We start from the raw sequence: 114241 nt of genomic DNA on the forward strand, positions 1-114241 counted from the left end.
GGTGATCAGTTTGCCGATCATGGAATCATAGTACGGCGGTACAGTATAACCGGCGTAAATATGAGATTCCCAACGCACGCCGAAACCGCCTGGCGCATGGAAACGGGTGATCTTGCCCGGGCTTGGCAGGAAGGTGTTCGGGTCTTCGGCGTTGATACGGCATTCTACCGCGTGGCCGTGAACCTTCACTTCGTCCTGTTTGATCGACAGCGGCTGACCGGCAGCGATACGCAGCTGCTCTTTGATCAGATCCACGCCGGTGATCATTTCGGTAACCGGGTGCTCTACCTGAATACGGGTGTTCATTTCGATGAAATAGAACTCGCCGTTTTCATACAGGAACTCGAAAGTCCCCGCGCCGCGGTAACCGATTTCCACACAGGCTTTCGAGCAGCGCTCGCCGATGTAACGGCGCATTTCGCTGGTGATGCCCGGTGCCGGAGCCTCTTCAACCACTTTCTGGTGACGACGCTGCATGGAGCAGTCGCGTTCGGCCAGATAGATAGCGTTACCCTGACCGTCCGCCAAGACCTGAATTTCGATATGGCGTGGGTTTTCCAGGTATTTTTCCATGTAAACCATGTCATTGTTGAAAGCCGCTTTGGCTTCCGCTTTGGTCATGGAAATGGATTGCTCGAGGTCTTTGTCGCTGCGCACAACGCGCATGCCACGACCGCCGCCGCCGCCGGACGCCTTGATGATGACCGGGTAACCGATGCGCTTGGCGAAGGCACGGTTTTTATCCATGTCGTCGGTCAGCGGGCCATCGGAGCCAGGTACGCAAGGCACGCCGGCTTTCTTCATGGCGTTGATGGCAGAAACCTTGTCGCCCATCAGGCGAATGGTTTCGGCTTTCGGGCCAATGAAGATAAAGCCGGAGCGTTCGATCTGCTCGGCGAAATCTGCGTTTTCAGACAAGAAGCCATAGCCCGGGTGGATCGCCACTGCGCCGGTGATTTCCGCCGCAGAGATGATAGCCGGGATATTCAGGTAGCTTTTTACCGATGGCGCAGGACCGATACACACGGTCTCGTCAGCCAGCAGTACGTGTTTCAGATCGCGATCGGCTGTCGAGTGCACGGCAACGGTTTTGATGCCCAGCTCTTTACAAGCACGCAGGATACGAAGCGCGATCTCGCCACGGTTGGCGATAACAATTTTATCAAGCATGTTCGCCTCGTTATTCGATGACGACCAGTGGCTCGTCAAATTCTACCGGTTGGCCGTTCTCTACCAGAATGGCTTTCACCACGCCGGATTTATCCGCTTCGATCTGGTTCATCATTTTCATTGCTTCAACGATGCACAGAGTGTCGCCGGCGTTCACTTTCTGGCCGACTTCGATGAAGGCTTTCGCATCCGGGCTTGGCGTGCGGTAGAAAGTGCCGACCATTGGGGAACGGACGGTGTGGCCACTCATGGCCGCTGGTGCTGCAGGCGTTTCGGCTGGCGCGCTGGCCACGGCGGTAGCCAGTGCTGGCTGCGGCTGTGCCGGCATTGCGTATGCCTGAGGCATCATTGGGTAAGCCTGCGCCGGAGCGGCGCGGCTGATGCGAACTGACTCTTCGCCTTCAGAAATTTCCAGTTCAGAAATACCTGATTCTTCAACCAGTTCGATCAGTTTCTTGATTTTACGAATATCCATGAGTGTGATTCCGTACTCTTTTGTGTAGCAATTAGTGGGTTTTCGACAGACGGTTAACCGCTGCCTGTAAAGCAAATGTGTAGCCATCCGCGCCGAGGCCGCAAATCACACCTACCGCAATATCGCAGAGGTAAGAGTGATGGCGGAAAGGCTCGCGGGCATGCACGTTGGAGAGGTGGATCTCGATAAACGGGATCTGCACCGCCAGCAATGCATCACGCAACGCCACGCTGGTATGCGTGAACGCGGCAGGGTTAATCAGAATAAAATCTGTGTTGCCGCGCGCCTGGTGTATGCGGTCGATCAGCGCATGTTCGGCGTTAGACTGCAGATGGCTCAGGGTAATATCCAGTGCGGATGCCTGGTTTTCCAATCCGTTAACAATCTCTGTTAACGTCGTGCTGCCGTACTTCTCCGGCTCACGCGTCCCCAGCAGATTCAGATTGGGGCCGTTCAGAAGCAAAATGTGAAACTTATCCGCCATTGTGCTGGTATCTCCGGCAATAAAACCATCATCGTAGAAAATAACCCGACGTCACAGATTTGTCACCTGTTAAGGGGAAAATTCACCCTGAGAACAGGAACAAGGTCGGGCATTATAACGATATCGTAGCAATTCGCAGCTAAATACTGGTCTTATCAGCGAAGATATTCAACCCTAAATCAGTAAACTGGCCGGGGGGATATCGCATTATGAGGGGTAGAACACAGAAAAGTTCCGCCTTTTAACGCCACCAATTGCGGAATTTCTTGTATCGCAGCGCCAGCAGCACGACAGCCACCAGGGCATAAATGAAGGGCTGCGGCGAAAAGGTTTTTACCGACCACAGGTAGTGAATCGGCGCCAGGATCGCCACCAGATAGACCAGATTATGCAATATCTGCCATTTGGCTCCCAGTTTGCGCATCGCCCACAGCGTGGAGGTGGCGGCCAGCGCCAACAGGATCAGCCAACTGATAATGCCGAGCGTCAGGTAAGGGCGGGTCACCAGCTCTCGTCCCAGCAGACCGATATTACTCAGTCCCAGTTCCAGCGTCGAATAGCTTATCAGATGCAGCGTGCCCCAGGCAAAACACCACAATCCCACCAGGCGGCGGCAGCGGATCAGCAGCGGTTGCCGGGCGTAACGCGCCAGTGGCGCAATCATCAAGGTCGCCAGCAACAGTTTCAGCGTCATTCGGCCGGTAAAATGTTGAATATCCTTTGCCGGGTCAGCGCTGAACCACCCTTGGTCCACCGACAGCACCAGCCAGAGAAAGGGCAAAAATGCCGCCAGATAAATGGCGACCTTGATCCCTTTGATATGAGCCGGAGTTAAACGCACTTAAAAGTTCTCCCGCAGATCCAGGCCGCGATACAGCGATGCCACCTGCTCGCCATAGCCGTTGAACAGCAGCGTGGGTTGGCGTTTGACGTCAAGAATGCCGCCGGAGCCGATAAAACGCTCGGTAGCCTGCGACCAGCGCGGATGATCGACGTTCGGATTTACGTTGGCGTAGAAACCGTATTCATTCGGTGCGGATTGATTCCAGGTCGTGGGCGGCTGGTCGCGCACCAAACGGATATGGACGATCGACTTGATGCCCTTGAAACCGTATTTCCAGGGAGTGATCAACCGCAGCGGTGCGCCGTTTTGCGGCGGCAGCGTTTTGCCGTATACGCCGACGGTCAGCAATGCCAATGGATTTATGGCCTCGTCGAGACGCAGCCCTTCTATGTAGGGATACTGCAGCCCACCGCCGATAAACCGGTCTTTCTGGCCCGGCATCTGCTCCGGATCGTACAGCGTTTGGAAGGCGACGTAGCGGGCGTTGCTGTTCGGCTCCGCCAGTTTGATCAGTTTACCCAGCTCAAAGCCAATCCAGGGCACGACCATCGACCAGGCTTCCACGCAGCGCATACGGTAGATACGTTGTTCCAGCGGGAAGCGTTTGATTAAGTCATCCATGTCCAGCGTGATCGGTTTGGCGACCTCGCCGTCGATACGTACTTTCCAGCCTTCGGTTTTCAAGCCGCCGGCATTGGCGGCCGGGTCGGCCTTATCCAGACCGAATTCGTAGAAGTTGTTGTAACCGGAGACTTTGTCTTCCGGCGTCATGGCCAGTTGAGCCTGCCAGGCTGCCGGTTTGCTGAATTCCAGTGGTTTGCCTGCCGGCGCTTTGGGCCGATCGTGGCCTTTGAACCATGACAACAAATCGGCCTGCGCGTTAAGCGGCAGAGCCAGCGACGCGGCGGTAATGCCTAACGCCTGCAGCACCTTGCGCCGCTGATGAAATACGCTCTCGGGCGTCACATCGGCTTCGGTCAATTTAGGGGACTTTCTCATGGTGTTTTCTCCGCGTTTTATCCCCGTCGTCTTTTAAGCCGCTGGGTTGTGAGTCGCCAGCTGAGGTTGGTGGGGATGGATGAGGTAAGCATGGCGTGAAACCAGGCCATATGCGAGAGAACGCGGGAAAATATGAAATTTCGCAGGCGGCGGTTCCCCCCCGTTGCCGGGGGGCGATGAGGTTTAGCGTATTTTCACCAGAGTGCGACCGGTCACTTGGTGGTCCAGCAGCGCGGCGGCGGTGGCCGGGGCCTGTTCCAGGGTGATTTCCTGGGTGGCCTGTTGGTAGAAACTGTCCGGCAGAATACCGGCCAGCCGCTCCCAGGCGGTTTGGCGGCGATGCAGTGGCGTGTGCACCGAGTCCACACCCTGCAGGCGGACGTTACGCAGGATAAACGGCATCACCGTGGTGGGCAGATGGTAGCCACCGGCCAGGCCGCAGGCGGCAACGGTGCCGTTATAGTTCATCTGCGCCAGTACTTTCGCCAGCAGCCTGTCGCCGACGGTGTCTACCGCGCCGGCCCAAAGCTGTTTTTCCAGCGGGCGCGAGGCTTCGAGGTAACCGTCGCGCGACAGGACCTCTTTAGCCCCCAGCGCTTTCAGGTAATCGGTATTGCTTTCACGGCCGCTGATGGCGGTAACGTGATAGCCCAGCGCCGCCAAAATGGCGATGGCCGTGCTGCCCACGCCCCCGCTGGCGCCGGTAACCAAAATGTCGCCGTCGTCCGGGCGCACGCCGCCTTCTTCCAGCGCCATTACGCACAGCATGGCGGTAAAGCCGGCGGTACCGAGGATCATCGCTTTACGTTCGTCCAGCCCGTTCGGCAGCGGTACCAGCCATTCGCCGGAGACCCGCGCCTGCTCGGCCAGGCCGCCCCAGTGATTTTCGCCTACGCCCCAGCCGGTAAGCACCACGCTTTGGCCTTCTTTAAAACGATCGTCACGGCTCTCGCGCACCGTACCGGCGAAGTCGATGCCAGGCACCATCGGGAAATTGCGCACGATCTTGCCTTTGCCGGTGATCGCCAGCGCATCTTTATAGTTAAGGCTTGACCAGTTGATGTCTACCGTGACATCGCCGTCGGGCAGCAGATCGCTGCTGATATCCTTGATGTGAGCCAGAGTTTGGTCGTCTTGTTGTTCCAATAACAGTGCACGCATGTCACTCTTCCTCTTGTTTGCATTTTTGCCATAGATGGCTGAATCAGATTTAATTGACTATATGCATATAAGAAATTTATGTCCTGATAAAAGGCAAAAAATGGCGATTGAAGGTTTTCTTCGTGGTCGAGGCTTGGTAGCTTGGGCTACGTGAACCGTCGGCGAGTCTCGCCAGAGCGACACGCGTTATTCATTAAAAAAATCAGGGTATTGTGTTGGATTCATTTGAGCGGATTCGGGGCCTTTATACTTCCAAAGGTGAACATTCACGTAACCATAACGGACAAGGCACAGGGATGCGATTCACCACCAAACTCTCTGCATTGATCACCCTGCTTGTTGCTTTGGCGATGTTTTTGATGCTGATGGGCTGCTCATACAGCTTCTTTTACGTCACTCAGGAGCGTCTGGATCGCCGTTTCGAGTCGCTGATGACCTCGCTCGATCAGGCGATGTTGCACGAGTCTCCAGAGGAACAAAAACGCTGGTTACCCTTGGTAATGCGCCCACTGGGTATCGTGGCCGTCAGTGTGGATACCAGCCACAGCAATCTCCTCTCTTATAAATTGCCGACGCTGAAGCTGCCCTGGGAGTCGCTCAACGGCTACCGGCAGGTTGCTGTGCCGTTGATGCAGCATCCCGGCGCTTCACTGCGTATCACTTATGTTGATCCTTTCGCCAGCGATGTGCGTTCGCTGCAATCTACCGCTGCCGTCACGTTGTCGATCGTCGTGATGGTGGTGATCCTGCTGTTTAGCCTGCGCTGGTTACGCGATCAGGCCGACGGAGAGGATCGGCTGGAACGCCGCGCACGGCGCATCCTTAACGGCGAAAGAGAAAGCGTGATGCAGGGCGACATGCGCGAATGGCCGGCGAACGTCAGTGGCGCGCTCGATCGCTTGCTGACGGATCTGGCGGAAGCACGCGAGGAACGCAGTCGGGTCGACACCTTGATCCGCGCCTTTGCCGCCCAGGATGCCAAAACCGGCCTGAACAACCGCCTGTTCTTCGATAACCAACTCACCACCCAACTGGAAGAGGAAGGCTCGCACGGCATTGTGATGATGGTGCGACTGCCCGATTTCGACACGCTGCGGGAGATCCACGGCAACAGTGCGGTGCAGGAACTGATGTATTCACTGGTCAATCTGCTGTCGACCTTCGTAATGCGCTATCCCTCAGCGCTGCTGGCACGTTATTTCCACAGTGATTTTACCGTGTTGTTGCCGCATCGCACGCTGAAAGAGGCGGACGGCATTGCATCACAGTTGGTTCACGCGATTGACGCCTTGCCTTCAACGGCGCTTATCGATCGCGAAGCATTTTTGCACATTGGCATCGTGGCGTACCGCAGCGGGCAAACCACCGAACAGGTGATCGATTATGCGGAGCAGGCCACGCGCCATGCCACGTTGCAGGGTGAAAACGGCTGGTATGTTTATGACAGCCAGGTGCCGGAGAAAGGGCGCGGCAGCGTCAAGTGGCGAACCCTGCTGGAGCAGGTGCTGGCGCGGGGGGGCCCGCGTCTGTATCAGAAACCGGCGGTGACGGTGGAAGGGGAAGTTCACCACCGTGAGGTCATGAGTCGGATTTATGATGGAACGCAGGAGCTGCAGCCATCCGAATATATGCCGTTGGTGCGGCAGCTAGGGCTGGCGGAAAGCTACGATCGTCAGCATCTGAGTCGTATGCTTCCTTTACTGGCATTGTGGCCGGAAGAGACGCTGGCATTTACGCTGTGCGTGGACTCCTTATTGCAGCGCAGTTTCCAGCGTTGGCTGCGAGATAGCCTGCTACAGTGCGAAAAAAGTCATCGTCGGCGAATTCTGATTGAACTTGCAGAGGCAGACGTGTGTCAACATATCGACCGTTTACGTCCGGTGCTGAGATTACTGTCAGGATTGGGCTGCCGTTTGGCGGTGTCCCAAGCCGGGTTAACCGTGGTGAGTACCTCCTATATCAAGTCCTTACCGGTGGAATTAGTCAAGCTCCATCCTGGTCTGGTGCGGAGTATTGATAAGCGTGATGAAAATCAGCTGTTCGTTCAGAGCCTGACCGGCGCCTGCGAAGGCACCAGCACCCAGGTTTTTGCCGCCAGCGTGCGGACGCGTAATGAATGGCAGACGCTGAAAGAGCGTGGGATCCTCGGCGGGCAGGGCGACTTTTTCGCTTCGCCGGAACCGATAGACGTCGGGCGTAAAAAATATTCGCGTCGTTATCGTGTTTAACCTGAATACCGAACAAAAATTAACGTAGAATGAGCGCCAATTCATCTGGGCTATTTTATCTGTCATTTTGGGGTGACCCCCAAACTGCCTGCGACAATGACGCCTATTTGATATAGGCTCTTGTCAGTCCTTTTCTGTTGAGCGTTGGTAGGTGCTTACCACCAGCGGCAATCAGGGAATATGTTAGATTTTATGAGCTGTGTTACGCCGTTTCGTGCGCTGACAGGGTGGTAAACTGAGCCTTTGTTCAGGGAATTCAGGCCTCATCCAATTTCCGTGCATTCGAGCAGAAACAATACAGACTATTTTTCACCGAAGTAGAACGTTTTTGCGCCTTGTCGCTGCTTCGTGTGGTTGGTAAAGTAGGCGGATTTTATTTTCCGCCCCCAGCTTGCAGGATTATCCTTTAGTTATGTTTAAGAAATTTCGTGGCATGTTTTCCAATGACTTGTCCATCGACTTGGGTACCGCCAATACCCTGATTTATGTTAAAGGGCAAGGCATTGTACTGAACGAACCGTCGGTGGTTGCCATTCGCCAGGATCGTGCCGGTTCACCCAAGAGCGTTGCGGCCGTGGGTCATGAGGCTAAACAAATGCTGGGGCGTACGCCCGGCAATATCGCGGCTATTCGTCCGATGAAAGACGGCGTGATCGCCGATTTCTTCGTGACTGAGAAAATGCTGCAGCACTTTATTAAACAGGTTCACAGCAACAGCTTCATGCGGCCAAGCCCGCGCGTGCTGGTGTGTGTGCCGGTTGGCGCAACTCAGGTTGAACGTCGCGCTATCCGCGAATCTGCCCAAGGGGCCGGTGCGCGTGAGGTGTTTCTGATTGAAGAACCTATGGCTGCGGCTATCGGTGCCGGCCTGCCGGTTTCAGAAGCGACCGGCTCGATGGTGGTGGATATCGGTGGCGGTACCACAGAAGTGGCGGTGATCTCACTGAACGGTGTGGTCTACTCTTCTTCCGTGCGCATCGGCGGCGACCGTTTCGACGAAGCTATCATTAATTATGTGCGTCGCAACTACGGCTCACTGATCGGTGAAGCGACCGCCGAACGCATCAAACACGGCATCGGCTCAGCGTATCCGGGCGATGAAGTGCATGAAATCGAAGTTCGCGGCCGTAACCTGGCTGAGGGCGTGCCACGCGGCTTTACCCTGAATTCCAATGAAATCCTCGAAGCGCTGCAGGAGCCGTTGACCGGCATCGTCAGTGCGGTGATGGTGGCGCTGGAACAGTGTCCGCCAGAGCTGGCTTCCGACATTTCCGAACGCGGCATGGTGTTGACCGGCGGTGGCGCATTGCTGCGCAACCTGGATCGCCTGCTGATGGAAGAAACCGGTATACCGGTTGTCGTGGCAGAAGATCCGCTGACCTGCGTAGCCCGCGGCGGTGGTAAAGCGTTGGAAATGATCGACATGCATGGCGGCGATTTGTTCAGCGAAGAATAGTCAGCCCCAGGAAGGAGGAATCGTATCGGGTGAATGCGCAAAGCGAAAATCAGGTACGGTTCCTCTTTCTGTTGTCGAGGAACACGCATAATTTATGAAGCCGATTTTTAGCAGGGGGCCTTCCCTGCAACTACGACTTTTTTTGGCGGTGATCGTGGCTATTTGCCTGATCGTTGCCGATAGCCGTCTCGGTACGTTCGTGAAAATACGTAACTACATGGACACGGCCGTCAGCCCTTTCTATTTTTTGGCCAATGGGCCACGTAAAGTTTTGGACAGCGTTTCAGAAACGCTGGCTACCCGCCAACAGCTGGAGCTGGAAAACCGCGCTCTGCGGCAGGAACTGCTGCTGAAAAACAGCGATATTCTTCTTCTTGGCCAATTCAAGCAGGAAAACGCCCGCTTGCGTGAGCTGTTAGGCTCGCCGCTGCGCCAGGACGAACACAAAATGGTCACCCAGGTGATCTCGACCGGCTCCGATCCTTACAGCGATCAGGTGGTGATCGACAAAGGCTCGGATAATGGTGTTTATGAAGGCCAGCCGGTCATCAGTGACAAGGGCGTAGTGGGCCAGGTGGTGGCGGTGGCCAAGGTCACCAGCCGCGTGTTGCTGATCTGCGATGCCTCACATGCGTTGCCGATTCAGGTGCTGCGCAACGATATCCGGGTGATTGCCGCCGGCAGCGGGTGTGCCGACGATTTACAGCTCGAACATCTGCCGAACAATACCGATATCCGCGTGGGCGATGTGCTGGTCACTTCCGGCCTTGGCGGTCGCTTCCCGGAAGGTTATCCGGTGGCGGTGGTGTCCTCGGTCAAAGTGGATAACCAGCGCGCCTATACCGTGATTCAAGCTCGACCGACCGCAGGGCTGCAACGCTTGCGCTATCTGCTGTTGTTGTGGGGCGCCGATCGTAACGGCGACATGCCGTTGCCGCCGGACGAAGTGCACCGCGTGGCCAATGAGCGTCTGATGCAGATGATGCCGCAGGTTCTGCCGCCTGCCGATGCGGTGGGGCCACAGTTGCCTCTGCCTGCTCCGGCAACCGGCGCCGCGGTACAAACCGCTGCCCCTGCTGCGGGAGTCACTCAATGAATCGCTACCGCAGCAACGGGCGTTGGATAATCTGGCTGTCATTCCTGGTGGCGCTGGTGCTGCAAATCATGCCGTGGCCGGAGCAAATCTACATGTTCCGACCTTCCTGGCTGGCTTTGATCCTGATCTACTGGGTGATGGCGCTGCCTCATCGGGTTAACGTCGGCACCGGCTTTGTGCTGGGGCTGATCATGGATCTGATCCTCGGCTCTACGCTGGGCGTACGTGCGCTGGCGTTAGGCATCATCGCCTACCTGGTGGCGTTCAAATTCCAACTGTTCCGCAATATGGCGCTCTGGCAACAGGCGCTGATCGTCGTGCTGTTGTCACTGGCGATGGACGTCGTGGTGTTCTGGGCCGAGTTTTTAGTGATCAACGTCTCTTTCCGCCCAGAGGTGTTCTGGAGTAGTGTGGTGAACGGCATCCTGTGGCCATGGCTATTCCTGCTGATGCGCAAAATCCGCCGTCAGTTCGCCGTACAGTAAGGGTATTTCTATGACTTCGCTTTATCTGGCCTCCGGCTCCCCCCGTCGACGTGAATTACTGACCCTGTTGGGTGTGCCGTTTGAAATCATCCTGACGGATACCGAAGAACAGCGGCAGGAAGGGGAAGCCGCGGAAGCCTATGTGCGCCGTTTGGCGCAGGATAAGGCCAAAGCGGGCGTTGCGCTGGCACCGCAGGACTGGCCGGTGCTGGGCGCCGACACCATTGTGGTGCTCAATGGCCAGGTGTTGGAAAAGCCACAAAGCGAAACGCACGCGGCGCAAATGTTGGCGGCGCTGTCGGGTAAGCAACATCAGGTGATGACCGCGGTGGCGATCGCCGATCGCCAAGACGTTCTGTGCCAGCTGGTGGTGACAGACGTGACATTCCGCAACCTGTCACAGCAGGATATCTGCGACTATATTGCTACGGGCGAGCCGATGGATAAAGCGGGCGCCTACGGAATTCAAGGAAAGGGTGGTTGTTTCGTCAGAACGATAACCGGGAGTTATCATGCGGTGATGGGTTTGCCGTTAGTCGAAACACATGAGCTGCTCAGTAATTTTGTCGCATTACGTGATGTAAGAACCGGTTGATGGGCGCTGCCATTATCGACCGGCTCTGAGGAGAAGGCATGACAGCTGAGCTACTGGTTAATATCACACCGTCTGAAACGCGGGTTGCCTATATCGATGGCGGCATCCTGCAAGAGATCCATATCGAGCGCGAATCCAAGCGCGGCATCGTCGGCAATATTTATAAAGGGCGCGTAAGTCGCGTGTTGCCGGGCATGCAGGCAGCATTCGTCGATATCGGCCTGGATAAGGCGGCCTTCCTGCACGCTTCCGATATCATGCCGCACACCGAATGTGTCGCCGGCGATGAGCAGAAAAATTTCCACGTGCGTGACATTGCCGAGCTGGTACGCCAGGGGCAGGATCTGATGGTGCAAGTGGTGAAAGATCCGCTGGGTACCAAAGGCGCGCGTCTGACCACCGACATCACTCTGCCTTCGCGTTACCTGGTGTTTATGCCGGGGGCGGCGCACGTTGGCGTTTCGCAGCGTATAGAAAGTGAAGCCGAACGCGATCGCCTGAAAAAAGCGGTGGCCGGTTACTGTGATGAGCTGGGCGGTTTTATCATCCGCACCGCGGCGGAAGGCATTGGCGAAGAAGAGCTGGCGCAGGACGCGGCCTTCCTCAAACGCCTGTGGACCAAGGTGATGGAGCGTAAAAAACGCAACCAGACCAAATGCAGATTGTACGGTGAGCTGGCGTTGGCGCAGCGCATTCTGCGTGACTTCGCCGGGGCGGCGCTGGACCGGATCCGCGTGGATTCCCGCCTGACTCACGATCTGCTGGTGGAGTTTACCGGCGAGTACATCCCGGATATTACCGCCAAGCTGGAGCTGTACACCGGCAGCCAGCCGATCTTCGACCTGTACGACGTCGAAAACGAGATACAGCGTGCGCTGGAGCGCAAGGTAGAGCTGAAATCCGGTGGTTACCTGATCATTGATCAGACCGAAGCGATGACGACCGTGGATATCAATACCGGCGCTTTTGTCGGTCACCGCAATCTTGACGAAACCATCTTCAATACCAATATCGAAGCGACGCAAGCCATTGCCCGCCAACTGCGGCTGCGCAATTTAGGCGGCATTATCATCATTGATTTCATCGATATGAACAATGAGGAGCATCGCCGCCGGGTATTGCATTCACTGGAGCTGGCGCTGAGTAAAGATCGGGTAAAAACCACGATCAACGGTTTCTCTCAGCTAGGCTTAGTGGAAATGACGCGTAAACGTACACGCGAAAGCATTGAACATGTGCTGTGTAACGATTGTCCTACCTGTCATGGACGCGGCACGCTGAAAACAGTGGAAACCGTGTGCTACGAAATCTTGCGTGAAATTGTGCGCGTGCACCATGCTTATGATTCAGATCGTTTCCTGGTTTACGCCTCTGCGGCGGTGGGTGAGGCGCTGAAAAGCGAAGAGTCCCATGCGCTGGCCGAAGTGGAAATCTTTGTCGGCAAGCAGGTGAAGGTGCAGATCGAACCTTTGTACAGCCAGGAACAATTTGACGTTGTCATGATGTAGTCCGCCTGTTGGCGGCGACAGTCCGACATGGGTGGGACTCAGCGTGCTGGGCCCCACCGTGCAGAGATATTCCCGTTGCCAGGCAGCGGAAGCAAGGAGAACTGCGTGAGGCGACTGCCTGGGATTTTGTTAGCTACAGGCGCCACTCTGATTGTAGTCGTGGCGTTGCTGATCAGCGGGCTGCGTCTGGCGCTGCCTGAACTGAACAATTATCGCCCTCAATTGCTGGCAAAGATCGAAAGCCTCTCCGGTGTGCCCGTGCAGGTCGATTTCATGCAGGGCAGTTGGGAGACCTTTGGGCCACAGCTCGAAATGCGCAATGTGCGCGCCACGCTGCCCAAAAGCAATCTGCATATTGAACGCGTAACGCTGGCATTGGATGTGTGGCAATCATTGCTGCATTGGCGCTGGCAGTTTCGCGATCTCACCTTCTACCAATTCCAGTTTGATCTGAACGCTACGCTGGGGGGCGAAGAGCACCAGGGCAGCACTATCGAGCCGGGTAAAATCACCGATCTGCTGCTGCACCAGCTGGACCATTTCGACCTGCGCGACAGCCGTATTTCATTCCTGACGCCTGCCGGTGCGCGTGCCGAATTCGAAATTCCGCAGCTGACCTGGCTGAATGGTCGCGAGCGTCACCGTGCCGAGGGGCAGATTAGCCTGTCGACGTTGAACGGCCAGCATGGCGTGGTGCAGTTGCGCATGGACTTGCGTGATAACCAGGGGTTATTGAATACCGGTACGGTCTATATGCAGGCCGACAATATCGACATGAAGCCCTGGTTCACCCGTTGGCTGCGTGCCAATACCGGCCTGGAAAGTGCCGACTTCAGTCTGGCGGCTTGGCTGCAAATCCAGAATGGCGAGATCGCCGGCGGCAATGCGTTGCTGAAACAGGGCGCGGCCAACTGGAACGTGGGGACACAATCTCACCGCTTGGACGTGGACAATCTGGCGCTGACGCTTAGCCGCCAGGGCACTGGCTGGCAGGTGGACGTACCGCAGTTGAACCTGAGCACCGACGGTCAGGCCTGGCCGCAGGGCAAACTCTCCACGCTGTGGCTGCCGGAAAACACCGAATTCCTGGGGCCGGGGCAAAGTGAAGAGGTGCGCGTGCGTGCCACCAACATTCAGCTTGAACGCCTGGCGGCGCTGCTGCCGACCTTCTCGTTCCTCAGCCCGGAGGTGTTGGACCGCTGGAACGATCTGCAACCGCAAGGTAAGGTCAACGCGCTGGCGCTGGATATTCCGCTGAAACAACCGGAAAAAACGCGCTTCCAGGCCCGCTGGCAGGACGTCAGTTGGCAGCACTGGAAACTGCTGCCGGGAGTGAATCACTTCTCCGGCGCACTGAGCGGCGGCGTAGAAAATGGCCGCCTGCAGCTTGATCTCAACGACAGTACGTTGCCGTATGGCGATATGTTCCGTGCCCCGCTGGAAATCAGCCGCGCGCGCGGTGCGCTGACCTGGCAGAACAACGACCAGGGCTGGGAGTTGGCGAGTAAAAATCTGGATGTGAAAGCCAAGTCGCTGTGGGTTAACGGTGATTTCCGCTATCAGCAACCGGCCAAAGGCGAGCCGTGGCTGAATATCCTGGCAGGCATCCGCCTGTATGATGGCGCGGACGCCTGGCGCTACTTCCCTGAACCGCTGATGGGCAAACACCTGGTGGATTACCTCAGCGGTGCTATTCAGGGCGGGCAGGTGGATAACGCCACGCTGCTCTACAACGGCGACCCACAGCATTTCCCTTACCGCAAACACGAAGGCCAGTTTGAGGTGTTTGTCCCGCTGCGCCACTCCACCTTCCAGTTCCAGCCGGAGTGGCCGGCGCTGACCGATCTGGCTATCGATCTCGACTTTGCCAACGAAGGGCTGTGGATGAATGCCCCACAAACCAAACTGGGCAAAGTCGACGGCAAGAATGTCAGCGCGGTGATCCCGGACTACCTGAAAGAGCGTTTGCTGGTTGATGCCGACGTGGCGGGCCAGGGTTCAGAGATCCACGACTATTTCAAACAGACTCCGCTGCACGATTCGCTGGGCTCCGCACTGGACGAGCTGCAGATTGGCGGCAATGTAAGTGGGCGCTTACATCTTGATATCCCCTTGAATGGCGAGCTGGTGCGTGCCACGGGCGAGGTTGCGCTTAACAACAATTCACTGTTGGTTAAGCCGATCGAAAGTGAGCTGCAAAAGGTCAGCGGCAAGTTCCGCTTTGATAACGGCAACCTGACCAGCGATACCCTGTCTGCCCACTGGTTCGGGCAGCCAGTGGCGGTGAATTTCACCACTCTGGAAGGGAAAAGCGACTACAAGGTCAATGTTGGCCTGAAGGCTGACTGGCAGCCGGGTAAATTCCCGGGCATTCCACAGGAAGTGAGCGATGCGCTGAGCGGCAGCGCCCCCTGGCAAAGTCAGGTGGCTATCCTTTTGCCTCATCAGGGCGCGGCCAGTTATGACATCGGTGTCGATGCGGACCTCAGAAAAGTAAGCAGTCACTTACCCTCACCGCTGGATAAACCGGCGGGTGAGCCATTGCCGTTGAGCGTAAAAGTGAAAGGCGGCCTGAATGGATTCATGCTGACCGGCAGTGCCGGCAAACAGAACCATTTCAACAGTGAATGGAGCTTCGCCAAACAGCAGGTCACGCTGGCCCGCGCGGCATGGCAGACCGCCGGCGGCGGCACCCCGCCATTGCCGAGCGGAAAATCGCTGACGCTCAACCTGCCGCCGCTGGACGGTGAGAAGTGGCTGGGCCTGATGGCGCCGGCGCTGAAACAGAGCGACGGCATGGGTAAGGTCGGCGGATTTAACTTCCCGACCACGGTAGCGCTAAAAACGCCGCAGCTGTTATTGGGGGGCCAGGCCTGGCACAAGCTGACGCTGTCGGCAGAGAAACAGCTGGGTGGCACGCTGGTCAGCGCCAAGGGCGATGAAGTTGACGGCAGCCTGCGGGTGGCGAGTCAGGGGCCGTGGCGCGCCGATATCAACTACCTTTATTACAACCCGCAGTTTGACGCCGGCAAGAAGGCTTCGACGACAACCACGGCCCCGCTGGCGGCCGCAGATGCAGATAAGGTGTCCTTCCGTGACTGGCCGTCGCTGATGTTGCGCTGCAAATCGTGCTGGGTAATGGGGCAAAACCTCGGCAAGGTAGAGGCGGATCTGGCCAATCAGGGCGATACTCTCCTGCTGACGCATGGATTAGTCGATACCGGTAAAGGGCGCATGACCGCCAGCGGCCTGTGGAAGCAGAACGCTCAGGAAGAGCGCAGCTCGCTGAAAGGCAAACTGCTGGGTGCCAAAATTGACGAAACTGCTTCCTTCTTCGGTATCACCACGCCGCTGAAAGGCGCACCTTATGATGTGGATTTCGATCTGTACTGGCGTGGTCAGCCGTGGAAACCCCAGTTGGATACGCTTAGCGGTGCGCTGAAAATCAATATGGGCAAGGGCGAAATCGACAGCATGGGCGGTGGCCGTGCCGGCCAACTACTGCGTCTGGTGAGCTTCGATGCCCTGTTGCGCAAGCTGCAGTTCGATTTCAGCGATACCTTCGGGAAAGGCTTCTACTTTGACTCCATCCGCAGCACCTCGTGGCTGAAAGATGGCATAATGCATACCGATAACCTCTTGGTTGATGGGCTGGCAGCGGATATTGCCATGAGCGGCCAGATCGACCTGGCGCGTCGGCGGATTGATATGGAAGCGGTGGTGGCGCCGGAAATTTCAGCCACCGTCGGCGTGGCGGCGGCCTTCGTGATTAACCCGATCGTCGGCGCAGCGGTGTTTGCCGCCTCGCAGGTGCTGGGGCCGTTGTGGAACAAGATTTCCTTGATTCGCTACCATATCAGCGGCGATCTTGATCAGCCGAAAATCAACGAGGTCCTGCGTAAGCCAAAGGAGGATAAGGCGTCATGAGAAATGCTAACGTTGCGTTGTTACAGTTGTGCAGTGGCGATCGGGTGCGTGACAACCTGGCCCAGATTGAACAGCAGATTAAGCAGCTCAATACCGGGATAAAACTGGTGATGACGCCGGAAAACGCGCTGCTGTTCGCCAATGCTGCGGCTTATCGTGAGCATGCGGAACAACAGGGCGACGGACCGCTGCAAAACGCGGTGCGCGAGATGGCGCGGCGCTATGGCGTTTGGTTGCTGGTGGGCTCCATGCCGCTGGTCAGCCGCGAAAATCCTGCGCTTATCACCACCAGCAGCCTGTTGTTCGACGATCAGGGTGAAATCCGGGCGCGTTATGACAAGTTGCACATGTTCGACGTGGACATCAACGACTCCCACGGCCATTATCGTGAGTCGGACACCTATCAGCATGGCCAACAGCTCACCGTAGTGGATACCCCGGTCGGTCGGCTTGGCATGACCATCTGCTACGATCTGCGCTTCCCGGCGTTGTTTCAGGCGCTGCGAGCGCAGGGTGCCGAACTGATTTCCGTGCCGGCAGCCTTTACCCGCGTGACCGGCGAAGCGCATTGGGAAATACTGCTGCGTGCCAGAGCGATTGAAAACCAGTGCATGATCCTGGCTCCGGCACAGGTGGGCAGCCATGGCCCGACGCGTCGTACCTGGGGCCACTCGCTGGCGGTAGACGGTTGGGGCAAAGTGCTGGCCGAGAACCCGGATGCGGTATCGGCGTTGAAGGTGCGGGTAGACATTGCCGGCCTCAAAACGATTCGCGAGCAGATGCCGGTATTGCAACACAACAGATTCCAGACGTCGCTGACCGCGCCGTTTGAAAAAAACTCCTCCATTAAAGAGTGAAAAAATTATGAGCCTGACGTTTGTCAGTGAGCAGTTACTTGCTGCCAATAAGCTGAGCCACCAGGACCTGTTCTCCGTTCTGGGGCAACTGGCAGAACGCCGCCTCGATTATGCCGATCTCTATTTCCAGTCGAGCTACCATGAAGCCTGGGTGATTGAAGACGGCATCATCAAAGATGGTTCTTACAATATCGACCAAGGGGTTGGGGTTCGTGCCGTCAGCGGCGAGAAAACCGGCTTCGCCTATGCCGATCAGATCACCCTGAACGCCCTGCAGCAAAGTGCCCAGGCGGCGCGCAGCATCGTGCGTGACAGCGGTAATGGCCAGGTGCATACCTTGGGTGAAATCAGCCATCAGGCGCTGTATCCGCTGCTCGACCCGCTGCAAAGTTTGCCGCGTGAAGAGAAAATTGCCCTGTTGCACCGTGTCGACAAAGTGGCCCGCGCCGCCGATAAGCGAGTGCAGGAAGTCAGTGCCAGCATTACCGGTGTGTATGAGCAGATCCTGGTTGCGGCAACCGACGGTACCCTGGCGGCGGACGTTCGCCCTCTGGTGCGTTTGTCCGTCAGCGTGCTGGTGGAACAAGACGGCAAGCGTGAACGCGGCTCCAGCGGCGGCGGCGGTCGTTTCGGTTATGACTATTTCCTGGAAATCGTCGAAGGTGACGTTCGTGCCGATGCCTACGCCAAAGAGGCGGTACGCATGGCGTTGATCAACCTTACCGCCGTTGCGGCCCCGGCCGGCAATATGCCGGTGGTGTTGGGCGCCGGCTGGCCGGGCGTGCTGCTGCATGAAGCCGTGGGCCATGGCCTGGAGGGTGACTTCAACCGCCGTGGCACGTCGGTGTTCAGCGGTCAGATGGGGCAGTTAGTGGCTTCCGAGCTTTGCACCGTGGTGGATGATGGCACCCTGCAGGGGCGCCGGGGTTCACTGGCTATCGACGACGAAGGCGTACCGGGTCAGTACAACGTGCTGATCGAGAACGGCATCCTGAAAGGCTACATGCAGGACAAGCTCAATGCGCGTCTGATGGGCGTTGCGCCGACCGGTAACGGCCGCCGCGAGTCTTATGCGCATCTGCCGATGCCGCGCATGACCAACACCTACATGTTGGCAGGCAAGTCGACGCCGGAAGAGATCATCGCCAGCGTCGAATACGGCCTGTATGCGCCGAACTTCGGCGGCGGCCAGGTGGACATCACTTCGGGCAAGTTCGTGTTTTCCACCACCGAAGCCTACCTGATTGAAAATGGCCGCATCACCAAGCCGGTGAAAGGCGCTACGCTGATTGGCTCAGGCATTGAGGCGATGCAGCAGATTTCGATGGTCGGCAACGATCTGGCGCTGGATAAAGGCGTCGGCGTTTGCGGCAAAGAAGGGCAAAGCCTGCCGGTGGGCGTCGGCCAACCGACCCTGAAGCTGGACACCCTGACCGTCGGCGGTACCGCGTAATATTCCCCCAGGGGCCGGATCTCGGCCCCTATCAACTTTATTTTGCGGCCCTCATCGCATTAGCAGCAATTTATTGGCTGGGCTGAAATTAAGAGCGATTGACTGTTTTTCCCTGCTTAAGTAAATCAATAAATTACATTTAACTATTTCAACCCATTTTCTGCGGTTGGACCTCGGAATTTTCTTTATCGATTGGCCTGACTGCGTCGGCGGCTAATGATTTGCATCTTGTTACATTCTTCCTTTCGCCGTTAGAATGCGGAAAAAACACACGGATGATCTTCTGAATGGATTCAGTTATTCAACGGCTATCGGCAGCTTTGCTGTGCATTTTCTTTTCCTCCGCGACCGGCGCTAACCTGCTTAGCCCAGCCGATCGCGACACCATTCAACAGCAGCAGCGCGAATTGCTGGAACAAAACCAGCAGCAGCGACAGGAACTGCAACGCAGCCTGACGCCGACCTTGCCCACCCCCGCAGAACCCAGCGCCAATGCCGGCGGCCCTTGCTTTACCCTCACCCATATCCGGCTGGAAGGCGCGGATCATCTGCCTGCCGGCGCGCAACGCAAGCTCACGCAGCCTTATCTGCAGCAATGCCTGAATCTGGGCCAAATCCAGACGCTGGTGCAGCAGGTATCCGACTGGTATATCAGCCGTGGCTATATCACCAGCCGCGCATTCTTGACCGAGCAGGATTTGTCGCGTGGCGAGCTGCGGTTGCTGGTGCTGGAGGGTAAGCTGGAGAAAATTCTGCTGGAACAACAAGGGGATCGCATGCTGAAAATGGCTTTCCCGGGCCTGCAGGGCAACATCCTTAACCTGCGTGATATCGAACAGGGGATGGAACAGATCAACCGTCTGCGTAAGCAGCCGGTGCAGATAGAAATCTTGCCGGGCAGTCGGCCGGGTTACTCGGTGGTCAATTTGAGCGCCAAACCCGAGTTTCCGCTGATGCTTGGCTTGGGGTTCGACAACAGCGGGCAAAAAAGCACCGGTAGCGGCCAGATCAACGGATCGCTGACCGGCAATAACCTGCTGGGGTTGGCGGATCAATGGTTTGTCGCCGGTGCCCGCAGCAGCGATTTCGCCAACGATCACAATGCGCGCAGCGTGCAGACCGGCGTCAGCCTGCCTTACGGCTACTGGACGCTGGATTACAACTATTCCTACAGCGACTACCTGACCACCCTCAACAACCAGGGATTTGACTGGCGTTCCAGCGGCGACAGCCAGACCCACCGGCTGGGCGTTTCGCGGGTCCTGTTCCGCGACGGCGAAATGAAAACCGGCCTGTCGCTGGGGCTGACGCACCGCATCAATCGCAATTATCTCAATGATACCCGTCTGGAAAGCAGCAGCCGCAAACTGACCAGCGTCACGCTGGGCGTCAGCCACAGCCAAAAGCTGTTGGGCGGTTTCGCCACGCTGAATCCGGCCTATAGCCGCGGAGTGCCCTGGCTGGGGGCGGAAAATGACAGCGGAAAAATCAAGGAAGCGCCCCGGGCGGAGTTTCATAAACTGTCGCTTTCCGGCAGCTATTACTTGCCGCTGGCGCAGGATTGGACCTACCTCACCAGCCTGTACAGCCAGTGGAGCAACCACCGGTTGTACGGCAGCGAGCGCCTGACGATTGGCGGCGAGAGCTCGGTACGTGGTTTCAAGGAACAGTATCTTTCCGGTGACAAGGGCGGCTACTGGCGCAATGAAGTTAACCGGGCGCTGGTGACCTTACCGTACCTCGGCAGCATTAACGCCCTGGCGGCGCTGGACGGCGGTTACCTGCACCGTGACGCGCTGGATGCCAACGCCTCCGGCACGCTGTGGGGTGGCGCAGTGGGGTTGGGGAGCCGCAGCCGCTATTTCAGCAGTCAACTGACCGTCGACTGGCCACTGGCTTACCCGGATTGGCTGAAGCCGGATCGGGTTTCGGTCTATTACCGGGTCAATATTGTCATTTAACGTTAACGCACAGGAAGGTTTCAAGGATGAAACATAATTATAATCAAAAGCTTAATATAACTCAGCGTCTGCTGAGCTACACCCTGTGCACCTTGCTGGCCGGGCAGCCGCTGCTGCCGGTGCTGGCCGAAGGCATCAACGTCGCCGAGGGTAATACCCGGGTTGATCAGGCGGCCAATGGCGTGCCGGTGGTCAATATCGCCACGCCCAATCAGGCCGGCATTTCGCATAACAAATACAACGATTTCAACGTCGGCAAAGAGGGGATGATCCTCAACAACGCCACCGGCCAACTCAATCAGAGCCAGCTTGGCGGGCTGATTCAGAACAACCCCAATCTGCAGGCCGGCAAGGAAGCGCAGGGCATCATCAATGAGGTGGTGGCGCCGAATCCTTCACAGCTGCAGGGTTACCTGGAGGTGGCAGGCAAGCAGGCCAGCGTGATGGTCGCGAACCCTTACGGCATTACTTGCGACGGCTGCGGTTTCATCAATACCCCGAACGTGACGCTGACGACCGGCAAGCCGGTGCTGGGCGCCGACGGCAAGTTGCAGGCACTGGAAGTCACCCAAGGGGCGATCACCGTGCAGGGCAAGGGGCTGGACGCCAGCAAGAGCGACAAATTTGCCTTGATCGCCCGTGCGACCGAGATCAACGCGCAACTGCATGCCAAAGACGTCAGCATCACGCTCGGGGCCAATCGGGTGGATGCGAGCGGCAAGGCCACGGCGATTGCCGGCAACGGCGACGCCCCCAGGGTGGCTATCGACACCGGCGCGCTTGGCGGCATGTACGCCAACCGCATCCATCTGGTCTCCAGTGAAACCGGTGTGGGGGTCAACCTCGGCAACCTCAACGCGCGTGAAGGCGATATTCAGTTGGATGCCAATGGGCACCTGCGGCTGAATAATACCCTGGCGCAGGGGAGCCTGAATGCCACGGCGGCGGGAATGACGCTGAGCGGCAACCAGCAAGCTGACCAGACGATGACCCTGAACAGCCGCGGTGATCTGGCCCTGGATAAAGCCACGTTGAACGCCAAAGGCGATATGCAGCTCACCGCCGCCGGCAAATTACAGGTGGGCAAAGCCAGTACTGACGGCAAACTGCAGTTGACCGCAGGCACCCTGAGCAGTGCTAAAGACAGCAGCCTGACTGCCGAGAGCGACATCAGCCTGACGCTTAACGGTGACGGCGACTGGCAGGGCACGCTGACTGCCGGACGCGATCTGCACCTGCAAGCTAATAACCTCAGCAGCAGCGGCCAATTGGCTGCTAATCGCGATAGCCGCATTCAGACACAGAACCTGAACAACAGCGCGCGGATACAGGCGCTGGGCGCACAGAGCCTGACCCTCGACCAGCTTGATAATCGGGGGCAGTTGCAAGCGGGCGGTGTGCAGAGGATTACTGCCAACGGTGTCGACAATCAAGGCGCTATCGGAGCCAAACAACAACTCGATCTGCAGGTTCGTGACAAGCTCAATGTCGGTGGTTCACTGTCCGCCTATGGCCCCTTAACGATACAGGCCGGTGAGTTCTTACTTGCCGGCAGCGCCAGCGGCAAGCAGGGCGTTACCCTAAACAGCGGTGTACTGAGCACGCTACAGGGCTCATCGTTGCTGAGTGACAACAACATCACCCTCCAGGCTAATAACATACAGCTCGGCGGGCTGCTTTCCAGCGAACTCGCCCTGACGATCGACACTCAGAAATTGTTGACCACCGCCGGCGCCCGCACCCAGTCCAAACAGGACATGACGCTCAAGGTTGCGCAAGACGCGCAGCTGGCCGGCGTGTTTAACACTTTGGGGGATCTGAACTTTTCCGCCGCCACGGCGGATAGCGACGGCAAAATAGATGCTCGCAACATTGACTGGCGCGGGGACTCTCTGCGCCAGCGTGGGCACCTGCAGGCCGATAATGGCATCACGTTGAAGGTCAATCGGCTCGATCAGCAGAGCGAATTGCTGGCCGGCAAACGGCTGGTGGTGAACGGCGAGACTCTGGTCAACAGCGGGCAGATCGGTGCATCCGAGATAGCGCTGGGCCTTAGCGGCAAGGTGGATAATCAGGGCAAGCTGGTGGCGGACGATGCGCTGACGATAAAGGTTCCTACGCTGAATAACACCGGCACCCTGGTGGCGAACAGCACGACGCTCACGGCGGAAAACCTGGAGAACAGTGGGCTGATACAGGCCAGGGGACTGGCGGATATCACCAGCAAAGAACTGCAAAACCGACTGACGGGGCGAGTCCTGGCCGGTGGTGCGCTGGCGCTGCATGGGGGGCTACTGAATAACGCCGGCAAGCTACAGGGGCAGAGCCTTGAGATTGGCGTACAACGTTGGGATAACAGCGGCAGCGCATTGGGTGAAAATGGACTGACGGCAACGGTTGAACAGACGCTGGAGAATAGCGGGCAAGTGTTGAGCGAAGGGCCGCTGACACTGGCGGCTGCCAGGCTGAACAACGACGGCAAGGTGTTCAGCGAAGGCACATTGCAGCTTTCGGCTGACAGCATCGGCAATCAGGGGGAAGCGCAAGGTACGGCAACCACTGTTACGGCTAACGCGTTGAACAACAGCGGCAACCTGATTGGTCTACGGCAGTTGGCGTTGCAACTGCAACAGGATCTGCACAACACCGCCAGCGGCAAGCTGCTCAGCGACGGTGAACTGACGGCCAGTGCGGCGATGGTCGATAACGACGGATTATGGCAGGGCGATCGTATTACGCTGACGGCCCAGCAGTTGGATCATAAAGGCATGCTACAGGCAGGCAAAGGGATCCGGTTGGATCTCAGTGACAGCCTGAATACCGGCGTTAACAGCAAGATCTTCTCCCGCGGTGAAGCGGATCTGACAGCGTCGACGTTGAATAATCAAGGCCATATACAGGCGGAGGAGCTTAAGTTAAAGGCCACCGAGCTGACCAACGGCGGCAGGCTACAGGGGCAGACAGGCCTTGAGACCGCACTGAGCGGCGTATTCCATAACCTGGCCGGCGGCCATGTACGCAGTCTGGGAACCTTGCGGATAGAGGCGGCGGAACTGAGCAACCTTGGAGATCTGCAGGGGGATGGCGGCAGCGTGCTGCAATTGGATCGTCAGTTGATCAACTCAGGCAAAATGATCGTTGGCGGCGCACTGGATCTGCAAACGCCGACGCTGAACAACAGCGGTTGGCTACAGGCTAATAGCCTGACGTTTAACGGCACCAAATTGGATAACAGCGGCACATTGAGCACCACCGGTGATAACCAGCTCACGCTCGATAGTCTGAATAATACGGGCACGTTGCAGGGCGGTAATTTAACCCTGAAGGCGGACAGGCTGGATAACGCCGGCACGCTGCTGGCCACCAGCCAGATGAACCTTAAAGCGCGGCAGATTGATAACCAGAGCAGCGGCAAGCTGCTCAGCGGTGGCGATACCACACTGGCCAGCACTTTGCTGAATCAATACGGCCAACTGGTGGCGTTGGGCAACATTACGCTGGCGCTGAAGGAGGCCTTCACTCAGAACGGGACCTTGGCGGCAGGCAAAAAACTGACGCTTGAAACCGACGGCGACATTTTGCTGCAGAGTACCACCCAGGGCCAGAGCATCACGTTGCGCAGCGGTGGTCAGTTGACCCAGGCCGGTACCGTGCGCGGCGGCAGCGGTGACGTGCGTCTCGAAGCGGCCGGCATTACGCAAAACAGCACCGCCAGTTTGCAGTCGGGCGGATGGGTGCAGTTGCTGAGCCGTGGCGACATCAGTAATAACGGCTTTATCGGCACCGCCGGTGATCTGCTGTTGAGTGCCGCTAACCAATTGATCAACAGCGGCATGTTGTACGCCGGTGGCGATATGAATCTACTGGCGGACCGTATCACCAACCAGCGTGGCGACATCCTGGCGGGCAAAAACCTGTGGATGCAGAAAGACGCCGACGGCCACGCCAACAGCGAAATCGTCAACACCTCCGGCACCATCGAAACCGAAAAGGGCGATATTCAGATCAACACCGCGCACTTGCTTAATCAGCGCGATGGTTGGTCGGTGAGCACAGAAAAGCAGACGGCAGCAAAGGATCCGCTGTGGAACGGCCAGACGTTGGTCAATATGAAGCTGGGAGATTTGGCTGAAAGCGAGTTGGGTTATTACATCAAAACTGTGCGTACCGGCGGTAGCATGGGGCATGGCAACGGATCAGTTGATGATTACTATTATTTAGCCCCCAAAGCTCCCGCAGTGGACAAAAAAATTCTGGTTGAATCATCCAAGATAACCGTCACTGCGAACGGTGGAGCCGGGCGCATTGCGGCAGGAAAAGATATTCTTGGCACCCTGATGCGTTTTGACAATATCGCCAGCGATATGTTGGCTAATGGTGATATCTCGCTGAGTGGCGGCTCGCTGAATAATGAGAGCACTCAAGCAGGAAGCCAGAATAAATACCTGAATTACCGCTATGACGGCGAAATCGCACAGTATGATTTCGACAAGCACCGCTCGCTGGCTGACTTCAAAAAGAGCGGCAATTACATCCGTGATAACGTCAATACCCCCATTCAGTACCGCTTAACCGGTCAGCCAGAATACCAGAATGAAAACACCGCTGTTTACCGCAGCGTGATTCAGGCCGGTGGCGCAGTCAATGCCAGCTTTAGCGACACTATCAGCAACACTGCCGTTACTCCTAATGCCGGCAGCCTGAGCCACACGCTGACCCGGCCAACGCTGGACAGCCTGTCGCAACCGGAGGCCGTCAGCGGTGTGCAACCGCAGGCGCTGGCGGAAGATCAGAGCGTGGCCTTCGGTACGCCGGAGTGGAAAGACAACCTGCAGGCAGCCCTGGGTTCACTCGGTGACAACGCCGTAGCCCTGGCGGATTACCCGTTGCCGAGCGGTGACAGCGGCCGCTTTGTCGTTACCGGGGATCCCAATAGCCCCTATCTGATCACCACCAACCCCAAGCTGGACGGTCTGGGGCAGTTGGACGGCAGCTTGTTCAACGAGCTCTACGCCATGTTGGGCCAACAGCCGGGCGCTGCCCCGCGTGAAAACGACAGCCGTTTCACCGATGAAAAACAGTTTATCGGTTCGGCCTATTTCCTCGACCGCCTGAAATTAAACCCAGATTACGACTACCGCTTCCTCGGGGACGCGGCGTTCGATACCCGTTACATCAGCAACGCCATGCTCAGCCAGACCGGCAAGCGCTACCTCAAGGGTATCGGCTCCGATCTGGCGCAGATGCAGCAACTGATCGACAACGCGGCACAAGCGCAGAGCGGCCTGAACCTGCAGTTTGGCGTTAGCCTGACGCCGGCTCAGGTTTCGCAACTGGATAAGAGCATCGTCTGGTGGGAAAAGGTGACGGTCAATGGCCAAAGGGTGCTGGCGCCAAAACTCTATTTGGCCAAGGGTGACGTTGCATCGCTCAACGGCAGCGTGATCACCGGCAACAGCGTTAACCTGAACGGCGGCAGCATTCGCAATGACGGCAGCACGCTGCAGGGGGGAGAACGGCTGAACGTCGGCAGCAAAACAGGCATCAGCAACCTTAATCAGGGGCTGTTCGATGCAGCTGGCAACTTGCAGCTCAGCGCCATCGGCGATATCAGCAATATCGGCTCGACCATCAGCGGGCAACGGATCGCGATGGAAAGCCTGGATGGCAGCATTATCAATAAAACGCAGGTCCGCCAGTGGGATGCCACGGGTACCCAGGGCGGCCAGACATTGTCGCTGTCACGTACTGAAGTCGGTGATACTGCCGTCATCCTCGCCGGGGATACATTGAGCATGCAGGCCGACAAAAATATCGATGTTATCGGGGCTCAGGTTACCTCCGGCGGCGCGATGGGCCTGCGGGCGACTGGTGATATCAACCTGCTTGCCAATCGTACAGAATCTATTGATAAAACTAATAACAGCGAGCACATCCGCAGCGGTGCCACTCGCAGCATTCTCACCAGTAACGGAAGTATGCAGTTACATACCGAACGCGATTTGAACTCGCAGGCAGCGGCGCTGGTGGCGGATAAAAACATCCTCCTGAGTGGCGAACGCAACGTAAATCTTAACAGTGAGGAAAGCCGGGAATATCAGGCAAGCCACGGCGGTGGTCAGCAACGAGTCAAAGAATCCGTGCGCCAACAGGTTACCGAAATCGCCGCCGGCAGTTTGGACGTTGAGGCGGGGCATGACGCCATTTTCAACGGCACGCAGGTGCAGGTAAGTAGAGGGTTGGTAGTTAACGCCGAGCATGATATCGCGGTTAACAGCGTCACCGAAAGCGACTATAGCTTCTTCGAAGAGACCAAGGTCAAGAAAGGGTTCATGTCCAAAACCACCACCCATACGGTGGAGGAAGACTACGCAACCCACGAGAAAGGGGCGTTGCTGAGTGGCGACAACATCTCGTTAAACGCCGATAACGACCTGAAATTCCGCGGCTCGACGGTGGTGGGCGACGGTAAGGTCACATTAAAGGCCGACAATAACATCGATATTTTGGCCGCCACCGAGGAGCAATCCCGTTATCGGCTGAACGAGAAAAAAACCAGCGGCATGTTCAGCGGCGGCGGTATCGGTGTGACCTTCGGCAGTAAATCTTATCGCCATCAATTGAATGAAGACGGCACCACCCAAAGCCAAAGCGTCAGCACCATCGGCTCGACCGGCGACAGCGTGGATATTGAGGCGCGCGGCAAGGTGCACATCAGCGGTGCAGATGTGATTGCGGATAAGAACCTGTCGGTGACGGGAGATAGCGTTCATATCGATCCGGGTCAGGATATTCGTCGCCGTGACGAAACCTTCGAGCAAAAGCAGAGTGGCCTGAGTCTGGCGCTGTCCGGTACGGTTGGCAGTGCGATTAATAGTGCGGTGACCACGGCCCAGCAGGCCAGGCAGGAGACAGATGGTCGACTGGCTGCATTACAGGGGACCAAAGCGGCATTATCCGGTGTGCAGGCCGTTCAGGCGGGCCGATTGGCAGACGTCGGCGATACCGATACTGAAGAAGGCAGTATGGTGGGGATCAGTGTTTCCCTTGGCACTCAGAAATCGTCGTCGAAACAACACCAGGAACAAACTAACGTCACAGGTTCAACATTCAATGTCGGTAATAACCTGCAGGTGACGGCGACCGGCAAGGGCAATACTGCCAACAGCGGTGACATTGTTGTGGCGGGGAGCCAGTTTAAAGCGGGGGGAAACAGCACCCTGAACGCCGAGCGCGACTTATTGCTGTTGGGCGCAGCCAATAGCCAAAAGACCGAAGGGAGCAACAAGAGCAGCGGCGGCAATATCGGTGTCAGCATTGGTGTGGGAAAACAGACGGGATTGAGCGTCTTCGCCAATGCCAACAAAAGCCAGGGCAGTGAGCATGGCGATGGAACGTTTTGGACCGAGACGACAATCGACACCGGTGGCACGCTGTCAACGCACAGTCGCCGGGATACCCAATTGTCAGGGGCACAAGTCAGTGGCGAAAGGGTGGAGGTGGATACCGGACGTAACCTGATAATGCAGAGCCAGCAGGATAGCGACAACTATGACGCTAAACAGAGCAGCGTCAGCGGCGGTGTCAGTGTGGCTATCTTCGGTACTGGCGGCTCGGCCAGCCTGAGTATGAGCCGTGACAAACTGTACAGCAATTATGACAGCGTGCAGGAGCAAACCGGCATATTTGCCGGCAAGGGCGGCTATGATGTTAAGGTTGGCGAACATACGCAGTTGGACGGTGCGGTCATTGCCAGTACTGCCACAGCAGATAAAAACAGTCTTGATACCGGCACCCTGGGCTTTAGTGATATCCATAATCAGGCGGATTTCAAGGCCGAGCATCAGGGGGGCAGCATCAGCAGCGGTGGCCCGGTGGGGTCAGATCTGCTGACCAATTTGGCGGGCGCGGCACTTTCCGGCGCGGGCAACAAAGGGCACGCAGAAGGCACGACCAGGGCGGCGGTGTCGGGCGGTAGCGTGGTTATTCGTGACCAGGCCAACCAGCAGCAAGATGTGGAACAGCTGAGCCGGGATACGGATAACGCCAATGGCAGCATCGGGCCGATCTTCGACAAGGAGAAAGAGCAGAACCGGCTGAAGCAGGCGCAGCTGATTGGTGAGATCGGCAACCAGGCTATGGACATTGCCCGGACCGAGGGGGCGATTACCGCGACCAAAGCTGCCAACGAAAAAATGAATAACGTCACGGATGCCGATCGCAAGACTGCGGCGGAGAAGCTGGCGAAAGAAAAACTCGGCAAGGTCATCACCGATAAGGATATCAACGAGAAAATTTATCAGACGGCGTATGACCAGGCGTTTAGTCAGTCGGGTTATGGCACGGGTGGTAAGGTGCAGCGTGCGATGCAGGCAGCTACAGCGGTAGTTCAAGGGCTGTCGGGTGGCGATTTGACAGGCGCCTTGGCTAATGGGGCTGCACCTTATATAACCAGAGTCATAGCAAACAGCATCAAGGATCCAGCTACGCGGGTGCTGGCACATGCGGCGGTTAATGGTGCGCTGGCGGCAGCGCAGGGCAATAGCGCGTTGGTTGGTGCAGGTGGTGCTGTAACCGGCGAGCTTATCGGCATGATCGCGAGCAATGCTTACGAAAAGCCAGTAAGTGAACTGAGCGAAACGGAGAAGCAGACGGTTTCGGCATTGGCGGCATTGGCCGCGGGCCTGGCTGGCGGGTTAATTGGCGACAACAGTGCCGATGCAATCGCGGGGGCGCAGACCGGTAAGACGGTGGTGGAGAATAACCTGCTGGGTGGTAATGAAGAGACCCAGACCAGGTTCGTGCAGGAGCATGGCAAGAATATCGCATCATGCGCAGACAATCCGGGTTCAGCGTCGTGCCAGAAAGGGCTGGCGATGAATGATGCGCTAATGGTGGCGCTTCCTGCGGGTCTTGGCGGTGGCGTTCTGGCAGCAGCGACTCCGGAACTAGCGGCAGCAGCCAAGGCGGTGGTACAAGCCTGTGCGGGTAATGTGGTGCTATGCTTGAATAATGCCGGTATCCAGATGTCGGAAGCTATCGTGCCGGGCGGTGTTGGGGCTGGCGGCGCTGTAGGTATCGGTAAGACAGCGGCAGAGGCGACGGCGGCGAAAGCTGAGGCTGCGGCGGCTAATGCGGCGAAGCATAGTAACAATAGTAACTTGCCAACCGGAACCGTTTTTGACTCAATTAAGGCAACTCAACCAGCGATACCAGGAACTTCTATCCCAAAATCTTTTGAGTTAAATGTTAATGGACAAACTGTTTGGGTTAACCCAAATGCCACTAAACATATGGGCGAATACTTAACGCGGAATGGGTTGTCTCACAGTACTACTGAGGGAAGCCAGGCTATGTTAACCAGCCTTCAGGTTGCGGTTAAAGATGCATCCTCACAGGGCCTTAAGTTTAACGAAAAAATGCAGGTTGGGCGCTGGGAGCTAATATTTAGCCAGCGGCCTACAGATCCTTATCCAGTATTAAAACATGCGTTGTATAAATAATGATACTAACTGTCGATAAAGTTGTTAATGAACCTAATAACATAACCATTACTATTGATGGTTACGTCCCTGTTGATATAAAAATCCTTGATCCTAAAGGGCTTCCTCCTTTGTATTGGCGAACTGGGAATGGCAAAAAAAGCCTACTTGAACTGGCTGTGCTGCCTGAAAATGGATTTTTATCGTCTATCTCATTAGTAATCATGGATCCTGAATCTGTCTATAAGGTAGATAGCCTATCAGCAAATTTTTCAGGAGATGCATATGGGCTTCCTGTTGTTAATTTAGATCTATGGAAGTATTCAGGGAGTGATGATTTTAGTGATCGTTTTATTGATGACTTTAGTCTTGATATCCAAGCATTTATATCCTTGGAATCCATCTTGTTGGTAATTGGTGGGAATGCAGAGAATACTAAATGGATAAAATGTAGTGATAACTTTTATTTAGGTACCGATGATGGAAGAAATATTACTAATTTATTTTTGGACAAGTTAACACAAGAAGAAATAGAAAGTTTTTTTGAAGCAGTTGGTTAGTAAGTCATCCCGGCCAAGTCGCCGGGATCTTGGTTGTAAGCTGCTGAGTGGACTGGGAAAAAGTGGGTTCGCCACGCAGGTTTATGTCAGGGTGAGTTGTTGTTGAGAATAACCTGCTGGGTGGTAACGAAGACACCCAAACCAAGTTCGTGCAGGAACACGGCAAGAATATCGCGTCATGCGCAGACAATCCGGGTTCAGCGTCGTGCCAGAAAGGGCTGGCGATGAATGATGCGCTGATGGTGGCGCTTCCTGCGGGTCTTGGCGGTGGCGTTCTGGCAGCAGCGACTCCGGAACTAGCGGCAGCAGCCAAGGCGGCGATACAAGCCTGTGCGGGTAATGTGGTGCTGTGCCTGAATAATGCCGGTATCCAGATGTCGGAAGCCATCGTGCCGGGCGGTGTTGGGGCTGGCGGCGCAGTAGGTATCGGTAAGACAGCGGCTGAGGCGACGGCGGCGAAAGCTGAAGCTGCGGCGGCTAATGCGGCTAAGAATGTTGGAAAAGGTACAACAGGTTCTTTAAGTGGCCAGCCAACTAAACTGCCGCCGAATGCCTCAGCAGAAAATATACGTTCACTGCAACGAGAAAATGAGGAGGCGGAGCTCCTGTCTCAAAATGGTTATCATGTTGAACAGAATCCAGTAACTCCGGGGGTTAAAAATCCAGATTATAAAATTAATGGTGAGGTGTTCGATAATATCGCGCCTAAAACAAACTCAGTTCGTAATATTTATGACCGAGCCTTAGAAAAAGTGAATAGTGGTCAAACAAACAATGTTGTTATCAACTTGGCGGATACAAAAGCAAGTGTTAGTGATTTGCAAAAACAGTTTAGTGATTGGTCAATCAAAGGGTTAGAGAAGGTTATTGTCATCGACCAGTCAGGAAAGCCAATCCGACTTAAGTAAGGTGGGTAAATGTCAATTGATATAGCGTGTTACACATCAATAAGTATTGATGAGCTGAGGGAAAGGTTAAGTGTGGTGAGAGCAAGGTACGACCATCTCTTTGATGGCCCGTATCTTATGTTTGATCCACATACAATTTTAAGTCGCCAACAGCTTGCGCTGATTGATGATCGTGTTGAAAAGTACAATCAAGAGACTAAGTTATTAATTGCTGATGAGTTTGGACTAAAAGAGCCAAAGTCTTATTTTTTGATTGCAGTGAATGATAAATCCTTCCCTGAGTTGAATACTTCTGGAATAGCAGATGTATTCAGGCAAGAATTAGGGGAAGGAAATATCATTATGCTTTTAAATGGTGAAGATCTAATCTAGACCTCGTGAGAATCCCGGTCAACTGGCCGAGAGCTTTGCTTTTATGCCCTGAAAACCTAATATTCCCGCCTTTGCTACCGGATCACTCCGGACGTGGCGGTGATCTCCAGTTGTTCAGCAGCAAGATGTGGAACAACTGAGCCGGGATACGGATAACGCCAATGGCAGCATCGGGCCGATCTTCGACAAGAAGAAAGAACAGAACCGGCTGATTGGCGAGATCGTCTATAAACGCATCTTCGAGTTCCTGAAAAAAGACGTGTAGCTTGAGGGTATATTAGCATATTAATGTCATCAAGAATTATGGTTGGGTAATTTATGAATTGGCATAGAGTAATGTTAAATAAGGAGTTTTATAAGTTTTTTATTATATTGTTTTAATAAGGATAATTTATGCAATATGGAAGTGCAAAATCTGTTTGTTTATTAACGTTTCTTTTGTTCGGTTGCGCCAGTACAGGGCCGGAAAAACCATTAAGTAAAATAAGTAATGAGGAGGTTATTAACTTAAAATCAGGTGGTTATGTTAAAACTCAGAGCTTTCAGCTTTTAGAGACTGACTATCAGGTTCCATCAGATGCTGTATTGCGAGTCATTACTAAGAGCAATACTTCAAGTGTGGTGGCAGCTAAAGCCGCTACTTTTGTTCTAACAGCTTTATTTGGCGGTAATACGTCACAAACAACATTCAGTAAACATGATTTAAAAGGGAGTGAAATAAATACCGTTGGGAATCCATCGGTTGATTACTTTTTGCCTAATGTTAATAGGGTGATAAAAGATAGTCTTTATGTTAAAGATAAGGCTGACTACCAAAACTATCCGCTGAGTGTAAGGTATTTGAAATTTTACTTGGTATATACTGAACTGGCCGGAAGTAGTAATTATGAACTCATTTATACGATGAATGTTTCTACATCAAGTCCAGGTAAGTATAAATTTGACTGTTCGTTTACAACGGGTTCCTATCCACTAGACGAGTGGTCATTGAGTGGATATCAGAAAGTGAAGGATGTCGTTAAAAGTAAGCTTGATGGATGTATTATTGAGTTTGGTAAAGAAAGCAATTTGAGGTTGTTGGCTTCAGATTTGGAAGCCATGAAAAACGGAAAATTATAAAGATTAATAAATACCCAACATGATGTTGGGATTTTACTAACAAGGAACAGTAATGAAAAAAGTTCTGTGTGTTTCCATGACGAGCAGTTTGCTGTTATTAACTGCCTGTTCATCAACCAATAATGTAGAAAAAGTCACTGCCGCTAATGGCAATAGCATTGGTGTGAAGACTTTCTTTGCTCTACCTGAAAATAATAATAATCAACATGCTGATACCAAGCTGCGTATTGTTACGCAGGCCGATACAGGTGTCGGTGTGGGGCTGTCAGTTTTAAGTTCGGTGCTTGCTGGCGGTCTTTCTGCCAGTACCTTCAGCAAGGATACGTTGAAAGGCAGCAGCGTAGATACTTTGCCAGAACCGACCAAAAGCTATTTGGTGCCTAAGGCCAAGGTTGTTATCGCCGACTGGTTGCAAAAGAACGGTGCTGGTTACAGTTACAAGAATAATTTGAATATCACCCCCGCCATGTGGCTACTGGTGTATCAGGAGCTGGCGAAAAGTGATACTCAATTCGAACTACGCTATGCCGTTACCTTTTATAAACGGCCGGAGGGGGGGAACATGTTCTCAGCCTTTGACCAATTTAAATGCAGCCCAACCCCGCGTTCGGCATCACTGACACAATGGCAAGCCAGTGATTATGCGATGGTGAAACAGGTCACTACTGAATATATGGATAGCTGCCTTAGCCAGTTGGATGGGAAATTAACCGCATTACTGAAGCACTAGTTTATTCTCCCCGATAAAACCAGGCCGGGTGCTATCCAAAGTCACTCGGCCCACCAATACCGCCTTTAATAACCGCCGCTTAAACCTTCACGTCCCCAATTCTCTCCAAAGCATCCACCACCAAATCCCAAAACTTGTCCTGATCCAGTTTTACTGCCACCTGGGTGTGGCAGTCGGGCGGCGGCGCTGCGCGGAAATCGGCTACCGTCATGCCCAGCGTCAGGGTTCCGGTCAGTTCAATATCCACCGGGACCTTACGCACCGTCATCACATCGGGGTCGATGACATAGGCCACCGCGCAAGGGTCGTGTACCGGCGGGGCGCTGAAGCCCTGCGCCTGTTGATACATTTTGCCAAAGAATTCGAGCAATTCGCCGACAAACCTGGCCGGCCCGGTATGGATGGCGGCAATACGTGCGCACACCTCCGGCGTGGCGAGTGCCTGATGGGTCAGATCCAGCCCGACCATGGTCAGCGGCCATTTCTCATTGAAGACGATGTGCGCGGCCTCCGGATCGATCTTGATATTGAATTCCGCTACGGCGCTCCAGTTGCCTACGTGGTAGCCGCCCCCCATCAGCACTACTTCCTTCACCCGTTCGGCAATGCGCGGTTCTTTACGCACCGCCATGGCGATGTTGGTCAGGCCGCCGGTCGGCACCAGCGTCACGCTACCCGGTGGATGGGCCATGATGGTGTCGATAATCAAATCTACCGCGTGGCGTGTTTCCAGCGTTAGCCTGGGCTCAGGTAAAACCGGGCCGTCCAGGCCGGACTCGCCATGAATATCGGGTGCGACCTCAATTTTACGTACCAACGGGCGCGGGCAGCCGGCGGCAAAGGGCACGCCGGTGATATTGGCGATGCGCGCGACGGCCAGCGCGTTACGGGTCACCTTATCCAGCGTTTGGTTGCCCACCACGGTGGTGACGGCCAGCAGGTCGATCTGTGGATTGCCCCAGGCCAGCAGCATGGCGATGGCATCGTCATGTCCCGGATCGCAATCCAGTATGATTTTTTTCATTTTTATTCCTGATGCAGGGAGAGGTCTCCGCAGCATAGCGCAGCGGTGGCAGGCCAGGTAATGACAGATGATGCTTTTTGTTAACCACATCAAAGCGTTGCCGATCTGACGATGTAATTAAACGTAAATCCCCTCCGCAGCGCTTTACCCTGGAGTTTACTCCAGGGTTTACATTGAGCCCTGGCGTAAAGCAGAGAGGGGAAGTGCGATGAGCATGTTGAAAAAGCTTTTGGGGCAAGGCGGCTTTGGTGGCGGACACTCACGTTCGGGGCTGGGGGGCGGGCATCATGGCAACCGCTATAACCAGCATGGCGATCAGGGGCCGCAATGCCTGCAATGTCAGGCGCCTAACCGGCCCGGGGCTCGTTTCTGCCACCGCTGCGGCCAGCCTTTTGAGATGGCGCCAGTGTCATGCAGCGGGTGCTCGGCACCGCTGCCGCCAGGCAGCCGTTTCTGCCAGCAATGCGGCAAGGCCGCCGCCGGAGGGCCGCCATGACAAGACGCGGGTGGAGTGTGGTGCTGCTGTTGGCGGCCATGGCGTTATGGACACTGCTGGCCTGGGGCGTTTCCAGTGTGTTGAGCTGGTTGCCTGCGCTGACGGAGCTGGCACAGAGCGGTTCGGCCCAGTTGGCACCGCAGCTTACCGGTTTGCTCAGCCTGGTGCCGCAGGCGCTGCTGGACAGCGGGCTGCCGCTGCTGCAGCAACTGGGCGGCTGGCTGGCGGGATCTTTCCCGCAGCTGCTCACCTGGGCGGGATACGCCGTTTGGCTCATCTGGGGGCTGGGCATGCTGACACTGCTGGTACTTGGCGCTGTAGCGCGCCGGTTTTTGCTCAGCGATACCCCTGATAGACTTCCGCCACGCGTTTAAAGTAGTCGCTCAGGTAGTCGATGCACACCTGCACCTTGAGCGGCAGCTTATCTTTCTCGGTGTACACCGCGTACACCGGGCGAGGGTCCGCATGATAGCTTTTAAACAGGATCTCGATCTCACCGCGTTTGATCTCTTCGATCACCCACATCAGCGGTGCATAGGCGATGCCCGCTCCGCCTTTCAGCCAGCGGATCATGGTCTGTGAATCGTTGGTGACAAAACGCCCCTGCGGCGAGATGCGGGTGCTGATGCCTTCCGGCGCGATCAGTTCGAATTCGCTGTCCGGCCGCACGCTGTATTCCAGCCAGGAAAAGTTGACCATATCACCGGGCTTTTGCGGCGTGCCGTGCTGGCTGAGATAGCTTTTTGCGGCGCAGACCACCATCGGCATCGAGCCCAGGCGTTTGGAAAACAGGCTGGAGTCTTGCAGCGCACCGGTACGGATCACGACGTCCAATCCGTCGGCGATCAGATCCGGCGCGGGGATACCGGTCACCAGGTTCACCGTCAGGCCGGGATACTCTTTCAGCATATCGGCGGTCATGGTCGCCAGCACGTTTTGCGCCATGGTGGAGGAGCTGCCAATGCGCAATGTGCCGGTCGGCGTATTGTTAAACGCGTACAGTTGTTCGTGCACTTCGCTCACTTCCAGCAACATGCGCCGACAACCCTGATAATAGATTTTACCGGCTTCCGTCAGGCCAATGCTGCGCGTACTGCGGTTAAGCAACTTAACCTGCAGCTCATTCTCCAGTTTTGAGACGGTCTGGCTGATAGAGGAAACGCTCATATCGAGTTGGCGCGCTGCCGCAGTAAACGACCCGCATTCAACCACTTTGGCGAATACCGACATCCGTTTTAATCTTTCCATTATTCACTCTGGCTTAAAAGTGATTTAGATCACAGATTGTTGATGAGTTGATAGTAAGCACGCTAATATAATGGGGTCGGGTGGAAAGACCTTACCAACGCGCGTGTGCGATCGGCAGCGTCATCGTGACCGATCCCTCCGGTATCCTCGCAATCCCTATCGCGGATGTACGTTCCAGAGTTTACCTTTTTTTCAGGTTCGTGGCCTGGACAACCTGTCTGGGGCGGAATTTGTGGCGCGTGTCGGCTAAAATGTAAAGAGAATGTGAATGGAAATAAAGATTAACGCCCGGTGCAGTGAACAATAAAGGAAAAATTGATGAGTTTGCTTCCGGTTATGGTCATTTTCGGACTGTCGTTTCCCCCGGTATTTTTTGAGTTGCTGCTCTCGCTGGCGCTGTTCTTTTTGCTGCGCCGCCTGCTGCAACCCACTGGGATCTACGATTTTGTCTGGCATCCAGCGCTGTTTAATACCGCGCTGTATTGCTGTTTGTTCTATCTGATTTCATGTCTTTTCGTTTGAGGTCGCTGTGAAAAATTTTTCAATAAAAATAACCCGAATCGCGATCACTTTGATTCTGGTCCTGCTGGGGATCGTTGCCGTATTCAAAGCCTGGGTGTTTTACACCGAGTCCCCCTGGACGCGTGACGCCAAGTTCACCGCCGACGTGGTGGCGATAGCGCCGGATGTCACCGGGCTGTTGACCGACGTACCGTTGGTGGATAACCAAATGGTGAAGAAAGGGCAGGTGTTGCTGGTGATCGACCAGCCGCGTTACCAACAGGCCTTGGCGGAAGCTAACGCCGACGTCGCTTATTACCAAACGCTGGCCGCGGAGAAAAGACGTGAGGCCGGTCGCCGTGTCCGCTTGGGTGTGCAGGCGATGTCGCAAGAAGAGATCGACCAGGCGAATAACGTTTTGCAAACCGTAGAGCATCAGTTAGCGAAGGCCGTAGCAACCCGTGAACTGGCGAAGCTGGATCTGGAACGCACCACGGTGCGCGCACCGGCTGATGGCTGGATCACTAACCTGAACGTACACGCCGGTGAATACATTACGCGTGGCTCCGTCGCTGTGGCGCTGGTGAAGAAAAACAGTTTCTACATTCTGGCTTATCTGGAAGAAACCAAACTGCATGGGCTGAACAAAGGCGACCGTGCGGAAATCACCCCGCTGGGCAGTAACCGTATTATGCACGGCACCGTCGACAGTGTGGCCGCTGCCGTCAATAACAGCAGCAGCACCGTGAACAGCAAAGGGCTGGCGTCGATCGACAGCAACCTGGAGTGGGTGCGTCTGGCGCAGCGCGTGCCGGTAAAAATCCTGCTGGACGACAAAGACCAACTGCATCCGTACCCGGCCGGCACCACTGCTACCGTGGTGATCACCGGCAAAAACGATCGCGCTACCGACAGCGGCTCGCCTTTTGTGCGTTTGATGCATCGGCTGCGTGAGTTCGGTTAATGAATAACCCAACCTTTATCCGGCTGAGATTTGCCTTCAAACTCAGCTTTGCGATTGTGTTTGCGCTGTTTGTCGGCTTCCATCTCAATCTGGAAACCCCACGTTGGTCGGCGATGACCGCTGCCATCGTGGCCGCCGGTCCGGCCTTTGCGGCGGGTGGCGAACCCTTCTCCGGCGCCATCCGTCACCGTGGCTGGCTGCGTATTATCGGCACTTTTATCGGCTGCTTTGTCGGCCTGGCGATTATCATCACTACGGCACGTGCGCCGGTGGTGATGTTGCTGCTGTGCTGTATCTGGGCCGGTTTTTGCACCTGGCTCTCCTCACTGATCAAAGTCGAGAACTCCTACGCCTGGGGGTTGGCCGGGTATACCGCGCTGATCATTATCGTGACGGTTGCCACCAGCGAATCTCACCTGTTGGAAGCGCCGCAGTTCGCCATTGAGCGCTGCAGCGAGATCGTGCTGGGCATCGTCAGTGCGGTGCTGGCGGATCTGTTGTTCTCGCCGCGTTCGATCAAACAGGATATCGAACGCGCAGTGGATAAACTGCTGGTGGATCAGTACCGCTTGATGCAGATGTGTATCAGCGATGCCGAGAAAGAAGATATCGACCGTGCCTGGAGTAACCTGGTGAAGAGCACCACGGCGCTGAACGGCATGCGCAGTAACCTGATGATGGAGTCTTCACGCTGGCAAAAGGTGAACCGTCGCGTTCTGGCGCTGCATACGCTTTCGCTGACGTTGATTACTCAGGCCTGTGAGACGTATTTAATCCTGCTGAATCACCCGGATGCGGTGAAAGAAAACATCCGCGAACTGCTGATGGTACCGGCGGACACCCCGCAGGAAATCCATAAACGCATGAAGCTGTTGCGCCAGGTGTTGACCACCAACCGCACCGACGAAACCTTGCTGACCATTACCAGTTGGGTTGGGGCGGCCACGCGTTATCTGTTATTGGCTAAAGGCGTGCGCACCAACAGCAGTATCAGCGCGGTGGAAGAAGGCGTGTTAAGCAGTGAGGTGGTGATCAAACCGACGTCGGCAGAAGGCCACCACGCGATGATTAACGGCCTGCGCACCTTTGTGGCGACGGCCTTTGGCAGCCTGCTGTGGCTGTGGACCGGCTGGACCTCCGGCAGCGGTTTTATGGTGATCATTGCGGTGATCACCTCGCTGGCGATGCGTACCCCGGCACCGCGTATGGTCGCAATGGACTTTGTGCTGGGCATGCTGGCGGCAATCCCGGTTGGCTCGCTGTTCTTTATGGTGATCCTGCCGGCGACCCAGCAAAGCATTTTACTGCTGTGCCTCAGTCTGGGCCTGCTGGCGTTTTTCATCGGCATCGAAGTACAGAAACGGCGGCTGGGTTCGCTCGGCCTGCTGGCCGGGACCATCAACATTTTGGTGTTGAGCAACCCGATGGAGTTCAACGTTACGCAGTTCCTCGACGGTGCTCTCGGCCAGTTCCTCGGCAGCTGTGTCGGGCTGATGGTGCTGTTGCTGATCCGCGATAATTCACGCGAACGCACCGGTCGCACGCTGCTGAACCAGTTTGTCGGCAGCGCGGTATCGGCGTTGACCACCAAGGCGTCGCGCCGTCGGCAAAACCACCTGCCGGCGCTGTATCAGCAGCTTAACCAATTGCTGATGATGTTCCCGAACGACATCGCCAAGTACCGGCTGGCACTGAATCTGATTATCGCTCACCAACGCATGCAGCGGGCGGAAATCCCGGCCAGCAAGGAGCTTTCGGCCTTCCATAAGCAGATCCGCAACACCGCCGACCATATGGTTTCGGCCAAGAACGACGTGAAACGCGCTTACTATTACGATCGGCTGCTGGACGAAATGAACGACTATCAGCAAAAGCTGGTGGATTATCAGGCGCCGCTCAGTGTGACCGAACCGGTAAAACGCCTGGCCGGCATGCTGCATCGCTATCGCCACGCGTTGATCGACTGAACGCCAAATACCCCTGCCGGGGCTATACTTGCCAGATAGAGTCCTGTTTCAGAGTTGCACTGAGTGCCAGACGCGCGGCACAATGGCATGATTAGCTTGAACGGGTGATGCAGGTTGTTGGGCGCGGTTTCCCTGAAGTGAAAACGTTACATGCCAGTCATCTCTGCTTCATCCTTTTCATCTATAAATCCAACTAGCATGGGTGCTGATGCACCCTTGTCGGCCATAATTCAGGGACAGCAATGAACAAGCGGATCCTCGTGGCGGTAGTCATCGCCGTTGTGATAGCCGGTTTTAGCGCAATGCGCGGTAACGATCGGGCCATTACCAACGTGCCGGCGGTGGCCGAAGGCCAGAGTATTGACCAACTGACGCAGCAGAAAAGGGTGGTTAGCTACCTGCAGCAGCATCAGCGGCTGCCGGACTATTACATCACCAAGAAGCAGGCGCGTGAGCAGGGATGGGACGCACGTAACGGCAATCTGTGTTCGGTGCTGCCGGGCAAGGCGATTGGCGGCGATCGTTTCTCAAACCGTGAAGGGCAACTGCCTACGGCTCGCAGCCGGGTATGGCGCGAGGCGGATATCAATTACCAATGCGGCCGGCGCGGTGCCGATCGTTTGCTGTATTCCAGTGATGGCCTGATTTTTGTTACGCGTGACCATTATAAAAACTTCATTCGGGTGGAGTGAGCTTGATGGCAAAAGTAGAGTTCGATTTTAATCAGATAAACGATTTGCCGGCGTTTTACCGCGACTTCGCGCATAAGTTTGCGCTGGGCGAGGCGTTTGGCGCCAATCTTGACGCGTTGTGGGACGTGGTGACGGCGGATATCGGCCTGCCGGTCGAGATTGAATTTACCCATCTCAACGCCCGCAGCAAACGTCGCTTTGGCGCAATTATCCTGCTGTTTGAAGAGGCGGAAGAAGAGTTGGAAGGCAGCCTGCGTTTCAATATCCGTGAAAGCAGCGGGGAACCTGCACATCACCGGGGATGAATCGGGTTCATCCCGTGGTGACGGCGGCGATTATTCGGCGGTTTCGGCCAGATCGCGCAGGTATTGGAAAATTTGACGGTAGGCTTTCGGCGGCTTGTTAGCGGCTTTCTCTTTTTGTGCGTTACGCACCAGTGAGCGCAGCTGCTGGCGATCGGCTTCCGGGTACAGCGCCAGGATAGACGGGATCGCGTCATCACCTTCTTCTACCAGACGGTCACGCAGTGCTTCCAGCTTGTGGAACAGCGAAACCTGTTGGTTGTGGCGGTTCTTCAGCTTGTCGAGCGCGGTTTGAATCGGCTCTACATCGCGGGCGCGCAGCATCTTGCCAATCAGTTGCAGCTGACGGCGGCGGCCTTCTTTCTTGATCTTCTGCGCCAGTTCAATCGCAGCGCGTAAATCTTCGTCCAGCGGAATGCGTTCCAGCGCATTTTTACCCAGTTCGACCAGTTCGGTCCCCAGGTCTTTCAGGGCTTCGGCATCACGCTTAATTTCACTTTTACTGACCCAGATAATCTCGTCATCGTCCTCGTCCGTGTTCTCCGGGACATCGTCGAGCCAGTCTTCAGGCTGTTTGTTCATGGTAGGCTCCGTTAAAAAGAGGCTAATCCTAACAGGTTGTCCAGCAACCCGCCAATTACGCGCCAGAGCAGATTGAGTATAGCTGCCGATGCAGCAAGAAATCGCCCTTATTAACCGACAGTTATTTTTTGATTTGTTGTTTTTATCACCATGAGTGTATAAAATTTTATACATATGGAGGGGTGCTCATGGATGATGAGAGTGAAAAGACCATTGACTGGCGTGGATCCCCGTTGGCGGATCGATAGAAGAGCGGGGTAAGAAAAAATGACCAAACCAATTGATACCCATTCCAGGCATGTTACGCCACGAGGTGGCAACGTGTTCGCTGACCTGGGGTTTGCCCCTGACGAGGCTCGGGAGTTGCAGACGCAGTCCAATGCAGAGATTGAACATATCATTGCGCTTAAAAGACAACTGATGGGAGAAATAAGCGCGTGGATAGAGGGAGAGGGGTATCGACAAGAGGAAGCCGCACGTCATTTGCATACTTCACGGCCGCGGGTGTCTGATGTGGTAAACCGGAAAACAGATAAATTTACTCTTGATGCACTGATCAACATGCTCGCCAATATAGGCAAATCAGTAAAATTGGTGATTGAGTGATAAGCCTGCCGTTTTAGCGGCCATTCTGTGCCCCAGTACTCGCTTTATGCGAAATTCCACGCGGTTCCTGTTAGACTCAAAAGTATAAATCACATGATTTTTGCGCGTGACTCCGCGCGCAACCACGCCGCCACGGCACTTTTCTCAACGATTTTCTGATTAAGTATGGCAGATTGATGAAAGTAGTCACTCAAGTTGCAGAACAGCGCAAGGCGCTGGAACAGGCCGTTTCACAGGCTTTGGAACTGGCGCGCGCCGGCTCCGATGCGGCAGAAGTTGCCGTGACCAAATCTACCGGTATCAGCGTCAGCACTCGCTTTGGCGAAGTGGAGAACGTTGAGTTCAACAGCGATGGCGCGTTGGGCATTACCGTCTATCACCAGCAACGCAAAGGCAGCGCTTCCTCTACCGACCTCAGCCCGGATGCTATCGCTCGCACCGTGCAGGCGGCGCTGGATATTGCCCGTTATACCTCGGTCGATCCGAACGCCGGCCCGGCGGAAAAAGACCTGCTGGCGTTTGAAGCGCCGGATCTGGATCTGTTCCACCCGGCAGAGCTGGATGCCGAGCGCGGCATTGAACTGGCTGCTCGCGCCGAACAGGCGTCGTTGGCAGCGGACAAGCGTATCACCAATACCGAAGGCGGCAGCTTTAACAGTCACTACGGCATCAAGGTGTTCGGCAACAGCCATGGCATGCTGCAAAGTTATTGCTCCAGCCGACACTCGCTGTCGAGCTGCGTGATTGCCGAGCAGGGTGGCGATATGGAGCGCGATTACGCTTACACCATCGGCCGTGCGATGGGCGATTTGGAAAGCCCTGAATGGGTTGGCCAGGAATGTGCCCGCCGTACTCTGTCGCGCCTGGCTCCGCGCAAGCTGTCGACCATGACCGCTCCGGTGTTGTTCGCTTCAGAAGTGGCGACCGGCCTGTTCGGCCACCTGGTCGGTGCCATCAGCGGCAGCAGCGTTTACCGTAAATCCACCTTCCTGTTGGATTCTTTGGGCAAGCAGATCCTGCCGGACTGGCTGACCATCGAAGAGCACCCGCACCTGTTGAAAGGCCTGGCTTCCACGCCGTTCGACAGCGAAGGGGTACGGACCCAACGGCGTGACATCGTTAAAGACGGCGTACTGCAAACCTGGCTGTTGACCAGCTATGCGGCACGCAAGCTCGGCATGCACAGCACCGGTCACGCAGGCGGTATCCACAACTGGCGCATTGCCGGGCAGGGGCATGATTTTGCCGGCATGTTGAAGCAACTGGGCACCGGGCTGGTGGTTACCGAACTGATGGGGCAGGGCGTTAGCGGCATCACCGGCGACTACTCGCGGGGCGCCGCCGGTTTCTGGGTAGAAAACGGCGAGATCCAGTATCCGGTCAGCGAGATCACCATCGCCGGGAATCTGAAGGATATGCTGCGCAACATCGTCAGCGTGGGCAGCGATATCGAAACCCGCAGCAATATTCAGTGCGGCTCTGTTCTACTGCCGGACATGAAAATCGCCGGGCAATAAGCTTCACCACGGCTGGCCGCTCCGGTTGCCAGCCGCATCACTCTCCCTTCCCCGGTTTTAACCTTGCTTACAAATCTCTGGTTTCGATTTTCCGCTCCCTTGCCTATGTTTAGGCAGTGCTGCGCCATGGCCGCGGTCATGGTGGCGCACAGCCCGATAAGGGACCAATAAAACAATAACCGGAAGGTGAGCAAGCATGTCGAACAAACTGAAAGCGCTGATGGCGTTGGCGCTGCTGGGTGCCAGTTCACTGGCGGTCGCGGCCGATCTGGCCGACGATATGGATACCATTGCAGGCAATTACAAAACGGTGCTGAGCACTGACTCCACGGATACCCTGAAGCAAAGCCTGCAGAATATGCGCGCCGCCGCGGTGGATGCGAAACAAAGCACGCCGCCGAAGCTGGAGGATAAAGCCCCTGATAGCCCGGAGATAAAAGATTTCCATCATGGGCTGGACACCTTGATCGATCAGATCGATCAGTCGCTGGCGCTGGTCAATCAGGGCAAACTGGCTGAAGCCAAGCAGGTGGCGCAGGGCTTCAAGCAAACGCGCGACGCCAACCACAAGAAGTTCCGCTAACCCCTTTCGCGCCGTTCTGAGGCCAGATAACAGGACGGCGCCTGCCCCAGCACGCGGCGAAACATCGTTGCAAACGCTGCGCTGCTTTCATAACCCAACTCCAGAGCTACCTGTGTCACGCTGCTGCCCTCGGCCAACCGAGCCAGCGCCAGCACTACGCAGGCTCGCTGACGCCATTGCGAAAATGACATGCCGGTTTGAGCACGGAACAGGCGGCTGAAGCTGCGAATACTCATATACAGGCGTGCGGCCCATGCCTGTGGCGAGTCGTGCGCGTCAGGTTGTTGCAGGAATTGCTGACAGAGCTCCCCCAGTCGCCGGTCCGCAGGCAGGGGGATGTGCAGCGGCAGAGATTGCAGATGAGCGAGCTCATGCAGCAGCAGGCCAACCAGTGCGCCGTCCCGACCCTGTTCGTCGTACTCCAGGGGCATATCGACGGCCGCCATCAACAGCTGGCGCATCAGTGGCGTCACGCTGACCACCTGGCAGTCCTGCGGGGGAGAAGCCCACAGCGCGGCCGGTTCAATGTACAGACTGCGGGTGGTCACTCCGACCATTCTTACCTCATGGGCCATTTGCGGTGGCAGCCACACCGCCCGTTGGGGCGGAACAATCCAGTTCCCCTGACGGGTAAATACATGCATCACCCCGGTAGCACCATAGAGTAGCTGAGCGCGCCGATGCCGGTGCATGGGCAGCAGGTAGCCCGGTGGGTAGTCGTTGCCGATGGCAATCACCGATCTTGGCACGGTGTCGAGGTCATCAATACGTAAGTTGCGCATAAAGCCTCTGGTTAAACAGGTTGGCCGAAACGCAATGATAGTTGGCCTTTCATATGAAGCAAGCCAAGGCCCGTCGTTTTATTCTGCCGTTCGATACTTTGACTCAGGAGCGCCTGCGGCTATGGCGGATATTATTTTCGTGCTGTTTACCGGTTTCCTTACCGGTATTACCACCATCGTGTTCGGTTTTGGCGGTGGTTTTGTGGTGGTGCCGCTGGTTTATCACCTGGTACATGCATCAGGCGGACAGCCAGGCCAGGCGATGCATATCGCGGTGGCGACCTCGACGGCGGTGATGATCTTCACGGCGGGTTACGCCACCCTGGCCCACTGGCGCAGCGGCAATCTGATGCGTGAAACGCTGGTCCCGCTAATCTTTTATATCGGCATCGGCGCCGCTGTGGGGGCTTTTGCTTCCAGCCTGTTGGCGGATGGCACGGTGCGGTTGTTATTCGCAATTTATATGTTGGTGACGATTGCGGACTGCCTGTTCAGACCGGGGTTTTTGGTCAAACCGGCACGCGCGGCATTTTCAAAGGCGACCCTGTTTATCGGTGGCCCGTTGATTGGGGTGATCGCCACGCTGCTCGGCGTGGGGGGCAGCGTGATGACGGTGCCATTGCTGCGGCGGCATGGCCATGAAATGCGGCATTGCGTCAGCTCGGCCAATGCGTTGTCGATCCCGGTCGCCGTCGTGGGTGCGTTGATGTATGTCAGTTTGGGCTGGAAGGAAATGCCGGGGTTGCAATATCTGGGCTACGTTAATCTGGCGTTGCTGGGGCTGTTGGTGACGTCCGGCATCATGGGGATTGTGTTTGCCAAGAGATGGCTGCCGAAGGTCAATGATCGGCTGCATGCCAGAATTTATGTGTTGTTGTTAATCGGGGTGCTGATCGCCATCAGCCTGTGAGACACAGAAAGGGCGGCTGGTTACCGCCCTGATTACCGCTTAGCGGTGGTATTCACCCGCCGCTTCCGGCTGGTACAGCAGTTCCAGCACTTCAATCCGCGCTTCTTCGCCATTCGGCAACTGCCAGGTAATCTGGTTGCCGATGTGCATGCCCAGCAGCGCTGCGCCCAACGGCGCCATCACTGAAAGTTGCTCGTGGCTATCCTTCAGCGAAGCCGGGTAAACCAGCGTACGCACGTGTTCTTCTGCCGTATGCAGATCGCGGAAACGCACGCGGCTGTTCATGGTCACCACGTTGGCCGGGATCTGGGCCGGCGGCAGGATTTCGGCGCGATCCAGCTCGATGTTCAGCGCAGCGGCGACATCGGTGTTGGCAAAGGCCGGTTGTTCCAATAGCGCATCCAGGCGTTCCGCATCCAGCTCATTAATAGTAATGGTTGGCTTGGTCATTCCACTCTCCAGTCAAATCAAAGGGCGTCGGGATTACGCGCCCGTAAATTCGTAAAAACAGCACAAAAGCAACACCCCCGCGCCAGAGGAGCGGGGGTGTTGTTGATGTCGAATTGTCTTAGCGATAGTAGGCGGTTAAGCGGGGAAAAGAAAGAGATCCCGATCACGAAGCTTTTCACCACCGTTGGCTGAACTGGAAACCCTTTGTAGTGTTATCTTTTTGTAATTTAATTGAATTATCTGGAAAATGCTTATTTTGCGAAATGGATCCCTGACGGTCACTGAATTTCCACTTTCAACTGGAAAAAAACAGAGTACACAGAATTTCTTCCCGGGGTTAGGGTAAAGGCATCAGAGAAGGCGGGTTATTCAGGTGATGCGCTGTGCGATTGACAGAATCATGTTTGGATCTAGGGGTACTGAAAAGTGAATGATGGATCTGCTGCGATAGAAAATAGTGAACAACCTGACGTCAGCATAGCCGGGGCGATAACCGAGCAGGTGCTGGCTGGTATTACCGCGATGCTAAACGCCGAAGGCATTTATACCAATGCGGTGCAGCAACAGATGTTGGAGTCGCATATTCGCGCTATGGTGTTGCGTTCAATAACCGGCGAGCCGTTACCTGAGGTCGATAAATCACTGTTTGATGAGATCTCGGCGGAATCGATGCAAATGGCAGAAAAGGTTGTGGACCAGTTTGCTACTCTGCCGATTGAAGAGGCTTATTTGCTTTCCGTACATTTTGAAGTGGCAAAAGATAATAACCAATAGTTTTTACCGAATTAAATTAATCAGGAGAAAATACCATGGGTCAGATTACCGTAGTGATTGGCGATCGTTTGGGTAAAGGTCAAAAAGTGGGTCAGGGCATTGAAAATGCAGGCGGAAAAGCCATTGTGATCCCTGGCGTAGCGGCGGACATGAAGCTGGGCGACGTGATGAAGGCGGAAGGCGCACAGTTAGGTATCTCTTTCTGCGGCAGCGGCGGCGCCGGGGCCATCACCGCGCAGACTAAATACGGCTACAAAGCAAAATATGGCATGCGTTCGATTGATGAAGGCGTGACGGCAATTAACGAAGGTTGCACCGTATTAGGTTTTGGTTTTATGGATAAAGAAGAACTGGGTCAAAAGCTGGTTGAAGCCTACGTCAAAAAACACGGCAACCCGTAATGAAAGAACAATATACAACGTCAGTTAAGGTGGAGGGCAAGGGCGACAGCAAAGCGAAAGCTTTTGCTTCCGCCTTGGCCAATGTGCAGGGCGCGGTATTAAAATCCACCAGTAATATTCTGCTGCGTATTGAACCGCAGGATGTCAGCGTATTGAAAGCGGAAGAGAAAATAACAAAAGAAAAGTTTTTATTTTTCTTTCTGCCGCGCGAAAGAAAAAACTACTCCGTTACTCTGGAAATAACCGTGAACGTGACAATGATCAATACAGAGAAAGTTGTCTTCGTCGCGAAATAAAAACGTTAGCATAAATCAAAGGGTATACTGATGTTTTTAATCATCTTATTTAAGTCGCTTATTATCGGCGGACTGGTGGGGGTTGGCGTAGGGGCCGGCGCCGCACGTATGTTCCATGCTCCGACGACACAGGGCATGGGGGCTTTCCGCACCCTGGGCGAGCTGAACTCCTGCGAAGGCGATCCGGCTTCCCACTTCTCATTCGGTCTGGGCTTCTTCTTCAACGCCTGGGCGTCTTCCGTGGCGGCTGGGGCCTTCACGCAGGACGTTGACCACCGCATCATCCCACACTGGGGCGCGGCGGCGTTGATGGTCAAAAACCGCAACCTGGCGCAAACGCTGCACGACCCGAAAAAAATGGCTATCGCCTGCGGCATTATCGGCATGCTGGTGGTGGCCTTCCTGAATACCACCGCTTCCGCAGTGCCTGCCGCGCTGCAGGTTACGGCGATCAAGGTATTGGTACCGGCGGCTAATTTGCTGGTGAATACCGTGATGCCGGTGATCTTCTGGTTGGCGGCGATCGACGCCGGGCGTCGCTCCGGCTTCTGGGGCACCATCTTCGGTGGTCTGGCACAGCTGATCATGGGCAACGCCGTACCGGGTCTGGTGCTGGGCATCCTGATCGGTAAAGGCGTGGAAGAGAGCGGCTGGAACAAAATCACCAAGATCATGATGGCGGTGATCGTGCTGCTGTTCGTGCTGAGTGGTTTCTTCCGCGGCTTCGACATGAAAGTCCTCGAGTCCTTCAGCCTCGGCGTGCCGGGTTGGTTGGACGCCATTCACAACACCCTGAGCGGTAAATAAGGAGCTGGATAATGGAAGAACAAACCCAAAAAGGCTTCTGGTATGCCGACTGGTCGTTCCCGATTTTTGTTGGCCTGCTCTCTTCCGGCGTGTTCGCCGGGACGCACATGTATTACCTGTACGGCATTGGCGCATTTAACGAAGTTGCCTTCGTTTCCATGCTGCGTGCCGGAATGGACACCGGCGTTTACGGTGCCGTGGCGGCCTTCGGCGCCAGCTTCCTGTTTGCGCGCATCATTGAAGGTTCGCTGGTGGGGATCCTGGACATCGGCGGGGCGATCCAGACCGGCGTGGGGTTAGGGGTTCCGGCATTGCTGCTGGGGGCGGGGATTATCTTCCCGGTCGCCAACTTTGCGGCCTCGTTGGTGACCGGTCTGGTGATTGGCCTGGCGATTGGCTACCTGATCATTCTGGCGCGTAAATTTACCATCAATCAGAGCAACTCCACCTATGGGGCGGACGTGATGATGGGCGCCGGTAATTCCTCCGGTCGTTTCCTGGGGCCGTTGATCATTCTGTCGGCGATGACTGCTTCCATTCCGATTGGTATCGGCTCACTGCTCGGCGCGCTGCTGTTCTATATCTGGAATAAGCCGATCACCGGCGGGGCGATCCTCGGTGCGATGCTGTTAGGGGCCATTTTCCCGGTAGCCATCGCTTAATCGCGAGCGTGATTGCTGGGGGCGGCGCGCCGTGCCGTCCCCAGGCTGGAAAAGGAGTAATGCAGTATGTATGACTTAGTAATCAGAGGCGCCAGACTGGCGGATGATCGGCTGGTGGATCTGGCGGTCAAAGACGGCAAGATTGCCGAAGTGGGGCAATTGGCCGACGACGTCCACGCCCATCGGCAACTGGATCTGGCGGGTAACTGCCGCCTGAGCGCCGGCTGGATCGACTCCCACGTGCACTGTTATCCCTCTTCGCCGATTTACCACGACCAACCGGATCAGGTCGGTACGGCCTGTGGCGTCACTACGGTGGTCGACGCCGGCAGCACCGGCACCGACGACGTGGAAGCGTTTTATGCGCTGACGCGCAGCGCCAAAACCAACGTTTTCGCCTTCCTGAATATTTCGCGTATTGGCCTGCTGCGACAGAACGAACTGGCCGATTTGGCGGATATCGATAAGCAGAAAGTCAGCCAGGCGATCGGCAAACACGCCGGTTTCGTCATCGGTATCAAGGCGCGCATGAGCAGCAGCGTGGTCGGCCAGAACGGCATCCGGCCGCTGGTGCTGGCCAAAGAGATCCAGCAGGAAAACCACGCGTTGCCGCTGATGGTGCATATCGGCAATAACCCGCCGGATCTGGATGAAATAGCCGATCTGCTGACCCGTGGCGACATTATCACTCACTGCTACAACGGCAAACCGAACCGTATTCTGACCCCAGCGGGTACGCTGCGTGAGTCTATCCAGCGCGCGCTAAAGCGCGGCGTCTTGCTGGACGTCGGCCACGGCACCGCCAGCTTCAGCTTTGAGGTTGCGCGGCAGGCGATTGCGCTCGGCATTTTGCCGCACACCATCAGCTCCGATATCTACTGTCGCAACCGTATGGCCGGGCCGGTACACAGCCTGGCGACGGTGATGTCCAAATTCTTCAGCGTCGGGCTGTCGTTGCCGCAGGTGATTGCCTGCGTCACGGAAAATGCCGCCTCGGCGTTGCATTTGACCCGCAAGGGCCGGCTCGAGCCGGGTTGCGATGCCGATTTCACCTTGTTCGAGCTTCGTCAGGGGCCGCAGGTGTTCGCCGATTCAGAAGGGCAGTCGGTCGCGGGTGAACAATTGCTGGTTCCGCTGGCCGCGGTGGTGGCCGGGGAAATCCTATTAACCGATGAAGGGAAAGCCGCTCATGTCTTCGATTTATGAAAAATATAATCTAAAACAGGTCATTAACACTTCAGGTCGTATGACCGCACTGGGCGTGTCCACGCCCCGCCAGGACGTGATTGACGCCGTTGATTACGGCATGAACCACTATTTTGAAATCAAGGATCTGGTCGACAGGACCGGCGCTTACATCGCCAACCTGCTGAATGTCGAAAACGCGGTGATTGTTTCCTGTGCCTCGGCGGGTATCGCTCAGTCGGTGGCGGCGCTGATCGTCAAAGACAACGCCAACCTGTTGGTGAATCTGCACTCCGCGCCGATTACCGTCCCGCGTGAAATCGTGCTGCCGCGCGGTCATAACGTCAACTTTGGCGCGCCGGTCGATACCATGGTGGCGCTGGGCGGCGGCAAGGTGGTTGAGGCGGGTTACGCCAACGAGTGTTCCGCCGAGCAACTCGAAGCCTGCATTACTCCGCAGACGGCGGCTATTCTCTATATCAAATCGCACCACTGCGTGCAGAAAAGCATTCTTTCCGTTGAGCAGGCGGTGGTGGTGGCACGCAAACATAACCTGCCGCTGATCGTCGATGCGGCGGCGGAAGAAGATCTGTTGTGCTATTACCAGATGGGCGCGGACCTGGTGGTTTACAGTGGCGCCAAGGCCATCGAAGGCCCAACCAGCGGTCTGGTGATTGGCAAGAAACAGTACGTCGAATGGGTGAAGCTGCAAACCGGCGGTATCGGCCGGGCGATGAAGGTCGGCAAAGAGGGGATCCTCGGCCTGACGCAGGCGATCGAAAGCTACCTGACGCTCGAAAAGACCACCGGCCAGCAGATGGTGGAAAGAATGACGCCGTTTATCGACAGCCTGAATACCCTGAACGGTATCAGCGCCAAAACCGTCTGGGACAGCGCCGGCCGTGATATTGCGCGGGCCGAAATTACCTTTGACGAAGCGCTGCTGGGGCGTTCGACCTACGACATCGTGCAGGCGCTGAAAACCGGCGAGATCGCTATCTACTTCCGTGGCTATAAAGCCAACGAAGGCAAGGTTGAAGTGGACGTGCGCAGCGTTGACCAGCAACAGCTGATGACCGTTTTCACCTGTATTAAAAATCTGTTCACGGAGAAACAAGCATGAAGCTGCAACCTAACTACTATCGCGATCGCGTGTGCCTGAATGTGTTGGCCGGTTCGAAAGACAATGCCCAGGATATTTATGCGGCGGCGGAAGGGCATGTGCTGGTGGGCGTTCTTTCCAAGAACTACCCGGACGTCGACAGCGCGGTTGCGGACATGCAGCATTATGCGCAGCTGATTGAGAATGCGCTGTCGGTGGGACTGGGTGCGGGCGATCCTAAACAATCGGCGATGGTCAGCCTGATTTCTCAGCGGGTACAGCCGCAGCACGTCAACCAGGTGTTTACCGGGGTGGGCGCCAGCCGTGCGCTGCTGGGTCAAAATGACAGTGTGGTGAACGGCCTGGTGTCGCCAACCGGTCGCGTCGGTTGGGTGAAGATTTCAACGGGTCCGTTGAGCGCTGCGGCGCCGGACGGCATTGTACCGGTGGAAACCGCCATCGCTCTGTTAAAAGACATGGGCGGCAGTTCAATCAAGTATTTTCCGATGGGCGGGCTGGCATGCAGAGAGGAATATGAGTGTGTCGCCAAAGCCTGTGCCGAACATGACTTTATGCTGGAACCGACTGGTGGCATCGATCTGGAAAACTTCGAGCCGATCGTCGAGATCGCACTGGCTGCCGGCGTGAAGCGCGTGATCCCGCATATCTACAGCTCCATCATTGATTCTGCCAGCGGCAATACTCGTCCACAGGATGTAAAAACCCTGCTGGCGATGACCAAAAAGCTGGTGGGTTAAGCGCATTATCGGATGACGTAAGGCAGGGAGGCAACAGGCTCTGTATCCACAGGCGCAGGCACACCGCGCCGCTATCTTTACCCTATGGCTTTCAAGTTGCAGCTAGGCGGCCAGCTCACTCATCCCCAGGCGCTTACTAAAGTCAAGTAACTGGGGTGAGTTAGTACAGGTAACAACGCTGTGGCTTGAAAGACGACGGGTATATCATCAGGATAACTATGCGAAACTGGCAAACTTCTTCCACCCTGCGAACGGCAGTCACTCTGGCGCTGTTGGCGATGGCTAGCCCGGCGCTTCATGCTGAGGATGCAATGAAATCTACGTCATCTCATTTTGCTTATATCGGTACCTATAATCCCAACGGTGAAGGTGTTTACCGGGTGCAGGTTGACTCGGCCAGCGGCGCGTTGAGCGCCAGGACACTGGCCAGCAACCAGCCGAATCCGGCACAGCTTACCGTAGATGCCAAAGGCCAGACGCTGTATGTCGCCAGCGAAGTGGCAGATTTTAACGGCACTAAACACGGCGGCATTATCGCTTACCGTATCCATCCGACTGACGGTAGCCTGACGCAGCTTAATCAGGTCGATTCGCAGGGGGCGGGGCCGGTTTACCTTTTCCTGACGCCGAACGGCCGCCATCTGCTGGTGGCAAACTACGTCAGTGGCACCGTAGCCGCTTTCCCGGTTGAGCAAGACGGTAAACTGGGTAAAGCCAGTTCGGTGCAGCAACAGCAGGGGCCGGCAGGGGCCGGTAAACCACAGGCGGCAGTCGAGGGCAGCTTTGCCATCAGTGATCATAACGGCCCGCATGCGCATATGATCGCCAGCGATCCGAGCGGCAAGTTTGTGTTTTCCACCGATCTGGGGCTGGATCGCATTTATCAATGGCGCTTTGACGACGCCAGCGGCCAGTTAACGCCGAACGATCCGCCGTGGATCGCGGCGTCTTCTGCCGGTGCCGGTCCGCGTCATTTTGTATTCCATCCGGACGGCAAAACTCTGCTGCTGGTGAACGAAGAGGCTTCGACTCTGACCAGCTACCGTTTTGATAACCAAAAAGGTACTCTGAAACAGTTACACGTCGTCTCCTCGCTGCCTGCCGATTACCAAGGCACCAACTTCGCCGCCGGGCTGGTCCTGAGCGAAGATGGCAAAAATCTGTACGTTGCCAATCGGCTGCACAACAGCATTGCGCAGTTTGGCGTTGGCAGTGGCGGTGAATTGCATTCGGTGGCGGAAACCTGGACGCGCGGTGATTATCCGCGCTCGCTGACGCTGAGCCCGGACGGGCGTTATCTGTATGCGATGAATCAGCGTAGCGATAACGTCACCCGCTTCAGCGTGGATAAGACCAGCGGCAAACTCAGCTTTGTTGAAGGCTATACGCCGGTGGGCAGCCCCTCGCAAATGGTGTTCTTGCCGGTGGTGAAGTAACCCGTTGCCCGCCGGATCTCCCTGGCGGGCACCTTAATTGACGGAAAGAGAATGGTGCGATTTCCCTACCCGCGTTTGGCCTATCTGTTCGATGCTTTGCAGTCCGAGACTTTGCCGCAAGATGAGTTGGCGAAGCGCTTCGCCGTGTCCACCCGAACCGTACGCGCCGACATCACTGCGCTGAACGATATTCTGGAAAAATATGGCGCGCACTTTGTGCATAGCCGTGGGGCGGGTTATCGCCTGCAGGTGGATGACGCCGGGTTATTCAGCGCCCTGCAGCATCAGGAGCGCAAAAAACACGCCACGCCACGCAGTGCGCAGGAACGGGTGCACTATCTGCTGATTCGTTTTTTGACCTCAGCCTTTTCTCTGAAGCTGGAAGATTTGGCCGATGAATGGTTTGTCAGCCGCGGCACGCTGCAAAACGACATGGCTGAGGTGAGGGAGCGCCTGGCGCATTATCAGTTGACTATTGAGACCAAGCCGCGCTACGGCATGAAGCTGTTCGGCTCGGAGATGGCGATCCGTGCCTGTCTGACCGACCTGCTATTCCAACTGCATTTGGCCGATGCCGAGAATCCGTTGCTCAACAATGAGATCCTGCAGCAACCGCAGGTGGTGACTTTTGCCGGGTTGCTGCATCCACTGCTGTCGCAATACGCGATCCGTCTGACGGACGAAGGCGAGCAATACCTGATTTTCTACTGTGCGGTGGCCTTGCGGCGCATTACCGACGGTTACCCGTTGCCGGACTTTGACGTCGAGGACGGTGATGATGCGGTGCGCAAGGTTTCTACCTGGCTGGCCGGGGAATTGCGCAAAGCCAGCGGTAAAGAGGTCTCGATGGCGGAGGAAGCTTATCTGCGGGTCAATATCGCCGCGCGCCGGGTGCAGGAGGTTCAACCGACCGAGATCAACGCCGACGATGAAGAAGCGCTGGTGGATTACATCCTGTCGTATATCAATTCGCACTATAACTACAATCTGCAGGGCGACAAGCAGCTGCGCGCCGATCTGCTCACCCACATCAAAACCATGATCACCCGGGTGAAATACCAGATTAATATCCCCAACCCATTGCTGGCGAACATTAAGCAGCATTACCCGATGGCCTATGACGTCACGCTGGCGGCGGTGTCGAGTTGGGGAAAATACACGCCTTACACCCTGAGTGAAAATGAGATCGGCTATTTGGTGCTGCACATTGGTGTTGGCCTGGAGCGGCATTACAACATCGGTTATGAGCGCCACCCACAGGTCATGCTGGTGTGCGATACCGGCAACTCGACGGTGCGTATGATCCAGGCGCAAATCGCGCGCAAGTACCCGCAACTGGTGATGACGCGCATTGTTTCGCTACGCGATTACGAGGTGCTCAACCATATCGACGAAGACTTTGTCATTTCCAACGCGCGGGTCAGCGAAAAGAACAAGCCGGTGGTGGTGATGTCGCCGTTCCCGACCGAATATCAGCTCGAACAGCTGGGTAAGCTGGTGTTGGTGGATCGCACCAAGCCTTATATGTTGGAAAAGTTCTTCGACGCCGACCATTTTATGGTGGTGAACGAGCCGCTGACTCAGGCGCAATTGTTCCAGAAGGTGTGTAGCCAACTGGAGCGCGAAGGCTACGTGGGCGATGATTTCTATCCGTCGGTGGTGGAGCGCGAGGCGATTGTTTCCACCCTGCTGGGCGAGGGGATTGCGTTGCCGCACTCGTTGGGGCTGCTGGCGAAAAAAACCGTGGTGGTCACGCTGCTGGCACCGCACGGCGTAGCCTGGGGGGAAGGCGAGATCGCCCACGTGATTTTCCTGCTGGCAATCAGCAAAAGCGATTACGAAGAGGCGATGGCGATTTACGAGCTGTTTGTCACCTTTGTGCGCGAACGCTCGATGAGCCGCCTGCTGGGCAGCGACAATTTCGACAGCTTCAAGGCGGTAGCGCTGGACTGTTTGAGCAGGATCTAATGGCGGGAGCGCGGTTAGGTTCTAAGTCAGAGGGCGCAGCAGCGCCCTTATTTTTTAGTCTTCGTCAAAACCGGAATTTATCAGCTCAATCACCGCGGCCAGAGCTTTGGCTTCGTCCGGGCCGGTGGCTTCCACTTCGATATGACGGCCTTGGGCAGAGTCCAGCATCAGCAGCGCAATCACGCTGCTGGCTTCGGCTTCGGTACCGCTGTCGTTGCGCAGCATCACTTCGGCGTCAAAACTCTGCACCAGCTCGAACAGCTTCATCGCCGGGCGAGCATGCATGCCCAGCTTGTTTTTGATTTCAACCGTTTGCTTGACCGTCATTGTTTGCGTTTTTCCAGCGTACGGTGGCGTGATTGTACGTTCTTGCCGCGTGAGCGGAAGTAGTCGGCCAACTGTTCTGCCACGTAGACGGAGCGGTGTTTCCCGCCGGTACAGCCAATGGCCACCGTCAGGTAGCTGCGGTTATTGGTTTCCAGCATCGGCAGCCACTGTTCCAGATAACTGCGGGTCTGGTAGATGAAGTTGTGCACTTCAGTGTGGCGATCGAGGAATGACGCGACGGGTTTATCCAGGCCGGTCATCGGGCGCAGTTTCGGATCCCAGTGTGGGTTTGGCAGGAAACGTACGTCGAACACGTAATCGGCGTCGATCGGAATGCCGTGTTTGAAACCGAAGGATTCGAACACCATGGTCAGCTCGCGCTCGCGTTTGCCCAGCAGGCGGGTGCGCAGCATTTCGGCCAGTTCATGCACCGACATTTCCGAGGTGTCGATGATCAGATCGGCCCGTGAACGCAGAGGCTCGAGCAGATCGCTTTCTTCATCGATGGCGCTTTCCAGCGACAGATTCTTGCTGGACAGCGGGTGTAAACGGCGAGTATCACTGTAACGGCGAATCAGCGTATTGCGGTCGGCGTCGAGGAACAGCAACTGCGGCGAAAAACTGTCCGGCAGTTGGGTCATCGCATATTCAAACACTTCCGGCGATTCCGGCATGTTACGCACGTCAATGCTTACCGCCGCGGAGCTGTTGCGTTCTGCCAGCGTATTGGCAAGCTGCGGCAGCAGTACCACGGGCAGGTTATCAACGCAGTAAAAACCCATGTCTTCCAACGCCCGCAAGGCGACGGATTTCCCTGAACCGGAACGGCCGCTGACAATCATCAGCACCATGTGGTAACTCCCCCTGGCATCTCGGTGGCGTCTGTCGCCACCGTTAGAAACTTTATTATTCCGGCCTAAACCGGAATCCATCATGGCTAAACAGTATCGTTATCCGGGCTGGAAGTCACGCCAGCCGGGCGTTACTCGGTGATGATTTGGTAAAGCTCTTCGTCACTTTGCGCCGCGCGCAGGCGGCGGCATACGGTTTTGTCAGCCAGGCGCTTGGCGACCAGGGACAGGGTATGCAAATGGGTTTTACATTGGTCGGCCGGCACCAGTAAGGCAAACAGCAGATCGACCGGCTGGTTATCAATGGCGTCGAAGGCGATAGGTTGGTCGAGACGAATAAACACGCCAACGGCCCGCAGTGTGTCCTCTTCCAGTTTGCCATGGGGAATGGCGATACCGTTGCCGATACCGGTGCTGCCCATACGCTCGCGGGTGAGAACCGCGTCAAACACCACCTGAGGTGACAGGTTGAGCTGTTTGGCTGCCAGTTCGCTGATAATCTCCAAAGCCCGTTTCTTGCTGGTGCAATGTACTGAGCTTCTGGTGCACTCGATGTTTAACACCGAGCTTAACTGCATTGTTTCGTTATTCATCTCATCTTCACTTAAAACCACACCAGCAAGCAGGCTTGTGAGGTGATTTTTCGCCTTGTTTAACCCTGATGGCTTATCGGCGCGTACCCATACAGGTAACGCGCCGATCGCCGAGGCTACGTTTGAGCCGTACCCGCTGACGGAAACGGCCCAGAATGTCAGTGTTGTTTCAGTTTGTCTTTATGTTTGTTCAATTGACGCGCCAGTTTGTCGATCAGGCTATCAATTGCCGCATACATGTTCTCGTCTTCCGAGGTAGCGTGCAACTCGCCTCCATTCACGTGCACCGTCGCTTCCGCGATCTGTTGCACTTTTTCCACACTAAGAACGACATACACCTGATTTATGCGGTCAAAATACTGTTCGAGTTTGGCGAACTTGGTGTTCACGAACTCGCGCAAAGGTTCGGTGATTTCGATGTGGTGTCCGGTAATGTTGAGCTGCATAATGTCTTCCTTCTCAATAGAGGTCAAACCAACTGTTTACGCTGGTTGGACGGCGGGATGGACAAAGACTCTCGGTACTTGGCGACGGTACGCCGCGCCACGATGATCCCCTGGTCGGAGAGCAGGGTGGCCAGCTTACTGTCGCTGAGCGGTTTGGCGGGGTTTTCCGCCGCGATCATTTTCTTCACCACTGCCCGGATCGCCGTAGAGGAGGCTTCGCCCCCGCTGTCGGTATTCACATGGCTTGAGAAGAAATATTTCAATTCGAAAATGCCGCGCGGACTGTGCAAAAACTTCTGCGTGGTCACGCGTGAGATTGTCGATTCATGCATCTCCACGGCCTGGGCGATATCCGCCAGCACCATGGGCTTCATAAATTCGGCACCCTGTTCAAAGAACGCCTGTTGCTGCTCGACGATGCAGCGCGAGACTTTCAGCAGGGTGTCGTTGCGGCTTTCCAGGCTTTTGATCAGCCACTTTGCTTCCTGCAGATTGCTGCGGATGTACTGACCGTCGCTGTCGTTGCGTGCGCTGTTGCCCAGAGCGGCATACTGCTGGTTGATCTTCAGGCGCGGAATACTGTCGCTGTTGAGCTCAACCGTCCACACATCCTGCACTTTGCGCACCAGCACGTCCGGGATCACGTACTCGGATTCGCCGGTATTGATCGACTGGCCCGGACGCGGATCGAGTGACTGGATCAGCAGCATCGCTTCTTTCAGTGTATCTTCTTTTGAGCGTGTTGTTCGCATCAGGCTGCGAAAGTCGTGGTTAGCCAGCAAGTCCAGATGTTCGCTGATGATCAGGCGGGCTTCAGCCAGATAGGGCGTGTCTTTGGCGTACTGGGAAAGCTGGACCAGCAGACAATCGCGCAGATCGCGTGCCGCGACACCCACCGGGTCAAAGCGCTGTACGCGCTTCAACACCGCTTCGACTTCGTCCATTGTCACATTCTCGTCACCCATGCTCTCCAGAATGTCTTCCAGCGGCACGGTGAGATAGCCGGTGTCATCGACGGCGTCGACGATCGAAGTGGCGATGGCGGCATCAGTATCGGAAAACGGCGTCAGATCCACTTGCCACATCAGGTAATCCTGCAGGGTCTGGGTGGTTTCGCCCTGATACACCGGCAGTTCATCGTCGCTGTAATCAGTGCGGGTTCCTGACGGGGTGCCGGCGGTGTAGATTTCGTCCCAGGTGGCGTCCAGCGGCAGCTCTTCGGGCATGTCCTTTTGTTCCAGCGCCTCGCGGGTATCCAAACCTTCGGTGTCGGTCGTCTCTTTAGCGTCGATTTCTTCGTGCAGATCGGTCTGTTCAAGCAGTGGATTGCTCTCTAACGCCAGCTGTATCTCCTGCTGGAGCTCAAGCGTGGACAACTGCAGCAGGCGAATGGCCTGCTGGAGCTGGGGGGTCATGGCCAGTTGTTGGCTAAACCTGAGTTGCAAACCTTGCTTCATATTCTTCAGTCTACTTCCGTTAACAGTCGCCCATCAGGACGCGCTGGCACTCAGAGGCGGAATTCTTCGCCCAGATAAACGCGTTTTACCTGCTCATCGGCCAGAATAGCATCCGGCGTGCCGTGAGCAATCAGTTTGCCCTGGCTGACGATATAGGCGCGTTCACACACGTCCAGCGTTTCGCGCACGTTATGGTCGGTGATCAGCACGCCCAGGCCGCTGTCACGCAAGTGCTCGATAATTTTTTTAATGTCGATAACGGAAATCGGGTCAACCCCGGCGAAGGGTTCATCCAGCAGGATGAATTTCGGGTTAGCCGCCAGTGCACGGGCGATCTCCACGCGGCGACGTTCGCCACCGGACAACGCCTGGCCCAGGTTGTCGCGCAGATGGGTGATATGGAACTCTTCCATCAGCTCCACCGCACGGTCTGCCCGCTGCTCGCTGCTGAGATCTTCACGGATCTCCAGCACCGCCATCAGGTTGTCGTAAACGCTCAGACGGCGGAAGATCGACGCTTCCTGCGGCAGATAGCCGATGCCGCGACGCGCACGGGCGTGCAGCGGCAGCAGACTAATGTCTTCTTCGTCAATCACAATGCGTCCGGCGTCGCGCTGAACGATACCGACCACCATGTAGAAGGTGGTGGTCTTGCCGGCGCCGTTTGGCCCCAGCAGGCCGACGATCTCGCCGGATTTCACTTTCAGGCTGACGTCTTCAACGACTTTACGGCCCTTGTAGGCTTTCGCCAGGTTTTCTGCGATGAGTGTAGCCATAAGTGATTAGTTACTCTTCTTTTGCCCGTTTTTATCTTGCAACTGCGACGGTACCAGAACCGTAGTCACGCGTTTGCCTTTATCGCTAAACGCCTGCATTTGCTGCTGTTGCACCAGGTAGGTGATGCGATCGCCTTTGACGTTGCTGTCGAGCTGTTCCAGATAGGCGTTCCCGGTCAGGGTCACCAACTGAGACGCCACATCGTAACGTACCTTCTGCGCATGGCCTTTCACCGGCTTGCCGCTGTCTTGCATCTGATAGAAGGTTACCGGGTTACCGAAGGCTTCAATATAGGTTTTGTTCTGATCGCCGCCCGGGCGGGTGACGACCACCTTGTCCGCTTTGATATCGATAGTGCCTTGCTTGATCACCACGTTATCGGTAAAGGTGCTGACGTTGCTCTGCATATCCAGAGACTGTTTCAGCGAGTCGATGCTCACCGGCTGATTGGAGTCGGACTTCAACGCCCAGGCAGGGGCGCTGGCGGCCAAAATCAAGCTGCCGATTAACAGATTACGGCTTGGTTTGTTGGTTCTGAATTTCATAGTTGGTCTTAACCTTATCAATCAGCTCAGCGGTTTTGGCCCGCAGGTTCCCACGCATTTTCATGCCGTTAGAGGTGAAGTTCGTCCCGTAGAGCGTCACTTCGTCATCCGAAGCCACATCCTGGGTCACCAGGTTCACCTGAGCATTGTCTGTTTTAATTTTTTCCAGCTGCGACGTGGTGGTCAGGCTGTTCACCTCGACGTGGCCGTAAAGATACAGCATCCGGTCTTTAGTCAGTTTGGCGCGGTCGGCGCGAACTGACCAGGTGGCCACCGCGTTTTCATCAAACAGCGTCATCACCGGCTGGGTGAACCAGCTTAATTCGTCGGCGGTATAATACTTCACGTCTTCCGCCACCAGCTTGTAACTCAGCTTGCCGGTCGGATTGTACACTATGGTGACCGTATGCTGGCTCTGATAAGTCGGGTCCTGGCTGTTTGCCGGCCCCGGCGTAGTATCATCACTGAAATCCGTCATGTTCCAGCCAATCAGCGCCAAGGCGATCACCGCCAGCAACAGGGTGATCCACAGTTTGGTTTTACTCATATCGATAGCCCTTTGGCGTCTTCCAGCTTGTTCTGAGCCAAAAGAATAATGTCGCACAGCTCGCGCACCGCACCGCGGCCGCCGGCAATGCGGGTAACATAGTGGGCTCGTGGCGTCAGCAGCGGATGTGCATCTGCGACCGCGACCGCCAGGCCAACCTGTGCCATCACTGGCCAGTCGATCAGATCGTCACCGATATAGGCTACCTGATCCGCCGTCAGCGACAGTGTATCCAACAGTTCGCGGAAGGCCAAAAGCTTATCGGATTGCCCCTGATAAAGGTGGGTGATCCCGAGGGTTTCAGCCCGGTCTTCCAACAGCTTGGCGGAGCGGCCGGTAATGATCGCCACTTCGATATCCGAGGTTTTCAGGCAGCGGATGCCATAACCGTCGCGCACGTTGAACGCTTTTAATTCTTCGCCATTGTTGCCCATGAAAATCAGGCCGTCTGACAGCACGCCGTCGACATCACAAATCAGCAGGCGGATTTTGCCGGCACGCGCCATGACGTCTTGCTCTACAGGCCCGTAGCAGGTTTCAACCAGACTCATTGAATTCTCTTCCATAGTTAAACGACGCCGGCGCGCAGCATGTCATGCATATGTACCACACCCAGCAATTGGTCGCCATCGGCAACCAGCAGCGCGGTGATATGACGTTGCTGCATCAGGTTCAGCGCGTCGACCGCCAGCAGGTTCGGGCGTACCCGTACGCCGCCGAGTGTCATGACATCGACGATCCGAGCCTCGTTGAGATTGATGCCCATATCGAATATCCGGCGCAGGTCACCGTCGGTGAAGATACCGGCGATTTTCATCAGATCGTCACAGACGACCGTCATCCCCAGATTCTTGCGGGTGATTTCCAGCAGTGCGTCACGCAGCGATGCATCGGCGCTGACGTGGGGAATTTCGTCGCCGCTGTGCATGATATCGCAAACGCGCAGCAGCAGTCGGCGGCCCAGAGCGCCACCCGGGTGCGATAACGCAAAATCTTCCGGCGTGAAACCACGAGCCTTTAACAGTGCGACGGCCAGCGCATCGCCCATCACCAGAGTGGCGGTGGTGCTGGTGGTCGGTGCCAGACCGAGCGGGCAGGCTTCCTGCGGCACTTTGATGCACAGGTGAATGTCCGCCGCTTTGCCCATCGAACTTTCCGGGTTGTTGGTCATGCAGATCAACGGGATTTGCTGACGCTTCAACACCGGGATCAGCGCTTGTATTTCGTTGGACTCACCCGAGTTGGAGATGGCGAGGACGATATCCTGCGCGGTGACCATGCCGAGGTCGCCATGGCTGGCCTCCGCGGGATGAACAAAGAACGAAGGCGTCCCGGTGCTGGCGAAGGTCGCGGCAATCTTGCAACCGATATGCCCGGATTTGCCCATGCCCATCACCACCACTTTGCCACTGCATTCGGCGATTAACCCGCAGGCGCGGGTAAAGTCTGCATTGATGTATTGATCGAGCTGGGCCAGCCCGTCACGCTCAATCTGCAGCACTTCTTTGCCTGCCTGCTGAAAATCAAAGCCCGGTTGCAACTGAATGTTCGACATGCTCATTTCCGTCGGTTATACCCGTCATCTTTCCAGTTGCGCCAGGCTGCAACTGGAAAGCTATAGGCTATAGCTAAATGAATCGAAAGGGTTAAAAAACAGCACCGCAAGATACGCAATAAAACCACATAATAACAGAGCGCCGGCCAGATGACCGATGCGATGTTTGCGCCCAATGCACAGGGCACTGAGCACAATGCTGACTGCCAGCATGACCCAGTAATCGCGATGGAAGGCAGCACCATCGACGGTCCCCGGGGACAACAGGGCGGGGACGCCCAGCACGATCACCGTGTTGAAAATGTTGGAACCGATGATATTGCCAATCGCCATATCATCTTCGCCCTTGAGTGCCCCGGCGATGGAGGTGGCCAGCTCCGGCAGGCTGGTGCCGACAGCGATGAGGGTCAGGCCGACCACCAGCTCACTCATACCGAAATAGTGTGCGATGACCGTGGCGTTATCGACCACCATTTTGGACGACAGCGGCAGAATGATAAACGCCAGCACCAGCCACAGCACCGCCACGGTGTTGCTGCTGTCCTGCGGCAGTTCGGCCATTTGCTCCAGGGTCAGGCTGTCGCTGCCTTCGCGCTGCGCCAGTCGGGCAATTTTCAACATCAACAGAATAAAGACGGCGGCGGCGGCCAACAGCACCACGCCATCCAGTCGGCTCAGCGTACCGTCCATCAGCACAAAACCGCACAATACTGTGACCGCCAACATCAGCGGCAGTTCGCGCCGCAATACTTCAGATCGCGCCGCCAGCGGGTGTATCAAGGCGGCGACGCCGAGGATCAGTAAAATATTCGTGATGTTGGAACCCAAGACGTTCCCCACGGCCATATCGATTTGCCCGTTCAGCGCCGCGGTGGTCGACACGAACAGTTCCGGCAGCGAGGTGCCGATGCCGACGATGGTCATACCGATAATCAACGGTGGCACGCCAAGTGAACGGGAAATTACCGCAGCACCGTAAACTAAGCGGTCTGCACCATATACCAGTAAAAATAAACCAACGATTAATAACGCTATCGCGAGAAACATGCAGGGTCCTTTGTTGGGTATCATCCCGGTTCGTTGGTTAAAAGCCGTAATTCGGCTATCTTGCTTTGCCCTCCGTTGCGCAGGTTGCAGGTTAAAGCCGCAGCAACGGGTTTTCCCGGCTAATATATGAACACTTTCGTTTTTTTTCGTTATGGCGCCAATTTTGACCGGGTGGCGCGTAAAAGTAAAACCTATGGCACCATTGGTAGCGAAATGCCGGTAAGTTTTTGTAAAGATGAGACGCATTGCGCCCGTTGCTTTAACATCGCGGGTAGATTTAGCCAAAATGACCCGTAAAGGATCAATTAACATGCACCAGAAGGCAGAGAATCTGGTCGAAGTTCGCGACATGACTTTCTCGCGCGGCGATCGACTGATATTCGAAGACATCAACCTGACGGTTCCCCGTGGCAAGGTCACGGCGATCATGGGGCCGTCCGGGATTGGCAAAACGACGCTGCTGCGTCTGATCGGCGGTCAGTTGGCGCCGGACAGCGGTGAAATCTGGTTCGATGGCGATAACATCCCCGCGTTGTCTCGCCATCAACTGTATGAAGCGCGCAAGAAAATGAGCATGCTGTTTCAGTCCGGCGCGCTGTTTACCGACCTGACGGTGTTCGAAAACGTGGCTTACCCGTTGCGCGAGCATAGCCGTTTGCCGGAACCGATCCTGCGCAGCACGGTGATGATGAAGCTGGAAGCGGTTGGACTGCGTGGCGCAGCCGATCTGATGCCGAATGAATTGTCCGGCGGTATGGCGCGGCGTGCCGCGCTGGCGCGCGCCATTGCGCTCGATCCGGAAATGATCATGTTCGACGAGCCTTTTGTCGGCCAGGATCCAATCACCATGGGCGTGCTGGTGAAGCTGATCGATGAGCTGAATCACGCGCTGGGCATCACCTGCATCGTGGTTTCGCACGACGTGCCGGAAGTGCTGAGTATTGCCGACTACGCTTACATTGTTGCCGACCATCGGGTGATAGCCGAAGGCACGGCGCAACAATTACAGAACAATCCTGATGCACGCGTGCGCCAGTTCCTGGATGGTATTGCCGATGGGCCGGTACCCTTCCGTTATCCGGCCGGCGATTATCAGGCCGAGCTGTTAGGTTTAGGGAGTAAATAAGCTGATGTTATTACAGGCGTTAGCGTCGTTAGGACGCCGTGGCATCAACACCAGCGCCAGCTTTGGGCGCGCCGGGTTGATGCTGTTCAACGCGCTGGTCGGGCGGCCCGAGCCGCGTAAGCAGTGGCCGCTGTTGCTCAAACAGTTGCACAGCGTTGGTGTGCAGTCGCTGCTGATCATCGTGGTTTCCGGGTTGTTTATCGGCATGGTGCTGGGGCTACAGGGTTATCTGGTGCTCACCACCTACAGTGCTGAAGCCAGCCTGGGCATGATGGTGGCGTTATCGCTGCTGCGTGAGCTGGGCCCGGTGGTTACCGCACTGTTGTTTGCCGGTCGTGCCGGTTCCGCGTTGACGGCCGAAATTGGCCTGATGAAGGCGACAGAACAAATCTCCAGCCTGGAAATGATGGCCGTCGATCCGCTGAGACGTATCGTCGCGCCGCGCTTCTGGGCCGGTTTGATCAGCATGCCGCTACTGACGATGATCTTTGTCGCTATCGGCATCTGGGGCGGTTCGGTGGTGGGTGTGGACTGGAAGGGCATTGACAGTGGCTTCTTCTGGTCGGCAATGCAAGGTGCCGTTGAGTGGAAAAAAGACTTACTCAACTGCCTGATCAAGAGCGTGGTATTTGCCATCACCGTGAGCTGGATTGCCATCTTCAACGGGTATGATGCCGTACCGACCTCTGAAGGGATAAGCCGGGCAACGACCCGTACCGTGGTACATTCGTCACTGGCGGTGTTGGGATTGGATTTCGTGCTGACAGCACTGATGTTTGGGAATTGATTCGATGCAAACGAAGAAGAGTGAAATCTGGGTTGGGGCATTTATGCTGATTGCGCTGTGCGCCATCGTATTTCTGTGCCTGCAAGTGGCGAACATTAAGTCGATCGGTAACGAGCCGACATACCGCATCTACGCGACCTTCGATAACATCGGTGGTCTGAAAGCACGTTCGCCGGTGAAAATCGGCGGGGTGATGATTGGCCGTGTGGCGGAAATCTCGCTCGATCCTAAAACCTATACGCCGCGTGTAGCCCTGGATATCCAGGATAAATTCGACCAGATCCCGGACACCAGCTCGCTGGCGATCCGCACCTCCGGCCTGCTGGGGGAGCAATATCTGGCGTTGAACGTCGGTTTTGAAGATCCGGATATGGGTACGGCCATTTTGAAAGACGGCGGTACTATTCAGGACACCAAATCAGCCATGGTTCTGGAAGATCTGATCGGCCAGTTCCTGTATAAGAGCGGCGGTCAGGATGATGCAGCCAAAGCGGGAGACGCGGCTGCTCAGCCGGCTACCGGTGCTGCACCGCAAGCCGCTGCCCCTATTCATTAAGAGAGGAAACCTGCATGTTTAAACGTTTACTTATGGTTGCCCTGCTGGTGGTTGCACCGCTGGCGAATGCGGCCGATCAGACCAATCCTTACAGCCTGATGCAAGACGCGGCTGAGAAGACCTTCACTCGCCTTAAAACAGAGCAGCCAAAGATCAAGCAGGACCCTAACTACCTGCGTTCCGTGGTGCATCAAGAACTGATGCCGTTTGTGCAGGTCAAATATGCCGGTGCGCTGGTGTTGGGCCGTTATTACAAAGAAGCGACGCCGGCGCAACGTGAAGCCTACTTCACCGCATTCCAGGCTTACCTGGAGCAGGCTTACGGCCAGGCGCTGGCGATGTATCACGGCCAGACTTATCAGATTGAGCCTGAGCAGCCGCTGGGCAACGCTGATATTGTGGCAATCCGCGTGACCATCATCGATCAGGGCGGTCGTCCACCGGTGCGTCTGGACTTCCAGTGGCGTAAAAACAGCAAAACCGGTCATTGGCAGGCTTATGACATGATCGCCGAAGGCGTCAGCATGATCACCACCAAACAGAACGAGTGGGCCTCTACGCTGCGTACCCAGGGGATTGACGGTCTGACTAAACAACTGCAGGCAGCGGCACAGCGTCCAATCACGCTGGATCAGAAAAACTGATGTCTGCCGCCCTCAGCTTTGAATCGCAGCAACAGACCCTGATCCTGCGCGGTGCGCTGGATCGGGAAACGCTGTTGCCGCTGTGGGAACAGCGGGATGCGTTGCTGGCGGATAAAACCGCTATCGACGTTACGCAACTGCAGCGTGTGGACTCGTCTGGGCTGGCACTGTTGGTGCATTTGCGTGAACAGCAGCACCAACGTGGCGTGGAATTAAAAATTTCTGGCGCCAGCGATCGCTTGAAAACGCTGATCGCACTGTACAATCTGCAAGCAATAATGCCTGTCGATACCGCTGGTTAGCCCGATTTTCGACTGGATGAAGACGTTTTCTCCCCAGAAAGCCCCTGTATAACAGGGGCTTTTTCTTTAGTTTAAGAAAACGTCGTATTCCACTAAGATATCAGGCTGATTATGATCCTTTTGATACAGAACTGGATACTATGGAAAATAGCGAGATTAAAGATGTGCTGATGCGAGCATTGGCACTGGAAGAAGCACATGTTACCGGCGACGGCAGCCATTTTCAGGTGATCGTGGTCGGTGAGCTGTTTGCCGCCATGAGCCGCGTTAAAAAACAACAGACGGTCTATGCACCGCTGATGGAATACATTGCGGACAACCGTATTCACGCCTTGTCGATTAAGGCGTACACCCCTGAAGAGTGGCAGCGAGACCGCAAACTCAACGGATTTTAAGGCTGTTTGCCCAGCGGGGCGGGCAGCATCAGTTTAGATAACAGAGAGTAGTCAAATGGATAAATTTCGTGTGCAGGGCCGGACCCGCCTCAGCGGTGAAGTTGCTATTTCCGGGGCTAAAAATGCCGCCCTGCCGATCCTGTTCGCCGCATTGTTAGCGGAAGAGCCGGTCGAGTTGCAGAATGTCCCGAAGCTGAAGGACATCGACACCACCATTAAGCTACTCAGCCAGTTAGGCACCAAGATTGAACGCAACGGTTCCGTATTCGTTGACGCCAGCGGCGTGAACGAGTTCTGTGCGCCGTACGATCTGGTGAAAACCATGCGCGCTTCCATCTGGGCGTTGGGGCCGTTGGTCGCCCGTTTCGGTCGTGGTCAGGTTTCCCTGCCGGGCGGTTGCGCGATCGGTGCGCGTCCGGTCGATCTGCACATTACCGGTCTGGAACAGCTCGGGGCGGAGATCAAACTGGAAGAAGGTTACGTTAAAGCTTCCGTCGACGGCCGCCTGAAAGGCGCACACATCGTTATGGATAAGGTGAGCGTAGGCGCTACCGTCACCATCATGAGTGCTGCAACTTTGGCGACCGGTACCACCGTGATTGAGAATGCTGCCCGCGAGCCGGAAATTGTCGATACCGCCAACTTCCTCAACACGCTGGGGGCAAAAATCACCGGCGCCGGCAGTGACCGTATCACCATCGAAGGCGTTGAACGTCTGGGCGGTGGTGTTTATCGCGTTCTGCCGGACCGTATCGAGACCGGTACTTTCCTGATCGCTGCCGCCGTTTCTGGCGGTAAAGTGATGTGCCGCGACACCCGTCCGGATACGCTGGATGCGGTGTTGGCCAAGCTGCGCGAAGCCGGTGCGGATATCGAAGTGGGCGAAGACTGGATCAGCCTGGATATGCATGGCAAACGCCCTAAAGCGGTTACCGTGCGCACTGCGCCGCACCCCGGCTTCCCGACCGATATGCAGGCTCAGTTCAGCTTGCTGAACCTGGTTGCGGAAGGCACCGGTGTGATCACCGAAACCATCTTTGAAAACCGTTTCATGCATGTGCCTGAGCTGATCCGTATGGGCGCACACGCTGAGATCGAGAGCAATACTGTGATTTGTCATGGCGTTGAGCAACTGTCCGGTGCTCAGGTGATGGCGACCGATCTGCGTGCTTCCGCCAGCCTGGTATTGGCGGGCTGCATCGCCGACGGCGTGACCGTCGTCGATCGTATCTATCACATTGATCGTGGTTATGAGCGTATTGAAGACAAGCTGCGTGCGCTGGGTGCCAACATCGAGCGTGTGAAAGGCGAGTAATCTGTCTGACGCCGGAGTGCTGCTCCGGCGTAAATGCAGTCTTGGGGCTCGGCATCGCCGGGCCCTTTTAATTATTGTCTTCCGGGAATTCACCCACCGTCATCTTCAGCGTGATGCGTTTACCTTCGCGCAAGACCACCACCGGAATTTCCGTACCCGGGCGGATCTCTGCCACCTGATCCATGGTTTCCAGCACCGATACCGCCGGCTTGTTGTCCACGTTGATGATCACGTCGTTGACATGGAAACCGGCGTTGCCAGCCGGCCCGCTCGGCGTAATTTCAGTCACGATAATGCCCTGCAGGCGATCGATACCTGAGTTGGACGAACGCAGCGGAATAATCTCTTTGCCCTGAATACCGAAATAACCACGAATGACGCGGCCGTCGCGGATCAGCTTGTCCATAATCTTGGTGGCCAGTTCGATGGGAATGGCGAAGCCCAAACCTTCCGGCGTCTCACCGTCGGTGATTTTATCGTAGGTCAGGGTGTTGATACCGATTAGCTCACCCAGTGAGTTGACCAGCGCACCGCCCGAGTTGCCGCGGTTAATCGAAGCATCGGTTTGCAGGAAGGTCTGGCGCCCGGTGGTGCTCATACTGATGCGGCCGGTGGCGCTGAGGATCCCTTGGGTGACGGTCTGGCCGAGATTATAGGGGTTGCCGATCGCCAGCACGACGTCGCCCACGTGCGCGGTACGGGCAGTGTTGATCGGGATCACCGGCAGATTGCCTGGATCTATTTTCAACACCGCCAGATCGGTCAGGCCGTCAGAGCCGACCAACAGCGCTTCGTAGCGGCGGCCGTCCTGCACCACCACGGTAATTTGTTGCGCATCTTTGATTACGTGGCGATTGGTCAGGATATACCCGCGATCGTTCATGATCACGCCAGAGCCCAGCGACAGTACGTTGGCGGTACCGTTCATGTTGCGGTTGTAGATATTGACTACGGCAGGCGCGGCGCGGCGCACCGCCTTGTTGTAACTGACGGGCGTTTCATCACGGGTATTGTCATGTTTTTCTGCGAACAAAGCATTGGAAGAACGTAGCACGGGTAAAGCGACCAGCAGCAGGCCGGCAACGATTAGACCAATAACGACGGAGCGCAAGAGCTTAGCAAACATGGAGTTTTAGTACGTGAGATGAAAGATGCACGAAGGATAACATGAGAATACCGGGCGCAGTATGTCACCGCGCCCGGTTTTTAAACAAAAATACGATTAACGCAACAGCAGATAAAGGGTTTCGCCACCGCGTACGATGTTCAGCGCCATGACCGGTGGTTTGGCTTCGAGCACCTTGCGCAGTGCGGTAATGTTCTCAATACGCTGGCGGTTGACGCCAATGATCACATCGTCTTTCTGCAGCCCGATTTGTGCGGCCGCAGAGCCTTTATCCACTTTATCGATCTTCACGCCTTTGTCGCCGCTCGGGATCGCGCCGTTGCTGAGTGAAACACCCTGCAGGGCAGGTGAAAGCGTTTCGGCATTGGTTGAGGCGCTTTCGCTGTTATCCAGCGTGACGGACACTTCCTGCGGTTTGCCATCGCGCAGCAGCCCGACCTTAATGGTCTTGCCCGGCGCCGTGGTACCGACCTTGGCGCGCAGTTCGGCGAAGCTGCTGACGGGTTTGCCGTCGACGGAAATCAGGATATCGCCGGCCTTGATGCCCGCCTTGGCGGCGGCGGATTTCGGCAGCACTTCACTGACGAAAGCACCGCGTTGCGCGTCGGTATTGAAGGCTTTGGCCATATCGGCGGTCATTTCACTGCCTTTAATGCCCAACAGCCCACGTTTCACTTCACCAAACTCGATCAACTGCTGGCTGAGGTTCTGTGCCATGTTGCTCGGAATGGCGAAGCCGATGCCCACGTTGCCGCCGCTTGGCGCCAAAATGGCGGTGTTGATGCCGATCAGCTCACCGTTGAGGTTAACCAGCGCACCGCCGGAGTTGCCGCGGTTGATGGATGCATCGGTCTGAATGAAGTTTTCCAACCCTTCCAGGTTCAGACCGCTACGCCCCAAGGCGGAAATAATACCGGAAGTGGCGGTCTGGCCGAGGCCGAACGGGTTGCCGACGGCGACCGCGAAATCGCCGACCCGCAGTTTATCGGAATCCGCCATTTTTATGGCGGTCAGGTTTTTCACGTCGTTGAGTTGCAGCAGGGCAATGTCGGACTGTTCGTCACGACCCACCAGCTTGGCGTCCACTTCACGGCCATCGTTCAACTGCACGCTGATCTTATCGGCGTTGTTGATCACGTGGTTGTTGGTCAGCACATAGCCTTTGGCGGCGTCGATGATAACGCCGGAGCCCAGCCCTTCAAACGGGCGCGAGCTTTGTGGCTGGTCAGGGCCGCCAGGGCCAAAGAAACGTCTGAATTCCTCCGGAATTTGCTGGCGCTGCACCTGGGTGCCTTCAACATGCACGCTGACCACTGCGGGCAAGACTTTCTCCAGCATCGGCGCCAGGCTTGGCAGCGGCTGCCCTTGAACGGCGACGGGCAGCGCGGCGGTGGCAGCCGGTACGGAGGTCAGCGTGAGGCCAATACTCATTGCCAATGCACTAAGAATTAACGACTTTTTCTTCATTGATAATAGCTCTCTCAATACCTGCCGGTGGAATAGTGATGATAAAGCAGCAGCAATACCATAGTGAAGGGTAAGACCGTGAATTTGCGTGAAAAGTTCACTCAATCGTCAGCGTTAAGGATAGCGTAACGTGGGGGAAGAAGGATGAGGAGGATCAAAAACCCGTGGGGCTGGCCCACGGGCAAAGAACAGCGTTTAGTCGCGACGTGGACGTTCGCCACGCAGCAGGCCTGATGCGCCTTCAGAGTAGTCGCGCGGCATTTCTACCGGCGCCTGATCGTTATCCGCTTCGGCTTCCGTCAGGCGATAGCGGAACGGATTTTCCTGCATTGGCAGGTCCGGCAACAGGTTGTTGGAGCTTTTCGCCATATGCTGATACAGCTGGCGATAATCGCGAGCCATGTTGTCCAGCAGCTCAGCGCTGCGGGCAAAGTGGCCGACCAACTCCTGACGATACTCTTCCAGCTCGGTTTTGCTCTTGTCCAACTCGTTCTGCAAAACTTGTTGTTGACGTAATTTACGGTTACCAAAACGCATCGCTACCGCACCAATGACGATACCGACCACCAAACCAATCAGCGCATACTCCCAGGTCATGATGACTCCTATTTTGACTTCGTTGTTCCGCAGGGATTTTTCACTTAATAATATCCACTATAACCGTTAACCTTGTCCGAGTGGAATCCTGATGAGCTTTGACCTGATTTCTTCAGGGTTTTCAGCGCTGCTCAGAGCGGGTATTTGTGGCGATATGGGGGCTAAGCAGCCGCAATATGTCGCGAAAATGGGTTAAATAATTTCTAAGCGTTCTTAGGGAACATCGAACAGATGCAGGCACAATCACCGTTATCACGCTACCAGCAGGCGCTGGATGCGGGGGAATACCAGGCCGATGCGGTTCAACGCCAGGCCGTTACACAACTGGATCACATCTATCAGGCCTTGCAGCAAGTGCCCGCAGCCAGTGCACCGGCCGGCGGCCTGCGCGGCAAGCTCAGCCGTTTGCTGGGCAAGAGCAGTGAAACGTTGAAGCAGCGTCCGGCGCAGGGCTTATATATGTGGGGCGGTGTCGGGCGGGGTAAGACCTGGCTGATGGACATGTTCTTCCACAGCCTGCCGGGTGATCGCAAGCTGCGGCTGCATTTCCACCGGTTTATGCTGCGGGTGCACGAAGAACTGACCGAGCTGCAAGGGCAGGAAAATCCGCTTGAAATCGTCGCTGACGGGTTCAAGGCGCAAACCGACGTGCTGTGTTTCGACGAATTCTTTGTTTCCGACATCACCGACGCCATGCTGCTGGCCACGCTGTTGCAGGCGCTGTTTGCCCGAGGCATCACGCTGGTGGCCACTTCCAATATTCCGCCGGACGATTTGTATCGCAACGGCTTGCAGCGCGCGCGCTTCCTGCCGGCGATCGACCTGATTAACGAGTATTGCGATGTGATGAACGTCGATGCCGGCATTGACTATCGCTTGCGCACCCTGACTCAGGCGCACCTGTACCTGACGCCGCTTGACGAACAGACCCGGCAGACCCTGGACCAGATGTTCGTCAAATTGGCCGGTAAGAAAGGCGAAGCGGCGCCGGTATTGCAGATCAATCACCGGCCGTTGCAGGCTATCCACGCGGTAGACGGCGTGCTGGCGGTGGATTTTCACACCTTGTGCGAGGAAGCGCGCAGCCAACTGGATTACATTGCCTTATCGCGCCTCTATCACAGCGTCATCCTGTATAATGTGCGGGTGATGGGGCCGCTGAAGGAAAATACTGCGCGCCGCTTCCTGGCGTTGGTGGATGAATTCTACGAGCGTCACGTCAAACTGGTGATTGCCGCCGAAGCCTCGATGTTCGAGATTTATCAGGGCGAGCGGTTGAAGTTCGAATACCAGCGTTGCCTGTCGCGCCTGCAGGAGATGCAGAGTGAGGAGTATCTGAAGCTGCCGCATCTGCCATAACGCCCGGGGGACTTCGCCGCTGGAGTCCCCGGTTTTCCGCCGTTGGCGATTAATTGCGTTTCCATTCAAAAAGCGTTCGATCTTTGTGAGCGACTTCTCTATAATCTTGCGACCCCACGTTACAACAAAGTTTTTTTTCCCAAAAACTTTATAGTGCCGGCAATGGCTATTCGAAGGGGTAGGTTTGCTGGACTTGTATGGTCGTGTGAGCCTCAACTGTTTTCGAGCGTTTGGGTGTTCACCAACGTGTAACTAATTATTGGGTAAGCTTTCTAATGAAAACTTTTACAGCTAAACCAGAGAGCGTTCAACGCGACTGGTACGTTGTTGATGCAGATGGTAAAACTTTAGGCCGTCTCGCTACTGAACTGGCTCGTCGTCTGCGCGGCAAGCATAAAGCGGAATACACCCCGCACGTTGATACCGGTGACTACATCATCGTTCTGAACGCAGAAAAAGTTGCTGTAACCGGCAACAAGCGTACAGACAAGGTGTATTACCACCACACCGGCCACATCGGTGGTATCAAGCAAGCGACCTTTGAAGAGATGATTGCCCGCCGTCCTGAGCGCGTGATTGAAATCGCGGTTAAAGGCATGCTGCCAAAGGGTCCGTTGGGTCGTGCAATGTTCCGTAAACTGAAAGTTTACGCGGGCAACGAGCACACTCATGCGGCACAGCAACCGCAAGTTCTTGACATCTAATCGGGATTATAGGCAATGGCTGAAAATCAATACTACGGCACTGGTCGCCGCAAAAGCTCCGCCGCTCGCGTTTTCATCAAGCCGGGCAGTGGTAACATCGTAATTAACCAGCGCAGCCTGGAACAGTACTTCGGTCGCGAAACTGCCCGCATGGTAGTTCGTCAACCGCTGGAACTGACTGACATGGTTGGTAAATTTGACCTGTACATCACTGTTAAAGGTGGTGGTATCTCTGGTCAAGCTGGCGCTATCCGTCACGGTATCACCCGTGCACTGATGGAGTACGACGAGACTCTGCGTGCTGAATTGCGTAAAGCTGGCTTCGTCACTCGTGACGCCCGTCAGGTTGAACGTAAGAAAGTCGGTCTGCGTAAAGCACGTCGCCGTCCGCAGTTCTCCAAGCGTTAATTTTTTACTGCTTCGGCAGTGGAATTTACGCAAAAAACCCGGTGCTTCACCGGGTTTTTTTATGCCTGAAAATCAAGTTGTCGCTACTAAAATCTTTGGTATATCAGACAATTCAATACGAATTCGCCGTACAGCCCCCACAAAACAAGCAAAATCTGGTAAACTATCATCCACTTTTGCGCCTGTTCGCCATGCAGCAGTTATCAGTCTACCTCCGAGGCCGGTTTTTATGACCTAAGGTTTAGCTGCGAGTTGCTGGCCTGCGGTCAAGAACATTCAGGATAGCAGCCTGTCAGTGGGCTATTCGCAGTATTTTCTAGATAACTTGGAGGTTTTCATGGCTGTCGCTGCCAACAAACGTTCGGTAATGACGCTGTTCTCTGGCCCGACCGACATTTTTAGCCATCAAGTACGTATCGTACTGGCGGAGAAAGGTGTCAGCGTCGAGATTGAGCAGGTGGAGTTGGATAACCTGCCGCAGGATCTGATTGACCTCAACCCGTACCAGACGGTGCCTACGCTGGTCGATCGCGAGCTGACCCTGTATGAATCCCGTATCATCATGGAATACCTTGATGAGCGCTTCCCGCATCCGCCTCTGATGCCGGTTTACCCGGTCGCCCGTGGCGAGAGCCGCCTGATGATGTTGCGTATCGAGAAAAACTGGTATTCGCTGATGTACAAGATCGAGCAGAGCAACGGTCAGGAAGCTGAATCAGCTCGCCGTCAACTGCGCGAAGAGCTGCTGGCGATTGCCCCTATCTTTGGCCAGACCCCGTACTTCATGAGCGAAGAGTTCAGCCTGGTGGATTGCTACCTGGCGCCGCTGCTGTGGCGTTTGCCGCAGTTAGGCATTGAACTGAGCGGTGCCGGCTCCAAAGAGCTGAAAGGCTATATGACCCGCGTGTTCGAACGTGATGCCTTCCTGGCCTCCCTGACCGAAGCCGAGCGCGAAATGCGCCTGCAGACTCGGGGCTAAGCGTCATGGATATGTCTCAGATGACCCCACGCCGTCCGTACTTGCTGCGGGCGTTCTATGACTGGTTGCTGGACAATCAGTTGACACCGCACCTGGTGGTGGATGTGACGCGTCCTGACGTGGAAGTGCCGATGGAATTCGCCCGCGATGGCCAGATCGTTTTGAACATCGCGCCGCGTGCGGTAGGCAACCTGGAACTGGGCAACGACGAAGTGCATTTCAATGCGCGTTTCGGCGGTGTGCCGCGTCAGGTTTCTGTGCCAATGGCTGCGGTGCTGGCGATTTATGCGCGTGAGAATGGCGCAGGCACCATGTTCGAACCGGAAGCCGCTTATGAAGCGGAAGGCGCGTTCGAAGGCCTGGACAATGAGACGATCCCATCGGAAAGCCTGATGTCGGTGATTGATGGCGATCGCCCGGATCTGAGTGAAGATAACGATTCGGACGATGAACCGCCTCCGCCACCACGGGGTGGCCGCCCGGCACTGCGCGTGGTGAAATAACCTCGCAGTGGTGCAAACTCAAAGGTCGCTTCGGCGACCTTTTTTATTGCCTGCGATCCGGGCTTGGCTCAGCTTTTCAATGAGGCAATACAGGCGTCACGCGGCGCGCTGAGGTCGCCGATACGCACGGTAGTGAGCGCATGTGTGGCGCGCTGCTTGAACGTGGTGATGGCGGTGTCGCCTTGCACTTCCGGCGGTGCGGTGCAGATATCGTTGAGCGGTAAATTATTGCCTTTGTCGAGGGCATGCAGCACTGCTGCCGGGTTATAGACCAATGCGGAGGACAGGGCGGATTTTACGCCGGCGGTGAAGGAGGCGTTACCGCCGTTGGCCAGCTTAGGTGCCAGCGCGATCCAGCTGTCGTCACCCAGTTTGATGCTGTTTTCTACCGCGGTGAGTTGGCCTGCTTTAGCCAGTTGAGCGACCACCGACGTCGCACCGCGTGCCTCAATGTTGTAACCCACTTCCTGAGAGTCGAGCGACATGGCCAGTGAGTGGAAGCTGACAACCAGCAGTGTGCCGGTCAGTAAGGGAAAGGAGAATTTCATGGTTAGCTATCCTTATCAAGATATCAGGCGCAGCCGCGCCCCTGAGTGACGCTAACTCAATACTATAGCGCGTTAGGCGCAGGGGGGGCGGGGAAGGCTGTTACAAAGCCTATGGATGGCATGAAAAAACAAAGGGCCCGGCAGTCTTCACTGCGGGCCCTTGGAAGGAAGTCGCGAAAAATTACACTTCCAGATAGCTCATGATGCCATCGGCAGCTTTACGCCCTTCGGCAATCGCCGTGACCACCAGATCCGAACCGCGCACCGCATCGCCACCGGCGAAGATTTTCGGGTTGCTGGTCTGGAAGGCGTTATCGGTGCTTTCCGGCGCCAGGATACGGCCTTGCTTGTCGAGCTCAACGTCGTGAGCGGCCAGCCAGTCCATCTTGTGCGGACGGAAACCAAACGCCATGACCACGGCATCGGCATCGATCACGTGCTCGGAGCCTGGTACCTGCTCTGCGACCTGACGGCCATTGGCATCTGGTGCGCCCAACTGGGTGCGAACCATTTTCACCCCGGCCACGCGACCGGCACTGTTCAGTTCGATGCTCAGCGGTTGCAGGTTGAATTTGAAATCAACCCCTTCCTCACGCGCATTTTTCACTTCGCGTTTGGAGCCTGGCATGTTGGCCTCATCACGGCGATAGGCGCAGATAACTTCGGTGGCACCCTGACGGATAGAAGTACGTACGCAGTCCATCGCAGTGTCACCCCCGCCCAGTACCACGACGCGTTTTCCTTCCATACTGACATACGGCTCGTGCTGCTCGGCTTGATAACCCATCAGCTGCTTGGTGTTGGCGATCAGGAACGGCAGGGCGTCGTAGACACCCGGCGCTTCTTCATTCTCCAGACCACCACGCATCGACTGATAGGTGCCGACACCGAGGAACACCGCGTCATACTCACTCAGCAGCGTTTCCATGGCGATGTCTTTGCCCACTTCGGTATTGAGCTGGAACTCAATGCCCATCTCGCTGAAGATGCCACGGCGCTTGACCATCACTTCTTTTTCCAGCTTGAAGGCCGGAATACCGAAGGTCAGCAGGCCGCCGATCTCGGGGTGACGATCGTAAACCACCGCTTTCACGCCGTTGCGGGTCAGCACATCGGCACAGGCCAGCCCGGCAGGACCGGCACCGATGACCGCCACGCGTTTGCCGGTAGGCTGCACGTGGGACATGTCCGGTTTCCAGCCCATTTCGATGGCTTTATCGCTGATATAGCGCTCGATGTTACCGATGGTCACCGCACCGAACTCATCATTCAGGGTGCAGGAACCTTCACACAGACGATCCTGTGGGCAAACGCGACCGCACACTTCCGGCAGGCTGTTGGTCTGGTGCGCCAGATCCGCCGCCTCCATGATGCGGCCTTCATTCGCCAGCTTCAGCCAGTTCGGGATGTAGTTGTGAACCGGGCACTTCCATTCGCAATAAGGGTTACCGCAAGACAGGCAGCGGTCCGCCTGCGATTTCGCCTGAGTTTCCGAAAACGGCTCGTAAATCTCTACAAACTCAATTTTACGGATCTTGAGCGGTTTCTTTGGCGGATCAACGCGCTGCAGGTCGATAAATTGATAAACATTCTGACTCATTAATGACCTCTTACTGCGCCTGAACCCGCAGCTCGGCTGCGGAACGACTACGGTGACCCAACAATGCTTTGACATCACTGGACTTCGGCTTGACCAGAGCAAACTTCGGCGCCCATTCCGGCCAGTTGGCCAGGATCTCTTCCGCACGCGAAGAACCGGTCGCCTGCACGTGTTCGGTAATCAACCCGCGCAGGTGCTCTTCATGAATTGCCAGTTGGTCGACATCCAACACTTCCACCAGTTCTGGGTTCACACGTTTACGGAACTCGCCGTCTTCATCCAGCACGTAGGCGAAGCCGCCGGTCATGCCCGCACCAAAGTTGATGCCGGTTTTGCCCAGCACGCAGACGATGCCGCCGGTCATATATTCACAACCGTTGTCACCGATGCCTTCTACCACGGTGATGGCACCGGAGTTACGCACCGCGAAACGTTCACCCGCACGGCCCGCGGCGAACAGCTTGCCGCCGGTCGCGCCGTACAGGCAGGTGTTGCCGATGATGCTGGCTTCATGACTGCGGAACGCAGAACCAATTGGCGGACGCACGGCGATACGGCCACCGGCCATGCCTTTACCGACGTAGTCGTTGGCGTCACCGGTCAGCGTCAGTTCTACGCCACCGGCATTCCAGACGCCGAAGCTCTGGCCGGCGGTACCGGAGAAGTAGGCTTTGATCGGATCGGCGGCCATGCCCTGGTCACCATGCACGGTGGCAATGGCCCCGGACAGGGTAGCGCCCACCGAGCGGTCGGTGTTGCGGATATCGAAGTAGAAGGCCTTGCTGCTTTTCGCTTCAATATGCGGTTCCGCCTGTGCCAGCAGATCCTTGTTCATCAACCCCTGATCGAACGGTGGGTTGCTGCTTTCGGTGCAGTGCAGTGCCTTGCCCGGATGCGGCGTGGCGGTTTTCAGCAACGGCGACAGATCCAGCTTGTTCTGCTTGGCGGAAATGCCGTCCAGTTCGGTCAGGAAATCAGTGCGACCAATCAGATCCACCAGTTGGCTGACCCCCAATTGCGCCATGATCTCGCGAGTTTCACGCGCGATAAACTGGAAGTAGTTAACCACGCGTTCTGGCAGGCCGTGGTAGTGATCGCGGCGCAGTTTTTCATCCTGAGTCGCCACGCCGGTGGCGCAGTTGTTCAGGTGACAAATACGCAGATACTTACAGCCCAGCGCCACCATTGGACCGGTACCGAAGCCGAAGCTTTCCGCACCCAGGATCGCCGCTTTGACGATATCGACGCCGGTTTTCAGGCCGCCGTCCACCTGCAGGCGGATTTTATGGCGCAGGCCGTTAGCCACCAGCGCCTGCTGGGTTTCCACCAGGCCCAGTTCCCACGGACAGCCGGCGTATTTCACCGAAGACAGTGGGCTGGCGCCGGTGCCGCCGTCGTAGCCGGCGATGGTGATCAGGTCCGCATAGGCTTTCGCCACGCCGGTCGCGATGGTGCCGACGCCCGGTTCGGAAACCAGTTTCACCGAGATCATGGCCTTTGGATTGACCTGTTTCAGGTCGAAAATCAACTGCGCCAAATCCTCGATCGAGTAGATGTCGTGGTGCGGCGGTGGCGAAATCAACGTCACGCCCGGCACCGAATAACGCAGTTTGGCGATATAAGGCGTGACCTTATCGCCCGGCAACTGGCCGCCTTCACCCGGCTTGGCCCCTTGCGCCACTTTAATTTGGATCACATCGGCATTCACCAGGTAGGCCGGCGTCACACCGAAACGGCCAGACGCCACCTGCTTGATGCGTGACACTTTGTTGGTGCCGTAACGCGCCGGATCTTCACCGCCTTCACCGGAGTTGGAGAACCCGCCGAGGCTGTTCATGGCGATAGCCAGCGACTCGTGCGCTTCCGGGCTCAATGCGCCGATAGACATGGCTGCGGTATCGAAACGTTTGAACAGCGATTCTGCCGGTTCAACCTGATCAACCGGAATGGGCGTGCCCTTCGGCGTGATGGCCAACAGATCGCGCAGCATGGCGACCGGACGCTCGTTCACCAGCTTGGCGTAGGCCTGGTAGTCGCTGTATTTGCCGCTGTGCACTGCGGTTTGCAGCGTGCTCACTACGTCAGGGTTGTACGCATGGTACTCGCCGTCGTGGACGAACTTCAGCAGGCCACCCTGTTCCAGCGGTTTGCGTTTCAACCACGCGCGCTTGGACAGATTTTGCAGATCCTGTTGGATATCGCTGAAGCTGGCGCCGCCGATACGGCTGACCACCCCCTGGAAACACAAATCGGACAGATCGCGGTGCAGGCCGACGGCCTCGAACAGTTTGGCGCAGCGGTAAGAGGCGATAGTAGAGATGCCCATTTTGGACATGATCTTGTACAAGCCCTTATTGATGCCGTTGCGGTAGTTCAGCATCACTTCACGGTATTTCTTGTCGATCGCCTGGGTATCCACCAGTTTGGCCAGCGTTTCGTAGGCCAGGTACGGGTAGACCGCCGTCGCGCCAAAGCCCAACAGCACGGCGAAATGGTGCGGATCGCGGGCGCTGGCGGTTTCAACAATGATGTTGGCGTCGCAGCGCAGGCTTTTCTCGACCAGACGGGTCTGGATCGCACCGACGGCCATCGGCGCAGGGACCGGCAGACGGTTGTTGGCGATGGCGCGGTCGGACAGCACCAGCAGCACGGCGCCGTCACGGACTTTACGTTCCGCTTCGTCGCACAGAGAGCGGATGGTCTGCTCCAGATCTTGCTCTGCCGGATCAAAGGTCAGGTCCAGCGTGTCGGCGCGATAGTATTCGCCTTCCAGCGTGGTGAGTTGTTTGAAGTCGGAGTACAGCAGGATCGGCGATTTGAAGCTTAAACGGTGCGCCTGGCCTTCGGCCTCGCAGAACACGTTCATTTCACGGCCGATGCTGGTCGCCAGCGACATCACATGCGCTTCGCGCAGCGGATCGATCGGCGGGTTGGTCACCTGAGCGAACTGCTGGCGGAAATAGTCGTAAATAATACGTGGACGGCTGGAAAGCACGGCAAACGGAGTATCGTCACCCATTGAGCCAGTGGCTTCCTGGCCGATCTCGCCCAGCACGCGGATCACCTGATCCAGTTCTTCGCTGCTGTAGCCGAACTGTTTCTGATAAGTTTCGAGCTGCGAGTCGTCAAGTTCGCGGCTGCCGACCTGATCGGCAGGCAGGTCTTCGAAGGGCACCAGACGCTTAACGTTCTTTTCCATCCACTCTTTATACGGATGGCGACTTTTCAGATCGTCGTCGGTCTCGGCGGAGTGCAGGATCTTGCCGCTACGGGTGTCGATCACCATCAGCTCGCCTGGGCCAACCCGGCCTTTCTCCACCACTTCATCCGGCTGGTAATCCCAGATACCGACTTCAGAGGCGCAGGTGATCAATTTGTCTTTGGTGATGACGTAGCGCGCCGGACGCAGACCGTTACGGTCCAGGTTACAGGCGGCGTAGCGACCGTCGGACATCACGATACCGGCAGGGCCGTCCCACGGCTCCATGTGCATCGAGTTGAAGTCGAAGAAGGCGCGCAGATCGGTGTCCATGTCCGGGTTGTTCTGCCAGGCAGGCGGCACCAGCAAGCGCATGGCGCGGATCAGATCCATACCGCCCGCCAACAACAGCTCCAGCATGTTATCCAGCGAGCTGGAGTCGGAGCCTGTTTCGTTAACGAACGGCGCGGCCGTTTGCAGATCCGGGATCAGCGGCGTCTGGAATTTATAGGTACGGGCGCGCGCCCACTGGCGGTTACCGGTGATGGTGTTGATCTCGCCGTTGTGCGCCAGATAGCGGAACGGCTGCGCCAGCGGCCAGCGCGGCACGGTGTTGGTGGAAAAACGCTGGTGGAACAGGCAGATGGCCGATTCCAGACGCAGGTCCGCCAAATCAAGATAGAAACGGGGCAGATCCGCAGGCATGCACAGGCCTTTATAGATCGTCACCAGATTCGAGAAGCTGCAGACATAGAAGCTGTCGTCCTGGACGCGCTTCTCGATACGGCGACGCGCGATAAACAGGCGGCGTTCCATATCGCGTGGACGCCAACCGGCCGGGGCGTTAACGAAGATCTGTTCAATACGCGGCAGGGAGGAGAGGGCGATTTCACCCAATACGTCCGGGTTGGTCGGCACTTCACGCCAGCCGACAACCGACAGCGTTTCGTTCTGCAACTCTTCTTCTACAATGCGGCGGCTGGCACGGGCTTCCTCTTCGTTCTGGCTGAGGAACATCATGCCAACGGCGTAGTTCTTGGCTAAACGCCAACTGCGCTCTTCCGCCACCATGCGGAAAAAGCGGTCGGGCTTTTGTAATAACAGGCCGCAACCGTCGCCAGTCTTGCCGTCAGCAAGGATTGCGCCACGGTGCTGCATACGGGCCAGTGCGTGAATAGCGGTACGCACGACCTTATGGCTAGGTTCGCCTTCTATGTGGGCGATCAGGCCGAAACCACAGTTGTCCCGCTCTTGGGATTTATCGTACAACATATCAGTGAACCTCCCCAGGCTCTGCGTGACTCTCATAACCGACTCACGAGCGGGCTTCCCAACGTCAGGCAGAAGTCCAATCAGCAAGCGTAATATCGCCGATTTGCTTTTCCGCCCTCCGTCAATGGCCTCTCGTGATGGTTCTCACAAGTGGTAAATGACTTGTTTTAAGAGGGAGTCTTAAATTACTGCATAAATATGACGAGACGTTTGCCCGTCCAGAAAGCTTCCAGCGGACTTCCAACTTAGCGAGAAAGAATACGCAGGTCAACTATAGGCCTAAGAGGGTTTTTTGATGAAAATAATGCATTTAATTGATTGATATTTGGCGTTTTTTGGCGTTTTTTGCGGTTGTGAAGAGGAGCGCCAACCCCCGAAGAAATGTGAGCTGTCTCACTATAGTGCAACGCCTGAATCTCTGCACCATGCTAGTGCGGGTGGGAATACCAGAGTTTTATTCTAATAACTGATTCTTTTTTGTTGTTTGCAACTATTTTTCATCGCTTTGTCATACTGGCGTTAACGGTTGCGTGGAAATAAGAAAAATTCATCTCGGCTCGAGTGATTTTATTTGCATTTATAATGAATAGTTATGCCTGGTGAAGCCTTGCGGGGAAAGCGTTGATCTCTGTCATCGCGGGAAAAGCCGTTTTTTATTAGCATCACGGGCTTTGAGCACAGAGATCTCCAAGATTATGCAGTTGCCGCAATTAGTCAATATGTTTGGTGCCGACCTCCAGCGGCGATACGGCGAAAAAATCCATAAACTCACCTTGCACGGCGGCTTCAGTTGCCCGAACCGCGACGGCCAGCTTGGGCGGGGCGGTTGCACCTTCTGCAATGTCGCTTCTTTTGCCGATGAACAGATGCAGCACCAAAGCATCGCCGAACAATTGGCGCTGCAGGCCGGCAGGGTGAACCGCGCAAAACGCTATCTGGCCTATTTCCAGGCCTATACCAGTACTTATGCAGAAGTTAACCTGCTGGCGGAGATGTACCGCCAGGCGCTGGATCAGGCGGATATGGTCGGGATTTGTGTCGGCACCCGGCCGGACTGCGTACCGCTCGCCGCCCTCGATCTGCTGGCAAGTTACCGTGAGCAGGGCTACGAGGTCTGGTTGGAACTGGGGTTACAGACCGCGCACGATAAAACGCTGAAACGCATTAACCGCGGCCACAATTTCTCCTGTTATCAGCACACCGCCCGGCTGGCACGTGAGCGTGGGTTGAAGGTGTGCAGCCATCTGATTGTCGGGTTGCCGGGGGAGACTGCTGCTGACCATCTGTCCACGCTGCAACAGGTGGTGGACAGCGGCGTGGACGGCATCAAACTGCATCCGCTGCATATCGTTACCGGCAGTACGCTGGCGCGGGCCTGGCTGGCGGGCAGGCTGCCCGAGCTGTCACTTGAGGAGTATGCCGTCAGCGCCGGGGAGATGATCCGTCACACGCCGAAGGAAGTGATCTATCACCGTATCTCCGCCAGTGCGCGTCGGCCGACGCTGTTGGCACCATTATGGTGCGAAAACCGCTGGAACGGCATGCAGGCGGTCGGCGGCTACCTGCAGCGCCATGGCGGCCAGGGCAGCCGATTGGATGAAAAGCGGCAGTATCGCCCTTGATCGCTGTTTTGATTTGCAATCTTTCCCACACTTCAGCGTTTGCTTCCTCATCTCACCGGTGTTTTACGGTATGATTTAAACGATTCTGTCTGATGGGAGCCGCTATGAAGCAAATCCGGGTGTTAGCCCAGTACTACGTTGATTTAATGGTAAAACTGGGGCTGGTACGCTTTTCGCTATTGCTGGCGTCGGCGCTGGTGGTGCTGGCGATGGTGGTGCAGATGGCGGTCACCATGCTGCTGCGCGGCGAGGTAGAAAGCATCGACGTGGTGCGCTCAATCTTCTTCGGCCTGCTGATTACGCCATGGGCGGTCTACTTTCTTTCGGTGGTGGTCGAGCAGCTTGAGGAGTCACGCCAGCGCCTGACACGGCTGGTGGACAAGCTGGAAGAGATGCGTCACCGCGATCTGGAGCTGAATCAACAGCTCAAGGACAACATTAGCCAACTGAATCAGGAAATTGCCGACCGTATCAAGGCGGAAGAAGAGCGTCAGCAGGTGATGGACAAGCTGACGGGAGAGATGGAGCAGCGTGAGCTGGCGCAAATCGAACTGGGTCAGCAGTCGGCGCTGTTGCGCTCCTTCCTCGATGCCTCGCCGGATCTGGTGTACTACCGCAACGAAGACAAAGAATTCTCCGGCTGCAACCGCGCGATGGAGCTGTTGACCGGCAAAAGCGAAAAGCAGCTGATTGGCCTGACGCCGTTTGACGTCTACGGCCAGGAAATCGCCGAAAAGGTGATCGAAACCGATGAGAAAGTGTTTCGCCACAACGTGTCACTGACCTATGAACAGTGGCTGGTTTACCCGGATGGCCGCAAGGCCTGTTTCGAGCTGCGCAAAGTGCCGTTTTACGACCGCGTGGGCAAACGGCAAGGGCTGATGGGCTTTGGCCGCGATATAACCGAGCGTAAGCGCTATCAGGACGCGCTGGAGAACGCCAGCAGGGACAAGACCACCTTCATCTCAACGATCAGCCACGAGCTTCGTACGCCGCTTAACGGCATAGTCGGGTTGAGCCGCATTCTGCTCGATACCGATTTAAACGACGAGCAACTGAAATACCTCAAAACCATCCATGTCAGCGCCATCACCCTGGGCAATATCTTCAACGACATTATCGAGATGGATAAGCTCGAGCGGCGCAAAGTGCAGCTCGACAATCAACCGGTAGACTTCACCGGCTTCCTGGCTGACCTGGAAAACCTCTCCGGCCTGTTGGCACAACCGAAAGGGCTGCAGTTCGTGCTGGAGCCGCAGCCACCGCTGCCGCAGCAAATCATCACCGATGGCACCCGCCTGCGGCAGATCCTGTGGAACCTGATTGGCAACGCAGTGAAGTTCACCCCGCAGGGGCGAATTGTGGTGCGCGTGCGGCGTGAAGAGCAGGATCGGCTGGTGTTTGAGGTGGAAGACTCCGGCATGGGCATTCCGCAGGATGAGCAGGACAAAATCTTCGCCATGTATTATCAGGTGAAAGATCAGCACGGTGGTCGGCCGGCAACCGGCACCGGCATCGGGCTGGCGGTTTCCAAGCGCCTGGCGCAGAGCATGGGCGGTGATATCACCGTCAACAGCGTGCAAGGGCACGGTTCTTGCTTCACCTTGACCATCAAGGCTCCGGCGGTGCGGGAAGTCGAAAATGAGACGCAGGCCGAAGAAGCGCTGCCCTTACCGGCGCTGCATATTCTGCTGGTAGAGGATATTGAGCTGAACGTGATTGTGGCGCGTTCGGTGTTGGAAAAACTGGGCAACAGCGTGGAAGTGGCGATGAACGGCCAGGATGCGTTGGCGATGTTTGATCCGGACGAATTCGATCTGGTGTTGCTGGATATCCAATTGCCGGACATGACCGGGCTGGATATCGCCCGAGTGTTGCGCGAACGCTATGCCGGGCAGGCGTTGCCGCCGCTGGTTGCGTTGACCGCCAACGTCTTGAAAGACAAAAAAGAGTACCTCGACGCGGGAATGGACGACGTGCTGAGCAAGCCGCTGTCGGTGCCGGCGTTGACCAAGGTGATAAAACATTACTGGGATCATCAACCCTCTCACACCACAAAGAAAATGGAGCAAAAGACGATGCAGATTAATGAGTCTTTACTGGATACCACCATGCTGGAACAGTACATGGACCTGGTGGGGCCGCAGTTGATTCATCAGAGCCTGGAGATGTTTGAGCAAATGATGCCGGGCTATCTGGCGGTGCTGGATTCCAATATGACCGCGCGCGACCAGAAAGGCATCACGGAAGAGGGGCACAAAATCAAAGGGGCCGCAGGTTCGGTGGGCCTGCGTCATCTGCAACAGCTGGCACAGCAAATTCAAACCCCGACGTTGCCGGCGTGGTGGGATAACGTGCAGGACTGGGTGGATGAGTTGAAGCAGGAATGGCGCAACGACGTGCAGGTACTGCGTGAGTGGGTAGCGGAAGCTGAAAAAAAATGACCCCGACCTAGGCCGGGGTGCGCGAATATTGCGCCAACACCAGGGAAATTGTGAACCTGCGTATTGGATTTAGTGTTCTGGTCGAGCAGGTAGTAGATAATTCCTAAACATCATACAGCCAACAACATAGCAAATGTAAGCGCTCTTGTTAGAAGATTCATTAAAATGTGTGATGTAGATTAGTGTTTGTCTACTCCGAGCACTAACCAGTTGACAGTATCAACAGGAGGAAGGGTGATGAAAAACGTGGGCGTAGTGCTGAGTGGCTGCGGGGTTTATGACGGTTCGGAGATCCAGGAAGCCGTCCTGACGCTGCTGGCATTGGACCGGGCGGGGGCGCAAGCGGTGTGCTTTGCACCTGATAAACCTCAACTTCATGTTATTAATCACTTATCTGGCGATGTCATGGCAGGGGAACGCAATGTTTTGCTGGAGTCTGCGCGTATTGCCAGAGGCAAGGTTCAGCCGCTTTCACAGGCCGACGTCGACCAGTTGGACGCCCTGATCGTCCCCGGCGGGTTTGGTGCGGCGAAGAATCTCAGCAGTTTTGCCAGCGAAGGGGCGGAATGCTGGATTGATAAGGATCTGGCCAAGCTAACGCAGCAAATGCATAAGGCAAATAAACCAATCGGTTTTATGTGCATTGCGCCGGCGCTGTTGCCAAAGCTGTTGGATCAGCAAGTGCGGCTGACCATTGGCAACGATCCGGACCTCGGTGAAGTGATTGATGCCATGGGCGGCGAGCCGGTCATTTGCCCGGTCGACGATATCGTGGTGGATATTGAGAACAAAGTGGTGACCACGCCGGCCTATATGCTGGCGAAATCGATCGGTGAGGCCGCCCGCGGGATTGATAAGCTGGTTTCACGGGTGCTGGATTTGGCTGAATGAGAAAGTCGGCGGGCAAATCGATATTATCCCGGCCATGGTTTTGGCTGAAACGCGGATTGATCGCTCTGGTCGGGGCGTGGTTGCTGGGCATCGTAATCTTCGCTTTTCTGCCGGTGCCTTTTTCTGCGGTCATGGCAGAGCGGCAGATTGGCGCCTGGCTGAGTGGCGATTTTGGTTATGTGGCGCACTCCGACTGGGTGTCGATGGACGAGATTTCCCCGCAGATGGCGCTGGCGGTGATGGCGGCGGAGGATCAGAAATTCCCGGATCACTGGGGTTTTGATGTGGCCGCGATCGAAAAGGCATTCAGCCACAATGAACGTCGGCCCGCGCGCATCCGCGGCGCTTCCACGCTGTCGCAGCAAACGGCGAAGAACCTGTTCCTGTGGGACGGCCGCAGTTGGCTGCGTAAAGGGTTGGAGGCCGGGCTGACATCCGGGATTGAGCTGGTGTGGACCAAACGTCGGATCCTGACGGTATACCTCAATATCGTCGAGTTCGGTGATGGCGTGTTCGGCGTGGAGGAAGCGTCACAGCGCTACTTCAACAAACCGGCCAAACGCCTGACCGCCTCTGAGGCCGCGCTGCTGGCGGCCGTGTTGCCCAACCCGCATCGCTTCAAGGCCAATGCGCCTTCCGGCTATGTGATACAGCGACAGCAGTGGATCATGCGCCAGATGCGCCAATTGGGTGGGGAAGGGTTTTTGAAAGAGAACAAGCTGGATTGAGTGGGGCCGGGATGAGGGCATCAGGCAACGCTGAACCCTCGACCCCGGCAAACATCATTTCACGAAGGTAAAGGCGGTGGTGACGTGTTTCACGCCGCTGACCTGGCTGGCGATCTGTGCCGCAGACTGGCCTTCCTGTTGCGTGACCAGGCCCAGCAAGAACACTTCGCCGTTTTCGGTAGTGACTTTCACATTGGATGACTTCACCGTATCGCTGGTGAGCAACTGTGAACGGACTTTGGTGGTGATCCAGGTATCGGAAGAGGCGGTGCTCAGACTGACCGGCGTCCCCTGACGGATCTCGTTATACACTTCGGTCGTGCCTTCAACGCCCATGGCGATCTGTTTGGCGCGGGCCGCCAGATCGGTACTTGGCGATTGGCCGGTCAGCAAGACCTTACCCTGATAGGCGGTGGCAACCACCCTGGCATCTTTCTTCAGTTGCTGATCTTTGCTCAGGGCGTTTTCAACCCGAGCTTCCAGCGTACCATCGTCTACCTGTGTGCCCACGCTGCGTGGGTCGGTGGCAGTTTTGGTGGCAACGGCGGCGCTGCCAACGACAACGCCTGCAATACAGCCTTGTAACAGCAGGGCGCTGGACAGCACTGCAAATGTGGCTTTCAGCTTCATCTCAGTTCCTTAATCGTCCTGGTGGGGAAACAACGTATTATCTATCAGGTCGCATAGGCAATTTACGGTCAGCATATGCATTTCCTGGATCCGTGCACTGCGGTGAGAAGGAATGCGGATCTCGACATCCTGCTGGCCGAGCAAGCCGGCCAGTTCCCCACCGTCGTAACCGGTAAGCGCGACAATCGTCATGTCACGCGTCACGGCGGCTTCGACCGCCTTCACAATATCACGGCTGTTGCCGCGGGTGGAAATTGCCAACAATACGTCACCGGCGTGGCCGAGCGCACGGACCTGTTTGGCATACACTTCATCGTGCAGGCGATCGTTGGTGATCGCCGTCAACACCACGTTATCGGCATTCAGGGCGATGGCCGGCAGACTTGGGCGCTCGGTTTCAAAGCGGTTAATCATGCTGGCGGCGAAATGCTGCGCGTTGGCTGCCGAGGTGCCGTTGCCGCAGCACAGAATCTTGTTACCGTTAAGTAAAGATTGAACCAGCGTCATTGCTGCACGCGAGATGGCGTCGGGCAAAGCTTCCGCCGCCGCAATCTGGGTTTGGATGCTTTCGGTAAAACAGGCTTTAATTCTATCCAGCACGTTGTATTAATCCACTAAGTCAAAGGGCCGGTCTGCACCGGTAAACCACGTTTAATCCGCATTGAAGGCGTTGGGTATCCATTCTAACTGGCTACCGGTGATGGCCAAAACATCAAAACGGCAAGACGATGTGTCAAAACTGGCTCCGCGCCCCGCCAGCCAAACGGCGGCGGCATGCAGCAACCGCTGCTGCTTGCGATAAGTGACGCTGGCGGCGGCACCGCCAAACGCGTCGTTACGGCGGTAGCGCACTTCAACGAACACCCAGGTTTGGCCGTCGCGCATGATGAGATCGAGCTCACCGCCGCGCAGCGTAACGTTGGCGGCGAAGAAGGTGAGCCCGGCGCGTTCCAGATAGTGGCGGGCCTGTAACTCATAGCCCGCCCCTGTGGCGCGTTGACTCAAGAGACCGGAACGACCATGCCCTGACGGTATTGCAGCCAAGGCAGCTTTCTGTTGATCACACAGCCCGGAGAGGCGGTGAGCATGCCAGTGGTGCCGGAGACCTGGAAGCCCGGCAACTGGCGCATTTCAGCAAAGTGGTTGGACAATGTCCAGGCATCCATCCCCATCGCATACAGACGCACCAGCGAATAGTCGTTGCGGAACTGGCTGCTTGCCTGCTGCAACAACTGCGGGTTGGCTCCGGCCAGCAACGGAATATCGCTGAACTGCAAACCTTCCATTTCCAGGCGGAAGTCCGGACCGGCGCCGGCCTGGTAGCTGCGCGAACTGGCGTACATCGCCGGTTTGCTGCGCGAGTTGGTCGCCATGTCGATCATCGGTTTGATCAGCGTCAGTTGGGACTGGGTCGCGACGATATAAACCGAATCTACGCTGCCGCCGCTGGCTGCAGGCGTATCGTTTGGCGGTGCAGGGATGGTCAGCCCGGCAATGGTAACGGCCTGCGGTGCCGGTGCGGCGGAGATTGGCGTACCCGACATGCGAATGCCGCCGCTGTTCACCATTTGGCGCAATTCACCGGCGGAACCGATATTTTGCTGCAATACCGTTTGGCCACCCAGCTTCTGCCACTCCTGATTAAAGGCTTTGGCAACGCGATCGCCGAAGGCACCACGGGGGATCAGCAACAGCGGCTGCCGTTTCTGTTGTTCCCAGATGTGGCGGGCGGCATCACGCGCTTCATCTTCCGGTGAAAGCGCGAAGTAACAGATGTTCGGGTTGTCTTTCGGCGTTTCCGGCTGGTTGAGCGCCAAGACGTTCAGGGTAGTGGTGCTGCTCGCCAGTTGATCTACGTTTTCTTTCAGCAGTGGGCCGACCACCAGGGTTGCGCCATCCTGCTGCGCCTGCGTCAACAGCGCGGCCAGTGGTTGGCTGGAGGTATCATACACCTTAATTTGCGCGTTAACGGCCTGCGGCGGCGTAATCGGCGCGGTGGATGGGGTGGAAGGTTGAGCGGCGGTTACCGGAGCGGCATCTGCAGGTGGCGCCGAAGTGCTTACTGCACCGTTGGCATTAGGATCCGTCGAGGCTGGAGCCTGCACGGGCTCGCTGGTTGGCTGCTGTTGCTGTTGTTGCACCGGCGCCGAAGGCGTCACACCGTTCTTCGCCGCTTCAAACCCTTTTTGGATCGCGTCGGCGTACACTTTTGCCTGACCGTTCAACGGCAGCAGCAGCGCGATTTTCGACGTAGAAGCCTGGGTGAAGTTCAGCACCTGGTTCAACTGCGTCGGCAACGTTTTCGCCGCCGGATTCTGCGGGTAACGGTTCTGCCAGTCTTTAATACCGGCCTTCAGTAGGTCGGGGTCCTGCTTGTTGTCCTGATAAACGCGCAGCAGATCCAACCACCCCTGCAGCACATTTTCATTGGCGTTGATCACCAGGCTGTTCATGTCCTGCGGCGTCAGCTGCAGCAGGGCCTGCCAGGTTTGATCCAGATTGGTTTGATGCGCCTTGCCAGTCACCAAAGGCTCTTGTGCGATATAAGCGCGGATCAGCGGCAGGGAAGGTTTCCCCTGATTGGCCGCGATCTGCGCCTGGTAGAAGCGCACCAACTGGTTGGCAGACAGCGAGCCGGTATCCAGATGGCTCAACGTCGTGCGGGCAGCGACGTAGCTTTTGTTCGCGACCTGCAGCTCGGCGCTCAGCAACTGGCGTTCCACCAGTTGAACGCTGCTGAGGTTTTTCGGCAGTTGGTTCAGTTGTTCACCGGCTTGCGGCAGTTTCCCTTCACGCAGCAACGCGCGAATAGCAAGTAATTGCCAGTCAGCCTTGTTATCATTGCTGCTTTGCTGCAACTGCTGCAGATAGTAATCGGAACTGGCGCTCGCTTCGTCCTGTATATTAGCGGGCGGCGTCTGCGGGGCCTGACTCGGGCAGCCTGCAAGGAAAAGGGCGGCCGCGATGACTGCGGTAAGTCGGACAGGCTTTGAACGCCCTGCTTTGGTACGAACGAATGTTGAGGAAAGCATACTGTATCCAGTGATGTTTTTTTCAAGATGCTTAATATTAAATCGGCAATCCGGATGAAACAATGAATCAACACCAACAATCAGTCATTTCTGCATCAACGCTGTATGTGGTGCCCACCCCAATCGGCAATTTAGGGGATATTACCCACCGTGCGTTAGAGGTACTGAAAAGCGTTGATCTGATTGCGGCGGAGGACACGCGCCATACCGGGTTGCTGTTGCAACACTTTGCGATTAGCGCGCGGTTGTTTGCGCTGCATGACCATAACGAACAGCAAAAGGCAGATCAACTGCTGGCGAAATTACAGGAAGGCCAGAGCATAGCGCTGGTTTCCGACGCCGGAACGCCTTTGATTAACGATCCCGGTTATCACCTGGTACGTCGCTGCCGCGAAGCCGGCATCCGCGTGGTACCGCTGCCGGGCGCCTGTGCAGCAACCACCGCGCTGTGTGCTGCCGGCCTGGCTTCAGACCGCTTCTGCTACGAAGGGTTCCTGCCGGCGAAAACCAAGGGGCGTAAGGATACGCTGATGGCGCTGGCAGAGGAACCGCGCACGCTGATTTTCTACGAATCAACCCACCGCCTGCTGGAAAGTTTGCAGGACATGGTGACCGTGTGGGGGCCGCAACGTTATGTGGTGCTGGCGCGTGAGCTGACCAAAACCTGGGAATCCATCACCGGTGCGCCGGTCGGCGAATTGCTGGCCTGGGTCAAGGAAGATGAAGTGCGCCGCCGTGGCGAGATGGTGCTGATCGTTGAAGGCCATAAAGTACAGGACGATGCACTGCCGCTGGAGGCGCTGCGTACGCTGGCGCTGCTGCAAAAAGAATTGCCGCTGAAAAAGGCGGCGGCGCTGGCTGCGGAGATCCACGGCGTGAAGAAAAATGCGTTGTATAAATACGCGTTGGAGCAACAAGAACAGTAAAGCGGTTGACCTGCCGTGAGCGCAACGCTACTATCCGCGCCGGAGTTGACCAGACAGTCGCCGCTTCATTGCCGTCCCTTTCGGGGGAGACAGATGGAGGGGAGGAAAGTCCGGGCTCCATAGGGCAGGGTGCCAGGTAACGCCTGGGAGGCGCAAGCCTACGACTAGTGCAACAGAGAGCAAACCGCCGATGGCCCGCGCAAGTGGGATCAGGTAAGGGTGAAAGGGTGCGGTAAGAGCGCACCGCGCGACTGGCAACAGTTCGTGGCACGGTAAACTCCACCCGGAGCAAGGCCAAATAGGGGTTCACATGGTACGGCCCGTACTGAACCCGGGTAGGCTGCTTGAGCCAGTGAGCGATTGCTGGCCTAGAGGAATGACTGTCCACGACAGAACCCGGCTTACCGGTCAGCTCCCTCTATAAAGAAAACCCCGCGTAACGCAAGTTACGCGGGGTTTTTTCCTTTCTGGATATCACTCACACCGGCAAGTCGATCAGCAACGCCCGCAGCGGCGTTTCGGCGCGGATTGTCAGGCGGTTCTCCTCACGGATAAAGGCTCCGTCACCACAGGTCAGGCTCTGGCCGTCGTGGTGGTCGCCCTGAGCTTTAATGGTGCCGTGGATCGACTGCAGGTAGGCACGGGGCCCGTTCAACGCCAGCGTCTGCTGCTCGCCTGCCTGCAAATCCAGATGATGGATCCACACTTGTTGGCGCAGCTGGAGGCTGCCCTGAGCGCCGTCCGGCGAGGCCAGTAGCGTCACGCCGCCCGGCGGCAGCGTCAGGCGCTGCACATGCTCGTTATTGGTATCTGGACAGGCATCCAACCACAGCTGCAGACGGGTCAGCGGCGTGTCACTGCTGGCGTTCTGTTCGCTGTAACTCAGCCCCGGCTGGGTGGCCAGCAGCAAAGCCTCACCGGCCTTGGCGCTAACCGTGTTGCCGTCGCTGTCGCGGTATTCCGCCTGGCCCTGCAGGATCAAGTTCAGGATATCCACGCTCGGATAAGTGCGCGGCTGCAAAGCTGCGCCCGGCGCCAGCACTTCCTGATTGAGTACCCGCAGCGAGGCGTAGCCCATCAGCTTGGGATCGAAGTAATGTCCAAAAGAAAAGGTGTAGCGAGCCTGCAGCCAACCAAAGTCAGCTTGCCCGCATTGTTTTGCTGTTCTGCATGTGATCATGGCAATCGGCTCTCTAAATTCATTATCTAAATGGTAAGCATCTGGACGCCGGATTGTTAGCCAGTTAATCTGGTCGGCATATTCAAATTTCCTGACAGAGAGATTCGATGGCCAGAGATCGGGCGTTAACGCTTGAAGCGTTAAGGGTTATGGATGCGATCGACCGACGTGGCAGCTTTGCTGCGGCAGCCGATGAGCTGGGGCGCGTGCCTTCGGCGCTCAGCTACACCATGCAAAAATTGGAAGAAGAATTGGACGTGGTGCTGTTTGACCGCTCCGGCCACCGCACCAAATTCACCAATGTCGGGCGTATGCTGTTGGAACGCGGGCGGGTGCTGCTGGAGGCGGCAGATAAGTTGACCACCGACGCCGAAGCACTGGCGCGCGGTTGGGAAACTCACCTGACGATTGTCAGCGAGGCGTTGTCGCCGCCAAGCAAGCTGTTCCCGCTGGTCGATAAGCTGGCGCTGAAGGCCAATACCCAGGTGTCGATTTTCACCGAGGTGCTGGCCGGGGCCTGGGAACGGCTGGAGCAGGGGCGTGCCGATATCGTGGTCGCCCCTGACATGCACTTTCGCGCTTCGTCAGAAATTAACACCCGTAAACTGTACAAAGTGATGAGCGTGTATGTGGCTGCGCCGGACCATCCGATCCATCTGGAACCGGAACCCTTGTCGGAAGTCACGCGCGTGAAATATCGCGGCATTGCGGTAGCGGATACCGCCCGTGAACGCCCGGTATTGACCGTACAATTGCTGGATAAACAGCAACGTCTGACGGTAAGCACCATTGAAGACAAACGCCTGGCCCTGTTAGCCGGTCTGGGCGTAGCGACCATGCCTTACCCGATGGTCGAGAAAGATATCGAAGAAGGGCGTTTGCGGGTGGTGGGGCCGGAGTACAGCCGCGAAGTTGACATTATCATGGCCTGGCGGCGTGACAGCATGGGCGAGGCCAAAGCCTGGTTCCTGCGCGAGATCCCAAGGTTGTTTGCCCAATTGGAACGGCAATAAGCGATTCCCCTTGCCGGCAGGCAAGGGGAGATAAAGCGTTAACCGAAACGCGTGTCGCGGCCGTGTGGTTCATCGAGATCCTGCGCCGGCCCGATAGAAATGATGCCGTGCGGATTGATGGTGGCGTGGCTGCGGTAGTAGTGATTGCGGATGTGCGGCAGGCTGACGGTTTCGGCCATGCCCGGCATCTGGTAAATGTCACGCAGGAAGCCATACAGGTTGAGGTAATCGCTAATGCGGTGTTTGTCGCACTTAAAATGGGTGACATACACCGGATCGAAGCGTATCAGCGTGGTCCACAGGCGCAGGTCAGCCTCGGTCAGGCGATCGCCCGTCAGGTAACGTTGTTGCCCCAGGATTTGCTCCAGCCGCGCCAGCGCGTCAAATACCCCGTTCACCGCTTCGTCATAGGCTTCCTGGCTGGTGGCGAAACCGGCCTTATACACCCCGTTGTTCACCTGGTCGTAAATCCAACCGTTCAGCTCATCAATTTTTCCGCGCAGCTCCGCAGGATAATAGTCGCCGGCCCGTGCGCCAACGCCATCGAATGCGCTGTTGAACATGCGGATGATATCGGCGGACTCATTACTGACAATGGTCTGTTGCTGCTTGTCCCACAGCACCGGTACCGTCACGCGGCCGGTGTAGTGCGGGTCGGCGCGCAGGTAAAGCTGGTAGAGGAAATCTGAGTGATACAGGCTGTCGCCGGTCGCTTCAGGGAAGTCGGTGCCGAAGGTCCAGCCGTTTTCCAGCATCAGCGGATGCACCACGGAAACCGGGATAATCTGCTCCAGCCCCTTCAACTTGCGCATCAGCAGAGTGCGGTGCGCCCAGGGACAGGCGAGTGAAACGTACAGGTGATAACGATCCTTCTCCGCTTTAAAACCCCCGACTCCATGTTCGCCCGGCTGACCATCGGCGGTCACCCAGTTGCGGAACTGAGAGGTTGAGCGTTTGAAACGGCCTCCGGTGGATGAGGTGTCATACCAGATGTCTTGCCAAACGCCATCGACGAGTTGTCCCATGGGGATCTCCTTGGTGTCCGAGTAAAAAAGCAAAAGGCCCGGCATGCCGGACCCCTGTGTCGGTATTACAAGCTTACCACTTCTTGTTCAGAAGACGGTCGATGCTGAAACCGCCTGGACCGGCAACGGCCAGAACCAGGAAACCGCCGGCGATGGTCAGGTTCTTCATGAACATCAGCTGGTTTACGCCTTCAGCAAAGTTAGTATGGAACAGTAACGCGGTCAGCACAGTAAAACCGGCGGTGAACAGCGCTACGGTGCGGGTCAGGAAACCGAACAAAATGGCCAGACCGCCGCCAAACTCCAGCAGGATGGTCAGTGGCAGCAAGAAGCCAGGGACGCCCATCGATTGCATGTACTGTTGGGTGCCGGCATAGGCATCACCCATTTTGCCGTAGCCTGCCACGATAAACAGGATTGGCATCAAAATACGCGCAACCAGCAAACCTGTATCTTCTAATTTTTTCATCATTGACTCCAAAGTGATTTTTGTTTGCCAGTCTTGGCGTTTTCATGTCGAAGGGCGGTATGCGGGGGTATCTGACCCTGTCCTGCCCGTTTCGTGTCGATGGAGTGAATGTTAATCGGGAAGCGTATGCTTTGTTAGCAAGTAAAACTGTCGTATTTTTTCAAAAAAATTGAATCTTTAGCCTGCTAACAAAAAGAAGGGAATCAGAATGTTGCCCAGCCTTCACCGACAGAAACGGAAATTTTCTGTGAAAAGGCGGGCAAAACATCGGAAGAATTGAATGAACGGCGAAGGGTTATTTGCTGGAAAAGGTTTTCTGGATCAAACGAATGGTACCAAAGGCACCAAAAGCGCGGCGTGACCAGCGAATCAGCTTGCTCGGATGGCGGATCCCGTACAGGGCCATCACGCTGGAGCCGACCACCAGGTATTTACGCAGGCCGAAAACCGTTTGCCAGCCGCGATCGATACGCTCGGTCTTTTCCAGCCACAGGGTTTTGTTTTCCGCAAGATCCAGCCTCTGCTGCTGGATCTTGCGGATTAGCTTCTCTTTTCTCCATTCCAGGTAGCGGCGGCGGTTCATTTTTCCCCCTCCAGCTCGGAACGGTCGATTTCCAACTGTTTGCGTGTGGCGCCCAGCAGGGTGGAGCGGCGAGCCTTGACCAGCGTCCAAATGGCCCCGAACACGGCCAGGAACAACAGCACCCCGGTAGTGGCCCCTAACGCCATCAGACGGTAGATGGGGTCGATAGCCCAGAAAATCAGGATCAGCAGGCTCATCAGGCCAAAGGCAGTGAACAGCAGAGTCATGCCGGCCATGATCAGCAACTGAATGAGGTTGGCCTTCTCCTCTTCCAACTCGACCACCGCCAGACGGACACGGGTTTCCACCATACCGACCAGAATAGTGATGATGCGCTGGGCGACATCCAGGACCCCCTTGGCGGGGCCCTGTGCACGAACTTGCGGTTGTTGTTCAGCCATAATTAGCGGCGCGCTAACAGAACGCCCAGCACCACGCCGACAGCAGCGCCGATACCGATACCGGTCCACGGATTGTCACGCACGTAATCATCCGCCTGGCCGGCGATCTGTTTGGTTTGGGAAGCGATTTTGTCCCCGGCATCGCTCAGGCGAGCACGGGTATCCTTCAGCGCGCCTTCCGCTTTGGAACGCAGCTTTTCCAGTTCGGCTTTTGGCTTATCAGTGGAAGAGTTCAGCACTTCTTCCAGCGTATCGGCTAAGGATTTAAGTTCAGCGCGTAAGTTTTCTGCATTTGAATCATGTGCCATGTGATTATTCCTTAACGTTAACTTCAACAGAGTTTTAACATAGCGGATTTTTTCGCCGGAGCAAAGGGGGGATGAATAGTTGATATCACTAAGCATCCATTTTAAATTCGATAAAAATCCCGCATGGTGCGGCTCTCATCGATAAATCCGCTGGCGTAAAAATTATTCCGCTTGGGCTTGCTTAAGCTCGGCTTGAGCTTCAGCCAGTTTTTTCTGTTTTTTGGCGACTTTATCCAGGTTGCCGGTCTGCTGGGCTTCTTTCAGCTCCTGCTGGCGCTCGGCGACCTTGCTTTGTTTCTCATCGATTTTTTTCTGGCGATCGGCCTGCAGACCGGCTTCGGTGCAATGGGTCTGCACTTCGCCCAACGCCGTTTTCAACCCGGCGATACGGTTGGTATTGCCGTGCTGGGTGGCGTAATCAATCTGCTTTTGAATCTCTTGTGCTTTGGCTGCACAGCCGCCTTCTGCCGCAAACGACAGGGCCGGGAAGACGAAGAATGGGAGGGCCAGTAACATCGATTGGCGTAATTTCATGCTATCAATTCCTTGTTATTGGGATGCATTGGCATGCATCCGCTGTTCCTGACTGCCCACGTGGGCAGTGCGACAGGAGTCTTACGTAGCTGACTGACGCTAACCTTGAGCATAGCCATAAATCGTGAAGACCCCAAAGAATCCGCCACAGTTCGCTGGTGATTGATGATTAATTGAACAGGGCGGTGATATGAAGGGAAACCCTTTCATATGAAAGGGTATTATCCCAGATTAAGGGGGGAGCGTGCAAATTCACGTACCCAGTGCGTCGGCACTGGGGATTCGCTCAGGGCGATGATATACCCCGGTGGCAAAATAGTTTGCAAGGCTTCACGTGCCAGCAACTGTTGTTCCGGTGAGTCCAGGCGGATCACCAGGCCATCGCCTTCCGGGGTGATGCTTTTGATGCGAATACCGCGCTGATCCAGCCGTTGATAGACATAAAAACCGTCAGGCAGCGAAAGGCCTTGCTGGCCCACACGAATGCGCAGTTCGCTTTCGGTTCGCACCATGCAGGGCACCAATAGCGTGGCAAGCGCCAGCAAAGCGAGCGCAATCAGCAAAACATACTGCCAGCGCGGGCGCTTGATCGTCACGCCCCTTTCCCCTGATCCTGGCTGTCGGCGCGCTTCTTGCGCCACAGAACGATCAGCGAGCCCACCAGCCCTACCACCAGCAGCACCAGCGGCAGCAGCATCAAGCAGAACATCAGTTGGTCTTCATACTTGCGGAATACCGGGGTTTTGCCCAATGCAAAGCCCAGCGAGGTGAGGATCACCACCCACAGCAGGCCGCTCATCCAGTTAAAGAACTGGAAACGCGCATTGCTCAGACCGGACAGGCCGGCAATGGTCGGCAGCAGGGTGCGGACAAACGCCAGGAAACGACCCACCAACAGCGCGGACAGCCCGTGGCGGTGGAATAACTGGTGTGCCCGTTGATGATAGTGAGCCGGCAGATGCGAAAGCCAGCCCTGTACCGTTCGGGTATTGCCGAGCCACTTACCCTGTATGTAGCTGACCCAGCACCCCAAACTGGCGGCAACGGTCAGGATCAGGATGGTGAGCGGGAAATTCATGGTGCCTTTGGCGATCAGTACGCCTACCAGGATCAACAGGCTGTCCCCTGGCAGAAACGCTGCCGGCAGCAGGCCGTTCTCCAAAAACAGGATCATAAACAGCAGCACGTAGAGGGTCCACACCAGCGAAGGGTTCGCCAGCGTCTCAAAATCCTGCTGCCATAAGGCATGTAACAGTTCTTTAATGATGTCCATCCGGTGTTCCTAAAACGTCATTGTTTGTTTTTATCTCAGCGGCTGATCGGGTGTGGGCCGAAAGCGTGCGGGCGATGCTGGCTGCTGATAATGATGAAACGGCGTTGCTTTTAGTGGATTCTAGTCGGTGCGACACCGGTCATGAGTGGTAAGTCAGCGTGCCACGATAAAGCATATTACTTTCTTTCCAGCCGCCTAGCCTGTTTTGCTGCTGCGGGGTATGCAGCGTCCAGTTGACCTGGGCAAGCCGGTTGAGCGCAGGTGAGTTCTGGCGCGGGGGTTTGGTGCGGTGGCCCAGCTCTACGGCCAGGGCATAGACCGGCGGTAATTGGGCGCAGGTCGACAGCGAGCCGGAGTAGGAATGCAGCCGCGGTAACAGCAGCGGCAATTTGCCCGGCTTTTTACGCTGCAGCTCTGCCGGTGACCGATAAACCTGGTCGTAAGGGGAAAGCCACGGATCGGCGAGCGACGGTAAACTGCTCAGTGCTGTGGGGGTTGCTTTGGAAGGTGCCGCGCATAGCTTTTGGCCGGAGACCGAACCGGTCCAGCAAAAAAGAGCAATAAGCATGGCAAACAACCAGCGCATGTATTCGCGTCCCGCCCCGTAGCAGAGGGTAAAAAAGTGGCTCAACTTTACCAAAATAGCACGATTGGCAACAGGGAAATCTACGTTGCCAGCGGTGAAATACTACACGGCAAATTGCCGTTCAGGCATCGATTCAGCGGATTTTACAATACCTGACATAACCCGACGGTTTTTGACCGCTTGGGTTATTTATTTTCTGTGGTTATGCCGTCCAGATGCACCACCGGGTTATCGGCGAACAGATAGCGGTCTGCGTTATATTCAAAATCGTCGCTGGTGGCGTTGAACAGCATTTGCTTGGTGTTTTCCAGGTGCTGCCACATGGCCAATTTGGCGGCATAAGGGTCTTTGCGTATCAATGCCTTGAGGATCTGATCGTGATCGTCGCACCAACTGGCGATCGAGCGATCGTCGATATGTTCATGCAGTTTGATCCAATAAGGGTTATTCACCCGCTGAACCCACATTTTTTCCACGATGGTGGCCATGGCGGTGTTCTGAGTCGCCAGCGCCACCTGCACGTGGAATTTCAGATCCCATTGAGAGTCGCGGAAGCGATCTTCCTTACGCGCCTGTTCCTGGATCTCCATCAGTTGGACGATGTCTTGCTTGGTGACCTGAGTAGCGGCGAATTCGGCGATGTTGCTTTCAATCAGTTGGCGCGCCTGCAGCAGCTCGAACGGCCCGGCGGTGGCAAACTCAATGCTGTCGCCCGGCACCACCAGATGCTTTTGCTGGTTGGACATCACGTGGATCCCGGAACCTTTGCGCACGTCGACGTAGCCTTCCACTTCCAGCATGATGATCGCTTCCCGCACCACGGTACGGCTGACGTTCATCTCTTCGGCAATGTAGCGCTCGGCCGGCAGTTTATCGCCGACCGGATAGCGGCCGCTTTCAATACGCTGTTTAAGCTCGGCAGCCAGTTGCTGATACAGGCGTCTGGTTTCAGTGAATTCCATAGTGAGTGCTCTTAGGATAGGGAGGGGCGCGTAGCCATGGATTTGTTATACCACTTATCCGGCAGAGCTGCCAGTGGCCTCGGGGGAACGCCCGGCACGGCGGCCGGGCGGTGGGGTTAACTGCGCGCCGGGGCCGGCTGCAGCGGGTCTTCCTCCGGCTCGGAGGCCGGTCGATTTTGCAGAATGGTCCAGATAGCGATGGCGCCGAGGATATCGAAGACCGACAGCGCAGCAAACAGCGGGCTGAAGCCCAGGGTATCTGCCAATGCGCCGACCACCAGGGCAAACAGGGTGCTGGCGGTCCAGGCCGCCATGCCGGTCAGACCGTTGGCGGTGGCCACCTCGTTGCGACCAAAGACGTCAGAAGACAGGGTAATCAGCGCGCCGGACAGCGCCTGATGGGCGAAACCGCCGACGCATAACAGCGCGATAGCCGCATAGGGACTGGTGAACAGACCGATCATGCCAGGGCCAATCATCAGTACGGCGCCCAGGGTGACCACCAGCTTGCGTGAAACGATCAGGTTCACCTTAAAGTGCTTCTGGAAAAACGGCGGCAGGTAACCGCCGACGATACAGCCCAGATCGGCAAACAGCATCGGCATCCAGGCGAACATGGCGATCTCTTTCAGGTTGAAGCCGTAGGCTTTGAACATGAATAACGGGATCCAGGCGTTGAAGGTGCCCCAGGCCGGTTCCGCCAGAAAACGTGGCAGCGCGATGCCCCAGAACTGGCGGTTACGGACAATCTGCCAGGCGGACATTTTCTTGGCGTTGCCGGTCTGGTGCTGTGCTTCCTGGCCACCCAGGATGTAATCGCGCTCTTCGCTACTGAGTTTCTTCTGGTCTTTCGGGTGTTTATAGAAAATCAGCCAGCAGATAGCCCAGATCAGGCTCAGCACGCCGGTGATGATAAACGCCATCTCCCAACTGTGCGCGACGATGGCCCACACCACCAACGGCGGGGCCAGCATGCCGCCTATTGATGACCCTACGTTGAAATAACCCACGGCGATGGAACGTTCTTTGGCCGGGAACCACTCGCTGCTGGCCTTCAGCCCTGCGGGGATCATCGCTGCTTCCGCCATGCCCACGGCACCGCGTGCCAACGCCAGCCCACCCCAACTGTTGGCGAGAGCCGTGCCCATGCAAAACACCGCCCACAGGATGGCGAACATGGCGTAACCCACTTTGGTGCCCAGGACGTCCAGCACGTATCCCGCTACGGGTTGCATCAGGGTGTAGCAGGCGGAATAGGCCGCGACGATGTAAGAGTATTGTTGCGTGGTGATATGCAAGGTGCCTTCCAGCGTAGGCGCTGCGACGGCAATGGCGTTACGCGTCAGGTAGCCCAGTACGGTGCCGATGGTCACCAGCCCGATCATGTACCAGCGTAACCCTTTAATTTTACGCATCCGAAATATCTCCCAGTCTTGAATAGGCGGCGCCGTAACGGCGTCAGCATTTTAAGGGGTGCTCCCTTTATCGTTGATGTGCGTCGACTTGTCCGTCAGCGACGTATTCCCGCCGCAAGCACGACTGGGTGGCGAGACAATAACTTGTCATACAGATTTAAAAGTTGAGTGATATCACAAAAGCCGATTTTCAATTGGGCAATACTGTTTGCCGGATAATTAGGCGATTGAAGCGGTATTTTGACGCAAAATGGCCGGTTTACGGTCTTATTCAAGGGAAATAGTGGTAGCAGGAGGCAATATTTTGCTGGACGCCCCGCATAATTGGTGTGATAACTTTGTCGCATTGAACACTGTGTTGAACGGCAAACAAGGTGAGGAGCCAGATATGGCGACGTTTTTAAACGAAGATTTCTTGTTGGGCAGCGAATTCGCCCGGCGTTTGTATCATGACTATGCGGCGGACCAACCGATCTTTGACTATCACTGTCATTTACCGCCGGAACAAATTGCCGAGAACACCCGTTTCAAAAATTTATATGAAATCTGGCTCAAGGGTGACCACTACAAATGGCGGGCGATGCGCACCAACGGGGTGGCTGAACGGCTGTGTACCGGCGATGCCGGCGATCGTGAAAAATTCGATGCCTGGGCGGCCACCGTACCGCACACGATCGGCAACCCGCTCTATCACTGGACCCATCTGGAGCTGCGCCGTCCGTTCGGCATTACCGGCACGCTGCTTTCCCCGGCGACGGCGGACGATATCTGGCTGCGCGGCAACGCGTTGCTGGCGCAGGAGGATTTCAGGGCACGTGGCATCATGCAGCAGATGAAAGTGAAAATGGTCGGCACCACCGACGATCCCATCGACGATCTGCGCCACCATAAAGCCATTGCCGCCGACCGCAGTTTCGACATCAAGGTGTTGCCAAGCTGGCGGCCGGACAAGGCGTTTAATATCGACGCACCGGGTTTCAATGATTATCTGCAAAAACTGGAAGCGGCGGCGGATGTCCATATCGGCCGGTTCAGTGCGCTGTGTGACGCGTTGAAAAAACGTATGGATCACTTTGCGGCTCATGGTTGCAAGGTGGCCGACCATGCGTTGGACGTGGTGGTGTATGGCGAAGCGGATGAAGCCGCACTGGACGCAATTTTAACGGCGCGGCTGAGCGGCAAGTTGCCTACGCCCGAGCAGAGCGCCCAGTTTAAAAGTGCGGTGCTGCTGTTCTTGGCGGCCGAATATCAACGCCGTGAATGGGTCCAGCAATACCACATCGGTGCGCTGCGCAATAACAACAGCCGCATGTTGGCAAGCGTAGGCCCGGACATCGGCTTCGATTCCATTAACGACCGACCGCTGGCGGAGCCGTTGTCTCGTCTGCTGGACGCACAGGCGCGCCAGGGCGGCCTGCCGAAAACCATTCTGTACTGCCTCAATCCGCGTGATAACGAAGTGATCGGTACCATGGTCGGCAACTTCCAGGGTGAAGGCACGCCGGGCAAGATGCAGTTTGGCTCCGGCTGGTGGTTCAACGATCAGAAAGACGGTATGCAACGCCAGATGACGCAGTTGGCACAGCTCGGTCTGCTGAGCCGTTTTGTCGGCATGCTGACCGACAGTCGTAGCTTCCTGTCTTATACCCGTCATGAATACTTCCGCCGCATCCTTTGCCAGATGATCGGGCGCTGGGTGGAAGAGGGCGAAGCACCGGCAGATATCGCGCTGTTGGGCGAGATGGTGAAAAACATCTGCTTCGACAATGCCAAAAACTATTTCGCCATTGAACTGGCGTAGCCGTTGCCCGAGGTGGGTTTATGCAAAGCATGGTAAGAATTCATTCGCTGGATAATGTCGCGGTGGCGTTACGCGATCTGGCTGCCGATGAAACGTTGACACTGGACGGCCTGACTATTCGCCTTCCACAACCGGTCGCGCGTGGGCACAAGTTTGCGCTACAGCAGATTGCACCCGGTGAGGCGATCATCAAATACGGCCTGCCGATCGGCCATGCGTTGGAAGCCATTGCCTCTGGCGTGCATATTCACTCGCAAAATGCCAAAACCAACCTGAGCGATCTGGACAGCTATCAATACCAGCCGCAATTTCCCGTCTTGCCACCGCAGGCTGCGGATCGGGAGGTGCAGCTTTATCGCCGTAACAGCGGCGAGGTGGGGATCCGCAACGAACTGTGGATCATACCGACCGTCGGCTGCGTCAACGGCATTGCCCGGCAGATCCAGCAGCGTTTTCTGAAGGAAACCCAGGACGCGCAGGGGATCGACGGCGTACACCTGTTCAGCCATCCGTTTGGCTGCTCGCAACTGGGTCAGGATCACGAAAACACCCGCACCATGCTGCAAAACATGGTGCGCCATCCCAACGCCGGTGCGGTGTTGGTGATTGGCCTGGGGTGCGAGAATAATCAGGTGGATGTTTTTCGCAGCACGCTGGGGACGGTCGACGAGCAGCGAGTGCGTTTTATGGTGTGTCAGCAACAGGACGATGAGGTGGAGGCCGGGCTGGAGCAGTTGCATGCGCTGTATCAGGTGATGCGCGATGACCGTCGCCAGCCGGGCAAACTGAGCGAGTTGAAGTTCGGACTGGAGTGCGGTGGTTCAGACGGCCTGTCCGGTATCACCGCCAATCCGTTGCTGGGACGTTTTTCCGACTATCTGATTGCCAACGGCGGCACGACGGTATTGACCGAGGTACCGGAAATGTTTGGTGCCGAACGGATCCTGATGAGCCGCTGCCGCGATCAATCGACTTTCGAAAAAACCGTCAGCATGGTCAACGACTTCAAACAGTACTTTATCGCCCATAACCAACCGATTTATGAAAACCCTTCGCCGGGCAACAAAGCCGGCGGTATCACCACGCTGGAGGAGAAGTCGCTCGGTTGCACGCAGAAAGCCGGACACAGCCAGGTGGTGGACGTGCTCAAGTATGGCGAACGGCTGCGGCAACCCGGTTTAAACCTGCTGAGCGCGCCAGGCAATGACGCGGTGGCAACCAGCGCACTGGCCGGGGCCGGCTGCCATATGGTGTTGTTCAGCACCGGGCGCGGGACGCCCTATGGCGGTTTCGTGCCAACGGTGAAGCTGGCGACCAACAGCGAACTGGCAACGAAGAAACCACATTGGATCGACTTCGACGCCGGTCGGTTGATCCACGGCACCCCGATGGAGAGCCTGTTGGAACAGTTTGTCGATCTGATTGTGGCGATTGCCAATGGTCAGGCGGCGCGCAACGAAGCGAACGATTTCCGTGAGTTGGCGATTTTTAAAAGCGGTGTGACATTGTAAGGCGGCAGTCGTAAAAAAGGCGCCCGATAATGAGCGCCTTGTCGAACTATTTGGGGATTAGCGCACTTTCAGGGGATCTTCATCCGCTAAACGCTGGTCTTCCGCCTGACAAGCTGCTGCGGTGAACAGCACGTCGGTCGAGGAATTGAGCGCGGTTTCGGCGGAATCTTGCAGTACGCCGATGATAAAGCCGACCGCCACCACCTGCATTGCCACGTCGTTCGGGATACCAAACATGTTGCACGCCAAGGGGATCAGCAGCAGCGATCCGCCGGCCACGCCGGAAGCGCCACAGGCACAGATGGCCGCGACGACGCTCAGCAGTAACGCGGTCGGGATATCAACCGGGACCCCAAGAGTATGTACCGCCGCCAGCGTCAGCACGGTAATGGTGATAGCCGCACCGGCCATGTTGATGGTGGCGCCCAACGGGATAGAAACCGAGTAGGTGTCTTCGTTCAGATTCAGCTTCTTGCACAACTCCATATTCACCGGAATGTTGGCGGCTGAGCTGCGGGTGAAGAAGGCGGTCACGCCGCTTTCACGCAGGCAGGCGAACACCAGCGGATAAGGGTTGCGACGGATTTTCCAGTAAACGATCAGCGGGTTCAGCACCAAAGCCACCAGCAACATACAGCCGATCAACACCACCAGCAGTTGGGCATAACCCCAAAGCGCACCGAAACCGGTATCCGCCAGCGTCGAGGCCACCAGGCCGAAAATACCGAGTGGGGCGCAGCGGATCACCGCACGTACCACCATGGTGACGGCGTGCGACATATCGTTAATCAGCGATTTTGTGGTTTCAGAGGCGTGGCGCAGTGCCAGCCCCAGACCCACGGCCCAAGCCAGGATACCGATATAGTTGGCGTTAATCAGCGCATGGAACGGGTTGGCGACCACGCTCATCAACAGGCCCTTCAGCACCTCAATAATGCCGCCCGGCGGGTTGATATCCGCATTGCCGGTCACCAGCGCCAGATTGGACGGGAACATAAAGCTGACCACTACCGCTACCAGCGCCGCGGCGAAGGTTCCCAGCAGATAGAGGAACAGGATCGGACGAATATTGGTTTTCTGCCCGTGTTTGTGATTGGCGATCGAGGCCATGACCAGCACCAGTACCAATACCGGCGCTACCGCTTTCAGTGCGCCAACAAACAGGGCGCCAAGCAGACCTACAGCAGAAGCCGTCGCCGGTGAAATCAGCGCCACGATAATCCCGGCCACCAGGCCGATCATGATTTGTTTAACCAGGCTGCCCTGTACGATCCTTTGTAGTAATTTTTGCATAGTGCTTTTTTCCCCGATGATGTTGCGTACAGACTTTGTCACCTCGGCGGGAACGCCACCGGACAACTTTATAATGATCTGTAACCAAGTATGTTTGCCGAATCAGTATTCAGTAAACGATGGGGGTTGGAAAGGGGCGAGGATGAAATTCTGAGCGCGGATCAACTCTTGATAACATACTGGTTACATTTGTGTGATCGCAATAACATTTGGCGTTTGGCGGGAATTACCAAACAATCGCGGGGCGACTGACGCCCCGCATAACAGATTATGGTGCTTTATTATTGGCCAGACGGTCGTTACGGCGGTTAACCCAGGCGTTGATCACCAGCGTCAGCGTCAGGATACCAGCCACCACGCCGAGCGAAATACCGATCGGGATGTGGAAGAAGTCGATAATCAGCATCTTGACGCCGATAAACATCAGGATGATCGACAGACCGTATTTCAACATCGAGAAGCGCTCTGCCACGTTAGCCAGCAAGAAGTACATGGCACGCAGGCCCATGATGGCGAACAGGTTAGAGGTCAGCACGATAAACGGATCCGTGGTGACGGCAAAAATGGCCGGGATGCTGTCGACCGCGAAAATCACATCGCTCAGTTCCACCAGGATCAGCACCAGGAGCAGCGGCGTAGCGAACAGCAGGCCGTTGCGGCGCACGAAGAAGCGCTCACCTTCCAGGTTGTCGGTCATGCGCAGGTGGCTACGCAACCATCTTACCAGCGGCTTGTCGCCAATCGCCGAGTCATCTTCCTTCGCCAGCGCCATCTTGATACCGGTGAACAGCAGGAAAGCGCCGAACAGATACAACAGCCACTGGAACTGGGTTACCAGCCAACTGCCGGCGAAAATCATGATAGTACGCAGCACGATCGCGCCCAGTACGCCAAAAATCAGCACCCGGCGTTGCAGATTGGCCGGAACGGCAAAGTAGCTGAACAGCATCAGCCAGACGAAGACGTTATCGACCGCCAGCGCTTTTTCGATCAGGTAACCGGTGAGGAAGGCCAGCGCCTGGGTATCGGCGACGGCTCGCCCGGCGGTTTGGTTGAGGTAGTACCAGAAACCCAGGTTGAACAGCAAAGAGAGGCTGACCCACACCAGCGACCAACTGGCGGCCTGCTTCAGCGTCATGGTGTGCGCGCCTTTGCGGCCCTGCAGCAGTAAGTCGATTGCGAGCATCACAACTATGATGGCGGCAAAGCTGCCCCATAACCAAGGTGTGCCAACGGTATTCATCATCAGAGGTATCCTTCAAAAACAAAAACGGCCAACGTCGGAAGACGCTAGCCGCTCTTATGAACGCTGCAAGCAAACCTCGCCTTCCGGCAAGGTCTCACTTACAACGTTGATGAAGGTGCACCGATGGTGCCCGTTACATCATGTTGCCCGGTAACCGGATGCTTGCGCATCGTAATGACGATTGACCGGCAATGAAGTTACTCCCCTTTGCACGGCAGAAAGTAATGCAAAATGTGTCAGCGGTCAACGTTTATTGCGTTACCCGGCCAGGGCTTTTTGCGCGCCGAGGCTGACGACAAATCCCTGCAGCAGCAGCCGGCTGAAAGGCGTATCGCTAACCTGCTGTTGCTTAAGCTGATACGCCGCCTGCTGCTCTGGATACAGCTCGCCGAGCCAGCCCAGATACTGGTGCATCACCGCACCGTTAAATTCTGGATGGAACTGGGTTGTCAGCACGTGATCGCCATAACTGAGGATCTGATAAGCATCTTGTTGCGAACGAGCCAACGTCACTGCGCCATCGGGGGGCGTCAGCACGCTCTGCGAGTGGATCAGGTTCGCCTTAAAGCGCGGCGGCAACATCGCCATGCGCCGGTCGTTGGCTGCGGCGGGCAGTAATTCAATCTCCAGCGTACCGACTTCCATGCCCTGCGGATGGTAACCGACTTCACCGCCGAGCGCATAGGCCAGCAGTTGATGCCCGTAGCAGGCGCCAAAGATTGGCAGCTTGATCTGCATGGCCTGGCGCAGCCACTCTGCAGCTTGTTCGCTCCACGGCAGGTGTTCGGTCACCATCGCCGGTGAGCCGGTGATCACCACGCCGGCGTAATGTTGCGGCGGCAGAGGCTGTTCGCCCGCGGGAAGATGCACGATCTGCACGCGATCGGCATCGATATTCCCCTGTTGCAAGAACATACCGTCGAAGTTGGCTTTTTCCCGGCGGATATCCTCTGGCGCATCACCGGTTTGCATCAGTAATAAGGGTTTCATGTCATTCTCCGTCGGCAGGGAAGACCACGCCGGTCTGGCGGCGGATTTCTGTCAGCAGGCGGGCGATAATCAGCGAATTCTCTAACCCCGGGTGTTCCACCTGACGTTTTTCCACCAGTTCGGCGAACACTTGCGCCTCATACAGCATGGTGTTGATATGCTGCGGCTGGGCCAGATCCTGACGATGACCGCCACGCGGTGTCAGTATCACGCCCTGACACTCAGAAATTTTCTCGATTATCAGCGTCCCTTCTTCGCCCTGGATCTCGCTGGGAATGTCCGAGTTGCTGACCTTGGAGTGGGAGACGGTGACGTCGAAATCGCCGTAGTTGAGGCAGGCGGTGCCGTGCGCATCGACGCCGGTATCCAGCAAGGTCGCGCTGGCAATCACCGACTGCGGTTCGCCGAACAGGGCTACAGCGCTGGCCAGACAGTAGTAACCAATGTCCATGATCGACCCGTTGGAAAATTGCGGGTTGAACGTGTTCGGGTTCTCACCAGCCAGATAGCGCGGGTAGCGTGAAGAGTATTGGCAGTAATTGAGAAAGGCTTTGCGCAGCCGGCCGATTTTCGGCAGCGCCTGCTTCAGGGCCAGGAAATTCGGCAGGTGAGCGCTTTTAAACGCTTCGAACAACACCACCTGATGCTCACGCGCACAGGCCACCAGCTTTTCGGCTTCGCGCAGGTTGGACACCAGCGGTTTTTCGCAAATCACATGTTTTTTATGGCTGAGGAACAGCAGCGACTGCTGGCAGTGCAGGGAGTTGGGGCTGGCGATGTACACCGCGTCGATGGCGTCAGATTGGGCCAATGCCTCGAGGGAATCGAAAAACAGGCTGACGTGGTAGTTGGCGCCGAACGCCTGCGCCTGTTCCAGCTTACGCGAATAGACGGCGGTCAGTTTCAGTTTGCCGCTTTCGTGCGCGGCGTCGATAAAGCGTTCCGTAATCCAGTTGGTGCCCACAACGGCAAAGCGAATCATAGATATCTCCGGTTCCCAGGCGCGATACCCTATGAATTTCAAGTTGCTGCTTGAAATTCATAGGCTAGAAAGAATCAGATTATCACGGCATTTACAGAAGGCGAATCTCGCTATGCATAGAGATCGCCAAACACGGAGAGATGGGTCAGATACAGCCGGGTATCGAACTCCAATTGGTGGTAATTGGGCTCCATATGGCAGCACAGGCTGTAGAAGGCCTTGTTGTGGTCTTTCTCTTTCAGGTGCGCCAGCTCATGCACCACGATCATGCGCAAAAACGGCTCCGGCGCCAGTTTGAATACCGTCGCCACGCGGATTTCCGCCTTGGCCTTCAGTTTGCCGCCCTGCACGCGCGAAATGGCGGTATGCATGCCGAGCGCGTGTTTCATCACCTGAATTTTACCGTCATAGGCCACCTTGCTCAGCGGCTGGGCATTGCGCAAATACTGGTTTTTCAGATCGACGGTAAACTGATAAAGCGATTTGTCGGTGGTGCAGTCATGTACCTGCGGGTAGCGCTGCAACAGCACATCCCCCAACCGTTGCTGGTCGATCAGTTGTTGCACCTGGCTTTGCAGATGTTCAGGGTAGCCCTGCAGGTAGGTCAGTTCGGACATCATCTTCCCGTATTGGCCTCAATTGAGCGGGTCATTGTATGATGTTTTTTCGCGCAAAGCCCGCAAAGGGCAATTTATCCGAAAAAACATTTTACTGCCGGACGTTTTTAGGGGATAAACAGCCCAAATTTTATCAGTCAGGAGGGGCAATGAGCCAACTCGATCTGGGAACACAGCACCTTGAGCTGGAACGTTATCCCCAACAGGAAGAATCCACCCAATTGCAGGCGTGGGAAGCGGCGGACGAATATCTACTGCAACAGCTTGAAAACGTAAACATTGGCGATCGCCCGGTGCTGATTTTCAACGACAACTTTGGCACGTTGGCCTGTGCATTGCACGCACATCAACCTTACAGCATCAGCGATTCCTACATGAGCCAGTTGGCCACGCGCCATAACCTGAAGCTCAATGAATTGGATCCGGAGCAGGTTACGCTGCTGGACACCCTGGCCGAGTTGCCTGCGTCACCGGCGGTGGTGTTGATCCGTATTCCTAAAGCGCTGGCACTGCTGGAACAGCAACTGCGTGCGTTGCGTGATGTGGTGGCACCGGACACGGTAATCATCGCCGGGGCCAAGGCGCGTGACGTGCACACTTCGACCATACAACTGTTTGAAAAGGTGCTCGGTCCAACGCGTACCAGCCTGGCATGGAAGAAAGCGCGGTTGATCCACTGTGACGTCGCCGACATCGTGCCACCGGCAGCACCGGTAACCACCAACTGGGTGCTGGACGGTACCGATTGGATTATCCACAACCATGCCAACGTGTTCTCACGCAGCAATCTGGATATTGGCGCACGCCTGTTCCTGGATCATCTGCCGCATGACATTGAAGGCCACATCATCGATCTTGGCTGTGGTAACGGTATCATCGGCATGGCCGCATTGATGCAGAACCCGCAAGCGCAGGTGACTTTTGTCGATGAGTCCTACATGGCGGTGGCCTCCAGCGAATTGAACGTGGAGCATAACCTGCCGCAGGATCTGGATCGTTGCCAGTTTGAGGTCAATAACTCTCTGGCCGGGATTGAGCGTGAAAGCGTGCAGGCGGTACTGTGCAACCCACCGTTCCACCAACAGCATGCGATCACCGATCACACCGCCTGGCAGATGTTCTGCGACGCCAAGCGTTGCCTGCAGGTCGGTGGCGAGTTGCGCATCGTCGGCAACCGTCATCTGGATTACCACCATAAGCTGAAGCGCCTGTTTGGCAACTGCACCGTTGTGGCGTCAAACAAGAAGTTTGTGATCCTCAAAGCCGTGAAATCCGGCGCGCGTTACTGAGTGACCAAGGGGCGCAATGAATGCGCCCCTGAATGTGACTGATTAAAGTGCCATTGCCAGCCGCGTGCCCTGATCGATAGCGCGGCGGGCATCCAGCTCGGCGGCGACGTCCGCACCGCCAATCAAATGCACGGTTTTTCCCATCTCCAGCAGCGGTTGTTGCAGCTCGCGCCTGGGTTCTTGTCCTGCGCAGATAATCACCGTATCCACCGGCAGGCAACTTTCCTGTTCGGCCCGCGAAATATGCAAACCTTCATCATCAATACGCTGATAATTCACGCTATTGAGCATTTTTACGCCGCGCATCGCCAGACTGGTGCGGTGGATCCAACCGGTGGTTTTCCCCAGGCCTTCGCCCACTTTGCTGGTTTTGCGTTGCAGCAGGTAGATTTGCCGTGCCGGACGCGGGACGATCGGCCCTTGTGCCGCCAATCCACCGCGCTGACTAAGTTGGTCATCGATACCCCATTCACGGTTAAATTCCGCCGGATCCAGGCTGCTCGATACGCCGTGCTGGCTAAGGTACTCCGCCGTGTCGAAGCCGATACCACCGGCGCCGATAATCGCCACGCGCTGACCAACCGGTTTTTTGTCGCGTAGCACATCCAGATAGGTCAACACTTTGGCGTTGTCGATGCCGGGGATCGCCGGAGTACGCGGCACAATACCGCAGGCAAGGATCACTTCGTCGAACTCCGCCAGGTCGGCTGCCGTCACCCAGGTGCCGAGCTTCACATCGACCTCTTGCAGCGTCAATTGGCGACGGAAATAACGTAACGTTTCGTGGAACTCCTCTTTGCCGGGGATCTGCTTGGCGATATTGAACTGGCCGCCAATTTGGTCGGCGGCGTCAAACAGCGTCACCCGGTGGCCGCGGCTGGCGGCGGTGGTGGCAAAGGCCAATCCGGCCGGACCGGCCCCGATCACCGCCAACTTTTTCGGTTTCTCTGCCATAACCAACGGCATCTCGGTTTCGCGGCAGGCACGCGGGTTCACCAGGCAGGAGGTGAGCTTGCCTTCAAAAATCTGGTCGAGGCAGGCCTGGTTGCAGCCAATGCAGGTATTGATTTCGTCGGCACGTCCTTCGGCGGCTTTCTGCACAAAAGCGGCGTCGGCCAGGAACGGGCGCGCCATTGATACCATGTCGGCGCAGCCGTCTGCCAGCACCTGTTCGGCGACCGCCGGATCGTTGATCCGGTTGGTGGTGATCAGCGGAATACGCACTTTGCCCATCAGCTTATGAGTCACCCAGCTGAATCCGGCGCGTGGCACCATGGTGGCAATGGTCGGAATACGCGCTTCATGCCAGCCGATACCGGTGTTGATGATGGTCGCGCCGGCCTGCTCAACCGCCAGCGCCAACTGCTCGATTTCCTGCCAGCTGGAACCGTCCGCCACCAGATCGAGCATTGAAAGACGGTAAATCAGAATGAAGTCGCTGCCGACCGCCTGACGCACTGCCCGGACGATCTCCACGGCAAAACGCATGCGGTTGCTGAAGCTGCCGCCCCATTGGTCATCGCGCTGGTTGGTACGAGTGACCAGGAATTGATTGATCAGATAACCTTCGGAACC

109 protein-coding genes and 1 other RNA gene (2 of these 110 running past the window's edge) are annotated in these 114241 nt (G+C 56.2%); 60 read left to right on the forward strand and 50 right to left on the reverse strand.

Features of this window, described 5'->3' with window-relative positions:
* The 6 genes from accC to acuI form a co-directional block, all read right to left on the reverse strand.
* A protein-coding gene (accC, locus tag ACGS9J_RS07890; protein ID WP_442230405.1) for an acetyl-CoA carboxylase biotin carboxylase subunit crosses the window boundary here: on the reverse strand, positions 1-1170 show its 5' portion. It extends 180 nt beyond the left edge of the window; the window shows 1170 of its 1350 coding nt (coding positions 1-1170); its start codon is at positions 1168-1170; its stop codon lies off the left edge, out of view.
* A 10-nt stretch (positions 1171-1180) separates the two neighbouring features.
* Positions 1181-1645, reverse strand: a complete 465-nt coding sequence (gene accB, locus ACGS9J_RS07895) for an acetyl-CoA carboxylase biotin carboxyl carrier protein (RefSeq protein WP_442230406.1) — start codon at positions 1643-1645, stop codon at positions 1181-1183.
* Positions 1646-1676: 31 nt separating this feature from the next.
* The gene (aroQ, locus tag ACGS9J_RS07900; RefSeq protein WP_085119698.1) at positions 1677-2129 is read right to left on the reverse strand and encodes a type II 3-dehydroquinate dehydratase; all 453 of its coding nucleotides are present in this window, start codon (positions 2127-2129) and stop codon (positions 1677-1679) included.
* 241 nt (positions 2130-2370) lie between these two features.
* Positions 2371-2970 (reverse strand): protein-methionine-sulfoxide reductase heme-binding subunit MsrQ, encoded by a 600-nt coding sequence (gene msrQ / locus ACGS9J_RS07905; RefSeq protein WP_442230407.1) that lies wholly within the window; start codon positions 2968-2970, stop codon positions 2371-2373.
* Positions 2971-3972 carry a protein-methionine-sulfoxide reductase catalytic subunit MsrP gene (gene msrP / locus ACGS9J_RS07910; RefSeq protein WP_442230408.1) on the reverse strand — a complete coding sequence of 334 codons (1002 nt, stop codon included), beginning with the start codon at positions 3970-3972 and terminating at the stop codon, positions 2971-2973.
* Between the two features lie 183 nt (positions 3973-4155).
* Positions 4156-5133, reverse strand: coding sequence for an acrylyl-CoA reductase (NADPH) (gene acuI, locus ACGS9J_RS07915; RefSeq protein WP_442230409.1), 978 nt, complete (start codon positions 5131-5133; stop codon positions 4156-4158).
* 296 nt (positions 5134-5429) lie between these two features.
* Here acuI and csrD point away from each other — a divergent pair, with 296 nt between their 5' ends.
* The 17 genes from csrD (at position 5430) to ACGS9J_RS08000 (ending at position 33870) form a co-directional block, all read left to right on the forward strand.
* Positions 5430-7361, forward strand: a complete 1932-nt coding sequence (gene csrD / locus ACGS9J_RS07920) for an RNase E specificity factor CsrD (RefSeq protein WP_442230410.1) — start codon at positions 5430-5432, stop codon at positions 7359-7361.
* 412 nt (positions 7362-7773) lie between these two features.
* Complete coding sequence (mreB, locus tag ACGS9J_RS07925) at positions 7774-8817, forward strand: rod shape-determining protein MreB (RefSeq protein ID WP_012147106.1); 1044 nt, start codon at positions 7774-7776, stop codon at positions 8815-8817.
* A gap of 94 nt (positions 8818-8911) precedes the next feature.
* Positions 8912-9913, forward strand: a complete 1002-nt coding sequence (gene mreC, locus ACGS9J_RS07930; protein ID WP_442230411.1) for a rod shape-determining protein MreC — start codon at positions 8912-8914, stop codon at positions 9911-9913.
* Positions 9910-10398 carry a rod shape-determining protein MreD gene (gene mreD / locus ACGS9J_RS07935; RefSeq protein WP_012147104.1) on the forward strand — a complete coding sequence of 163 codons (489 nt, stop codon included), beginning with the start codon at positions 9910-9912 and terminating at the stop codon, positions 10396-10398. Before mreC ends, mreD begins: the two co-directional genes overlap by 4 nt.
* Before the next feature lie 10 nt (positions 10399-10408).
* Complete coding sequence (locus tag ACGS9J_RS07940; RefSeq protein ID WP_442230412.1) at positions 10409-10993, forward strand: Maf family protein; 585 nt, start codon at positions 10409-10411, stop codon at positions 10991-10993.
* A 38-nt stretch (positions 10994-11031) separates the two neighbouring features.
* Positions 11032-12501, forward strand: coding sequence for a ribonuclease G (rng, locus tag ACGS9J_RS07945; protein WP_442230413.1), 1470 nt, complete (start codon positions 11032-11034; stop codon positions 12499-12501).
* A 105-nt stretch (positions 12502-12606) separates the two neighbouring features.
* Entirely contained in the window at positions 12607-16428 is a 3822-nt protein-coding gene (gene yhdP / locus ACGS9J_RS07950; RefSeq protein ID WP_442230414.1) for an AsmA2 domain-containing protein YhdP, read from the forward strand.
* Positions 16425-17285, forward strand: a complete 861-nt coding sequence (gene nit1, locus ACGS9J_RS07955; RefSeq protein WP_442230415.1) for a deaminated glutathione amidase — start codon at positions 16425-16427, stop codon at positions 17283-17285. The genes yhdP and nit1 overlap by 4 nt, the downstream gene beginning before the upstream one ends.
* Before the next feature lie 7 nt (positions 17286-17292).
* Positions 17293-18738, forward strand: a complete 1446-nt coding sequence (gene tldD / locus ACGS9J_RS07960) for a metalloprotease TldD (protein WP_442230416.1) — start codon at positions 17293-17295, stop codon at positions 18736-18738.
* A gap of 287 nt (positions 18739-19025) precedes the next feature.
* Positions 19026-20699: a ShlB/FhaC/HecB family hemolysin secretion/activation protein gene (locus ACGS9J_RS07965; RefSeq protein WP_442230417.1), complete on the forward strand. Its 1674-nt coding sequence runs from the start codon at positions 19026-19028 to the stop codon at positions 20697-20699.
* Positions 20700-20725: 26 nt separating this feature from the next.
* The gene (locus ACGS9J_RS07970) at positions 20726-30202 is read left to right on the forward strand and encodes a hemagglutinin repeat-containing protein (protein WP_442230418.1); all 9477 of its coding nucleotides are present in this window, start codon (positions 20726-20728) and stop codon (positions 30200-30202) included.
* Positions 30202-30741: a hypothetical protein gene (locus tag ACGS9J_RS07975; RefSeq protein WP_442230419.1), complete on the forward strand. Its 540-nt coding sequence runs from the start codon at positions 30202-30204 to the stop codon at positions 30739-30741. The genes ACGS9J_RS07970 and ACGS9J_RS07975 overlap by 1 nt, the downstream gene beginning before the upstream one ends.
* 224 nt (positions 30742-30965) lie before the next feature.
* Positions 30966-31649, forward strand: coding sequence for a hypothetical protein (locus tag ACGS9J_RS07980; protein ID WP_442230420.1), 684 nt, complete (start codon positions 30966-30968; stop codon positions 31647-31649).
* A 9-nt stretch (positions 31650-31658) separates the two neighbouring features.
* Complete coding sequence (locus ACGS9J_RS07985; RefSeq protein ID WP_442230421.1) at positions 31659-32021, forward strand: hypothetical protein; 363 nt, start codon at positions 31659-31661, stop codon at positions 32019-32021.
* A gap of 127 nt (positions 32022-32148) precedes the next feature.
* Positions 32149-32286: a hypothetical protein gene (locus ACGS9J_RS07990; RefSeq protein WP_442230422.1), complete on the forward strand. Its 138-nt coding sequence runs from the start codon at positions 32149-32151 to the stop codon at positions 32284-32286.
* Positions 32287-32414: 128 nt separating this feature from the next.
* Positions 32415-33140: a hypothetical protein gene (locus ACGS9J_RS07995; protein WP_442230423.1), complete on the forward strand. Its 726-nt coding sequence runs from the start codon at positions 32415-32417 to the stop codon at positions 33138-33140.
* A 52-nt stretch (positions 33141-33192) separates the two neighbouring features.
* Positions 33193-33870 (forward strand): hypothetical protein, encoded by a 678-nt coding sequence (locus ACGS9J_RS08000; RefSeq protein ID WP_442230424.1) that lies wholly within the window; start codon positions 33193-33195, stop codon positions 33868-33870.
* A 79-nt stretch (positions 33871-33949) separates the two neighbouring features.
* Here ACGS9J_RS08000 and uriH read toward each other — a convergent pair whose 3' ends face one another.
* Positions 33950-34894: a uridine-preferring nucleoside hydrolase UriH gene (gene uriH, locus ACGS9J_RS08005; protein WP_442230425.1), complete on the reverse strand. Its 945-nt coding sequence runs from the start codon at positions 34892-34894 to the stop codon at positions 33950-33952.
* Between the two features lie 208 nt (positions 34895-35102).
* On the opposite strand from uriH, the gene ACGS9J_RS08010 reads away from it, so the two are divergent.
* A complete protein-coding gene (locus ACGS9J_RS08010; RefSeq protein WP_442230426.1) occupies positions 35103-35390 on the forward strand; it encodes a zinc ribbon domain-containing protein in 288 nt (95 codons plus the stop codon).
* Complete coding sequence (locus ACGS9J_RS08015; protein WP_442230427.1) at positions 35387-35764, forward strand: hypothetical protein; 378 nt, start codon at positions 35387-35389, stop codon at positions 35762-35764. Before ACGS9J_RS08010 ends, ACGS9J_RS08015 begins: the two co-directional genes overlap by 4 nt.
* On the opposite strand, the gene aaeR is transcribed toward ACGS9J_RS08015, so the two are convergent.
* Positions 35727-36638, reverse strand: a complete 912-nt coding sequence (aaeR, locus tag ACGS9J_RS08020; protein WP_442230428.1) for an HTH-type transcriptional activator AaeR — start codon at positions 36636-36638, stop codon at positions 35727-35729. The genes ACGS9J_RS08015 and aaeR overlap by 38 nt on opposite strands.
* 318 nt (positions 36639-36956) lie before the next feature.
* On the opposite strand from aaeR, the gene aaeX reads away from it, so the two are divergent.
* From aaeX to ACGS9J_RS08045, 5 genes are all read left to right on the forward strand, one after another.
* Complete coding sequence (aaeX, locus tag ACGS9J_RS08025) at positions 36957-37160, forward strand: p-hydroxybenzoic acid efflux pump operon protein AaeX (RefSeq protein WP_442230429.1); 204 nt, start codon at positions 36957-36959, stop codon at positions 37158-37160.
* A gap of 7 nt (positions 37161-37167) precedes the next feature.
* Positions 37168-38103, forward strand: a complete 936-nt coding sequence (aaeA, locus tag ACGS9J_RS08030) for a p-hydroxybenzoic acid efflux pump subunit AaeA (protein ID WP_442230430.1) — start codon at positions 37168-37170, stop codon at positions 38101-38103.
* Positions 38103-40070, forward strand: coding sequence for a p-hydroxybenzoic acid efflux pump subunit AaeB (gene aaeB / locus ACGS9J_RS08035; protein ID WP_442230431.1), 1968 nt, complete (start codon positions 38103-38105; stop codon positions 40068-40070). Before aaeA ends, aaeB begins: the two co-directional genes overlap by 1 nt.
* Positions 40071-40312: 242 nt before the next feature.
* On the forward strand, positions 40313-40762 hold the full coding sequence (locus ACGS9J_RS08040; RefSeq protein ID WP_442230432.1) for a ribonuclease: 450 nt from the start codon (positions 40313-40315) through the stop codon (positions 40760-40762).
* A gap of 5 nt (positions 40763-40767) precedes the next feature.
* A complete protein-coding gene (locus ACGS9J_RS08045) occupies positions 40768-41067 on the forward strand; it encodes a barstar family protein (RefSeq protein WP_442230433.1) in 300 nt (99 codons plus the stop codon).
* Between the two features lie 30 nt (positions 41068-41097).
* Here the strand turns inward: ACGS9J_RS08045 and yjgA are convergent, their stop codons facing one another.
* Complete coding sequence (yjgA, locus tag ACGS9J_RS08050; protein WP_442230434.1) at positions 41098-41646, reverse strand: ribosome biogenesis factor YjgA; 549 nt, start codon at positions 41644-41646, stop codon at positions 41098-41100.
* Between the two features lie 267 nt (positions 41647-41913).
* Between yjgA and ACGS9J_RS08055 the strand changes: the two genes are divergently transcribed.
* The 3 genes from ACGS9J_RS08055 to cybC all read left to right on the forward strand — a co-directional run bounded on the left by ACGS9J_RS08055 (position 41914) and on the right by cybC (position 44352).
* Positions 41914-42252: a helix-turn-helix domain-containing protein gene (locus ACGS9J_RS08055; protein WP_442230435.1), complete on the forward strand. Its 339-nt coding sequence runs from the start codon at positions 41914-41916 to the stop codon at positions 42250-42252.
* Between the two features lie 176 nt (positions 42253-42428).
* Positions 42429-43769: a metalloprotease PmbA gene (pmbA, locus tag ACGS9J_RS08060; protein WP_442230436.1), complete on the forward strand. Its 1341-nt coding sequence runs from the start codon at positions 42429-42431 to the stop codon at positions 43767-43769.
* Positions 43770-43965: 196 nt separating this feature from the next.
* A complete protein-coding gene (gene cybC, locus ACGS9J_RS08065) occupies positions 43966-44352 on the forward strand; it encodes a cytochrome b562 (protein ID WP_442230437.1) in 387 nt (128 codons plus the stop codon).
* Here cybC and ACGS9J_RS08070 read toward each other — a convergent pair.
* Complete coding sequence (locus tag ACGS9J_RS08070) at positions 44349-45134, reverse strand: AraC family transcriptional regulator (RefSeq protein WP_442230438.1); 786 nt, start codon at positions 45132-45134, stop codon at positions 44349-44351. The two genes, cybC and ACGS9J_RS08070, sit on opposite strands and share 4 nt — an antisense overlap.
* A 121-nt stretch (positions 45135-45255) precedes the next feature.
* Here ACGS9J_RS08070 and ACGS9J_RS08075 point away from each other — a divergent pair, with 121 nt between their 5' ends.
* Positions 45256-46044, forward strand: a complete 789-nt coding sequence (locus tag ACGS9J_RS08075; RefSeq protein ID WP_442230439.1) for a sulfite exporter TauE/SafE family protein — start codon at positions 45256-45258, stop codon at positions 46042-46044.
* 39 nt (positions 46045-46083) lie between these two features.
* Here ACGS9J_RS08075 and rnk read toward each other — a convergent pair whose 3' ends face one another.
* Entirely contained in the window at positions 46084-46494 is a 411-nt protein-coding gene (gene rnk / locus ACGS9J_RS08080) for a nucleoside diphosphate kinase regulator (RefSeq protein WP_442230440.1), read from the reverse strand.
* A 426-nt stretch (positions 46495-46920) separates the two neighbouring features.
* Between rnk and ACGS9J_RS08085 the strand changes: the two genes are divergently transcribed.
* The 10 genes from ACGS9J_RS08085 to ACGS9J_RS08130 all read left to right on the forward strand — a co-directional run bounded on the left by ACGS9J_RS08085 (position 46921) and on the right by ACGS9J_RS08130 (position 55883).
* Positions 46921-47268, forward strand: coding sequence for a glycine dehydrogenase (locus tag ACGS9J_RS08085; RefSeq protein ID WP_442230441.1), 348 nt, complete (start codon positions 46921-46923; stop codon positions 47266-47268).
* A gap of 35 nt (positions 47269-47303) precedes the next feature.
* Positions 47304-47669 carry an SFCGS family glycine-rich protein gene (locus ACGS9J_RS08090; protein ID WP_209637125.1) on the forward strand — a complete coding sequence of 122 codons (366 nt, stop codon included), beginning with the start codon at positions 47304-47306 and terminating at the stop codon, positions 47667-47669.
* On the forward strand, positions 47669-47965 hold the full coding sequence (locus tag ACGS9J_RS08095) for a DUF4312 family protein (RefSeq protein WP_442230442.1): 297 nt from the start codon (positions 47669-47671) through the stop codon (positions 47963-47965). Before ACGS9J_RS08090 ends, ACGS9J_RS08095 begins: the two co-directional genes overlap by 1 nt.
* 30 nt (positions 47966-47995) lie before the next feature.
* Complete coding sequence (locus ACGS9J_RS08100; RefSeq protein WP_012147073.1) at positions 47996-48772, forward strand: DUF4311 domain-containing protein; 777 nt, start codon at positions 47996-47998, stop codon at positions 48770-48772.
* Positions 48773-48783: 11 nt separating this feature from the next.
* A complete protein-coding gene (locus ACGS9J_RS08105; RefSeq protein ID WP_017894152.1) occupies positions 48784-49434 on the forward strand; it encodes a DUF4310 family protein in 651 nt (216 codons plus the stop codon).
* A gap of 66 nt (positions 49435-49500) precedes the next feature.
* Positions 49501-50640: an amidohydrolase/deacetylase family metallohydrolase gene (locus ACGS9J_RS08110; RefSeq protein WP_442230443.1), complete on the forward strand. Its 1140-nt coding sequence runs from the start codon at positions 49501-49503 to the stop codon at positions 50638-50640.
* Positions 50624-51742 carry a DgaE family pyridoxal phosphate-dependent ammonia lyase gene (locus ACGS9J_RS08115; RefSeq protein ID WP_442230444.1) on the forward strand — a complete coding sequence of 373 codons (1119 nt, stop codon included), beginning with the start codon at positions 50624-50626 and terminating at the stop codon, positions 51740-51742. Before ACGS9J_RS08110 ends, ACGS9J_RS08115 begins: the two co-directional genes overlap by 17 nt.
* The gene (gene dagF / locus ACGS9J_RS08120; protein ID WP_442230445.1) at positions 51739-52479 is read left to right on the forward strand and encodes a 2-dehydro-3-deoxy-phosphogluconate aldolase; all 741 of its coding nucleotides are present in this window, start codon (positions 51739-51741) and stop codon (positions 52477-52479) included. The genes ACGS9J_RS08115 and dagF overlap by 4 nt, the downstream gene beginning before the upstream one ends.
* Positions 52480-52697: 218 nt before the next feature.
* A complete protein-coding gene (locus ACGS9J_RS08125; protein WP_442230446.1) occupies positions 52698-53915 on the forward strand; it encodes a lactonase family protein in 1218 nt (405 codons plus the stop codon).
* A gap of 51 nt (positions 53916-53966) precedes the next feature.
* Positions 53967-55883, forward strand: coding sequence for a BglG family transcription antiterminator (locus ACGS9J_RS08130; RefSeq protein WP_442230447.1), 1917 nt, complete (start codon positions 53967-53969; stop codon positions 55881-55883).
* 54 nt (positions 55884-55937) lie between these two features.
* Here the strand turns inward: ACGS9J_RS08130 and npr are convergent, their stop codons facing one another.
* The 11 genes from npr to ACGS9J_RS08185 all read right to left on the reverse strand — a co-directional run bounded on the left by npr (position 55938) and on the right by ACGS9J_RS08185 (position 64028).
* Positions 55938-56210: a PTS phosphocarrier protein NPr gene (gene npr, locus ACGS9J_RS08135; protein WP_012147066.1), complete on the reverse strand. Its 273-nt coding sequence runs from the start codon at positions 56208-56210 to the stop codon at positions 55938-55940.
* A complete protein-coding gene (gene rapZ / locus ACGS9J_RS08140; RefSeq protein WP_012147065.1) occupies positions 56207-57061 on the reverse strand; it encodes an RNase adapter RapZ in 855 nt (284 codons plus the stop codon). Before rapZ ends, npr begins: the two co-directional genes overlap by 4 nt.
* Before the next feature lie 131 nt (positions 57062-57192).
* Positions 57193-57654 carry a PTS IIA-like nitrogen regulatory protein PtsN gene (gene ptsN / locus ACGS9J_RS08145; RefSeq protein ID WP_099062098.1) on the reverse strand — a complete coding sequence of 154 codons (462 nt, stop codon included), beginning with the start codon at positions 57652-57654 and terminating at the stop codon, positions 57193-57195.
* A 158-nt stretch (positions 57655-57812) separates the two neighbouring features.
* Positions 57813-58100 carry a ribosome hibernation promoting factor gene (gene hpf, locus ACGS9J_RS08150; protein WP_012147063.1) on the reverse strand — a complete coding sequence of 96 codons (288 nt, stop codon included), beginning with the start codon at positions 58098-58100 and terminating at the stop codon, positions 57813-57815.
* Between the two features lie 23 nt (positions 58101-58123).
* Positions 58124-59557, reverse strand: coding sequence for an RNA polymerase factor sigma-54 (rpoN, locus tag ACGS9J_RS08155; protein ID WP_442230448.1), 1434 nt, complete (start codon positions 59555-59557; stop codon positions 58124-58126).
* Positions 59558-59607: 50 nt separating this feature from the next.
* Positions 59608-60333 carry an LPS export ABC transporter ATP-binding protein gene (lptB, locus tag ACGS9J_RS08160; protein ID WP_135318176.1) on the reverse strand — a complete coding sequence of 242 codons (726 nt, stop codon included), beginning with the start codon at positions 60331-60333 and terminating at the stop codon, positions 59608-59610.
* A 6-nt stretch (positions 60334-60339) separates the two neighbouring features.
* On the reverse strand, positions 60340-60879 hold the full coding sequence (gene lptA / locus ACGS9J_RS08165; protein ID WP_318427906.1) for a lipopolysaccharide ABC transporter substrate-binding protein LptA: 540 nt from the start codon (positions 60877-60879) through the stop codon (positions 60340-60342).
* The gene (gene lptC, locus ACGS9J_RS08170) at positions 60848-61426 is read right to left on the reverse strand and encodes an LPS export ABC transporter periplasmic protein LptC (protein ID WP_442230449.1); all 579 of its coding nucleotides are present in this window, start codon (positions 61424-61426) and stop codon (positions 60848-60850) included. Before lptC ends, lptA begins: the two co-directional genes overlap by 32 nt.
* Positions 61423-61977: a 3-deoxy-manno-octulosonate-8-phosphatase KdsC gene (kdsC, locus tag ACGS9J_RS08175; protein WP_442230450.1), complete on the reverse strand. Its 555-nt coding sequence runs from the start codon at positions 61975-61977 to the stop codon at positions 61423-61425. The genes lptC and kdsC overlap by 4 nt, the downstream gene beginning before the upstream one ends.
* A gap of 17 nt (positions 61978-61994) precedes the next feature.
* Complete coding sequence (gene kdsD / locus ACGS9J_RS08180; RefSeq protein ID WP_442230451.1) at positions 61995-62981, reverse strand: arabinose-5-phosphate isomerase KdsD; 987 nt, start codon at positions 62979-62981, stop codon at positions 61995-61997.
* 60 nt (positions 62982-63041) lie between these two features.
* A complete protein-coding gene (locus ACGS9J_RS08185; RefSeq protein ID WP_442230452.1) occupies positions 63042-64028 on the reverse strand; it encodes a calcium/sodium antiporter in 987 nt (328 codons plus the stop codon).
* Between the two features lie 310 nt (positions 64029-64338).
* On the opposite strand from ACGS9J_RS08185, the gene mlaF reads away from it, so the two are divergent.
* The 7 genes from mlaF (at position 64339) to murA (ending at position 69153) form a co-directional block, all read left to right on the forward strand.
* Positions 64339-65154, forward strand: a complete 816-nt coding sequence (gene mlaF, locus ACGS9J_RS08190; RefSeq protein WP_129941635.1) for a phospholipid ABC transporter ATP-binding protein MlaF — start codon at positions 64339-64341, stop codon at positions 65152-65154.
* A gap of 4 nt (positions 65155-65158) precedes the next feature.
* The gene (gene mlaE, locus ACGS9J_RS08195) at positions 65159-65941 is read left to right on the forward strand and encodes a lipid asymmetry maintenance ABC transporter permease subunit MlaE (RefSeq protein ID WP_442230453.1); all 783 of its coding nucleotides are present in this window, start codon (positions 65159-65161) and stop codon (positions 65939-65941) included.
* A 4-nt stretch (positions 65942-65945) separates the two neighbouring features.
* Positions 65946-66497, forward strand: a complete 552-nt coding sequence (mlaD, locus tag ACGS9J_RS08200) for an outer membrane lipid asymmetry maintenance protein MlaD (protein WP_442230454.1) — start codon at positions 65946-65948, stop codon at positions 66495-66497.
* Positions 66498-66511: 14 nt separating this feature from the next.
* Positions 66512-67141: a phospholipid-binding protein MlaC gene (gene mlaC, locus ACGS9J_RS08205; RefSeq protein WP_442230455.1), complete on the forward strand. Its 630-nt coding sequence runs from the start codon at positions 66512-66514 to the stop codon at positions 67139-67141.
* A complete protein-coding gene (gene mlaB, locus ACGS9J_RS08210; RefSeq protein ID WP_442230456.1) occupies positions 67141-67443 on the forward strand; it encodes a lipid asymmetry maintenance protein MlaB in 303 nt (100 codons plus the stop codon). The genes mlaC and mlaB overlap by 1 nt, the downstream gene beginning before the upstream one ends.
* Before the next feature lie 140 nt (positions 67444-67583).
* The gene (ibaG, locus tag ACGS9J_RS08215) at positions 67584-67838 is read left to right on the forward strand and encodes a BolA family iron metabolism protein IbaG (RefSeq protein ID WP_044553663.1); all 255 of its coding nucleotides are present in this window, start codon (positions 67584-67586) and stop codon (positions 67836-67838) included.
* Between the two features lie 55 nt (positions 67839-67893).
* Positions 67894-69153, forward strand: a complete 1260-nt coding sequence (gene murA / locus ACGS9J_RS08220) for a UDP-N-acetylglucosamine 1-carboxyvinyltransferase (RefSeq protein ID WP_020831849.1) — start codon at positions 67894-67896, stop codon at positions 69151-69153.
* A gap of 67 nt (positions 69154-69220) precedes the next feature.
* On the opposite strand, the gene degS is transcribed toward murA, so the two are convergent.
* From degS to zapG, 3 genes are all read right to left on the reverse strand, one after another.
* Positions 69221-70279 carry an outer membrane-stress sensor serine endopeptidase DegS gene (gene degS / locus ACGS9J_RS08225; RefSeq protein WP_442230457.1) on the reverse strand — a complete coding sequence of 353 codons (1059 nt, stop codon included), beginning with the start codon at positions 70277-70279 and terminating at the stop codon, positions 69221-69223.
* 96 nt (positions 70280-70375) lie between these two features.
* Entirely contained in the window at positions 70376-71746 is a 1371-nt protein-coding gene (gene degQ / locus ACGS9J_RS08230; RefSeq protein WP_442230458.1) for a serine endoprotease DegQ, read from the reverse strand.
* A 195-nt stretch (positions 71747-71941) separates the two neighbouring features.
* Complete coding sequence (gene zapG, locus ACGS9J_RS08235; protein WP_020831844.1) at positions 71942-72343, reverse strand: Z-ring associated protein ZapG; 402 nt, start codon at positions 72341-72343, stop codon at positions 71942-71944.
* Between the two features lie 231 nt (positions 72344-72574).
* Here zapG and zapE point away from each other — a divergent pair, with 231 nt between their 5' ends.
* The 5 genes from zapE to sspB all read left to right on the forward strand — a co-directional run bounded on the left by zapE (position 72575) and on the right by sspB (position 76296).
* Positions 72575-73702, forward strand: coding sequence for a cell division protein ZapE (gene zapE / locus ACGS9J_RS08240; RefSeq protein WP_442230459.1), 1128 nt, complete (start codon positions 72575-72577; stop codon positions 73700-73702).
* A 275-nt stretch (positions 73703-73977) separates the two neighbouring features.
* The gene (gene rplM / locus ACGS9J_RS08245; RefSeq protein ID WP_020831840.1) at positions 73978-74406 is read left to right on the forward strand and encodes a 50S ribosomal protein L13; all 429 of its coding nucleotides are present in this window, start codon (positions 73978-73980) and stop codon (positions 74404-74406) included.
* A gap of 15 nt (positions 74407-74421) precedes the next feature.
* Positions 74422-74814, forward strand: a complete 393-nt coding sequence (gene rpsI / locus ACGS9J_RS08250) for a 30S ribosomal protein S9 (protein ID WP_020831838.1) — start codon at positions 74422-74424, stop codon at positions 74812-74814.
* A gap of 337 nt (positions 74815-75151) precedes the next feature.
* Positions 75152-75793, forward strand: coding sequence for a stringent starvation protein SspA (sspA, locus tag ACGS9J_RS08255; protein ID WP_012147043.1), 642 nt, complete (start codon positions 75152-75154; stop codon positions 75791-75793).
* A 5-nt stretch (positions 75794-75798) separates the two neighbouring features.
* Positions 75799-76296 (forward strand): ClpXP protease specificity-enhancing factor, encoded by a 498-nt coding sequence (gene sspB, locus ACGS9J_RS08260; protein WP_442230460.1) that lies wholly within the window; start codon positions 75799-75801, stop codon positions 76294-76296.
* Positions 76297-76364: 68 nt separating this feature from the next.
* On the opposite strand, the gene ACGS9J_RS08265 is transcribed toward sspB, so the two are convergent.
* The 3 genes from ACGS9J_RS08265 to gltB form a co-directional block, all read right to left on the reverse strand.
* On the reverse strand, positions 76365-76844 hold the full coding sequence (locus tag ACGS9J_RS08265) for a hypothetical protein (RefSeq protein ID WP_442230461.1): 480 nt from the start codon (positions 76842-76844) through the stop codon (positions 76365-76367).
* 181 nt (positions 76845-77025) lie between these two features.
* Positions 77026-78444 (reverse strand): glutamate synthase small subunit, encoded by a 1419-nt coding sequence (locus ACGS9J_RS08270; protein WP_442230462.1) that lies wholly within the window; start codon positions 78442-78444, stop codon positions 77026-77028.
* 10 nt (positions 78445-78454) lie between these two features.
* The gene (gene gltB / locus ACGS9J_RS08275; protein WP_442230463.1) at positions 78455-82915 is read right to left on the reverse strand and encodes a glutamate synthase large subunit; all 4461 of its coding nucleotides are present in this window, start codon (positions 82913-82915) and stop codon (positions 78455-78457) included.
* 695 nt (positions 82916-83610) lie between these two features.
* Here gltB and ACGS9J_RS08280 point away from each other — a divergent pair.
* The 4 genes from ACGS9J_RS08280 (at position 83611) to mtgA (ending at position 88600) form a co-directional block, all read left to right on the forward strand.
* Positions 83611-84537, forward strand: coding sequence for a TIGR01212 family radical SAM protein (locus ACGS9J_RS08280; protein WP_442230620.1), 927 nt, complete (start codon positions 83611-83613; stop codon positions 84535-84537).
* A gap of 104 nt (positions 84538-84641) precedes the next feature.
* Complete coding sequence (arcB, locus tag ACGS9J_RS08285) at positions 84642-86981, forward strand: aerobic respiration two-component sensor histidine kinase ArcB (protein WP_442230464.1); 2340 nt, start codon at positions 84642-84644, stop codon at positions 86979-86981.
* 237 nt (positions 86982-87218) lie between these two features.
* Positions 87219-87872, forward strand: a complete 654-nt coding sequence (elbB, locus tag ACGS9J_RS08290; protein WP_442230465.1) for an isoprenoid biosynthesis glyoxalase ElbB — start codon at positions 87219-87221, stop codon at positions 87870-87872.
* The gene (gene mtgA, locus ACGS9J_RS08295; RefSeq protein WP_442230466.1) at positions 87869-88600 is read left to right on the forward strand and encodes a monofunctional biosynthetic peptidoglycan transglycosylase; all 732 of its coding nucleotides are present in this window, start codon (positions 87869-87871) and stop codon (positions 88598-88600) included. Before elbB ends, mtgA begins: the two co-directional genes overlap by 4 nt.
* 54 nt (positions 88601-88654) lie before the next feature.
* Here the strand turns inward: mtgA and dolP are convergent, their stop codons facing one another.
* Genes dolP through ACGS9J_RS08315 form a run of 4 tightly spaced genes read right to left on the reverse strand, consistent with a single transcriptional unit; the run spans position 88655 to position 92262 of the window.
* On the reverse strand, positions 88655-89230 hold the full coding sequence (gene dolP / locus ACGS9J_RS08300) for a division/outer membrane stress-associated lipid-binding lipoprotein (protein ID WP_442230467.1): 576 nt from the start codon (positions 89228-89230) through the stop codon (positions 88655-88657).
* 9 nt (positions 89231-89239) lie between these two features.
* Entirely contained in the window at positions 89240-89830 is a 591-nt protein-coding gene (gene diaA, locus ACGS9J_RS08305; RefSeq protein WP_020831820.1) for a DnaA initiator-associating protein DiaA, read from the reverse strand.
* A gap of 51 nt (positions 89831-89881) precedes the next feature.
* On the reverse strand, positions 89882-90235 hold the full coding sequence (locus tag ACGS9J_RS08310) for a YraN family protein (RefSeq protein WP_442230468.1): 354 nt from the start codon (positions 90233-90235) through the stop codon (positions 89882-89884).
* Positions 90232-92262 (reverse strand): penicillin-binding protein activator, encoded by a 2031-nt coding sequence (locus ACGS9J_RS08315; RefSeq protein WP_442230469.1) that lies wholly within the window; start codon positions 92260-92262, stop codon positions 90232-90234. The genes ACGS9J_RS08310 and ACGS9J_RS08315 overlap by 4 nt, the downstream gene beginning before the upstream one ends.
* A gap of 62 nt (positions 92263-92324) precedes the next feature.
* On the opposite strand from ACGS9J_RS08315, the gene rsmI reads away from it, so the two are divergent.
* Together rsmI and rnpB are read left to right on the forward strand one after the other, a co-directional pair.
* The gene (rsmI, locus tag ACGS9J_RS08320; RefSeq protein WP_442230470.1) at positions 92325-93188 is read left to right on the forward strand and encodes a 16S rRNA (cytidine(1402)-2'-O)-methyltransferase; all 864 of its coding nucleotides are present in this window, start codon (positions 92325-92327) and stop codon (positions 93186-93188) included.
* A gap of 41 nt (positions 93189-93229) precedes the next feature.
* An RNA gene (gene rnpB, locus ACGS9J_RS08325) (RNase P RNA component class A) lies at positions 93230-93608 on the forward strand.
* A 58-nt stretch (positions 93609-93666) separates the two neighbouring features.
* Here the strand turns inward: rnpB and ACGS9J_RS08330 are convergent.
* Positions 93667-94368, reverse strand: a complete 702-nt coding sequence (locus ACGS9J_RS08330) for a pirin family protein (RefSeq protein WP_442230471.1) — start codon at positions 94366-94368, stop codon at positions 93667-93669.
* A 107-nt stretch (positions 94369-94475) separates the two neighbouring features.
* Between ACGS9J_RS08330 and ACGS9J_RS08335 the strand changes: the two genes are divergently transcribed.
* A complete protein-coding gene (locus ACGS9J_RS08335) occupies positions 94476-95381 on the forward strand; it encodes a LysR family transcriptional regulator (RefSeq protein WP_442230472.1) in 906 nt (301 codons plus the stop codon).
* A gap of 38 nt (positions 95382-95419) precedes the next feature.
* On the opposite strand, the gene ACGS9J_RS08340 is transcribed toward ACGS9J_RS08335, so the two are convergent.
* The 11 genes from ACGS9J_RS08340 to ACGS9J_RS08390 form a co-directional block, all read right to left on the reverse strand.
* Positions 95420-96406, reverse strand: a complete 987-nt coding sequence (locus tag ACGS9J_RS08340) for a glutathione S-transferase family protein (RefSeq protein ID WP_442230473.1) — start codon at positions 96404-96406, stop codon at positions 95420-95422.
* Positions 96407-96479: 73 nt separating this feature from the next.
* Positions 96480-96875 (reverse strand): DoxX family protein, encoded by a 396-nt coding sequence (locus ACGS9J_RS08345; RefSeq protein ID WP_122080286.1) that lies wholly within the window; start codon positions 96873-96875, stop codon positions 96480-96482.
* A 295-nt stretch (positions 96876-97170) separates the two neighbouring features.
* Positions 97171-97458 (reverse strand): YqjK-like family protein, encoded by a 288-nt coding sequence (locus ACGS9J_RS08350; RefSeq protein ID WP_442230474.1) that lies wholly within the window; start codon positions 97456-97458, stop codon positions 97171-97173.
* A complete protein-coding gene (locus tag ACGS9J_RS08355) occupies positions 97455-97859 on the reverse strand; it encodes a phage holin family protein (protein WP_442230475.1) in 405 nt (134 codons plus the stop codon). The genes ACGS9J_RS08350 and ACGS9J_RS08355 overlap by 4 nt, the downstream gene beginning before the upstream one ends.
* 2 nt (positions 97860-97861) lie before the next feature.
* On the reverse strand, positions 97862-98167 hold the full coding sequence (locus ACGS9J_RS08360) for a DUF883 family protein (RefSeq protein ID WP_037416411.1): 306 nt from the start codon (positions 98165-98167) through the stop codon (positions 97862-97864).
* 162 nt (positions 98168-98329) lie between these two features.
* Positions 98330-98701, reverse strand: a complete 372-nt coding sequence (locus tag ACGS9J_RS08365) for a DUF1090 domain-containing protein (protein WP_442230476.1) — start codon at positions 98699-98701, stop codon at positions 98330-98332.
* Positions 98702-98922: 221 nt separating this feature from the next.
* Positions 98923-99297: an EnvZ/OmpR regulon moderator MzrA gene (gene mzrA, locus ACGS9J_RS08370; protein ID WP_442230477.1), complete on the reverse strand. Its 375-nt coding sequence runs from the start codon at positions 99295-99297 to the stop codon at positions 98923-98925.
* A complete protein-coding gene (locus ACGS9J_RS08375) occupies positions 99294-99974 on the reverse strand; it encodes a DedA family protein (RefSeq protein WP_020831800.1) in 681 nt (226 codons plus the stop codon). The genes mzrA and ACGS9J_RS08375 overlap by 4 nt, the downstream gene beginning before the upstream one ends.
* A gap of 139 nt (positions 99975-100113) precedes the next feature.
* On the reverse strand, positions 100114-100560 hold the full coding sequence (locus ACGS9J_RS08380; RefSeq protein ID WP_442230478.1) for a hypothetical protein: 447 nt from the start codon (positions 100558-100560) through the stop codon (positions 100114-100116).
* A gap of 185 nt (positions 100561-100745) precedes the next feature.
* Positions 100746-101522, reverse strand: coding sequence for a transcriptional regulator ExuR (gene exuR, locus ACGS9J_RS08385; RefSeq protein WP_442230479.1), 777 nt, complete (start codon positions 101520-101522; stop codon positions 100746-100748).
* A gap of 116 nt (positions 101523-101638) precedes the next feature.
* Entirely contained in the window at positions 101639-102937 is a 1299-nt protein-coding gene (locus ACGS9J_RS08390) for an MFS transporter (RefSeq protein ID WP_442230480.1), read from the reverse strand.
* Positions 102938-103325: 388 nt separating this feature from the next.
* Here ACGS9J_RS08390 and uxaC point away from each other — a divergent pair, with 388 nt between their 5' ends.
* Together uxaC and ACGS9J_RS08400 are read left to right on the forward strand one after the other, a co-directional pair.
* Positions 103326-104738, forward strand: a complete 1413-nt coding sequence (gene uxaC, locus ACGS9J_RS08395; protein ID WP_442230481.1) for a glucuronate isomerase — start codon at positions 103326-103328, stop codon at positions 104736-104738.
* Positions 104739-104758: 20 nt separating this feature from the next.
* The gene (locus tag ACGS9J_RS08400; protein ID WP_442230482.1) at positions 104759-106249 is read left to right on the forward strand and encodes a UxaA family hydrolase; all 1491 of its coding nucleotides are present in this window, start codon (positions 104759-104761) and stop codon (positions 106247-106249) included.
* A gap of 57 nt (positions 106250-106306) precedes the next feature.
* Here the strand turns inward: ACGS9J_RS08400 and sstT are convergent, their stop codons facing one another.
* The 5 genes from sstT to ACGS9J_RS08425 form a co-directional block, all read right to left on the reverse strand.
* A complete protein-coding gene (sstT, locus tag ACGS9J_RS08405; RefSeq protein WP_442230483.1) occupies positions 106307-107542 on the reverse strand; it encodes a serine/threonine transporter SstT in 1236 nt (411 codons plus the stop codon).
* Positions 107543-107810: 268 nt separating this feature from the next.
* Positions 107811-108788 carry a TerC family protein gene (locus ACGS9J_RS08410; RefSeq protein ID WP_442230484.1) on the reverse strand — a complete coding sequence of 326 codons (978 nt, stop codon included), beginning with the start codon at positions 108786-108788 and terminating at the stop codon, positions 107811-107813.
* A gap of 258 nt (positions 108789-109046) precedes the next feature.
* On the reverse strand, positions 109047-109778 hold the full coding sequence (locus ACGS9J_RS08415) for a glutamine amidotransferase (protein ID WP_442230485.1): 732 nt from the start codon (positions 109776-109778) through the stop codon (positions 109047-109049).
* Position 109779: 1 nt separating this feature from the next.
* Entirely contained in the window at positions 109780-110760 is a 981-nt protein-coding gene (locus tag ACGS9J_RS08420) for a Gfo/Idh/MocA family protein (RefSeq protein WP_442230486.1), read from the reverse strand.
* A gap of 110 nt (positions 110761-110870) precedes the next feature.
* Positions 110871-111377 carry a M48 metallopeptidase family protein gene (locus tag ACGS9J_RS08425; protein ID WP_442230621.1) on the reverse strand — a complete coding sequence of 169 codons (507 nt, stop codon included), beginning with the start codon at positions 111375-111377 and terminating at the stop codon, positions 110871-110873.
* A gap of 149 nt (positions 111378-111526) precedes the next feature.
* Between ACGS9J_RS08425 and rlmG the strand changes: the two genes are divergently transcribed.
* Positions 111527-112666 carry a 23S rRNA (guanine(1835)-N(2))-methyltransferase RlmG gene (rlmG, locus tag ACGS9J_RS08430; protein ID WP_442230487.1) on the forward strand — a complete coding sequence of 380 codons (1140 nt, stop codon included), beginning with the start codon at positions 111527-111529 and terminating at the stop codon, positions 112664-112666.
* Positions 112667-112708: 42 nt separating this feature from the next.
* Here rlmG and ACGS9J_RS08435 read toward each other — a convergent pair whose 3' ends face one another.
* A protein-coding gene (locus tag ACGS9J_RS08435; protein WP_442230488.1) for an oxidoreductase crosses the window boundary here: on the reverse strand, positions 112709-114241 show its 3' portion. The gene runs 489 nt beyond the window's last position; the window shows 1533 of its 2022 coding nt (coding positions 490-2022); its start codon lies beyond the right edge, outside the window; the stop codon is at positions 112709-112711.

This window comes from Serratia quinivorans (genome assembly GCF_052113645.1).
Taxonomy (GTDB): domain Bacteria; phylum Pseudomonadota; class Gammaproteobacteria; order Enterobacterales; family Enterobacteriaceae; genus Serratia; species Serratia quinivorans_B.

Bases quoted from the DNA above. Each gene is read 5' to 3' on its own strand.
- mlaB (WP_442230456.1), top strand. From the start codon at position 67,141: ATGTCTGCCGCCCTCAGCTTTGAATCGCAGCAACAGACCCTGATCCTG.
- ACGS9J_RS07965 (WP_442230417.1), top strand. From the start codon at position 19,026: ATGGATTCAGTTATTCAACGGCTATCGGCAGCTTTGCTGTGCATTTTC.
- rnk (WP_442230440.1), bottom strand. From the start codon at position 46,494: ATGACCAAGCCAACCATTACTATTAATGAGCTGGATGCGGAACGCCTG.
- yjgA (WP_442230434.1), bottom strand. From the start codon at position 41,646: ATGAACAAACAGCCTGAAGACTGGCTCGACGATGTCCCGGAGAACACG.
- lptA (WP_318427906.1), bottom strand. From the start codon at position 60,879: ATGAAATTCAGAACCAACAAACCAAGCCGTAATCTGTTAATCGGCAGC.
- ACGS9J_RS08345 (WP_122080286.1), bottom strand. From the start codon at position 96,875: ATGAAAAAATTAGAAGATACAGGTTTGCTGGTTGCGCGTATTTTGATG.
- ACGS9J_RS08330 (WP_442230471.1), bottom strand. From the start codon at position 94,368: ATGATCACATGCAGAACAGCAAAACAATGCGGGCAAGCTGACTTTGGT.
- ACGS9J_RS08185 (WP_442230452.1), bottom strand. From the start codon at position 64,028: ATGTTTCTCGCGATAGCGTTATTAATCGTTGGTTTATTTTTACTGGTA.
- ACGS9J_RS08380 (WP_442230478.1), bottom strand. From the start codon at position 100,560: ATGCGCTGGTTGTTTGCCATGCTTATTGCTCTTTTTTGCTGGACCGGT.
- ACGS9J_RS08360 (WP_037416411.1), bottom strand. From the start codon at position 98,167: ATGGCACATGATTCAAATGCAGAAAACTTACGCGCTGAACTTAAATCC.
- dagF (WP_442230445.1), top strand. From the start codon at position 51,739: ATGAAGCTGCAACCTAACTACTATCGCGATCGCGTGTGCCTGAATGTG.
- ACGS9J_RS08110 (WP_442230443.1), top strand. From the start codon at position 49,501: ATGTATGACTTAGTAATCAGAGGCGCCAGACTGGCGGATGATCGGCTG.
- ibaG (WP_044553663.1), top strand. From the start codon at position 67,584: ATGGAAAATAGCGAGATTAAAGATGTGCTGATGCGAGCATTGGCACTG.
- ACGS9J_RS08070 (WP_442230438.1), bottom strand. From the start codon at position 45,134: ATGCGCAACTTACGTATTGATGACCTCGACACCGTGCCAAGATCGGTG.
- ACGS9J_RS08340 (WP_442230473.1), bottom strand. From the start codon at position 96,406: ATGGGACAACTCGTCGATGGCGTTTGGCAAGACATCTGGTATGACACC.
- ACGS9J_RS08055 (WP_442230435.1), top strand. From the start codon at position 41,914: ATGACCAAACCAATTGATACCCATTCCAGGCATGTTACGCCACGAGGT.
- ptsN (WP_099062098.1), bottom strand. From the start codon at position 57,654: ATGAATAACGAAACAATGCAGTTAAGCTCGGTGTTAAACATCGAGTGC.
- ACGS9J_RS07940 (WP_442230412.1), top strand. From the start codon at position 10,409: ATGACTTCGCTTTATCTGGCCTCCGGCTCCCCCCGTCGACGTGAATTA.
- ACGS9J_RS08425 (WP_442230621.1), bottom strand. From the start codon at position 111,377: ATGTCCGAACTGACCTACCTGCAGGGCTACCCTGAACATCTGCAAAGC.
- ACGS9J_RS08115 (WP_442230444.1), top strand. From the start codon at position 50,624: ATGTCTTCGATTTATGAAAAATATAATCTAAAACAGGTCATTAACACT.
- mtgA (WP_442230466.1), top strand. From the start codon at position 87,869: ATGAGAAAGTCGGCGGGCAAATCGATATTATCCCGGCCATGGTTTTGG.
- uxaC (WP_442230481.1), top strand. From the start codon at position 103,326: ATGGCGACGTTTTTAAACGAAGATTTCTTGTTGGGCAGCGAATTCGCC.
- ACGS9J_RS07970 (WP_442230418.1), top strand. From the start codon at position 20,726: ATGAAACATAATTATAATCAAAAGCTTAATATAACTCAGCGTCTGCTG.
- ACGS9J_RS08000 (WP_442230424.1), top strand. From the start codon at position 33,193: ATGAAAAAAGTTCTGTGTGTTTCCATGACGAGCAGTTTGCTGTTATTA.
- cybC (WP_442230437.1), top strand. From the start codon at position 43,966: ATGTCGAACAAACTGAAAGCGCTGATGGCGTTGGCGCTGCTGGGTGCC.
- gltB (WP_442230463.1), bottom strand. From the start codon at position 82,915: ATGTTGTACGATAAATCCCAAGAGCGGGACAACTGTGGTTTCGGCCTG.
- ACGS9J_RS08130 (WP_442230447.1), top strand. From the start codon at position 53,967: ATGGTGCGATTTCCCTACCCGCGTTTGGCCTATCTGTTCGATGCTTTG.
- kdsD (WP_442230451.1), bottom strand. From the start codon at position 62,981: ATGTCGAACATTCAGTTGCAACCGGGCTTTGATTTTCAGCAGGCAGGC.
- aaeR (WP_442230428.1), bottom strand. From the start codon at position 36,638: ATGGAAAGATTAAAACGGATGTCGGTATTCGCCAAAGTGGTTGAATGC.
- lptC (WP_442230449.1), bottom strand. From the start codon at position 61,426: ATGAGTAAAACCAAACTGTGGATCACCCTGTTGCTGGCGGTGATCGCC.
- ACGS9J_RS08125 (WP_442230446.1), top strand. From the start codon at position 52,698: ATGCGAAACTGGCAAACTTCTTCCACCCTGCGAACGGCAGTCACTCTG.
- rng (WP_442230413.1), top strand. From the start codon at position 11,032: ATGACAGCTGAGCTACTGGTTAATATCACACCGTCTGAAACGCGGGTT.
- hpf (WP_012147063.1), bottom strand. From the start codon at position 58,100: ATGCAGCTCAACATTACCGGACACCACATCGAAATCACCGAACCTTTG.
- ACGS9J_RS08265 (WP_442230461.1), bottom strand. From the start codon at position 76,844: ATGAAATTCTCCTTTCCCTTACTGACCGGCACACTGCTGGTTGTCAGC.
- degS (WP_442230457.1), bottom strand. From the start codon at position 70,279: ATGTTTGCTAAGCTCTTGCGCTCCGTCGTTATTGGTCTAATCGTTGCC.
- ACGS9J_RS08045 (WP_442230433.1), top strand. From the start codon at position 40,768: ATGGCAAAAGTAGAGTTCGATTTTAATCAGATAAACGATTTGCCGGCG.
- arcB (WP_442230464.1), top strand. From the start codon at position 84,642: ATGAAGCAAATCCGGGTGTTAGCCCAGTACTACGTTGATTTAATGGTA.
- uriH (WP_442230425.1), bottom strand. From the start codon at position 34,894: ATGAAAAAAATCATACTGGATTGCGATCCGGGACATGACGATGCCATC.
- mlaE (WP_442230453.1), top strand. From the start codon at position 65,159: ATGTTATTACAGGCGTTAGCGTCGTTAGGACGCCGTGGCATCAACACC.
- mlaC (WP_442230455.1), top strand. From the start codon at position 66,512: ATGTTTAAACGTTTACTTATGGTTGCCCTGCTGGTGGTTGCACCGCTG.
- acuI (WP_442230409.1), bottom strand. From the start codon at position 5,133: ATGCGTGCACTGTTATTGGAACAACAAGACGACCAAACTCTGGCTCAC.
- ACGS9J_RS08015 (WP_442230427.1), top strand. From the start codon at position 35,387: ATGACAAGACGCGGGTGGAGTGTGGTGCTGCTGTTGGCGGCCATGGCG.
- kdsC (WP_442230450.1), bottom strand. From the start codon at position 61,977: ATGAGTCTGGTTGAAACCTGCTACGGGCCTGTAGAGCAAGACGTCATG.
- ACGS9J_RS08350 (WP_442230474.1), bottom strand. From the start codon at position 97,458: ATGAACCGCCGCCGCTACCTGGAATGGAGAAAAGAGAAGCTAATCCGC.
- aaeX (WP_442230429.1), top strand. From the start codon at position 36,957: ATGAGTTTGCTTCCGGTTATGGTCATTTTCGGACTGTCGTTTCCCCCG.
- csrD (WP_442230410.1), top strand. From the start codon at position 5,430: ATGCGATTCACCACCAAACTCTCTGCATTGATCACCCTGCTTGTTGCT.
- ACGS9J_RS07985 (WP_442230421.1), top strand. From the start codon at position 31,659: ATGTCAATTGATATAGCGTGTTACACATCAATAAGTATTGATGAGCTG.
- ACGS9J_RS08040 (WP_442230432.1), top strand. From the start codon at position 40,313: ATGAACAAGCGGATCCTCGTGGCGGTAGTCATCGCCGTTGTGATAGCC.
- rapZ (WP_012147065.1), bottom strand. From the start codon at position 57,061: ATGGTGCTGATGATTGTCAGCGGCCGTTCCGGTTCAGGGAAATCCGTC.
- accB (WP_442230406.1), bottom strand. From the start codon at position 1,645: ATGGATATTCGTAAAATCAAGAAACTGATCGAACTGGTTGAAGAATCA.
- rsmI (WP_442230470.1), top strand. From the start codon at position 92,325: ATGAATCAACACCAACAATCAGTCATTTCTGCATCAACGCTGTATGTG.
- rplM (WP_020831840.1), top strand. From the start codon at position 73,978: ATGAAAACTTTTACAGCTAAACCAGAGAGCGTTCAACGCGACTGGTAC.
- aaeB (WP_442230431.1), top strand. From the start codon at position 38,103: ATGAATAACCCAACCTTTATCCGGCTGAGATTTGCCTTCAAACTCAGC.
- murA (WP_020831849.1), top strand. From the start codon at position 67,894: ATGGATAAATTTCGTGTGCAGGGCCGGACCCGCCTCAGCGGTGAAGTT.
- rpoN (WP_442230448.1), bottom strand. From the start codon at position 59,557: ATGAAGCAAGGTTTGCAACTCAGGTTTAGCCAACAACTGGCCATGACC.
- elbB (WP_442230465.1), top strand. From the start codon at position 87,219: ATGAAAAACGTGGGCGTAGTGCTGAGTGGCTGCGGGGTTTATGACGGT.
- ACGS9J_RS08010 (WP_442230426.1), top strand. From the start codon at position 35,103: ATGAGCATGTTGAAAAAGCTTTTGGGGCAAGGCGGCTTTGGTGGCGGA.
- nit1 (WP_442230415.1), top strand. From the start codon at position 16,425: ATGAGAAATGCTAACGTTGCGTTGTTACAGTTGTGCAGTGGCGATCGG.
- ACGS9J_RS08335 (WP_442230472.1), top strand. From the start codon at position 94,476: ATGGCCAGAGATCGGGCGTTAACGCTTGAAGCGTTAAGGGTTATGGAT.
- ACGS9J_RS08270 (WP_442230462.1), bottom strand. From the start codon at position 78,444: ATGAGTCAGAATGTTTATCAATTTATCGACCTGCAGCGCGTTGATCCG.
- msrP (WP_442230408.1), bottom strand. From the start codon at position 3,972: ATGAGAAAGTCCCCTAAATTGACCGAAGCCGATGTGACGCCCGAGAGC.
- lptB (WP_135318176.1), bottom strand. From the start codon at position 60,333: ATGGCTACACTCATCGCAGAAAACCTGGCGAAAGCCTACAAGGGCCGT.
- ACGS9J_RS08100 (WP_012147073.1), top strand. From the start codon at position 47,996: ATGTTTTTAATCATCTTATTTAAGTCGCTTATTATCGGCGGACTGGTG.
- zapG (WP_020831844.1), bottom strand. From the start codon at position 72,343: ATGACCTGGGAGTATGCGCTGATTGGTTTGGTGGTCGGTATCGTCATT.
- ACGS9J_RS08415 (WP_442230485.1), bottom strand. From the start codon at position 109,778: ATGAAACCCTTATTACTGATGCAAACCGGTGATGCGCCAGAGGATATC.
- mreC (WP_442230411.1), top strand. From the start codon at position 8,912: ATGAAGCCGATTTTTAGCAGGGGGCCTTCCCTGCAACTACGACTTTTT.
- ACGS9J_RS08375 (WP_020831800.1), bottom strand. From the start codon at position 99,974: ATGGACATCATTAAAGAACTGTTACATGCCTTATGGCAGCAGGATTTT.
- dolP (WP_442230467.1), bottom strand. From the start codon at position 89,230: ATGAAGCTGAAAGCCACATTTGCAGTGCTGTCCAGCGCCCTGCTGTTA.
- sstT (WP_442230483.1), bottom strand. From the start codon at position 107,542: ATGCAAAAATTACTACAAAGGATCGTACAGGGCAGCCTGGTTAAACAA.
- ACGS9J_RS07980 (WP_442230420.1), top strand. From the start codon at position 30,966: ATGAATGATGCGCTGATGGTGGCGCTTCCTGCGGGTCTTGGCGGTGGC.
- ACGS9J_RS08355 (WP_442230475.1), bottom strand. From the start codon at position 97,859: ATGGCTGAACAACAACCGCAAGTTCGTGCACAGGGCCCCGCCAAGGGG.
- mreB (WP_012147106.1), top strand. From the start codon at position 7,774: ATGTTTAAGAAATTTCGTGGCATGTTTTCCAATGACTTGTCCATCGAC.
- ACGS9J_RS07975 (WP_442230419.1), top strand. From the start codon at position 30,202: ATGATACTAACTGTCGATAAAGTTGTTAATGAACCTAATAACATAACC.
- ACGS9J_RS08315 (WP_442230469.1), bottom strand. From the start codon at position 92,262: ATGCTTTCCTCAACATTCGTTCGTACCAAAGCAGGGCGTTCAAAGCCT.
- exuR (WP_442230479.1), bottom strand. From the start codon at position 101,522: ATGGAATTCACTGAAACCAGACGCCTGTATCAGCAACTGGCTGCCGAG.
- ACGS9J_RS08400 (WP_442230482.1), top strand. From the start codon at position 104,759: ATGCAAAGCATGGTAAGAATTCATTCGCTGGATAATGTCGCGGTGGCG.
- ACGS9J_RS08390 (WP_442230480.1), bottom strand. From the start codon at position 102,937: ATGCGTAAAATTAAAGGGTTACGCTGGTACATGATCGGGCTGGTGACC.
- ACGS9J_RS08280 (WP_442230620.1), top strand. From the start codon at position 83,611: ATGCAGTTGCCGCAATTAGTCAATATGTTTGGTGCCGACCTCCAGCGG.
- ACGS9J_RS08075 (WP_442230439.1), top strand. From the start codon at position 45,256: ATGGCGGATATTATTTTCGTGCTGTTTACCGGTTTCCTTACCGGTATT.
- degQ (WP_442230458.1), bottom strand. From the start codon at position 71,746: ATGAAGAAAAAGTCGTTAATTCTTAGTGCATTGGCAATGAGTATTGGC.
- pmbA (WP_442230436.1), top strand. From the start codon at position 42,429: ATGAAAGTAGTCACTCAAGTTGCAGAACAGCGCAAGGCGCTGGAACAG.
- mlaD (WP_442230454.1), top strand. From the start codon at position 65,946: ATGCAAACGAAGAAGAGTGAAATCTGGGTTGGGGCATTTATGCTGATT.
- sspA (WP_012147043.1), top strand. From the start codon at position 75,152: ATGGCTGTCGCTGCCAACAAACGTTCGGTAATGACGCTGTTCTCTGGC.
- tldD (WP_442230416.1), top strand. From the start codon at position 17,293: ATGAGCCTGACGTTTGTCAGTGAGCAGTTACTTGCTGCCAATAAGCTG.
- zapE (WP_442230459.1), top strand. From the start codon at position 72,575: ATGCAGGCACAATCACCGTTATCACGCTACCAGCAGGCGCTGGATGCG.
- aroQ (WP_085119698.1), bottom strand. From the start codon at position 2,129: ATGGCGGATAAGTTTCACATTTTGCTTCTGAACGGCCCCAATCTGAAT.
- ACGS9J_RS08105 (WP_017894152.1), top strand. From the start codon at position 48,784: ATGGAAGAACAAACCCAAAAAGGCTTCTGGTATGCCGACTGGTCGTTC.
- npr (WP_012147066.1), bottom strand. From the start codon at position 56,210: ATGACGGTCAAGCAAACGGTTGAAATCAAAAACAAGCTGGGCATGCAT.
- ACGS9J_RS08090 (WP_209637125.1), top strand. From the start codon at position 47,304: ATGGGTCAGATTACCGTAGTGATTGGCGATCGTTTGGGTAAAGGTCAA.
- mreD (WP_012147104.1), top strand. From the start codon at position 9,910: ATGAATCGCTACCGCAGCAACGGGCGTTGGATAATCTGGCTGTCATTC.
- sspB (WP_442230460.1), top strand. From the start codon at position 75,799: ATGGATATGTCTCAGATGACCCCACGCCGTCCGTACTTGCTGCGGGCG.
- ACGS9J_RS08420 (WP_442230486.1), bottom strand. From the start codon at position 110,760: ATGATTCGCTTTGCCGTTGTGGGCACCAACTGGATTACGGAACGCTTT.
- mlaF (WP_129941635.1), top strand. From the start codon at position 64,339: ATGCACCAGAAGGCAGAGAATCTGGTCGAAGTTCGCGACATGACTTTC.
- rlmG (WP_442230487.1), top strand. From the start codon at position 111,527: ATGAGCCAACTCGATCTGGGAACACAGCACCTTGAGCTGGAACGTTAT.
- ACGS9J_RS08410 (WP_442230484.1), bottom strand. From the start codon at position 108,788: ATGATGAATACCGTTGGCACACCTTGGTTATGGGGCAGCTTTGCCGCC.
- rpsI (WP_020831838.1), top strand. From the start codon at position 74,422: ATGGCTGAAAATCAATACTACGGCACTGGTCGCCGCAAAAGCTCCGCC.
- ACGS9J_RS08095 (WP_442230442.1), top strand. From the start codon at position 47,669: ATGAAAGAACAATATACAACGTCAGTTAAGGTGGAGGGCAAGGGCGAC.
- ACGS9J_RS08365 (WP_442230476.1), bottom strand. From the start codon at position 98,701: ATGAAATTACGCCAATCGATGTTACTGGCCCTCCCATTCTTCGTCTTC.
- ACGS9J_RS07995 (WP_442230423.1), top strand. From the start codon at position 32,415: ATGCAATATGGAAGTGCAAAATCTGTTTGTTTATTAACGTTTCTTTTG.